Origin of the sequence: Pleomorphomonas diazotrophica (assembly GCF_002844595.1) — a bacterium.
GTDB lineage: Bacteria > Pseudomonadota > Alphaproteobacteria > Rhizobiales > Pleomorphomonadaceae > Pleomorphomonas > Pleomorphomonas diazotrophica.
Genome location: NZ_PJNW01000019.1, coordinates 1 through 107,957, shown reverse-complemented (window position 1 = coordinate 107,957; position 107,957 = coordinate 1). Strand labels below are relative to the sequence as shown.

123 protein-coding genes, 1 tRNA gene, 1 pseudogene and 1 riboswitch are annotated in these 107,957 nt (G+C 65.7%); of the genes and pseudogenes, 50 read left to right on the top strand and 75 right to left on the bottom strand.

The annotated features are described in order from the left end of the window. The 3 genes from CXZ10_RS21655 to CXZ10_RS20475 all read left to right on the top strand — a co-directional run. Positions 1-877 (top strand): hypothetical protein (locus CXZ10_RS21655; RefSeq protein ID WP_180336107.1); only part of this gene is annotated, 877 nt, incomplete at its 5' end. A 46-nt stretch (positions 878-923) separates the two neighbouring features. Then, a complete protein-coding gene (locus tag CXZ10_RS20480; protein ID WP_210199973.1) occupies positions 924-1,877 on the top strand; it encodes a quinone oxidoreductase family protein in 954 nt (317 codons plus the stop codon). Positions 1,878-1,888: 11 nt separating this feature from the next. After that, a complete protein-coding gene (locus CXZ10_RS20475) occupies positions 1,889-2,503 on the top strand; it encodes a TetR/AcrR family transcriptional regulator (RefSeq protein WP_143741585.1) in 615 nt (204 codons plus the stop codon). Positions 2,504-2,515: 12 nt separating this feature from the next. Here CXZ10_RS20475 and CXZ10_RS20470 read toward each other — a convergent pair. From CXZ10_RS20470 to CXZ10_RS20435, 8 genes are all read right to left on the bottom strand, one after another. Beyond that, positions 2,516-2,591 (bottom strand) — tRNA-Ile (locus tag CXZ10_RS20470). 63 nt (positions 2,592-2,654) lie between these two features. Then, positions 2,655-2,942 carry a hypothetical protein gene (locus CXZ10_RS20465; RefSeq protein WP_244617235.1) on the bottom strand — a complete coding sequence of 96 codons (288 nt, stop codon included), beginning with the start codon at positions 2,940-2,942 and terminating at the stop codon, positions 2,655-2,657. Continuing rightward, on the bottom strand, positions 2,884-3,282 hold the full coding sequence (locus CXZ10_RS20460) for a hypothetical protein (protein ID WP_101291226.1): 399 nt from the start codon (positions 3,280-3,282) through the stop codon (positions 2,884-2,886). The genes CXZ10_RS20465 and CXZ10_RS20460 overlap by 59 nt, the downstream gene beginning before the upstream one ends. Further along, positions 3,282-3,872: a lysozyme gene (locus CXZ10_RS20455; protein ID WP_101291225.1), complete on the bottom strand. Its 591-nt coding sequence runs from the start codon at positions 3,870-3,872 to the stop codon at positions 3,282-3,284. Before CXZ10_RS20455 ends, CXZ10_RS20460 begins: the two co-directional genes overlap by 1 nt. Then, complete coding sequence (locus CXZ10_RS20450) at positions 3,859-4,092, bottom strand: DUF7940 domain-containing protein (RefSeq protein ID WP_101291224.1); 234 nt, start codon at positions 4,090-4,092, stop codon at positions 3,859-3,861. The genes CXZ10_RS20455 and CXZ10_RS20450 overlap by 14 nt, the downstream gene beginning before the upstream one ends. Before the next feature lie 59 nt (positions 4,093-4,151). After that, a complete protein-coding gene (locus CXZ10_RS20445; RefSeq protein WP_101291223.1) occupies positions 4,152-4,553 on the bottom strand; it encodes a DUF1515 family protein in 402 nt (133 codons plus the stop codon). 9 nt (positions 4,554-4,562) lie between these two features. Further along, a complete protein-coding gene (locus CXZ10_RS20440; protein WP_101291222.1) occupies positions 4,563-5,240 on the bottom strand; it encodes a DUF4376 domain-containing protein in 678 nt (225 codons plus the stop codon). 10 nt (positions 5,241-5,250) lie between these two features. After that, positions 5,251-6,648 (bottom strand): tail fiber protein, encoded by a 1,398-nt coding sequence (locus CXZ10_RS20435; RefSeq protein WP_244617236.1) that lies wholly within the window; start codon positions 6,646-6,648, stop codon positions 5,251-5,253. A gap of 366 nt (positions 6,649-7,014) precedes the next feature. Here CXZ10_RS20435 and CXZ10_RS21430 point away from each other — a divergent pair, with 366 nt between their 5' ends. Beyond that, positions 7,015-7,941: a methyltransferase domain-containing protein gene (locus tag CXZ10_RS21430; RefSeq protein WP_143741584.1), complete on the top strand. Its 927-nt coding sequence runs from the start codon at positions 7,015-7,017 to the stop codon at positions 7,939-7,941. A gap of 477 nt (positions 7,942-8,418) precedes the next feature. On the opposite strand, the gene CXZ10_RS21425 is transcribed toward CXZ10_RS21430, so the two are convergent. The 4 genes from CXZ10_RS21425 to CXZ10_RS20420 all read right to left on the bottom strand — a co-directional run bounded on the left by CXZ10_RS21425 (position 8,419) and on the right by CXZ10_RS20420 (position 16,753). After that, a complete protein-coding gene (locus CXZ10_RS21425) occupies positions 8,419-8,835 on the bottom strand; it encodes a hypothetical protein (RefSeq protein ID WP_143741583.1) in 417 nt (138 codons plus the stop codon). 163 nt (positions 8,836-8,998) lie between these two features. After that, positions 8,999-9,775: a hypothetical protein gene (locus CXZ10_RS20430; RefSeq protein ID WP_101291221.1), complete on the bottom strand. Its 777-nt coding sequence runs from the start codon at positions 9,773-9,775 to the stop codon at positions 8,999-9,001. A gap of 29 nt (positions 9,776-9,804) precedes the next feature. Continuing rightward, positions 9,805-13,017, bottom strand: a complete 3,213-nt coding sequence (locus tag CXZ10_RS20425) for a hypothetical protein (RefSeq protein WP_143741582.1) — start codon at positions 13,015-13,017, stop codon at positions 9,805-9,807. 454 nt (positions 13,018-13,471) lie between these two features. Beyond that, positions 13,472-16,753, bottom strand: a complete 3,282-nt coding sequence (locus CXZ10_RS20420; protein ID WP_101291219.1) for a hypothetical protein — start codon at positions 16,751-16,753, stop codon at positions 13,472-13,474. A 371-nt stretch (positions 16,754-17,124) separates the two neighbouring features. On the opposite strand from CXZ10_RS20420, the gene CXZ10_RS20415 reads away from it, so the two are divergent. Continuing rightward, complete coding sequence (locus CXZ10_RS20415; protein ID WP_101291218.1) at positions 17,125-17,463, top strand: hypothetical protein; 339 nt, start codon at positions 17,125-17,127, stop codon at positions 17,461-17,463. On the opposite strand, the gene CXZ10_RS20410 is transcribed toward CXZ10_RS20415, so the two are convergent. After that, positions 17,460-19,523, bottom strand: coding sequence for a hypothetical protein (locus tag CXZ10_RS20410; RefSeq protein ID WP_101291217.1), 2,064 nt, complete (start codon positions 19,521-19,523; stop codon positions 17,460-17,462). The genes CXZ10_RS20415 and CXZ10_RS20410 overlap by 4 nt on opposite strands. Before the next feature lie 417 nt (positions 19,524-19,940). Next, on the bottom strand, positions 19,941-23,339 hold the full coding sequence (locus CXZ10_RS20405) for an acyl-[ACP]--phospholipid O-acyltransferase (protein WP_101291216.1): 3,399 nt from the start codon (positions 23,337-23,339) through the stop codon (positions 19,941-19,943). Positions 23,340-23,746: 407 nt separating this feature from the next. On the opposite strand from CXZ10_RS20405, the gene CXZ10_RS20400 reads away from it, so the two are divergent. Both CXZ10_RS20400 and CXZ10_RS20395 read left to right on the top strand, forming a co-directional pair. Beyond that, on the top strand, positions 23,747-24,361 hold the full coding sequence (locus CXZ10_RS20400; RefSeq protein WP_101291235.1) for a TetR/AcrR family transcriptional regulator: 615 nt from the start codon (positions 23,747-23,749) through the stop codon (positions 24,359-24,361). Positions 24,362-24,822: 461 nt separating this feature from the next. Further along, on the top strand, positions 24,823-26,394 hold the full coding sequence (locus tag CXZ10_RS20395) for a Fic family protein (RefSeq protein WP_101291215.1): 1,572 nt from the start codon (positions 24,823-24,825) through the stop codon (positions 26,392-26,394). Between the two features lie 85 nt (positions 26,395-26,479). Here CXZ10_RS20395 and CXZ10_RS20390 read toward each other — a convergent pair whose 3' ends face one another. Further along, entirely contained in the window at positions 26,480-27,388 is a 909-nt protein-coding gene (locus tag CXZ10_RS20390; RefSeq protein ID WP_101291214.1) for an HNH endonuclease, read from the bottom strand. A 203-nt stretch (positions 27,389-27,591) separates the two neighbouring features. On the opposite strand from CXZ10_RS20390, the gene CXZ10_RS20385 reads away from it, so the two are divergent. After that, positions 27,592-27,993: a hypothetical protein gene (locus CXZ10_RS20385; RefSeq protein WP_143741581.1), complete on the top strand. Its 402-nt coding sequence runs from the start codon at positions 27,592-27,594 to the stop codon at positions 27,991-27,993. A gap of 30 nt (positions 27,994-28,023) precedes the next feature. Here the strand turns inward: CXZ10_RS20385 and CXZ10_RS20380 are convergent, their stop codons facing one another. Genes CXZ10_RS20380 through CXZ10_RS20360 form a run of 5 tightly spaced genes read right to left on the bottom strand, consistent with a single transcriptional unit; the run spans position 28,024 to position 32,479 of the window. Next, positions 28,024-28,602, bottom strand: a complete 579-nt coding sequence (locus tag CXZ10_RS20380; RefSeq protein WP_101291212.1) for a virion core protein, T7 gp14 family — start codon at positions 28,600-28,602, stop codon at positions 28,024-28,026. Between the two features lie 36 nt (positions 28,603-28,638). Continuing rightward, positions 28,639-29,211 carry a virion core protein, T7 gp14 family gene (locus tag CXZ10_RS20375; RefSeq protein WP_143741580.1) on the bottom strand — a complete coding sequence of 191 codons (573 nt, stop codon included), beginning with the start codon at positions 29,209-29,211 and terminating at the stop codon, positions 28,639-28,641. A gap of 13 nt (positions 29,212-29,224) precedes the next feature. After that, the gene (locus CXZ10_RS20370) at positions 29,225-29,755 is read right to left on the bottom strand and encodes a hypothetical protein (RefSeq protein ID WP_180336106.1); all 531 of its coding nucleotides are present in this window, start codon (positions 29,753-29,755) and stop codon (positions 29,225-29,227) included. A gap of 28 nt (positions 29,756-29,783) precedes the next feature. Continuing rightward, entirely contained in the window at positions 29,784-31,877 is a 2,094-nt protein-coding gene (locus CXZ10_RS20365) for a phage nozzle protein (protein WP_101291209.1), read from the bottom strand. Next, positions 31,874-32,479, bottom strand: a complete 606-nt coding sequence (locus CXZ10_RS20360; RefSeq protein WP_101291208.1) for a phage connector family protein — start codon at positions 32,477-32,479, stop codon at positions 31,874-31,876. Before CXZ10_RS20360 ends, CXZ10_RS20365 begins: the two co-directional genes overlap by 4 nt. Positions 32,480-32,604: 125 nt before the next feature. Between CXZ10_RS20360 and CXZ10_RS20355 the strand changes: the two genes are divergently transcribed. Both CXZ10_RS20355 and CXZ10_RS20350 read left to right on the top strand, forming a co-directional pair. Next, positions 32,605-32,886: a ribbon-helix-helix domain-containing protein gene (locus CXZ10_RS20355; protein WP_101291207.1), complete on the top strand. Its 282-nt coding sequence runs from the start codon at positions 32,605-32,607 to the stop codon at positions 32,884-32,886. Between the two features lie 6 nt (positions 32,887-32,892). Further along, positions 32,893-33,195 (top strand): type II toxin-antitoxin system RelE/ParE family toxin, encoded by a 303-nt coding sequence (locus CXZ10_RS20350; RefSeq protein ID WP_101291206.1) that lies wholly within the window; start codon positions 32,893-32,895, stop codon positions 33,193-33,195. Between the two features lie 107 nt (positions 33,196-33,302). Here CXZ10_RS20350 and CXZ10_RS20345 read toward each other — a convergent pair whose 3' ends face one another. Continuing rightward, on the bottom strand, positions 33,303-33,461 hold the full coding sequence (locus tag CXZ10_RS20345; protein ID WP_101291205.1) for a DUF3309 family protein: 159 nt from the start codon (positions 33,459-33,461) through the stop codon (positions 33,303-33,305). 317 nt (positions 33,462-33,778) lie between these two features. Here CXZ10_RS20345 and CXZ10_RS20340 point away from each other — a divergent pair, with 317 nt between their 5' ends. Continuing rightward, positions 33,779-33,913 carry a type II toxin-antitoxin system MqsA family antitoxin gene (locus tag CXZ10_RS20340; RefSeq protein WP_101291234.1) on the top strand — a complete coding sequence of 45 codons (135 nt, stop codon included), beginning with the start codon at positions 33,779-33,781 and terminating at the stop codon, positions 33,911-33,913. Here CXZ10_RS20340 and CXZ10_RS20335 read toward each other — a convergent pair. Both CXZ10_RS20335 and CXZ10_RS20330 read right to left on the bottom strand, forming a co-directional pair. Then, a complete protein-coding gene (locus CXZ10_RS20335; protein WP_101291204.1) occupies positions 33,852-34,325 on the bottom strand; it encodes a hypothetical protein in 474 nt (157 codons plus the stop codon). The two genes, CXZ10_RS20340 and CXZ10_RS20335, sit on opposite strands and share 62 nt — an antisense overlap. 115 nt (positions 34,326-34,440) lie before the next feature. Continuing rightward, the gene (locus CXZ10_RS20330) at positions 34,441-35,040 is read right to left on the bottom strand and encodes a hypothetical protein (RefSeq protein WP_101291203.1); all 600 of its coding nucleotides are present in this window, start codon (positions 35,038-35,040) and stop codon (positions 34,441-34,443) included. Positions 35,041-35,264: 224 nt separating this feature from the next. On the opposite strand from CXZ10_RS20330, the gene CXZ10_RS20325 reads away from it, so the two are divergent. Beyond that, positions 35,265-35,525: a hypothetical protein gene (locus CXZ10_RS20325; RefSeq protein WP_101291202.1), complete on the top strand. Its 261-nt coding sequence runs from the start codon at positions 35,265-35,267 to the stop codon at positions 35,523-35,525. 10 nt (positions 35,526-35,535) lie between these two features. Here the strand turns inward: CXZ10_RS20325 and CXZ10_RS21650 are convergent, their stop codons facing one another. Further along, the gene (locus CXZ10_RS21650; RefSeq protein WP_180336105.1) at positions 35,536-35,682 is read right to left on the bottom strand and encodes a hypothetical protein; all 147 of its coding nucleotides are present in this window, start codon (positions 35,680-35,682) and stop codon (positions 35,536-35,538) included. A 170-nt stretch (positions 35,683-35,852) separates the two neighbouring features. On the opposite strand from CXZ10_RS21650, the gene CXZ10_RS20320 reads away from it, so the two are divergent. Beyond that, on the top strand, positions 35,853-36,203 hold the full coding sequence (locus CXZ10_RS20320; protein WP_101291201.1) for a VOC family protein: 351 nt from the start codon (positions 35,853-35,855) through the stop codon (positions 36,201-36,203). A gap of 105 nt (positions 36,204-36,308) precedes the next feature. Next, positions 36,309-36,830, top strand: coding sequence for a hypothetical protein (locus CXZ10_RS20315; RefSeq protein ID WP_143741578.1), 522 nt, complete (start codon positions 36,309-36,311; stop codon positions 36,828-36,830). Between the two features lie 96 nt (positions 36,831-36,926). On the opposite strand, the gene CXZ10_RS20310 is transcribed toward CXZ10_RS20315, so the two are convergent. The 3 genes from CXZ10_RS20310 to CXZ10_RS20300 form a co-directional block, all read right to left on the bottom strand. Beyond that, the gene (locus CXZ10_RS20310) at positions 36,927-37,517 is read right to left on the bottom strand and encodes a cation efflux transmembrane domain-containing protein (RefSeq protein ID WP_101291199.1); all 591 of its coding nucleotides are present in this window, start codon (positions 37,515-37,517) and stop codon (positions 36,927-36,929) included. A 322-nt stretch (positions 37,518-37,839) separates the two neighbouring features. Beyond that, a complete protein-coding gene (locus CXZ10_RS20305; RefSeq protein WP_101291198.1) occupies positions 37,840-38,181 on the bottom strand; it encodes an NIPSNAP family protein in 342 nt (113 codons plus the stop codon). Positions 38,182-38,237: 56 nt separating this feature from the next. Next, a complete protein-coding gene (locus tag CXZ10_RS20300) occupies positions 38,238-38,792 on the bottom strand; it encodes a TetR/AcrR family transcriptional regulator (RefSeq protein WP_101291197.1) in 555 nt (184 codons plus the stop codon). Between the two features lie 128 nt (positions 38,793-38,920). Between CXZ10_RS20300 and CXZ10_RS20295 the strand changes: the two genes are divergently transcribed. After that, positions 38,921-40,129 carry an MFS transporter gene (locus CXZ10_RS20295; protein WP_101291196.1) on the top strand — a complete coding sequence of 403 codons (1,209 nt, stop codon included), beginning with the start codon at positions 38,921-38,923 and terminating at the stop codon, positions 40,127-40,129. A gap of 15 nt (positions 40,130-40,144) precedes the next feature. Here CXZ10_RS20295 and CXZ10_RS20290 read toward each other — a convergent pair whose 3' ends face one another. The 8 genes from CXZ10_RS20290 to CXZ10_RS20255 form a co-directional block, all read right to left on the bottom strand. Then, positions 40,145-41,047, bottom strand: coding sequence for a DUF4405 domain-containing protein (locus tag CXZ10_RS20290; RefSeq protein WP_180336104.1), 903 nt, complete (start codon positions 41,045-41,047; stop codon positions 40,145-40,147). 308 nt (positions 41,048-41,355) lie between these two features. Continuing rightward, positions 41,356-41,742: a NifB/NifX family molybdenum-iron cluster-binding protein gene (locus tag CXZ10_RS20285; protein ID WP_101291194.1), complete on the bottom strand. Its 387-nt coding sequence runs from the start codon at positions 41,740-41,742 to the stop codon at positions 41,356-41,358. Beyond that, the gene (locus CXZ10_RS20280) at positions 41,739-42,113 is read right to left on the bottom strand and encodes a DUF134 domain-containing protein (protein WP_101291193.1); all 375 of its coding nucleotides are present in this window, start codon (positions 42,111-42,113) and stop codon (positions 41,739-41,741) included. The genes CXZ10_RS20285 and CXZ10_RS20280 overlap by 4 nt, the downstream gene beginning before the upstream one ends. A 134-nt stretch (positions 42,114-42,247) precedes the next feature. After that, positions 42,248-42,541, bottom strand: coding sequence for a BrnA antitoxin family protein (locus CXZ10_RS20275; RefSeq protein WP_101291192.1), 294 nt, complete (start codon positions 42,539-42,541; stop codon positions 42,248-42,250). After that, positions 42,492-42,773, bottom strand: a complete 282-nt coding sequence (locus CXZ10_RS20270; protein ID WP_101291191.1) for a BrnT family toxin — start codon at positions 42,771-42,773, stop codon at positions 42,492-42,494. The genes CXZ10_RS20275 and CXZ10_RS20270 overlap by 50 nt, the downstream gene beginning before the upstream one ends. Before the next feature lie 76 nt (positions 42,774-42,849). Further along, a complete protein-coding gene (locus tag CXZ10_RS20265; RefSeq protein ID WP_101291190.1) occupies positions 42,850-43,356 on the bottom strand; it encodes a DUF305 domain-containing protein in 507 nt (168 codons plus the stop codon). Positions 43,357-43,533: 177 nt separating this feature from the next. After that, the gene (locus CXZ10_RS20260; protein WP_101291189.1) at positions 43,534-44,124 is read right to left on the bottom strand and encodes a LysE family translocator; all 591 of its coding nucleotides are present in this window, start codon (positions 44,122-44,124) and stop codon (positions 43,534-43,536) included. 19 nt (positions 44,125-44,143) lie between these two features. After that, positions 44,144-44,224, bottom strand: a riboswitch (ZMP/ZTP riboswitch). A 78-nt stretch (positions 44,225-44,302) separates the two neighbouring features. After that, a complete protein-coding gene (locus CXZ10_RS20255; RefSeq protein WP_244617237.1) occupies positions 44,303-45,574 on the bottom strand; it encodes a virulence RhuM family protein in 1,272 nt (423 codons plus the stop codon). A gap of 162 nt (positions 45,575-45,736) precedes the next feature. Here CXZ10_RS20255 and CXZ10_RS20250 point away from each other — a divergent pair, with 162 nt between their 5' ends. Both CXZ10_RS20250 and CXZ10_RS20245 read left to right on the top strand, forming a co-directional pair. Further along, positions 45,737-45,946, top strand: coding sequence for a hypothetical protein (locus CXZ10_RS20250; RefSeq protein ID WP_101291187.1), 210 nt, complete (start codon positions 45,737-45,739; stop codon positions 45,944-45,946). 502 nt (positions 45,947-46,448) lie between these two features. Beyond that, positions 46,449-48,761, top strand: a complete 2,313-nt coding sequence (locus CXZ10_RS20245) for a putative bifunctional diguanylate cyclase/phosphodiesterase (RefSeq protein ID WP_101291186.1) — start codon at positions 46,449-46,451, stop codon at positions 48,759-48,761. A gap of 176 nt (positions 48,762-48,937) precedes the next feature. Here the strand turns inward: CXZ10_RS20245 and CXZ10_RS20240 are convergent, their stop codons facing one another. The 8 genes from CXZ10_RS20240 to CXZ10_RS20205 all read right to left on the bottom strand — a co-directional run bounded on the left by CXZ10_RS20240 (position 48,938) and on the right by CXZ10_RS20205 (position 53,891). Next, positions 48,938-49,300 (bottom strand): type II toxin-antitoxin system RelE/ParE family toxin, encoded by a 363-nt coding sequence (locus CXZ10_RS20240; protein WP_143741577.1) that lies wholly within the window; start codon positions 49,298-49,300, stop codon positions 48,938-48,940. Then, on the bottom strand, positions 49,297-49,563 hold the full coding sequence (locus tag CXZ10_RS20235; protein ID WP_101291185.1) for a type II toxin-antitoxin system ParD family antitoxin: 267 nt from the start codon (positions 49,561-49,563) through the stop codon (positions 49,297-49,299). Before CXZ10_RS20235 ends, CXZ10_RS20240 begins: the two co-directional genes overlap by 4 nt. A 55-nt stretch (positions 49,564-49,618) precedes the next feature. Next, complete coding sequence (locus tag CXZ10_RS20230; RefSeq protein ID WP_101291184.1) at positions 49,619-50,461, bottom strand: helix-turn-helix transcriptional regulator; 843 nt, start codon at positions 50,459-50,461, stop codon at positions 49,619-49,621. Then, entirely contained in the window at positions 50,458-50,856 is a 399-nt protein-coding gene (locus tag CXZ10_RS20225; protein WP_101291183.1) for a VOC family protein, read from the bottom strand. Before CXZ10_RS20225 ends, CXZ10_RS20230 begins: the two co-directional genes overlap by 4 nt. Before the next feature lie 361 nt (positions 50,857-51,217). Continuing rightward, complete coding sequence (locus CXZ10_RS20220; protein WP_101291182.1) at positions 51,218-51,835, bottom strand: LysE family transporter; 618 nt, start codon at positions 51,833-51,835, stop codon at positions 51,218-51,220. After that, positions 51,832-52,245: an SRPBCC family protein gene (locus tag CXZ10_RS20215; protein ID WP_101291181.1), complete on the bottom strand. Its 414-nt coding sequence runs from the start codon at positions 52,243-52,245 to the stop codon at positions 51,832-51,834. The genes CXZ10_RS20220 and CXZ10_RS20215 overlap by 4 nt, the downstream gene beginning before the upstream one ends. 274 nt (positions 52,246-52,519) lie before the next feature. Continuing rightward, positions 52,520-52,930: a hypothetical protein gene (locus tag CXZ10_RS20210; RefSeq protein ID WP_101291180.1), complete on the bottom strand. Its 411-nt coding sequence runs from the start codon at positions 52,928-52,930 to the stop codon at positions 52,520-52,522. A 130-nt stretch (positions 52,931-53,060) separates the two neighbouring features. Beyond that, entirely contained in the window at positions 53,061-53,891 is an 831-nt protein-coding gene (locus CXZ10_RS20205) for an MBL fold metallo-hydrolase (RefSeq protein ID WP_101291179.1), read from the bottom strand. A 56-nt stretch (positions 53,892-53,947) separates the two neighbouring features. Here CXZ10_RS20205 and CXZ10_RS20200 point away from each other — a divergent pair, with 56 nt between their 5' ends. Further along, complete coding sequence (locus CXZ10_RS20200; RefSeq protein ID WP_101291178.1) at positions 53,948-54,478, top strand: MarR family winged helix-turn-helix transcriptional regulator; 531 nt, start codon at positions 53,948-53,950, stop codon at positions 54,476-54,478. Between the two features lie 265 nt (positions 54,479-54,743). Continuing rightward, complete coding sequence (locus CXZ10_RS20195) at positions 54,744-55,586, top strand: protein-L-isoaspartate O-methyltransferase family protein (protein ID WP_101291177.1); 843 nt, start codon at positions 54,744-54,746, stop codon at positions 55,584-55,586. Between the two features lie 189 nt (positions 55,587-55,775). Here the strand turns inward: CXZ10_RS20195 and CXZ10_RS20190 are convergent, their stop codons facing one another. The 4 genes from CXZ10_RS20190 to CXZ10_RS20175 form a co-directional block, all read right to left on the bottom strand. Continuing rightward, the gene (locus CXZ10_RS20190; protein WP_101291176.1) at positions 55,776-56,066 is read right to left on the bottom strand and encodes a GIY-YIG nuclease family protein; all 291 of its coding nucleotides are present in this window, start codon (positions 56,064-56,066) and stop codon (positions 55,776-55,778) included. Between the two features lie 240 nt (positions 56,067-56,306). Further along, on the bottom strand, positions 56,307-56,699 hold the full coding sequence (locus CXZ10_RS20185; RefSeq protein WP_101291175.1) for a GFA family protein: 393 nt from the start codon (positions 56,697-56,699) through the stop codon (positions 56,307-56,309). Between the two features lie 173 nt (positions 56,700-56,872). Further along, positions 56,873-57,787: a cation diffusion facilitator family transporter gene (locus tag CXZ10_RS20180; protein WP_101291174.1), complete on the bottom strand. Its 915-nt coding sequence runs from the start codon at positions 57,785-57,787 to the stop codon at positions 56,873-56,875. A gap of 112 nt (positions 57,788-57,899) precedes the next feature. Next, positions 57,900-58,370 (bottom strand): hypothetical protein, encoded by a 471-nt coding sequence (locus tag CXZ10_RS20175; RefSeq protein ID WP_101291232.1) that lies wholly within the window; start codon positions 58,368-58,370, stop codon positions 57,900-57,902. A gap of 157 nt (positions 58,371-58,527) precedes the next feature. Here CXZ10_RS20175 and CXZ10_RS20170 point away from each other — a divergent pair, with 157 nt between their 5' ends. Next, a complete protein-coding gene (locus CXZ10_RS20170) occupies positions 58,528-58,779 on the top strand; it encodes a hypothetical protein (protein WP_244617238.1) in 252 nt (83 codons plus the stop codon). Between the two features lie 84 nt (positions 58,780-58,863). On the opposite strand, the gene CXZ10_RS20165 is transcribed toward CXZ10_RS20170, so the two are convergent. Beyond that, on the bottom strand, positions 58,864-59,646 hold the full coding sequence (locus tag CXZ10_RS20165) for a PRC-barrel domain-containing protein (RefSeq protein WP_180336103.1): 783 nt from the start codon (positions 59,644-59,646) through the stop codon (positions 58,864-58,866). A gap of 191 nt (positions 59,647-59,837) precedes the next feature. Here CXZ10_RS20165 and CXZ10_RS20160 point away from each other — a divergent pair, with 191 nt between their 5' ends. Next, the gene (locus CXZ10_RS20160; RefSeq protein ID WP_101291173.1) at positions 59,838-60,131 is read left to right on the top strand and encodes a BrnT family toxin; all 294 of its coding nucleotides are present in this window, start codon (positions 59,838-59,840) and stop codon (positions 60,129-60,131) included. Then, positions 60,109-60,396 carry a BrnA antitoxin family protein gene (locus CXZ10_RS20155; protein WP_101291172.1) on the top strand — a complete coding sequence of 96 codons (288 nt, stop codon included), beginning with the start codon at positions 60,109-60,111 and terminating at the stop codon, positions 60,394-60,396. The genes CXZ10_RS20160 and CXZ10_RS20155 overlap by 23 nt, the downstream gene beginning before the upstream one ends. A 19-nt stretch (positions 60,397-60,415) precedes the next feature. Here CXZ10_RS20155 and CXZ10_RS20150 read toward each other — a convergent pair whose 3' ends face one another. Then, entirely contained in the window at positions 60,416-61,090 is a 675-nt protein-coding gene (locus CXZ10_RS20150; RefSeq protein WP_101291171.1) for a GNAT family N-acetyltransferase, read from the bottom strand. Between the two features lie 94 nt (positions 61,091-61,184). Here CXZ10_RS20150 and CXZ10_RS20145 point away from each other — a divergent pair, with 94 nt between their 5' ends. Further along, on the top strand, positions 61,185-62,156 hold the full coding sequence (locus tag CXZ10_RS20145; protein ID WP_101291170.1) for a GlxA family transcriptional regulator: 972 nt from the start codon (positions 61,185-61,187) through the stop codon (positions 62,154-62,156). A 21-nt stretch (positions 62,157-62,177) separates the two neighbouring features. Here CXZ10_RS20145 and CXZ10_RS20140 read toward each other — a convergent pair whose 3' ends face one another. The 3 genes from CXZ10_RS20140 to CXZ10_RS20130 all read right to left on the bottom strand — a co-directional run bounded on the left by CXZ10_RS20140 (position 62,178) and on the right by CXZ10_RS20130 (position 64,445). Continuing rightward, positions 62,178-62,636 carry a MarR family winged helix-turn-helix transcriptional regulator gene (locus CXZ10_RS20140; RefSeq protein WP_101291169.1) on the bottom strand — a complete coding sequence of 153 codons (459 nt, stop codon included), beginning with the start codon at positions 62,634-62,636 and terminating at the stop codon, positions 62,178-62,180. A gap of 88 nt (positions 62,637-62,724) precedes the next feature. Next, positions 62,725-63,606 carry an alpha/beta fold hydrolase gene (locus CXZ10_RS20135; RefSeq protein WP_101291168.1) on the bottom strand — a complete coding sequence of 294 codons (882 nt, stop codon included), beginning with the start codon at positions 63,604-63,606 and terminating at the stop codon, positions 62,725-62,727. A gap of 326 nt (positions 63,607-63,932) precedes the next feature. After that, the gene (locus CXZ10_RS20130; protein WP_101291167.1) at positions 63,933-64,445 is read right to left on the bottom strand and encodes a winged helix-turn-helix transcriptional regulator; all 513 of its coding nucleotides are present in this window, start codon (positions 64,443-64,445) and stop codon (positions 63,933-63,935) included. Between the two features lie 99 nt (positions 64,446-64,544). Here CXZ10_RS20130 and CXZ10_RS20125 point away from each other — a divergent pair, with 99 nt between their 5' ends. From CXZ10_RS20125 to CXZ10_RS20115, 3 genes are all read left to right on the top strand, one after another. Beyond that, the gene (locus CXZ10_RS20125) at positions 64,545-65,192 is read left to right on the top strand and encodes a dihydrofolate reductase family protein (RefSeq protein ID WP_101291166.1); all 648 of its coding nucleotides are present in this window, start codon (positions 64,545-64,547) and stop codon (positions 65,190-65,192) included. A 75-nt stretch (positions 65,193-65,267) separates the two neighbouring features. Further along, positions 65,268-65,633 carry a type II toxin-antitoxin system RelE/ParE family toxin gene (locus tag CXZ10_RS20120; protein WP_101291165.1) on the top strand — a complete coding sequence of 122 codons (366 nt, stop codon included), beginning with the start codon at positions 65,268-65,270 and terminating at the stop codon, positions 65,631-65,633. Then, positions 65,617-65,940: a helix-turn-helix domain-containing protein gene (locus CXZ10_RS20115; protein ID WP_101291164.1), complete on the top strand. Its 324-nt coding sequence runs from the start codon at positions 65,617-65,619 to the stop codon at positions 65,938-65,940. Before CXZ10_RS20120 ends, CXZ10_RS20115 begins: the two co-directional genes overlap by 17 nt. 24 nt (positions 65,941-65,964) lie before the next feature. Here the strand turns inward: CXZ10_RS20115 and CXZ10_RS20110 are convergent, their stop codons facing one another. Both CXZ10_RS20110 and CXZ10_RS20105 read right to left on the bottom strand, forming a co-directional pair. Beyond that, complete coding sequence (locus CXZ10_RS20110; RefSeq protein ID WP_244617245.1) at positions 65,965-66,291, bottom strand: SDR family oxidoreductase; 327 nt, start codon at positions 66,289-66,291, stop codon at positions 65,965-65,967. Continuing rightward, positions 66,291-66,935, bottom strand: a complete 645-nt coding sequence (locus CXZ10_RS20105) for a LysE family translocator (RefSeq protein ID WP_101291162.1) — start codon at positions 66,933-66,935, stop codon at positions 66,291-66,293. The genes CXZ10_RS20110 and CXZ10_RS20105 overlap by 1 nt, the downstream gene beginning before the upstream one ends. A 379-nt stretch (positions 66,936-67,314) precedes the next feature. On the opposite strand from CXZ10_RS20105, the gene CXZ10_RS20100 reads away from it, so the two are divergent. Further along, positions 67,315-68,304 carry a Gfo/Idh/MocA family oxidoreductase gene (locus CXZ10_RS20100; RefSeq protein ID WP_101291161.1) on the top strand — a complete coding sequence of 330 codons (990 nt, stop codon included), beginning with the start codon at positions 67,315-67,317 and terminating at the stop codon, positions 68,302-68,304. Positions 68,305-68,340: 36 nt separating this feature from the next. On the opposite strand, the gene CXZ10_RS20095 is transcribed toward CXZ10_RS20100, so the two are convergent. After that, entirely contained in the window at positions 68,341-69,132 is a 792-nt protein-coding gene (locus tag CXZ10_RS20095; protein ID WP_101291160.1) for a heparin lyase I family protein, read from the bottom strand. A gap of 199 nt (positions 69,133-69,331) precedes the next feature. On the opposite strand from CXZ10_RS20095, the gene CXZ10_RS20090 reads away from it, so the two are divergent. Together CXZ10_RS20090 and CXZ10_RS20085 are read left to right on the top strand one after the other, a co-directional pair. Next, on the top strand, positions 69,332-70,258 hold the full coding sequence (locus tag CXZ10_RS20090) for a helix-turn-helix domain-containing protein (protein ID WP_244617239.1): 927 nt from the start codon (positions 69,332-69,334) through the stop codon (positions 70,256-70,258). Positions 70,259-70,398: 140 nt separating this feature from the next. Further along, positions 70,399-71,148, top strand: coding sequence for an SDR family oxidoreductase (locus CXZ10_RS20085; RefSeq protein ID WP_101291158.1), 750 nt, complete (start codon positions 70,399-70,401; stop codon positions 71,146-71,148). A 51-nt stretch (positions 71,149-71,199) separates the two neighbouring features. On the opposite strand, the gene CXZ10_RS20080 is transcribed toward CXZ10_RS20085, so the two are convergent. Then, entirely contained in the window at positions 71,200-72,192 is a 993-nt protein-coding gene (locus tag CXZ10_RS20080; protein WP_180336102.1) for a LacI family DNA-binding transcriptional regulator, read from the bottom strand. A gap of 156 nt (positions 72,193-72,348) precedes the next feature. On the opposite strand from CXZ10_RS20080, the gene CXZ10_RS20075 reads away from it, so the two are divergent. Together CXZ10_RS20075 and bla are read left to right on the top strand one after the other, a co-directional pair. After that, the gene (locus CXZ10_RS20075; protein ID WP_101291156.1) at positions 72,349-73,116 is read left to right on the top strand and encodes an SDR family NAD(P)-dependent oxidoreductase; all 768 of its coding nucleotides are present in this window, start codon (positions 72,349-72,351) and stop codon (positions 73,114-73,116) included. Positions 73,117-73,396: 280 nt separating this feature from the next. Continuing rightward, positions 73,397-74,353 (top strand): subclass B3 metallo-beta-lactamase, encoded by a 957-nt coding sequence (gene bla / locus CXZ10_RS20070; protein ID WP_101291155.1) that lies wholly within the window; start codon positions 73,397-73,399, stop codon positions 74,351-74,353. A gap of 118 nt (positions 74,354-74,471) precedes the next feature. Here bla and CXZ10_RS20065 read toward each other — a convergent pair whose 3' ends face one another. After that, positions 74,472-74,696 (bottom strand): hypothetical protein, encoded by a 225-nt coding sequence (locus tag CXZ10_RS20065; protein WP_180336101.1) that lies wholly within the window; start codon positions 74,694-74,696, stop codon positions 74,472-74,474. A gap of 10 nt (positions 74,697-74,706) precedes the next feature. Beyond that, positions 74,707-75,468 (bottom strand): aminoglycoside adenylyltransferase domain-containing protein, encoded by a 762-nt coding sequence (locus CXZ10_RS20060; protein ID WP_101291153.1) that lies wholly within the window; start codon positions 75,466-75,468, stop codon positions 74,707-74,709. Positions 75,469-75,645: 177 nt separating this feature from the next. On the opposite strand from CXZ10_RS20060, the gene CXZ10_RS20055 reads away from it, so the two are divergent. From CXZ10_RS20055 to CXZ10_RS20040, 4 genes are all read left to right on the top strand, one after another. Beyond that, positions 75,646-76,539 (top strand): NAD(P)/FAD-dependent oxidoreductase, encoded by an 894-nt coding sequence (locus CXZ10_RS20055; protein ID WP_101291152.1) that lies wholly within the window; start codon positions 75,646-75,648, stop codon positions 76,537-76,539. Then, positions 76,536-77,189, top strand: coding sequence for a class I SAM-dependent methyltransferase (locus tag CXZ10_RS20050; RefSeq protein ID WP_101291151.1), 654 nt, complete (start codon positions 76,536-76,538; stop codon positions 77,187-77,189). Before CXZ10_RS20055 ends, CXZ10_RS20050 begins: the two co-directional genes overlap by 4 nt. 61 nt (positions 77,190-77,250) lie before the next feature. Next, positions 77,251-77,517, top strand: a complete 267-nt coding sequence (locus CXZ10_RS20045; RefSeq protein WP_101291150.1) for a type II toxin-antitoxin system ParD family antitoxin — start codon at positions 77,251-77,253, stop codon at positions 77,515-77,517. Next, the gene (locus CXZ10_RS20040; RefSeq protein ID WP_101291149.1) at positions 77,514-77,819 is read left to right on the top strand and encodes a type II toxin-antitoxin system RelE/ParE family toxin; all 306 of its coding nucleotides are present in this window, start codon (positions 77,514-77,516) and stop codon (positions 77,817-77,819) included. The genes CXZ10_RS20045 and CXZ10_RS20040 overlap by 4 nt, the downstream gene beginning before the upstream one ends. Before the next feature lie 443 nt (positions 77,820-78,262). Here CXZ10_RS20040 and CXZ10_RS20035 read toward each other — a convergent pair whose 3' ends face one another. Further along, complete coding sequence (locus tag CXZ10_RS20035) at positions 78,263-78,631, bottom strand: YybH family protein (protein WP_244617240.1); 369 nt, start codon at positions 78,629-78,631, stop codon at positions 78,263-78,265. Between the two features lie 68 nt (positions 78,632-78,699). Then, positions 78,700-79,545, bottom strand: a complete 846-nt coding sequence (locus CXZ10_RS20030; RefSeq protein ID WP_101291147.1) for a LysR family transcriptional regulator — start codon at positions 79,543-79,545, stop codon at positions 78,700-78,702. A gap of 98 nt (positions 79,546-79,643) precedes the next feature. Between CXZ10_RS20030 and CXZ10_RS20025 the strand changes: the two genes are divergently transcribed. Next, positions 79,644-80,612 (top strand): quinone oxidoreductase family protein, encoded by a 969-nt coding sequence (locus CXZ10_RS20025; protein WP_101291146.1) that lies wholly within the window; start codon positions 79,644-79,646, stop codon positions 80,610-80,612. Positions 80,613-80,804: 192 nt separating this feature from the next. On the opposite strand, the gene CXZ10_RS20020 is transcribed toward CXZ10_RS20025, so the two are convergent. The 3 genes from CXZ10_RS20020 to CXZ10_RS20010 form a co-directional block, all read right to left on the bottom strand. Continuing rightward, positions 80,805-81,656 (bottom strand): hypothetical protein, encoded by an 852-nt coding sequence (locus CXZ10_RS20020; RefSeq protein WP_101291145.1) that lies wholly within the window; start codon positions 81,654-81,656, stop codon positions 80,805-80,807. A 60-nt stretch (positions 81,657-81,716) separates the two neighbouring features. Continuing rightward, entirely contained in the window at positions 81,717-82,259 is a 543-nt protein-coding gene (locus CXZ10_RS20015; RefSeq protein ID WP_180336100.1) for a transglutaminase-like cysteine peptidase, read from the bottom strand. 231 nt (positions 82,260-82,490) lie between these two features. Beyond that, positions 82,491-83,027 carry a transglutaminase-like cysteine peptidase gene (locus CXZ10_RS20010; RefSeq protein ID WP_143741576.1) on the bottom strand — a complete coding sequence of 179 codons (537 nt, stop codon included), beginning with the start codon at positions 83,025-83,027 and terminating at the stop codon, positions 82,491-82,493. 417 nt (positions 83,028-83,444) lie between these two features. On the opposite strand from CXZ10_RS20010, the gene CXZ10_RS20000 reads away from it, so the two are divergent. Then, the gene (locus CXZ10_RS20000) at positions 83,445-84,650 is read left to right on the top strand and encodes an acyl-CoA thioester hydrolase/BAAT C-terminal domain-containing protein (RefSeq protein WP_244617242.1); all 1,206 of its coding nucleotides are present in this window, start codon (positions 83,445-83,447) and stop codon (positions 84,648-84,650) included. A 207-nt stretch (positions 84,651-84,857) separates the two neighbouring features. Here CXZ10_RS20000 and CXZ10_RS19995 read toward each other — a convergent pair whose 3' ends face one another. Both CXZ10_RS19995 and CXZ10_RS19990 read right to left on the bottom strand, forming a co-directional pair. Then, positions 84,858-85,463: a YceI family protein gene (locus CXZ10_RS19995; protein ID WP_101291141.1), complete on the bottom strand. Its 606-nt coding sequence runs from the start codon at positions 85,461-85,463 to the stop codon at positions 84,858-84,860. Positions 85,464-85,583: 120 nt separating this feature from the next. Further along, on the bottom strand, positions 85,584-86,291 hold the full coding sequence (locus CXZ10_RS19990) for a hemerythrin domain-containing protein (protein WP_101291140.1): 708 nt from the start codon (positions 86,289-86,291) through the stop codon (positions 85,584-85,586). 243 nt (positions 86,292-86,534) lie between these two features. Here CXZ10_RS19990 and CXZ10_RS19985 point away from each other — a divergent pair, with 243 nt between their 5' ends. The 4 genes from CXZ10_RS19985 to CXZ10_RS19970 all read left to right on the top strand — a co-directional run bounded on the left by CXZ10_RS19985 (position 86,535) and on the right by CXZ10_RS19970 (position 90,134). Next, positions 86,535-87,005, top strand: a complete 471-nt coding sequence (locus CXZ10_RS19985) for a hypothetical protein (RefSeq protein WP_101291139.1) — start codon at positions 86,535-86,537, stop codon at positions 87,003-87,005. Beyond that, a complete protein-coding gene (locus tag CXZ10_RS19980) occupies positions 87,002-88,345 on the top strand; it encodes a GAF domain-containing protein (RefSeq protein ID WP_101291138.1) in 1,344 nt (447 codons plus the stop codon). Before CXZ10_RS19985 ends, CXZ10_RS19980 begins: the two co-directional genes overlap by 4 nt. Before the next feature lie 495 nt (positions 88,346-88,840). Next, positions 88,841-89,218 carry a MarR family winged helix-turn-helix transcriptional regulator gene (locus CXZ10_RS19975; RefSeq protein ID WP_101291229.1) on the top strand — a complete coding sequence of 126 codons (378 nt, stop codon included), beginning with the start codon at positions 88,841-88,843 and terminating at the stop codon, positions 89,216-89,218. 100 nt (positions 89,219-89,318) lie between these two features. After that, entirely contained in the window at positions 89,319-90,134 is an 816-nt protein-coding gene (locus CXZ10_RS19970) for an NAD-dependent epimerase/dehydratase family protein (RefSeq protein ID WP_101291137.1), read from the top strand. A gap of 155 nt (positions 90,135-90,289) precedes the next feature. On the opposite strand, the gene CXZ10_RS19965 is transcribed toward CXZ10_RS19970, so the two are convergent. Further along, complete coding sequence (locus tag CXZ10_RS19965) at positions 90,290-91,249, bottom strand: transposase (RefSeq protein WP_101291136.1); 960 nt, start codon at positions 91,247-91,249, stop codon at positions 90,290-90,292. Between the two features lie 350 nt (positions 91,250-91,599). On the opposite strand from CXZ10_RS19965, the gene CXZ10_RS19960 reads away from it, so the two are divergent. The 3 genes from CXZ10_RS19960 to adh all read left to right on the top strand — a co-directional run bounded on the left by CXZ10_RS19960 (position 91,600) and on the right by adh (position 94,979). Continuing rightward, positions 91,600-91,887: a GIY-YIG nuclease family protein gene (locus tag CXZ10_RS19960; protein WP_101291135.1), complete on the top strand. Its 288-nt coding sequence runs from the start codon at positions 91,600-91,602 to the stop codon at positions 91,885-91,887. Between the two features lie 453 nt (positions 91,888-92,340). Further along, on the top strand, positions 92,341-93,318 hold the full coding sequence (locus tag CXZ10_RS19955; RefSeq protein ID WP_101291134.1) for a helix-turn-helix domain-containing protein: 978 nt from the start codon (positions 92,341-92,343) through the stop codon (positions 93,316-93,318). 143 nt (positions 93,319-93,461) lie between these two features. Then, positions 93,462-94,979, top strand: a complete 1,518-nt coding sequence (gene adh / locus CXZ10_RS19950) for an aldehyde dehydrogenase (RefSeq protein WP_101291133.1) — start codon at positions 93,462-93,464, stop codon at positions 94,977-94,979. Between the two features lie 183 nt (positions 94,980-95,162). Here the strand turns inward: adh and gntR are convergent, their stop codons facing one another. Beyond that, complete coding sequence (gntR, locus tag CXZ10_RS19945; protein WP_101291132.1) at positions 95,163-96,212, bottom strand: HTH-type transcriptional regulator GntR; 1,050 nt, start codon at positions 96,210-96,212, stop codon at positions 95,163-95,165. A 105-nt stretch (positions 96,213-96,317) separates the two neighbouring features. Here gntR and CXZ10_RS19940 point away from each other — a divergent pair, with 105 nt between their 5' ends. From CXZ10_RS19940 to CXZ10_RS22035, 5 genes and pseudogenes are all read left to right on the top strand, one after another. Further along, entirely contained in the window at positions 96,318-96,884 is a 567-nt protein-coding gene (locus tag CXZ10_RS19940) for a gluconokinase (protein ID WP_101291131.1), read from the top strand. Between the two features lie 22 nt (positions 96,885-96,906). Beyond that, positions 96,907-97,506 (top strand): TRAP transporter small permease, encoded by a 600-nt coding sequence (locus CXZ10_RS19935; RefSeq protein WP_101291130.1) that lies wholly within the window; start codon positions 96,907-96,909, stop codon positions 97,504-97,506. A gap of 2 nt (positions 97,507-97,508) precedes the next feature. Then, the gene (locus tag CXZ10_RS19930) at positions 97,509-98,786 is read left to right on the top strand and encodes a TRAP transporter large permease subunit (RefSeq protein ID WP_101291129.1); all 1,278 of its coding nucleotides are present in this window, start codon (positions 97,509-97,511) and stop codon (positions 98,784-98,786) included. Between the two features lie 19 nt (positions 98,787-98,805). After that, the gene (locus CXZ10_RS19925; RefSeq protein WP_101291128.1) at positions 98,806-99,810 is read left to right on the top strand and encodes a TRAP transporter substrate-binding protein; all 1,005 of its coding nucleotides are present in this window, start codon (positions 98,806-98,808) and stop codon (positions 99,808-99,810) included. Between the two features lie 187 nt (positions 99,811-99,997). Further along, a pseudogene (locus tag CXZ10_RS22035) lies at positions 99,998-100,069 on the top strand (GIY-YIG nuclease family protein); the annotation flags it as partial. Between the two features lie 519 nt (positions 100,070-100,588). Here the strand turns inward: CXZ10_RS22035 and CXZ10_RS19915 are convergent. From CXZ10_RS19915 to CXZ10_RS19885, 7 genes are all read right to left on the bottom strand, one after another. After that, positions 100,589-100,879, bottom strand: coding sequence for a hypothetical protein (locus CXZ10_RS19915; RefSeq protein ID WP_101291127.1), 291 nt, complete (start codon positions 100,877-100,879; stop codon positions 100,589-100,591). Further along, entirely contained in the window at positions 100,879-101,301 is a 423-nt protein-coding gene (locus CXZ10_RS19910) for a Bbp16 family capsid cement protein (protein WP_101291126.1), read from the bottom strand. Before CXZ10_RS19910 ends, CXZ10_RS19915 begins: the two co-directional genes overlap by 1 nt. 57 nt (positions 101,302-101,358) lie before the next feature. Continuing rightward, the gene (locus tag CXZ10_RS19905; RefSeq protein ID WP_101291125.1) at positions 101,359-102,408 is read right to left on the bottom strand and encodes a major capsid protein; all 1,050 of its coding nucleotides are present in this window, start codon (positions 102,406-102,408) and stop codon (positions 101,359-101,361) included. Positions 102,409-102,415: 7 nt separating this feature from the next. Next, entirely contained in the window at positions 102,416-103,090 is a 675-nt protein-coding gene (locus CXZ10_RS19900) for a hypothetical protein (RefSeq protein WP_143741574.1), read from the bottom strand. Then, positions 103,083-103,454, bottom strand: coding sequence for a Bbp19 family protein (locus CXZ10_RS19895; protein ID WP_101291123.1), 372 nt, complete (start codon positions 103,452-103,454; stop codon positions 103,083-103,085). Before CXZ10_RS19895 ends, CXZ10_RS19900 begins: the two co-directional genes overlap by 8 nt. A gap of 275 nt (positions 103,455-103,729) precedes the next feature. Further along, positions 103,730-105,433 carry a portal protein gene (locus tag CXZ10_RS19890; RefSeq protein WP_101291122.1) on the bottom strand — a complete coding sequence of 568 codons (1,704 nt, stop codon included), beginning with the start codon at positions 105,431-105,433 and terminating at the stop codon, positions 103,730-103,732. Then, positions 105,433-105,636, bottom strand: coding sequence for a hypothetical protein (locus CXZ10_RS19885; RefSeq protein ID WP_101291121.1), 204 nt, complete (start codon positions 105,634-105,636; stop codon positions 105,433-105,435). The genes CXZ10_RS19890 and CXZ10_RS19885 overlap by 1 nt, the downstream gene beginning before the upstream one ends. A 127-nt stretch (positions 105,637-105,763) precedes the next feature. On the opposite strand from CXZ10_RS19885, the gene CXZ10_RS19880 reads away from it, so the two are divergent. After that, entirely contained in the window at positions 105,764-106,045 is a 282-nt protein-coding gene (locus tag CXZ10_RS19880; RefSeq protein ID WP_101291120.1) for a helix-turn-helix domain-containing protein, read from the top strand. A 343-nt stretch (positions 106,046-106,388) separates the two neighbouring features. On the opposite strand, the gene CXZ10_RS19875 is transcribed toward CXZ10_RS19880, so the two are convergent. Then, entirely contained in the window at positions 106,389-107,867 is a 1,479-nt protein-coding gene (locus tag CXZ10_RS19875) for a terminase (RefSeq protein ID WP_101291119.1), read from the bottom strand. Between the last annotated feature and the right edge of the window lie 90 nt (positions 107,868-107,957).

The window sequence follows — 107,957 nt, the reverse complement described above, 5'->3', positions numbered from 1 at the left end:
ACCTGAGGCACAGTTCGTCTATAATGCCTGGCTGGATGCCAAGGGCAGGGTCGATGAGATCCGCGAAAAGCTTCTCCTCTGGGTGGCGGAGCATGGCACAACGCCGGGGGCATCGCACGTCTACAAGGCTTGGCTGGACGCCAAGGGCGAGGTCAAGGTCGTCCGCGAAAAGCTGCTTGAATGGGTAGAAATCAATTCCTCGCTGAAAGATGCCGACTTCGTTTTCCGTGCGTGGCTGACAGCCGGACAGCCCCTAGAGCCGATCAAGTCGGCGTGCGAAGCTTGGCTAGAGACGTATTGGAGCTACGAAGATGCTGTCTATGTGACAAAGGAACTTTCGAAGGCTGACAACCTGTCGTACAAAAGTGCCGCATGCATATTTGCTTGGGCAGGAGCGTATTCGACTAACGAAGACGCGATTTTTCGGATCAGTCGAGCAAGTAGGGTGTTTCACCGCTATGCGCATATTTCAGATTTCTCGCTGCTTGTCACCGAGGTGACAACGAAAGTTATCGCTCATGTGTTTGCCGCGCAGAAGCTTCCCAGCGGGGTGCGGGATGCGTGTTCGATCCTCTTCGCCCACTTCGCTAAATCTGAGCATCCTCGCGATCGCAATTGGCCAATAATTTTAGGTATGTATTGCAATGGCTTGAGGCACGGATCTGTGTTTCGGCATTTTCAGGGCACGCCCCACGCCACGTGGGAAATTTTGCTTCATGAGGCATTATCCGTAGAGATGCTTGACCCAATCACAGACGCCGCTGCCATTCGTCATGCTCATGAATTGATCCAGCAGGTACGTTCGCCAGATGAATACGCAGCGCTGATTTCGCATGGCTATCTGTCGCCGCTACCTCAAGCTGCGGACGATCGATGATCGCTCCCCTGCCTTGCGCAATTTACTTGTTTGCTCTACAAGCAAATTGAAAAGGAGATGCGCCATGCGAGCTATCGTCGTGAAGGAATTCGGCTCGGCCGATCAGCTTTCCCTTTCCACCCTGCCCGACCCGGCGCCTGGGGCGGGCGAGGTGGTTGTTGCCGTGGAGGCGGCGGGGGTGGGGCTGGTGGATGTGCTGCAGCGGCAGGGCTATCTCGGCGCCTCCCCCGACTTCGTTCCGGGCATCGAGGTGGCGGGGCGGGTTGCTGGCGTCGGCGCGGGCGTGGACGGGGCGCTGCTGGGCAAGCGGGTGTTCGCCCATGGGCAGGGCGGCTATGCCGAGCGGTTCGTCGCCGGCGTCGGCGGGCTTGTCGAGCTGCCGGACGCGGTCTCGCCCGAAGCGGCCGTGGCCCTGGGCATCAACGCCCTGGTGGCGCACTTCAGCATATTGAGGGCGGGGCTTCGGGCCGGCGAGCGGGTGCTGGTGCGAGGCGCCAGCGGCGGCATCGGCGCCATGGCGGTCCAGTTGGCGGTGCGGCTCGGCGCCGAGGTCACCGCCGCGACCAGTGCCGGCGCGGCCGAGCGCGTCGCCGCCCTTGGGGCGCAGCACGTCATCCGGCGCGGCATGGACGGCGAGCCCTGGGGACCGTTCAATGTGATCATCGACCCCGTGGCCGGCGAGGCCATGCTGGCGCTGATCGGCACCCTCGCCCCCAACGGCCGCTACGTCGTCAACGGCGCGGCGGCGGGCTTCCCGCCGGCCGAAGTCGGCCAGGCCCTGCTGCAGATCTTCCCACGATCGCCCAGCTATTCGCTGCTGAGCCTGGATTCCGTGCCGCAGGAGGAGAGACGGCGCGCGGCAGCGGAGCTGTTCGCCGAGGCGGCGCGCGGGGAGCTTCTCCCCCTCGTTTCAGAGGTTCTGCCGTTGCAAGAGGCCGCCAGGGCTCACAAAATGCTCGAGGCGGGTGGGCGCTTCGGCAAGCTGGTGCTCCGGCCATAGAGGGCGTTGAAATGACAGGGCGGCAGACGCGGCGGACCCAGGAGGAGCGGCGGGATGAATCCGAACAGCGCATGCTGGCGGCCGGCGTCCGCCTCGTCGCCGAGCTCGGGCCGGAGAAGCTGACGCTGAACCACGTCGGCACCAGCGCCGGCTACAGCCGCGGCCTTCCCGCCCACCACTTCGGCTCGCGGGAAAACTATCTCAAGGCGCTGGCCTCGCATGTGGCGATCGAGTTCGACCGGACGCTTCAGGCCATCGACCGGGTGTCCGGGCTTGAGGCGGTGCTGAGGATCACCCGCGCGGTGCTGGATCAGCTGGCGGCCGATCCCGAACGCGGCCTGACGGCACAGATCGTCCTGGCCGACCCCCGGCGCGAGCGGGCCCTCTCCGAGGATATCGCCGCGCTGCGCGACAATACGCTGGCCCTTCTCGCCCGCCACATCGCCGATGGCATCGAAGCGGGCGAAATCCGCCGGGCCGTAGAGCCCAGCCACGCCAGCCTTTTCATCGCGGCGGGCATCTGCGGCCTCATCGACAGCCAGCTGGCCGACCCCCGGTTCGATATCGCGGCAGCCGGCGACCAGCTGCTCGACCTGATCGAGCATGCGCTTGCGGCGAAGCGATGAAGATCGAGGAGGTGGTGGGCCCGGCAGGACTCGAACCTGCAACCAGACCGTTATGAGCGGCCGGCTCTAACCATTGAGCTACAGGCCCTTTCCGGATCCCCGGTTGAGGGCGCCTGTTTCTGCCATCCCCCACCGGCGGAATCAAGGCGCTTCATCGGCCTGTCGCCGCCGAAGGCACCGGCGTCGACAAGCCGGCCTTCACCTCGTCATAGAAGGCGGCGCAATCGGCGGTGCGGCGGTCCACCCCATCGGCGACGATCTGCCACCGCCCCTGCACGGCGCGCCACTTCTCGCCCGCCCTCGGCGTGACGCGCGGCATGGCGTCGCGGCAGCGCGCCGGCAGCGCCGGCAGGCTCACCCCGGCGCCCTGGCGGCCGATCTCATGGGAGGCTGCCGTGAGGCGCTGGTCGAGATTGCCGCAGCCACTCAAGATCGCCATCAGTGACGCGGCAGCCATCGTCGCCGCTGTCAGCCGCCACGGCCGCCTCGTATCGCTTCCACGCATCGTCCGCTTCCCTGTTCGCCGCCTCGGCCCGCGCCCGGTCGGTCGCCGCCGTGGCTTCCGCCAGCTTGAACTGCCGCCGCATTTCCTCCACCTGGCCTTGCAGCGCCAGCTTCTCGGACGCCGCGACGAAGCCCTCGCGCGCCACCCGGGCGACGGCGGGGTCGTCGATGAAGGCGTCGTAGAGTTGGAGGACAGCGAAGGCGACGGCGCCGCCGACGACGAGGCCGAAGAGAACCGCCGCCGTGCTGCCGAACTTGCCGAGAAGGCCGAGCATCAGAGAAGCCCCGAGGCGCAGAGTTCGCCCTCGCCGATGCGCGCCGCGTCGCCCATGCCGCGCCGCCGCGCGAGGCCGACCACCATGCGCCCGCCGGCCCGGTTGAAGGCGGTGGCAGCCACGCAGCTCTCCAGCCAGCGGCCCGCCCGGCCGAGCCGCGCCGCCGTCGAGCGGCAGGCGGCGTCGGTGCCGATGTTCCAGGCGAGCGAGGTCATCATGGCCCGCCAGCCGAGCGGCGCGGCGCTCCAATTGGGGATGCAGGCAGTGAGCCGGGCGCGATAGTCGCGGACGATCCGGTTGGCAAGGCGCCGGTCGCAGCCGGCGGCGGTTTCCACCATGCCGGGCCTCACGCCCGCCGTGTCGCCATCGCAGATGGTCCAGACCGGCGGCTTGGCGATGGTGTCGAGATAGGCCTGGAGCGACCGCCCTTCCCAGGGCTTCACCAGCACGGTGACGGCCAGCGCCACGTCGTCGGGCACCGGGGCGGCGCCGGGCATCAGCGCCAGCGTGCCGGCGGCGCCGGCCGAGAGCACCACGGCGGCGATGGCCGCGCGGGCGCGCTTGGAGGGCGTGAGCTTAATCGTCGCCATGGTGCAAGGCCTCCTGCAAGACGTAGCGGGCGACAAAGGCGGCGAACACCACGCCGAAGGCCACGAAGGGAAAGGCCGCCGCCGGGATCAGCTCGGCGCCGGCAAGATAGGGCAGCACCGCCTCGGCGGCGGTGAGCAGGCCGCCGGCGATCAGGATGTGGGAGGTCCAGGAATGCCGGAGCACCCGGCGGGCATTGGGCACGAGCCTCGGTCGTTTCATCGCGCGAACTCCAGCGAGCGTGGCTGGAGATTAAGCGGGATGGGTTTGCGGGCTGGCGCTCAGGTGATTTTCAGCCAGTGGCGCAGGAGGGCAACCGCCTGGTCGGAAAACCAGGCGAGCGTGGCGCCCAGGCTGACGCCGCCGATCGCCAGCACGCCGACGAGCCTGAGGCCGGTGGCCTTGATGTCGCGCCAGTCGGCGACGGCCGGCAGCACGGTTTCGCCTTGCGTCCGGGCGAGATCCTCCACCACCTGCCGGCTCAGCGTCAGCTCGGTCTTGAGGGCGGAGAGTTCGCGCGCCTGTTCGTCGAGGCGGCGATGCACGGCGGCCCGGTTGTCGCGCGCGGCGATCTTCTCGTCGCCGAAGTCGCTGAGGAGGTGCTGGACGCTGGCGCTGAGCTCGCCAAGCCGCAGCAGCACCTCGTTGGTGGGGTCGGCATCCTGAAAGAGCGGCTTCACCATGCGATGGGCCTATGACGCCGGCCAGCCGGCAACGATGTCGATCGTCGCGAGCGCCGCCTCGTCCTCGGCGGCAAGCGCGGCGTCCTTCAGGTCGCGCCGGTGCTGGATGATGCTGGCGTAGTAGTTTCCGACGGCGACTGCGAGCGCCAGCCCATCGACCGGCGCGGGAAGCGGGATCCGCGTGTTCTCGATGGCGATCCAGCCACGCGAATAGCTCTCCGGCCAGGATACGCTACCCGCCGAGGCGGCCGTTGCAGTCGCAGCCATAGCCGTCAGGTCAGCACGGCTTCCGTCGTCGAGGGCGACATGCAGACCGCCGTCGACCGGAGCGCCTGCGGCAAGCAGTGCGGCGGCCGCGGCATTGATGCCGTCAAGCTTGGCGGAGCGAAGGTCGTCGAGAGTTGGGTCCGGCGGCGTAGAGGAAAGGCCTAGCTCAGACGGGTCATCCAGAAAGTCGATGAGGACGGGGATCCGCTCCATGTACCACGTCTCGCCGCGATGGTCGGCAACTTGCTTCCAGGTATTGCCGTTCCAGCGGCGAACATGGCCGGCGATCTCATCCGGCGGCGCGATCTCCACGCCGCCGCCGGGGATCAGATAGGCGCCAAACTCGAGTGGGCTCGGGGAAGCTTCGACCAACCCAACGTAGAGTCCGGCTGCATCGGTCTGGTAGACGATCTTGTGCATGGCGCTGACCTCAGAAATGCATGATTGCGAGAGAGGCGCGGTTCTTGACGGTCACTTCAGAGCCGCCATCCGTGGCAGTGGGAAGCACTTGGACACTGTTCCAGACATCGGTCATGTAGCTACCGGCCGCCGCAGCAAACGACTGTGAGCGAGTGGAGACTTGGTGGGTGTGCGCCTTGTTCTGGTCGGCCTGATACGTGCCGATCACACGCCCGAAATCGAGGCCACGGCCGTGGTCCCAGCCGCGATCAAACAGGCCGCGGTCATCCGGCAAATTGAATGTCGTCGCCCCGTCTCCGGCGCCGAATGTGGTACCGAGATAAGCAAAAAGCGCGGAATAGGCCGCGCGCGAAATCGCCGCCCCATTTCGTTCGAGACAACCGGGGGGCACGATGCTGCCGGCAACGTGTCCCACCTTACCGAGGTTGATTGACGCATAGCCCGTATAGCCTCCGATGGTCCGCCACAACAGGATGTCAGCATAGTCATCGTGCCAGATCGGGCCGATATCCGTATTTGGAAGCGCTGCTCCCGAAGACAGTCTTGGCATGGAGCCGGTGGCGGCCCAAAGACCTTGCTTTTGCGCCGCGCTGAGCCCCTGCGGCGTATCATAGCGCAGGTACGCGGCTTGAATCTGCGCCGTCGTCGAGTAGTTCGCCGGATCCCACGTTGCAGCCGCAGCAGCGCTCGCTGCCGCTTCGGCCGCCTTGCCGGTTGCCTGGGCCGCTGCCGCCACCGCCGTGTTGGCGTGTCCCTCCGCCGCCACGACCACGCCGGAGATGCCGGCCACCGTCTCGATGTCCTGGGCGATCGGCGCCAGCGCCGACATCTGCGGCTGGATGTCGGCCAGCGACAGCACCGAACTGGTGAGTTCATCCACCGACACCGACGAGGTCACCGGCAGGATCACGGCGCGCGCCACCTGCTCTTTCAGCTGCAGCGACATCTGGGTCTGCTGGTCGATCGCCCTTTCGATGGTCTCGGCGAAATAGGCGCCCTGGTTCTCGAGGTCGATCTCCTGGGTGAAGGGCACGTTGAGGATCAGCGTCACGAGGCAGCCGGCCGGATAGGCGAGCGCCGTGTCGACCGCCCCGCCGCCGTCCTCGCCGACACCCGCCACCGTGTAGTCGGTCCCCAGCGCCAGCGTGGTCTCCATACCCTCGGCGCTGGTCAGGATGACGCGGATATGTGCCGCGTCGTAGATCTTGAAGGCATAGGGAAAACGCTTCGTCGCCCCGTTGCAGGCATAGGGGCCGGAGCGGTTCGCTTCGCTCGCAATGGTCATGGGAGGGCCTCTCAAAAGCATCGTGCGGAAAACTGGCAACCGATTTCCGTGAGGTCGATGCGACAACAGGGAAAAGAACTCGCGAGACCCTAGCTCGGCGAGGTTTGTTTCATCGCGGGCCATCGGCGGACAAGCGCCTCACGCTCCTCAGATCGCCCAGCCGGCGGAGACGTCAATGGCTTCCACAACAAGCACCTTGGCAAGGACGCGGCCGAACTCATCGTTCATGGCTCACCCCTGGGTGAGCCGGCTAACTCTTGCTGGCTGCCTGTGCTATGCTGCAGACAGTATCCCGGGTGGAGGATGCTTCCGCCGTGGCCCGCCAGCCTATCCGCAGCCAGCGGCGTACAAGCGCCGCGGCTGAGCGCGGAGCCACGTAAGGTCGCCTCGACAAGAGCGCCACAAGTCCAGGGATGGATATGTAACTCTCCGCTTTATGTTTTAGGGCCGCCACTCTATAGGTAAGCCAATGCCAGATCGGGGGAGCAAATGGATCAGGTTGGGCGCGAGTTGAATGCGTATGAAAAGCGGTTCATTGACTTCAACGTGACGGGCATGGGGTTGGAAATCGCTCCGTACTTCAACCCGTTTTTCTCAAAAGAAAAGCACAATGTGCTATATACTGACTACATTTCCAACGAAGAGATAAAGTCAAAGGCGAGTACTAATCCGTCCGCCATCAATTCTACGCCTCCAGACATTGACTTCGTCTGGACGCCAGGAGTGTTGTTGCGCCAATGCGCACCGGCCTATATCGTCTTTGACTACGCGGTAGCCTCCCACGTGATGGAGCACGTTCCAAACCCCATCAGGTGGCTGAATGAGATTTTGCAGGTGCTCAAAATCGGCGGGCGACTGCGCTTAATACTGCCTGATCGCCGCGAATCCAATGATTACTTCCGAGCCGAGACAACCACTGCTGAACTGCTTTCGTGGTGGGTTCGCGATCTATCGATCCCGTCCCCTGAACAAATTGCCGATTTCATGCTCTTTGGCATGGGTGACGGAATCTATGACGGGTTTCGCGATGGAGTTCCTGTGCGGCCCAACAAACAGTATAGCGTGTCAGACGCCATCTCTATGATGAGACATACAGTAGCAACAGGGCAGTACATCGATGTTCATTGCTCTGTCTGGTCGCGAGACGGTTTTATCAAAACAATCGCCGAAGTAACCTCTATCGGCCTCTTGAACATCGAGATCGTTCCAATCTCCGATAGCCCAACTGAATTCACAGTTGACTTAATTAAACTGGGCGATCCGGCACTAGATGTGTTCGAGTTTTCGAAAAATTCTCGCACCGAGCCCACTACGGCTGTTAGTCCACCACCTGACAACTCAACCACCGCCGCGCCACACAGGTCAAGATTTTGTTCATGGCTTCGTTCAGGAGTTCATCGGCAACCGCAACCATAAGGGCGCGGAACTATAGGTGATTGCGATGGTCGCACCGGCCGGCAGATGGAACTCTTCCCAAATCGCTGCTGGCGATTCGACCCATCACAAACTCGTTGATGGCCACAGCCGTGAACGACCGCGCGCCGACACGAACCATAACGTTCCGGCCCGTTGTGTTGGTAGGAGTCCACATCCGACGCCGGAGCAGACGGAAATCGCCGCAGGTCGCGCACGGTGCAGACAAGGCCTGTATAGTCTGTCGTATCAAGAACAGTTGACGGCCCCGCCCCGTTGGTAAGGGCGCCGCTTTCCACCGGGGCGATGCGACAACAGGAAAAGAACTTGCGAGACCCTAACGTGCCGGGAGTTTGTTTCATTGCAGACAACCGGAGGACAAGCGCCTCACGGCCCTTCAGGCCGGCCAGCCGGCGGAGACGTCGATGGCCTCCAGAACAAGCACCGTGGCAAAGACGCGGCAAATTCCTCGTTCATGGCTCACTCCTGAGAGGCCGGCCAGACCATCGCCGGCAGCGAGGCAATCAGTTCAGCACCGGATGGAAGGGTGGGGATCTCGCCTGCAACGGCTTGGGCGCGCAGGGCGAACACCTGCGCCCAGACGGCATCTCGCCACGCGATGAAGGCGGCAGCCTCGGCGACCCACATCGTATTGACGGAGCCAAGTAGGTCACGCAGGTGACGGTGTCGTGTAGCCGCGCGACCCTCGCCGTTTGGTCGGCATGCGTGTTCACCAGAGCGCGGGCCATCTCGAACAGCTCGTCGAGGGTCTGGGAGAAAGCCGCTATTGCGCCGGCTTCCCCCGGCAACGCAATGCTCGAAGATCTCCGATCCTGCTGCGCTGGTGTAAGGCACGGAATCGTAGCCCAAACCTTCGATCACCGCATCGACGTCCATCAGGTATGGTCGGCGTTCGACCAGCGGGATTTGCGAAGTCGATCGTCACGCGATCCTCTGAAAGGGGCCGGTCGTGTTAAAGGAGACCGTTTCGCCGGAGAGATTTCGCCACGTTCCGGTGGGCGTTGGTTCGTTGGAGTACTCAAACCGCAAGCCAGCGCCGCTAATAGTTGCGCCCTCCCGAACGCTGCTGAGTGCATACATCGGCAACGTAATGCCGACGCCCCAAAATGCCCACATCGATCGGCACGCGGCCATTGGCGGCGGACAATACGCTATTGGCCGTTGACTGCGCCGTCGTCGAGTAGTTCGCCGGATCCCACGTTGCAGCCGCAGCAGCGCTCGCTGCCGCTTCGGCCGCCTTGCCGGTTGCCTGGGCCGCTGCCGTCACCGCCGTGTTGGCGTGTCCCTCCGCCGCCACGATCGCGCCGGAGATGCCGGCCACCGTCTCGATGTCCTGTGCGATCGGCGCCAGCGCCGACATCTGCGGCTGGATGTCGGCCAGCGACAGCACCGAACTGGTGACCTCGTCCACCGACACGGACGAGGTCACCGGCAGGACCACGGCTCGCGCCACCTGCTCTTTCAGCTGCAGCGACATCTGGGTCTGCTGGTCGATCGCCCTTTCGATGGTCTCGGCGAAATAGGCGCCCTGGTTCTCGAGGTCGATCTCCTGGGTGAAGGGCACGTTGAGGATCAGCGTCACGAGGCAGCCGGCCGGATAGGCGAGCGCCGTGTCGACCGCCCCGCCGCCGGCCTCGCCGACACCCGCCACGGTGTAATCCGTCCCGAGCGCCAGCGTGGTCTCGATGCCCTCGGCGTCGGTCAGGATGACGCGGATATGCGCTGCGTCGTAGATCTTGAAGGCATAGGGAAAATGCGTCGTCGCCCCGTTGCAGGCATAGGGGCCGGAGCGGTTCGCTTCGCTCGCAATGGTCATGAGAAACGCCTCGCAGGTTTTCCGGGACCCTAACTCTCAGGGGTTTGTTTCGTGGCGCCGAACACATGGTCGATCGCCACAGCCGGCGGTGCATCCATGAGAAGCGCCGCCGCCATCATGGCCGAGCGCACCGCCTTGCCATCCGCAACGCTTTGCTGAGATTCGGCAGGGGCCGCCCACCTCGCCGCTCGTAGCGCCCCCTCCCCCGGAGCCGGTGCGGCGTCACGAATGGCCGGCGCCGATCCGATAATGCTGAAGCCGCCTTCACAGCTTCGTGCCGCCGCCAACACCACCTTCTCGCGGGCGAACAGCATGGCGGCGCCGAGGGCGCGCGCGAGATCGCCGGCCGCGCCGGCCGCATCGGGATGGGCACGGAAGAAGGCCGCGATCATGGTCTTCACCGCCGCCTCCGCCTTGCCATCCATCCCAGCCTGCAGCCGCCGTACCCAGCTGTCGCCCTCGGCCACCGCCTTGTTCTCCTTGCCGAAGCGGGCGAGCCCCTGGCCATAGCCGACGAGCCACACGGGCAGGTCGACGAAATGCCAGCGAGCGCGCCGGATCAGCCAGCCCGCGAGATCTTCCTGCCCCGCCTCTCCCCGCTTCGCCGCCGACGCCCGCCGCCCGGCCATCAAGGTTGACCGCTCGGCAACCCGATCACCGATGCCGGGGACGAAGGTCCCGCTGATGCCTGCCGCGAAATCCTTGTCGCCCACCGCCTTGATCGCCTCGGGCAGCCCCGCCGCCTCGATCACCGCCGCCGCCATATCCTGCGCCAACTGCCGGGATACCGGATCGCCGCCTTCGGCCGACGCCATATGCATGAGGAACGCCGCCGGCTCGAGATCTCCGGCCGCGACTCCGTCGAGCCAGCCCGCCAGCGTTTCGAGATCGTCCTTCCGGCCGTTGACGGTGAAAGCCTCGCTGAGCTCCCGCAACAGCCGTCCGGCATTGGTCACCACTTCGGACAGCTCAAGGTCGTGCAGCAGCCGGTCGACATAGGCGTGCAGCAGCGTGGGATCGAGCCCGACGCCCCCCTCCACCTCGCCCTCCTCCGTCATCGCCTTGGCGAACCGTCCCGCCCGCACATCGGCGGCAAGATCACTCTTCACAGCCAACGGATAGAAGCCGCCCTTCAGCGCCACGCCGCCCACGTTCACCGGCCGCGCCTCGGGCCACCTGGGCGTTTCGCCGGTCGCCCGCCGCTCGCGCGCGGCAATGTCGCCCCGGAAACCCTGGAGATAATCCCACACCGCCTGAACGAAGCGCGCATCCCGCCCGTCGAGCGCCGCGAGGATCTGCGTCACCACCTCCGACGCAAAGCCCGCTTGCCCGATCAGCCCGGCAAAACCGGCGTCGTTGCCGGCGTTGAGCGCGATGGCGATCATCTCCCAGCGCGACAGCGACCGCCCCAGCGCCGGCAGGAACCGGCGCACCGCCATCGCCCGCCGTTCCCCGGCATCATAGGGCACATAGAGCGCCGCCATCTCCTCAGCCGCCCGCTGACGGCGCGCCTTCAACGCCGCGACGGCGGCATCGACAGGCGCCTTCAGCGCGGTGAAAGCCGGCCCCTCGGCGCGGCCGTCTATCTCCCGCAATACTTCATCGGAAGCCCGCCCCAGATCGACCGAGCGCTTCCCCGCCCCACCCTTCGCCCGTGCCAACGCGGCGGCGATGCCCTTGGCGGCGTCGCCAAGGCTCTGCCGTCCGCGCCCGTCCACCAGCGCATCGTTGCGGCCCATGGCGTGTTCGATGTTCTCAAGGCTGGCCACCACCGCCTTCAGCCTGCCGATCGGCAGCTCGCGATAGGGCTTGCTTTCGCCGTCCGCCAGCACGACGTCAGCCAATGCCAGCTCGTTGTCGCGGCCGGCCGCCGTCATCGCCTTCACGAAAGCGGCCACAGCGTTACGCGGCGCCGGCTCGCCGGACCGGCGAAACTCGAAGCGGTCGAGAATGGCATCGATAGCCGGCCAGCCGTCAACGCCACGCGTCACCTCCGGCCGCTCGGGATGGTCGAGCCGGCGCACCATCTCCTCCGCCGTCTCGAGTTCGTCGGCAATCCCCAGCGCCTCGGCATAAAGTGCCAGGTTGAGAAGCTGCCGTCGCCGGGCATCGCAGATCTTCTTCTTGGGCCCCTCCCCATCCTCGCCCGAGGCGGCGAGCCTCGCCACCTCCTCGCCGGCCCGCCGCTCGGCCACCAGGTGGTGGCGGGCATCGATGGCGTTGCGCACCGGCGTATCGACCAGCGCATTGCGGGCGAAATCCGCCGCCCCCTCGGCCGTGACGGGCTGCGCCTCGCCGGCTGCACCGGCCAGCGCCTTCAGCTCGGCAGCCAGCCATTCGGCCATGCGGTTGCCGTGGATCGCGGCCAGCGCCTTCTCCGGCAATGTGCCGTCAACCAGCGGATCGCCCCGCCGCTCCACCATCAACCGCTTGGCCTCCAAGGCGATCGTCGCCTCGCGCTTGGGCACCAGCGCCATCGCCTGGATCATCTCGTCGCCGCTCGAAAAGCCGAACAGCCCCGCCGCCTCGTCGGGGTCGACGCCACCCGTGGCGGCATAGGCGGTGAACCGCCCGCGCGGCAACGCAGCAAGCACCGCCTCGCCATAGCGCTCGACCAGAATGGGCCGCGACAGCCTGATCGTCGGCAGCGCCGACGCTTCATCGATGTTTTTTCCTGGAGCAGCCGCTTTTCGATCAGGTTGTTTCAACCTGATCGGCGGGTGCTCTAGCCAACGCCGATTGGTCAGCCACTCTGTCGCCCGATAGACCGGCAGCGCATTGATCCGCCCTTCCGCCTCGGCCGTCGCGGCCGCCAGTTCCTCGCGATAGCCCTTCTCCCGCGCCTCCCGCACCGGCCGCAGCATCTCCCGCGTCAGCCGATCCTCGGCCTCGGCCTCCGCCGCCGCCCGCTTCTCCCGGAGATCCGGCGACACCGGCCCGACATCGCCCGCCGCCCGGCGCGCCTCGACCAGCGCCAGCTCGACGGCCAGCAGCCGATCGAACACATCGCCCACCTCGGGGCTGACAGCCGCCCCGAGCCGCCTCTCCGTAAGATAAAGCCCGATCAGCCACGCCCGAAAATGCCGAAACGCCTCGCGAGGCCCGGCCGGCAAAGCCGTACCCTTCAGAAGATAGTCCTCCAAGGCGCGGGCGAATTGTTCCGTGCCGTCTTCGGCATCGCCCCACCAGCGGGAAAGCGCTGCTTTGTCCTGAGAGGCAGTGGGTTCTCCCCGCTTCGCCATGGCGTCGAGTTTGTTGACGTATGCGCGTGCGGCTTCGCATAGAAGCGTTGAGAGAGCGGCCACAGAGAACAGCCGCCTCAGCGTATCAACGTCAGCGGCGGATGCATTAGTTTGGTCGACTTCACTGCTTTCGGGCGGCAGGTGAAACATCTTGCTCGGCCGCTTTCGAGTTTTGCCCTGCACAGCCTTATCCCTGTCGGATCGATCGGCTCCGGGTTTCTCCGCGAGAAGAACCGGGTCTGGGCTGGCGGCCTTTGAGGACTGCATTCTTGTTCTCCGACGGCGAAAACTTTGAGGGCATCGGCTCTCTGCGCCGGTTGAGCGCTAGGAACGAAGCTGACCTTTTGAGCACACAGGTTTCGGTGATGGCGCAGGCTCCGTTGGCGGCGCCTACGACACAGCGGCGGAGGCAGCCGCCCCATTGCTTCAAGCCAACGGCAACCGAACAGGTGCACTACGGCGGACTAGCCTTGGCTGTTGCGGACGTATCTGTCGGAGCAGGCTTCTCCTCGGGCGGGTCGGCCACCGTCCCTTTTGGCTGCGTGTTTGCAAGGTTTTTCAAAAAATCCGCAGCATTTGCCGGCGTCGTTATCCCGGGCCTGAACGTCGCATGTTCCAAAAGAGGTTTACTTGCGTTTGTTCGCATCACGTAAGCTACGAAGGTAGCTAGGGGTACGCGAACATACCCTCCGGCCTTAGCTGCCTTTCGAAAATCGCCCAGCGTGACTCCACCCAGGCTCTCGACAAAAGTTTTGGGGTCGATACCAGCTTTCACCAGAGAATTTTCGAAATTGTCTATCCGAAAATAGAGGGTCTCTCTAGGTGTCCCCTTTACTTTCTGCTGGACAAAATCGTAGATTTCCGTTCTGTTGTTGACAACGACTGAGACCTTTTGCTCCAAAAGATCTTCCATATCCCTCAGGACACCATCTCGCCTTACGGCCTCTTGTGCCTCGGAGACAGCTTTTCGCGCGGAATACGAGTCCACCCCGGCAACAGCTTTTCTGAAGACAATCCCTCCGCCGATCTTCAGCCCCGACAGTAAAGCGCCGGCAGCCGCAGCGGTGCCCGCATCTTGGAACAGGGCGCGGTTTTTATCGTAGCCCCACTTCGCGATGGCGTTTTGGCCGCCCTGCTGCACCACTGACATTCCAACGTTGGTGCCTAACCCGACGATATCATCTACTGCCCCACCAGCATATTTCTTGAGCGGCGTAAACCTCATGAGCGCTTTTTCGAGGGGTAGGCTCGTAAAAAGGCCAAGAAATCCTGCCAACGCATCCGAGTTTCTTGTCGTTTCTGCGTCTGCGCCGTTCTCTACAGCCTTAGCATGATTGGCCGCTGCCCCATCCAGACCCGCGTAAAGCGGAGCCAACCAGCCAAAAGCGGCTGCGTTGATCAAAGATCCGGTCGCTTCTCCAAGCCGGCCGGCGGTGCTGTTCTCCCAGCCAGGCGTGACGAATTCATTACCGTATGCTATGGCCCCGTCCCCAAGAGGGTAGGAAGGAAACATTTTGCCCACTTCCTCAGGATCCTCGCCCTCCTTCATAGCATTCCAAGCTTCAATCAGAGAACCAGGGTTAGGGGTGTTTAGAATACGTTGGTAAACCTCATCGAACTCGGACTGACTCTTACCTTTCAAGTTCAGCACTTCTTGGATCAGAGCCTTATAGTTTTTCCATTCCTTCGTTTCCGGCATAGCAATGTAGTAGTCGAGAAACTTAATAATATTCCCCACAGATTTAGCTTGCCACGTCGGGATTCTTTTTGCAAACTCGACAATTGATCCAATAACTCCATGTCGCGTCATGATTTTCAGAAGCTGATCTTCGGTCAAATCGCCGTTAAGAAATTTTCTGAAGTAATGATCAGAAATCAAAGAATCAACACTATTTTGACCGTAAATTCCTCGGCGAATAGCCGCTATTTCTTCAGGACTCTTTCCTTTGGCGTGAACCATTCTCTCGGCAAGACTGGCGAGTTCTTCGTCGGTTGTTGCCATCAGCAAGTTTTTTGCCTCTGTCGGTCCGTATTTCATTCGGCGAACCGAATGGAATACCTCCAAAGCCCGATCAACGGGAATATAAGGTTGGCTTTTAAGCCACTCCTCAAGATCTTTTGCCTCGTCCTCAGTGAGGCCTACCGAATTGGCAACTTCATCCGCGAGCTTTTCCTGCTCGCGTGATGGTATATAGTTCAACATCTCCAGTGCTTGCTCTTGCGTTAGGCTGCCGTCGGCCACACCATTGAGAGCTCGGATAGCTCGCTCTTGGGGGATATCGGGTTGTTTGGCGATCAGTTCCCTAAACGCTGCTACGACCATATAATCCGGGTTTTTGCCAAGACTGGCGATGCCCAGCGCAAGCGCGGCACGTTCCGAGGGAGCGTCCTTGGGCAACTCGATCTCTGGCATTTCGGGGATCGGCCAGAGCGGCACCGACAGAGCTGGAGAACCCAAGAACGCATAGGAATCCAGCGGTGAGTCATCATCCCAACTGCCGCCATCCGCTGCCGCGATGGCTGAATCGCCCGCCTGCCCCGCGGCGGAGGGTCCCGCTGTCAGCTTCGCTAGCGCTTGCTCTCGCGTAAGGTTGCCGGTGACCACGCCATCAAGAACACCAAGAGCCCTATCTTTGGGGATGTCAGACTGCTTGTCGATCAAGTCCCTGTAGGCCGCTACGACCCAATAACCAGGGTTTTTGCCGAGACCCGCGATACCCAGCGCAAGCGAGGCGCCCGCCGAAGGGGCGTCGGGCAACTTAATCCGCGGCATTTCAAAGGTCGTGACGTTCGGTATCGACGGATCCGAACCAAAAGGTAACGAACTCCCAATGGCGGAAGCTTTTTCCGACCCGGTACCAACAGGCATAACCGACTGTTCGCCAGTGCCATATGGAGGCGTTTTAGCCCAGACATCGCCCGACAACGGGGTGCTAGCCGCAGTGCCATTTGTCGAGTTGGTGCGAGACTCGGGCACCACTTCGACATTTATTACGTTTTCGCCAGGCCGAAGCCCGCCGTTGGGACCCCTGCCCGCACTCGCTTCAGTTGAGGATGTTGAGTTCTGGGAGTCTGCCGAGGAGGAACCAGACTGTGCGCTGTCAGACGTCGGGTCGGCGGCGGAATCACTGCGCGGCGACGAGGCCGTAACATCGGTGTCCGGCACCACCTCGACATTGATCACCTTCTCGCCGAGCCGGAGCCCATTGCTATTGCCTTGCCCACCTGATGGCGCCGGATGGCCACCACTTTGCTCATTGACCTGCTGGCGGACAGCAGCAAACTCGTCCACAAAGTCCGTGTTCGGGATTGAAGGCGAGTTCAGCCTTCCTCTCGCCCTGGCTGTCCCGTCAGGAAAAGCCTGCGAGGCCGCGACAAGCTTGCCGGTAACCTGCTCCAAGGAAGCCAGCGCGTCGTAGTATTCCCTTGGACGGGACACGTTCTTGGGGTCGCCCGCCACCGCCAAGGTAATGGGCGCCTCTTTTCCGATCTTCTCCGCCCACGCCTTGTTGTCCGCCTCGCGGAACAGTTCGTGATTGGCCCTGACCATGTCCTCCGGCGCCGGCTTGCTCCCGGTCGCTTTGGCCGCTTGCTCGGCCAGTTGCCCATCGCTGACGGGCGAACTGGTATGGTCTCCCAGCTGCGTCGCGACCCGGAATGTCTGGCGCTTCTCGTCTTGCTGCCGCTGCCTATCCTTGTAGGCGTTGTAGTTTTCAGGGCTGTCAGGGGTGCGCAAAGGCCTATCTCCCGAAAAGGATCAGGCCTGACGCTAAGTCCTGGGGGTTTCCGTGGTGATGGTCGCGCCGGCCTATCCAGCCAACAGCTTCCTGAGCGAAGCCTGGGGAGCTCCGACCAGCTCACCTCCTCAGTATTCACCACGACTCTAGAAAAGATTGCAGTCGGTTGCAGACTCGCTTTTTGGTGGGTAAACATACGAGAACATAAAAGGAACGGAGCACAGGATCCGCGCAAGGTCGAGCGAGTTCGCCAGAATTCAAGGACCAAGGAAACGCAGCAAAGAATTCAAGCAGTGTCAGGCAAACTGGCGAGGCGGACTCACGACGCCGTTGAGCCGAAAAGCTTCGAACAACAAGAGGACGATCCGAAGTGAAAGACTATAGCCCCGCGCAGATAAAGACCGGTTTCAGGATAAGCCTCGCCCTCCTGTTTATTCTTTCTCTCGTTGGCAACCTTACGGTCAAGCTTCATAGAGGCGATCAGGTGGGCTACTATCCCGGCGCCTATGGGGGATGGATCGGAGAGCTTTTGGGTGAGACGTCAGTCTCGTTCATAGCTGCGATAATCTTCTTCGGCATCGTCAGGATGGTGCGGAAGACCAAGACGCCCACGGCGGGGCTGATAGCGGGTATCGTCGTCACCCTGATCTTGTGCGCCATGCTCTACCAGGAGGCCAGCCTGGAGCTGTCGGGTGCCATTCCCTCCTAACCCACCTGCGACTGCCGGAACGCCGCATACTCCCGCGCCACTTCTCCGTCTGTCGGCTTGCGGCCAAGCTCCATGGCGAGCTGCCGTGTAATGCTCGTGCGCAGGTCCGGCGAGATGTCGGAGAGCTTGACCTTCGGCTTGGGCCTCGGGTCCCGCTGCGGTAGGTAGTAGGGCATGAGGAACGGGTCGACCGACTTGTAGATGTCGGACGGCGTCGGCCTGGCATTGGGGTTGGCCGCCCTGAAGTCGGCGAGGCCGGTGTAGACGGCGTTCTGCACCCGGGCCAGCAGATGGCGCTGTTCGGCACTTTCCTCGCCGCTGGGCGGCAGCGCGCCGGCGTTTACCAGCCGTGTCCTCGCCATGTCGAAGGCATCCTTCAGCTCGGCGCCCTCATCGCGCGCCTTGCGGCTGTCCTGGCCGATGGCCGACTGGCTCTCGGCCAGCGCCTTGAGATCGGATTTGCCCAGGCGGTCGCGATAGTCGTTGAGGTCGACCTGCGCGAAGTCCTCCGGCCGCTCGGCCGAGAACAGGCGCATGTCGGCGAGCAGCACGTCGTCGCCGATGATCGGGCCGGCCAACGCCTTGCTGACATAGTTGCGCGCCACAGTCATGGCGCCGCTGCCGGCCGCCTGGCGGAGCGTGAAGGGCAGCGCGTCGGGCGCCGCGCCGCCATCCACCCGTTGCCACAACTCGGCCTTGGCCGCCGCCCGCCGTTCCTGTTCCTGCTGGCTCTCAAGATCCAGCGAGGTGACAATCGCCTGCTTGGCGATCTCCCGGCGGTCGGGATCGGCGATGCCGGCAAGGTGCTTGTCGATGGCGTCGGACGACGGCCGCAGCGCCCGCGCGGCAACGCCGTCGGCGGCGGCCATCACCGAACTGCCCGACCCGCCGACCGGCATGACCAAGCCATAGCGCCCGGCATTGCGCCGCGCCCAGTCCAGCAGTTGCGACGGGGCGATGGAAAGGCTTTTGCCCCTGTAGGTGAGCTCGCCCGACCGCCCCTTGCCATCCGCCTCGCTCTCGGGAATGCGGATGTTGATGTCGTCGCGGAACGCCGATGGTGCATCCTCCAATAGGGCGGAGAGGTTGGTGGAGAAATTGGGATCGAGGCGGAGCACCTTGCCTGCGTCGTCACCCGTCATGCGGCCGAGCAGGAGAGCCCGCTCCAGCGTCGGGCCGACGCGCCCCGCGGCATCGGCGCCCGCCACTCCCTCGACTGGCGGCTGCGAGGCCTCGGCCGGCTTTCGCCGTCCCGCCGCGAAAGCCAGCGCGCCCTGCCGCGTTTCCTCGTCGCGCGCAGCCTCGCCGACTTCGGCATCGAGCCGCTTGCGGGCCGCTTCGGTGAACAGCGGCGCGTTGTCCCTGATGAAGGCCATCGCGCCGATGGGATCGGTCGCCGCCTTGTTGCGGGCAATGTCCTCGTAGACGCCGGAGACGAGACCCATCCCCCTGTCGGTTACCTCGCCTTCCGGCCAGCCCATCAGCTTGCCGATCTCGCGATATTCGGTGAGCGCGGCGAGCGTGTTCTCGGCCACGGCGTGCGGGTTGTCCGACTGTGCCACCGCGTTGCCGTGGAAGGCAGCCATCCGCGCCTCACTGGTCGCCGTCGTCCACGCCTTGCGCCCGTCCAGGGCATGCGCCTCGCCGGTGGCGAGCGCCCCCTGGGCGGTGGCATTGGCGGCGTCCATGTATTTGGCAAGCGCCAGCGGCGACAGGCCCCTGGCGCCATCCTTCACCGCCTGCCGCACCGCCGCCTCGTAGCCGGCGTAACCCTCCACCGCGCTGCGGCCGGATGTGCCGAGATAGCCGCCGTCGCCATAGCCGAGTTCGCGGACCCGCTCGATCAGTCCATTGTGGCTGTCCTTGGCCGCGTTGGTGGCGTCAAGTTCATGCACCTCGGCCACCGCCTGCCCGAGATCGGCGAGCCCCCGCCCGACGCTGCCCAGCGCCGCCCCCACCTGCGAGCCGAACATCTCGCCGGTGGCGTGGGTGTTGTCGCGGAAATTGAGGCCGGGATCGAGGCGAATGCCCCGGTCTTCATAGGTCGGCACAACGGGCATCTGATCCTCGCATCGCTCACGCGTCAGGACGCAATGCAGTCCGACGCTGTCGGCCCGACGCTAAGGACTTGAGGTTTCCGTGGTGGTGGAGAGGCGCTTGGAAGGGAGACACGATCGACGCCGGAGCCCGATATACCCCTCAGCGTTCCATCCTGCCTGAGGTACACCTTGAATTCACACGTGAATTCAAGCGGTCTGCGCGAGGATGACAGCATGATGGCAGCCGGAGTTTCATCTTGCAGCGCGTTGCCAGCGGCACCATACGATTCGATAACCAATTGTTTTATATCAATTTCCTGTCATCCTCGCGCAGGCCGCTTGAATTCGCGCGCGAATTCAAGGTGGACCTCAGGCAGAAAGGGGCTCCGAGGGCACTATCAGGCGCCTCGGAGCCCCCAGCTTTCAGTTTCCCGGCGACTACGCCGCCACGCTCTCCACCTTCTCCCTCACCAGCTTGTTCAACCCAGCAAAGTCCGTCTTGCCCGAACCCAGCAGCGGCAGCGCCGGCACCACCATCACCTCGCTGGGCATCATCAGCTCCGTCGCGCCGCGCTCCCGCGCAAACGCCATGAAGCCATTCCGCGTGGCATCCTTCCGGTCGGTCACCAGGATGATGCGCTCGCCCTTCTTGGCATCCGGCACGCTGGCGGCGGCCGACATCGCGTCCGGCCAGCACTGGGTGGCGAGCGCATCGATGGCGGCCAGCGACACCATCTCGCCGCCGATCTTGGCGAAGCGCTTGGCGCGGCCCTTGATGGCGACGAAGCCGTCGTCGTCGAGCGCCACGATGTCGCCGGTGTCGTGCCAGCCGCCGTCGGGCTTCTCCAGCACGCCGGGGTTCTCCACCCGGAGATAGCCGAGCATCACGTTGGGCCCGCGCACGTGGAGGCGCCCGCCCGCCTCGATGCCCTCCACCGGCTCCAGCCTGTGCTCGACGCCCGGCAGCAGGCGGCCCACCGTTCCCGCCCGGTTGTGCATCGGCGTGTTGAGCGCCAGCACCGGCGCCGTCTCGGTCACGCCATAGCCCTCGAAGATGCGCAGGCCGAACTTCTCGGCGTAGAGCTTGCGCGTCGTCTCCTTCACCGCCTCGGCGCCGGCAACGAGCAGCCGCAGCGAGCGGAAATCATAGGGGTGCGCCATGCGGCCGTAGCCGGAGAGGAACGTGTCGGTGCCGAACAGCACGGTGGCGTTGGTCTGGTAGACCAACTCCGGGATGATCCGGTAGTGGAGCGGCGTCGGGTAGAGGAACACCGGCACGCCGGAGACCAGCGGCAGGATCAGGCCGGCCGAAAGCCCGAAGGAGTGGAAGATCGGCAGCGCGTTGAACGCCGTGTCGGTGCGCGAGAAGTCGATGCGCGCCGCCACCTGCGCCACATTGGCGAGGATGTTGCGGTGGCTGAGCACCACGCCCTTCGGCGTCCCCTCCGACCCCGAGGTGAACAGGATGGCCGCCGCATCATCCGGCCCGGCCTTCCTGAGCCGTTTCGGCCAGTTGAGGAAGGCATCCAGCTTGTCGCCCCTTGTCACCGTGGCGCGGATATCCTCCAGCCAGACGATCCTCACCTTGTCCTCGATGGCGGCGATCAGCGGCTCCAGCCGGCCCTTTTCCACGAACACCCGCGACGTCACGAACACCTTGGCCTTCGAGGCGGTGCAGGCGGCCAGGATGTTGGCAGCGCCGGCCGTGAAGTTGATCATCGCCGGCACGCGCCCTGACGATTGCAGGCCGAGGAAGGTCACTGCGCCGCCGACCGCGTTGGGCACCATCAGCGCCACCGTCTCGCCCGGCTCCGTCAGCGCCGACAGCTTGCGGCCGAGGATGCGCGCGCCCATCAGCATGCGGCGATAGCTGAGCTTGCCGCCCACCGGATCGCTCACCGCCCGGCGTCCGGCGCCATGCTGGCGGGCGGCCGCCACCATCGCCTCGAAGATGGTGAGGTCGGTGTCGGTGGTGCGGAACATCATGTCGGACATGATGCCGTAGAGCGCGTTGCCCGCCGCCTGCCGGCGCGCCTTGCCCTTGAGCTGCTCCGGCAAGGAAAGCCGCACCGGCTCGGTGATGTTGACCGTCACCTTGGGGAACCAGCGGCGCTTCACCTGCAGCGAGTTGAGGCGGCTGAACACCGTCGATTCCAGGCCGGAGAGCCGCACCGGCACGATGGGCGCCTCGGCCTTGTCGGCGATCAGGCCGACGCCGTCATAGACCTTCATCAGCGTACCCGTCACGGTGATGCGCCCCTCGGGGAAGATCACCAGCGTCTCGCCGGCCTTGACGGCGGCGATCAGCGCGCGCGTCGCCAGCGGCTTGGTCGGGTCGAGCGGCATGGCGCGGGTGAAGCGCAGGAAGGGCTTCACCCACCAGGCCTCGGCCATGGTGTGGTCGATGGCGAACACCGGGTCGCGGTCGAGCAGCGACACGGCGACGACGGCGTCGAGGAAGCTCGTGTGGTTGAGCGCCACGATAGCGCCCTCACCGGCCGGCGGAATGTTGGCCTTGCCGGTCACCTCCATGCGGAACACGGCGCGCAAGAGGATGGAGACGAAGTCGCTGAGCGGGTTGGTCGGCAACACCTTGAAGATCCACACGGCCGCGCCGAAGGCGAAGAGGCCGAGGGCCACCAGCACCATCGGCACCGTCGCGCCCAGCGCCTGCGCCAGGGCCACCGTGCCGGCGCCGGCCACCATGAACAGAGCCGTCAACGCATTGATGGCGCCGACAACCCGGGCACGACGCGTCACCGGCGCCCAGTGCTGGGCGGCGGCGAAGGACGGCACGATGAACACGCCACCGGCAATCGCCAGCGCCGCAAGGTCGATGGCGGCATGAATGGCGCCGGGCCGGCCGAAGAACTCAGAGAGGCTTTCGGTGGCCGGCGCCGGCGTCAGGCCGGAGAGCGTCCAGGCGAGATCGAGCGCCGCAAGCCCGATGGCGACGGAAGCCACCGGCACCGGCAAGAGCACGATGCGGCCGGCCGACAGCCAGGCGCCCAGCGCCGAACCCACGGCGATCGACACCGCGAACACCGTGAGATAGGCCGACACCGCCACCTCGCGCCCGCCGAGAATGTCTTTCACGAAGGTCGGCATCAGCGCCATCGCCACCACGCCGAACAGCCAGAACAGGCTGACCATCACGCCGGTGCGCCACAGCCGCGCGTCGACCCAGAGCTCGCCGATGAGCCGCACCGTCGAGCGCGCAACGTTGGGATCGACCGCCGTCTCCGGGGCAGCAGCGCCCACCTTGGGCACATAGAGCGCGGCGATCCAGCTGCCGACGGCCAGCACCATCATGGCGACGCCGAACACCCATGGACCGCCATAGGCGCCCGTGGCGAAGCCGCCGGCATAGGTGCCGGTGAGAATGGCGACGAAGGTGGCGCCCTCCACGAGAGCGTTGCCGCGCGGCAGTTCGGAGGGGGCGAGCAGGTCGGGCAGGATGCCGTATTTGATCGGCCCGAACAGGGCGGAGATCACGCCGAACAGCACCAGCGCCACCATCAGCACTGAAATCGACTGGATGGCAAATCCCAGCACGGCAAGGCCGGCGATGGCGATCTCGATGAGCTTCAGCCAGCCGGCGACGCGCGCCTTGTCGTAGCGGTCGGCGAGCTCACCGCCCAAGCCCGACAGGAAGATGAAGGGCAGCATCAATATGCCGGTGGCGATGGTCACCAGCGCCTCGCCGCCGGCGACGCCCATCTGGAAGAGTATGGTGAACACCAGGGCGTTCTTCAGGAAATTGTCGTTGAAGGCCGAGAAGAACTGCACCAGGAACAGCGGCCCGAACCGGCGCTGAATGAGAAGCGACTTGCTCATGGGACCTCCCGAGGGATCTCAAGGGGCAATGGCCAATGGAAACAGGGAAGCGGATCGGCGCGTGAAACGCAAATGACGGTTGGATTCCTCCCCGCCCTCACCCTTCACTCCGCCCCGCCTCCATGCTATGAACATTGTTCATGTGGCGGTTATAGCGGAGATGTGAACGTTGTTCAAGAGTGAAATGAACGATGTTCAACAAAAGCAACTCCAGCAAAAGTGGGAGCCGGTTTTGCGTCCGGAGTTGCGCGAAGCAAGGAAGCGGAGCATGTCGGCGACATGCTCCAAAGCAACTCCAGCAAAAGTGGGAACCGGTTTTGCGTCCGGAGTTGCGTGAAGCAAGGGAGGTGGATCCCGTCGGCGACCTCGGTTCGCCAGATAGGTTCCGCTCGATAAAGGTGAAGCCCATGACTACCCCCCTTTCCGAACGGCGCCAGGCCCAGCTTGCCGCCCTCATCGACGCCGCCGAGCGCCGCATCGCCGAGGGGGGCATGGCGAACCTCAGGGCGCGCGACCTCGCCGCCGACATCGGCATCGCGCTCGGCGGGCTCTACAACATCGTCGCCGACCTCGACGAGCTGGCGCTCCGCGTCTCTTCCCGCACCCTCGGCCGCCTCGGCGAGGCGCTCACCGCCGCCTCCGACGCGCTGCCGCTTCGAACGAAGGACGACGCGGTGACCCGCCTCGTCGCCATCGCCCACGCCTACCTGCATTTCGCCAGAGACAACCTCCTGTTATGGCGCACCCTCTTCGAGCTCCGCCTCGCCGAGGGCACCGCCCTCCCCGCCTGGGCCGCCGACGACCAGCTCCGCCTCTTCCGCCACGTCGCCGAACCCCTCACCCTCCTCGTCCCCGACATGGACGAGACGCGCCAGGTCCTAGCCGCCCGCACCCTCTTCGCCGCCGTCCACGGCATCGTCACCCTCGGGCTGGAGGAGCGATTGGTGGCAGTGCCGCTCACCGCGCTGGAAGCGCAGATCGAATGGCTGGTACGGGCGACGTGCCGGGGGCTGAGGGAGTAAGGAGCCCGATACCATCCGCTCGCGTTCTCGTCCTGAGGTCCTGGCCTTCGCCAGGATGACAACTTATGTATTTGTTTTTATTTATATAATTCTGTCTTCCTGGCGAAGGCCGCTTGAACTCGCACGCGAATTCAAGGTGGACCTCAGGCAGAATGAAACTCCCCGGCCGATATCGCGCTCCCTAAGCTCCCTCCCGCGCCACCCGTACCGGCTACACCCTGCCCTTATCCGCGTCGCTCACCTACGAGAGTTCACGCTCCAGCCCCTGCACCCTGTATGGAGCAAGCCGCCATGCCTTCGCCTCAACCCCTCATTGGTTTTGAGTTATCGGCAGAATTCAATCGCCACTCCACAGCATAATCCAATCGTAACTTTACGACATGATTTAATCGTAAATCTACGACATAGTCCTACTGTGAATTCGCAACACAACTCAATCGCGTCCGATCCAGGAGCCTACGATGGCCAAGGGAAAGCCGTTGAACGAGAAAATCGCCGACTCGTTGCGGCAACTGATCGGTGTGACCAATGAGGGCCAACGGCGCGTTTTCCGCAGCGACGAACTATCCCGGCTGCATCGAGAGCGGCTCATCGAAGCCAAGTACATCCAGGAAATTATGAAAGGCTGGTATTACGCATCCCGGCTCGGCTTCGATGCGGCGGCCTGGCACTCGGCCTTCTGGGAGTTCGCCCGAGAGTACCTCAACGATCGCTTCGGCACGGGCAACTGGGTCATCTCTCCCGAGGGGTCTGTGGCGATCCACGCGGAAAGATGGGAGGTTCCGCCCCAGGTCGTCGTACACGCCAAGGCCAATGCCAATGGCAATCTGCCTTTGCCCTACGGCACCAGCATCTATGTGCTGGGGAAGGTCTTCGATGTTCAGCCTCAGGAGATCAATGGCACCCCCGTCTATCCAGCGATCGCGGCCATTTGCGAGATCCAGCCCAATGCCTGGCGAACAGTCAAGAAAGACATCCTGTCCGTGCTGGGATCGATCAGAGGCACGGCAGATATTCTACGCTACCTGGTGGGCGCCGGCGCATCAGCCTCGGCTGGCCGCCTTGCCGGAGCCCTGCGCAAACTGGACAAGGCCCGAGACGCCGACCAGATCCTGCAAGGAATGAAGGCGGCGGGATTTGATGTCCGTGAGACCGACCCGTTCGGTGGCGACGTTCCGGAGTTTCGTTTGCCGAAGCGACCGGTCGCGGCGATCGACACACGCATCCGGCTTCTATGGTCGGTCCTGCGTGATGGCGTGCTCGACGGCTTCACGCTGCCGATCGGTCGGTTGCCATCGAAAGCCACCTATCTCACAGAGATCGAGGACCGTTACATCAGCGATGCCTACAACTCGCTGTCCATCGAAGGCTATCAGGTGACCCCCGACCTGATCGAGCGGGTCAGCGCCGGAGATTGGGACCCGGATCACCGGCAAGCCGATTTCGAAACCCGCAATGCACTTGCGGCTCGCGGCTACTGGCAGGCGTTTCAGCTTGTGAAGGCAGACGTCGGCCGGATTCTGGACGGCGAGAATGCGGCTGAGATCGTCTACGAGCGCCACGCCGACTGGCGAGCGGAGCTGTTCCGGCCATTGGTCAACGCTGGTTTCATCAAGCCTGTCGATTTGATCGGCTACCGGCAGCACCCGGTCTATATCCGCGGCTCGGCGCACGTCCCGGTTTCCGAGACCTCCGTCCAGCCGGCGATGGACGCCATGCTCGACTGCCTAGCGAACGAGACAGATCCCCGCGTTGGTGCCGTTCTCGGTCCCTTCGTGTTCACCTACATCCATCCATTTGGAGATGGAAACGGTCGCACCGGCCGCTTCATCATGAATGCGATGCTTGCCTCGGGGGGCTATCCCTGGACCATCATTCCGGTCGCACGGAAACCCGAGTACATGGCGGCACTGGAAGAGGCGAGCTCACACGAAAACGCCAGACCGCTGGCGTCGTTCATCGCAGACCTGGTGGCCGCGCCTCCCCCTCCCCGGCCGGATGACACCGGTTGGCCGAAATTTCGGACGGCATAGAGCGGCTTCAGCAGCTGCCCACGCCCTATCGGATCTGCCGCATAACTCTCGATTATGCGCCAACTCCGATAAACCGCACCCACCCCTACATCTTGAACACGTTCTCTCGATGCCACCTCAGGAAATGCGGGCTCGGGCGGTCGGATGGGCGCGGCGGAACGATGGCGTGGCCGCTGGCGTTGATCAGGCCGCGCGCGCTGTCGGGGTCGTTGACGTGCCGTGACACCAGGATCCTGAAATCGTCGTCGAGGCTGATCAGGCCGCGGTCGAACATCCAGTGCGCGGTTCCCGACAGCGCCAGGCCGTTGCTTAGGATATCCGGCCCGCTGGCCTCGACGGGGCGGATATGCGCCGCATCCACCTCCGCACGGCCGCCGCCGTTGATCAGCCTCAGGCCGGTCACCGCACAGCGCTTGTCATAGACCCTGAGCACCACGCGCCGGAACAGTCGGTCGCGAAGGATGCGCGAGGTAAGCTGCTCGACGCGCAGGCGCGGCTGCTCCAGGATGAAAGGCGCCTGCGCTCCCTCGTCGAAACCGACGCTCACATCGGCATCCGGCATCGGACCGATGCGCGGCAGCTCGGGCTGCGCCTCGTGGAACCCTCGCGCCAGGATGCGGTCGAAATCGGCGGCGCTGATCGGCCTCACCGCCCACTGAGCACGAGCGGACATGCCGCCCTTTTCGTTGAGGACGCCGCGCTCGATCACCCCGCCCTCATCGGAGAAGGGCACCGGGCTGACGAAATCGAGATAGCTGCCCGGCTCGATCTCCGCGACATACATGCCCGATGCCGCATCCGGAACGACGCGCGCCACGCGGGCGATGGCGAAATAGCCGCGCGTATCGCGGATCTTGCGCGGCTCGTAATAGACGATCCAGTCGCCGACGCAGGCTTGAACGCGACCGAGATACTGCGCCGGGAACTGGTAGCGCTCCGCCGGGCTGTCGTCGTAGATCGAATCGAAGCGGTGTATGAACACGCCGAAGGACATGGCGGATTTCTAGCACGCCGCTCCAATCCAGGGATGCGGAAACGAAGCGGAACGGCTTGGCCTTCCGAACGAGCGGCCCGTATCGTGCTCCCGAGCAGGCAGCCCGTATTCACCCCAATGCCAAACAAGGTTGCATCTCGTTGTCGCCTCGCCTTCCACGCGACATAGTCGGTGCGAGCGGAATCGCTTGGGAGATATCTATCGTGCACATGTGCCTTAAGAAGACCATCGGCATCACCGCCCTTCTTCTCGCCATGGCGGGATGCAACACGCCCCCCAGGCTGCCGCCGGCCAGCGAGGCGGAACAGACGGCCAGCATCGAGAAGTTCATCGCCTGCCTCGACAAGAACGTGTCGAAGATGGACGACCGCGTCTCCGATGCCGCGACGATCGCCTCGGCGCTGCTCGAGGGTCCCTGCGCGGCCGCCAACGCCGCCTCGAAGGAAACCTACACGCGCGACATGACCGAGCGGGAGCGTATCGCCTTCGAAGCCAACGCCACCGCGCCGTTCCAGGTGGCGCTCGATATGGTGATCAGGCACCGGAAAGGCGCCAGAGCGCCCGCCCGGGTGCCGGCCGAGGCTCCGGCCAAGCAGATGCAGTGAGCCCGGTCATCCGATCGTCACTGGCGGGCATCATCTCCAGAAATTCGCCCAGAAGCCCCCCGAGCTGCCGGCCCCGCCTGCCTTTGCCGTCGGATCGCCGGAGCTGGGATTGAGCTTCGCGTGGTTGGCGGCGGCTTTGCCGAAGGCGGTGGACATCGACGCGAAGGCATTGAGCATGCCCGCCGTACGGCTGTTCTTGGCCTGCATGGTAAGAAGGGCCGCCTGGTTGCGATAGCCGACCGCCTGGTTGCGCACGTCGTCAGCCTGCCGATAGGTGGTGGTTTTGATGGTCAGCGCGTCGATGGCGCCCTGCATGGCCGTGTTCACCATCTCGTCCAGCGGCGAGCCGAAAGTGGGGTCGATGCCATTGGCGGCCATGGCCGCCTTCTGCTTGCCCACCAACTGGGTGGTCATTGCCTTCTGCTTCTGCTCCTCGCGTGAACCGGAATCGATGATGTTCCTGGCCTGCCGCTCAGCCAGCACGGCATTCTGCCGCTGCACCTCGGCGTTATACCTGGCGGCCTTGGCCTCGGCATTGGCGCTGGAAATCTGGCCGGCCCCGCCGAGAACCCCGCCGCCGATCATCAGAGCCGTGGAGAGTTCGCACATGTGATGTCCTCAGCTCACAAGATCGAACGGCGAGCGTCACCACAATCCATGCTTCGCATAGTCGTCATAGATTGATTTTCCGCCGTTATAGGGGGAGGTCTTGGTGATCGGGTTCGAACTCACCTTCGGATTCATCTTTGCCGCGCTGGCATACGCGCTGCCGAACGTGCTGGCCATCGACCCGAACGCGCCCAATATCCCCGCCGTGCGGCTGTTCTTGGCTTCCATGTCATAGAGCGCCGCCTGATTGCGCGAGGCGACGGCCTGGTTGCGGACGTCGTCGTAGTTCCGGTAGGCGTTGGTGCGGATGGTCAGCGCGTCGATGGCGCCCTGCTTGGCGGTGTCCACCATCAGGTCGAGCGGCGTGCCGAAGCTGACATCGACGCCGTTGGCGGCCTGCGCCGCCTGCTGCTTGGCCATCAGATGGGCGGTCATCGCCTTCTGCTTCTGCTCCTCGCGCATCCCGGCGTTGAGCACGTTCCTGGCCTGCCGCTCGGCCAGCATGGCGTTCTGCCGCTGCACCTCGGCGTTATACTTGGCGGCCTTGGATTGGGCGTTGGCGCTGGAAATCTGGCCGGCGGCGCTCAGAAGCCCGCCGCCGACGGTCAATGCGGTTGCCAGATCACACATCGCGGCGCTTCCTCATTTCGAACAACACGAAGGGGTGGCCGTGGACGTCGATCTCCATCAGGAACGCCGCGCCCAGCCATTCGAGCCAGCGTAGCGACGCGGCGTTTTCACGGTCCACGGCGTTGCGCAGCACCTCGTGCCGCGTGAACAGGCCGGGCAGTCCCTCGGCCGTCGCCCTGAGGAACCAGCGCCAGTTGCGGGTGATGGCATCGGTGCCGAGCAGCCAGACACCGCCGACACCGGCGAGCACGTTGAGGTCGCCGACGCCATACATGATCTCCGGCCGGCCATCGATCAGCACCGTGAAGGCGGTGGATTGCCGCATCGACCGGCGCAGCGCCTCCACAGGCCCCACCCGGCCCGACCGCCAGACTTCCGTGACGTCGGAGGCCCGCATGCGCCGGCCGATCGACCGGCAGTGCTTGCCGCGCGCCGGAACGATCCTGATGACCGGACCATGTCGGACGAACTCTTGTTCGCCGACATGCTCCGTTCCCTTGTTCTCACGCAATTCCGGACGCAAAACCGGTTTCCACTTTTGCTGGAATTGCTTAGCGCCCAAGCGTCACCTCCGGCATGATCGAGAGGATCGACATGGGCAGCGGGTCGAACTGCTTGACGTAGAGGCCGCCGGCCCGGTTCCAGCTGGCCGGCGGCACCATGTCGATGTCGCCGGTGTAGAGGCCGATCGCCTCGTTCCACGCCTCGGTGGAGCGCTGCTTGAACTCGACGATGCGCTCGCCGTCGCGCCCCTCGTCCCTCGGTGCCAGGAAGATGCCGCGCGTCTTCTCGACCCGCAGCACCACCCTCGCGATCGACTTGAAGCGCCCCTGCACCGAGCCGATGTCGTTGACCATGCCGAGATCGAGATCCAGCGTCTGCAGCACCGCCTCGTAGGAGAGGCCGATGTGGATCTTGGCGGCCGCCACCGGCAGGGTCACGGCTCCGGCCGTCACCCTCAACCCGCGCACCACGTTGCCGTCGGCGAGCGCTACCACCTCGCACCCCTCGAGATGGGATAGGCCGACGAGCCGCGTCACCGGTGCCCCTGAGTAGGTGAGGCCACTGTCGACGAAGAAGGCGTCCTCCACCCGGTCGAAGGCCCGGCTGTGCAGCCGCTCGATATAGCGCTTCGCCACCCCGTTGATGGTGCGCCGCACCACGAAATAGGGCACGTCCTCGCCGTTCTCGGCGATGGTGGTCACGTCCTCGAACAGTGCCCCGGCGCCGCTCTCGTGCCGCGTCCAGGCCCAGACTTCGTGCTCCTTCATGTAGGTGAGCGACACCAAGGAGCCGTCGTCGAGCACCACCCACACCACCGAACTCGGCGCCTGCGCATAGGCCCAGGCCTTGATCGAGCGGTTCTCGAACAGGTGCCGGCTCATGATGGTCAGGTCCTTGCCCACCCAGGCGTCGTCGCCGTAGCTGTAGGAAAAGTCGCGCACCACGCCGCCCGACCGCTGGGCGAACAGCACCGTCTCGCCCACGTTGATCGGCTGCACCGGCGCCGCGCCGCGATAGCCCTGGTTGGCGATGACGATGGCGCTGGGCGTGATGGCGTCCGACGCCTGCCCGCCCGTCACCACCCATTCCGCCGAGGATGTGAGCAGCAACAGGCCGTAGCGGGCCGCCAGCATCGAACGGACGATGTTCACCTGCCGCGCCCGCATGCGGAAGGTGATGGCGTCGCTGTCTTTCGCCGGCGAGGCGTAGCCGAAATTCTCGTAGTTGGCCGTCTGGCTGAGGTAGACCGCCTGCGGTTCGTTGTCGGTGGAGGCGAGCGCCAGCCGCTGCTGGATGAAGGTGACGGCGCGCGGGTAGTTGCCCGGCCCGCCAAACGGATTGCGACCGATCTGCGGCCCGTCGGCCGTGTCGGCGGTGATGTTCTCGTCGTCGAGATAAAGGTCGGTGGTCGAGCCGATATAGCCGAAGGAGCCGTTGGAGAACTTGTAGACCACGTATTTGCTGGCGCCGGCCACCGGGCTCCAGCCGATGCGGTTCGTCCCCCCGTCGATGGACAGGTCGTTGACGCAGGAGCCTTCGGCCGAGGGGAGGCTTTCCTCGCCGGTCGCGGCGCTGACGGCGGCGACCTTGTAGCGATAGGTGTGCGCGATATATCCGGGCTGCCCCGTGGTGCTATAGGGCATCGAGACCACAATGCCGGCCGGCGCCGACATGGCCGGGGCAAAGGTTGGTCCCGTGAAGGTCCAGTTGTTGTCGGCGAGGCGCGACAGCTTCTTCACCGGATAGGATGGGTGGACGATATACATCACGTCCGCCTCCTGGGCGAACACCAGGTCGGCGAGATCGCCGGCGGCGTAGGTCGTCGTCACCTCGTAGGGGCTACCGCCCGACAGGATCAGGCCGCCGCCGCGCCAGAAGCGGATATAATGCTCCCCGAACTCCAGGATGTAGGCCTGCTCCTCGTTGAACTGGAACGGGACCAGCCGTGTCGCCTTGGTGCTGTCCTTGACGGCGCCGACGAACTCCAGCCCGGCGCGGTTGTTCGCCCCGCCATGCGCCTGGATGGTCAGATTCTTGGCCGTCTTGAGGCCGAGCGCATAGGTCTTGGTGTCCACCCGCGCCCAGAGCGCCGGCGACAGCTCGCCGCCGACGAAGGCCGGCTGATAGGCGCGCAGCGTCATTGCCGCACCCGCTCGTAATCGGAGATGAAGCCGCTGCCCACCCGCTCGTCATTGGCATCGGCCGCTGCCGCGGCGGCCTGCGTCTGCAAGGCCATCTGGAAGGCCCCCTGCCGCTGGCCGGCGTCACGCGTCAAGGGCATGGCGAGCCGTGCCGCCAAGTGCCAGGACAGCGCCTCGACGAACAGCGGCGGAAACTTCGAGGGGTCGTCGACCCGGCGGATATAGTGGAGAACGGCCGGCGAGAGGTCGGCGTAAAGCCGGTCGCCGGCGAGCTCGTAAGGCTGCGGGCTCTCGTCGGATATCGCTCCGTCCGGTGGCCTCAGCTCGCGCACCCGAATGAGGTCGGCCGGCAGCACGTAGGCATGCGCCCAGCGGCCACGGCTGATGGCGCCGCCTGTCGCCGCCGTCCCCGTCACTTCCGCAAGCACCACCGCGTGGCGGGCAAAGCGCCAGGGCGGACCGGCGGCGAGCAGCGCATCCAGCGTCTGCCCGTAGAAGCGATTGCAGGCCCGCGCCTCGCTGCTCGCCTCGGAGAGCGCGTCGATCTTGTCGGCCCCGAGGTGGCCGAGAGCCAGATTGCAGATGGAAACCGTCGATGCCATGAACCACCTCGAAAACCGTGCCGCACTCTAGGCAAGCGCGGGTTTTCGCGGTGGCGGCCATCCCCTCGTCTTGGCAGCCCTCCCGATTGGTAGTAAACTTTCCTACCAATGAGCGGGAGGCGACAATGCCCAACGTCGAGAAGATGAGCCTGGCCCTGACGGCCCAACAGGCTGCGATGATGCGCGAAGCCGTCAGCACCGGCGCCTATGCCACCACCAGCGAGATCGTCCGCGAGGCCATGCGCGACTGGGAAGCCAAATGGGTGGCCCGCACCGAGGAAATCCGCCGCCTCCGGGCGCTGTGGGACGAAGGCAAGGCCAGCGGCCCGGCCGAGCCACCGGATTTCGAGGAGCTTCGGAAAGAAGCGCGCGCCAAGCTCAAGGGCGCGCCGCGTCATGGCGCTTGACCTTATATATGGACGCCGCAGGCCCGAGCCGATCTCATCGACATCTACCTGACGATCGGCGCCGAACAGCCGGCGGCGGCTGAGCGCTATCTGGCGCGCATGGAGCAGAAGGCCAAGCTCCTGATCGATCAGCCACGCCTCGGCGTCCGGCGGCCGGAAATCCATCCAGCGGCCCGCATGCTGGTCGAAAGCCCCTTCGTGCTGCTCTACGAAATCGAACCGGACACGGATGATGGCCCCATCGAGATAGTTGGGATCGTCCGCGTGGTTGATGGTCGGAGAGACTTGCGCAACCTGTTGCCCGCGTAGGACGGGAAGGTGGCTTGCACGGCAGGGCATCAATGAGGAACCGCCGCGATGGTCTTTCCATCGCGGCGGCGTAATCGTCCAGTCGGCGAATGCCGGACAGCGAGACGCTATATTCGGCCCATCAGCATCAGGATCACGATGATCAGCAAGATCAGGCCGAGACCGCCGGAGGGGCCGTAACCCCAGCGCGAGGAATAGGGCCAGGTCGGCAGCGCGCCGAGCAGAATGATGACGAGGACGATGATCAGGATTGTGCCGAGTGTCATGTGCGGCCTCCTTGGCTGAGGGATGCGGAGAGGAAAAATCCCCGCGAGAAATACCGATCCACCCTAAGCAAATTCCGGAGAGGCCCTGCCGGTTCCATCAGCCCGACCGATGGTTGCGTTTCGGTGCGCTGCGGTGGCGCCGATGTTGAGCCTCCCAGGCAGTCGCACTGACTGCCGCGAGATTTCCCGCTCGGGAGCAACTTCATGACAATCTGCCACCGCCGAGCTGTATGTCCCGCTCGGGAAAACAACACGATACCATCGGCGCGCTTGTTCGGCTTGTGAAGGATCGAGGTTGACCGTGCAAGGAAGTCTCGCTGCTCACCGGCGGCGGCCACAACGCCTTCTCGCGCTACGAGACGGGCAAGGTCGTTCCCGCGCCCGCCGTCGTCAATCTGCTCCGCCTTCTCGACCGCCATCCGGAGGAGTTGGAGAGGCTGAAGAGGGCGTAAGGCTGCCGGCAACACGGCCGAAGCCTGTTCGGCTCCGGCAGCCTTCCGGCCATTCATACGCCGGGTCATCCAGTGTGACGGTCTCAGGCACTTCGTAAAACGCCATCTCTCGGTAACTCCAGGCGTAGAGTTTGCAATCCCGGACAGCGACGGCGTGGGCGAAGAACTGAAACTCGGCCGGCGCGTTATGAAGGGAGCGAAAGAACGAGTTCTCGACGTAAACGTCGGGACGGAACTCGGCGACCTTAAGCGTCCGCAGATACTCCGCGTAGAATCCCACTAGACCAACTGACAAGGCCAGCCACAGGCCGGCGAACAGGGGCATGACATAACGCCGCGTTGCGAAGATGCGACTGACGGCCAACGAGATCCCGCCAGCCAAGACCGCGGCTGCAACCAGCAGCAAGGCCACTGCGGAGCCGCCAGCCGGTTGAAGGGAACAAACACCAAGACGGCCAACGCCAAGGGATTGCCGAAGAGGAGGAACGAAACAACTGCGACCACCAGCGCCATCAGGCCGAGGTTCCTCATTCCTCGTCCTCGACAAGACGCAGACGATCGGCAAACACGCCCCACGCCGTACCCCTGCCGGACACCACAATCTTGCTGCCGGGCTTGAATGTGTCGAGCAAGTCTTTTCTGACGCCACAGATGCTGCTGGCGCCCAACGGCAATTCCACGAACGTCACCTCGCGCCCGCAGTATTTGCTCTCCCAAGGCATAGTGTATTCAACCGTCAAGGTCATTTCCACCCGATGTCCCGTCAGTATCGCGTCGAACATCGGGGGAATTTTCTGGGCGGCCATATAGCCGAAACCAAAGTAGAGAGCCAATAGAATCAAACTACCGAACAGATGGCCGATCTCTACGACCTCATCCCTGAAATGAAAGACGTTCTTCTTGTCGTAACGACGGAAAACCCAGAGCATGCAGGCGAAAGACGCTAGCCCGGCAATCCATGCTGGTCCCCGGGCGTAGGCAACCCATGCCGGCGAAGGCAGAAACGGACGACCGGACAGAAACTCGAACATGGCCAGCAGCCCGAATGCCGTCAGCATGCCGAACACACTCAGAACCCACTTCGGCGAAAGTCGGCGCTTGGCTTCGGAAGCCGGAAGGTCGGTCATCGGCAATCTGCAAACGAGAGTTGTCTTGCCTCTGTAACACCCTCCGAAACCGGGCGCACCCGCAACCTTGGTCGCCGACATGCACTTGATGGGAAGGAGAACGCACCTCGCCCCGGTGCTTCACCTGCTCCCGCTGCGTGCCACCATTCCAGGATGGAACGCCTGACGCGATCGCAAGTTATGCCGATATGGTTGCCCCAAGCCTTGCCCCCGGAGGAACGAACATGACGGACACGAGCGATCAGGCCGACAGGGATGCGTGGCGGGCAGCCCTCCACGACTCGGTCCATGAGTTCGCCACGGCGCTGAGGCGCCTTCACGACGAAAATCCGCAGCCGGAAACGCCCATCCTCTCCGAGGCCGCCTATTTGCTGGCGTCGGAGCTGTGGGACCGCCGCTTCACCGTCACCGAGATCACCAAGGCCTTCCTCGAGGCCGCGGCAGGCTTGCCGGGCTACACGGATGGCAACGAGGTTCGCCCCTAGGCTGCGCCGCCTATTTCCCCTGCTCGTCCATGATCTTGCCGATGGCCGGGCCGGCCAGGACCGCCACGGCCGTCCAGATGAGCAGCCACTTCAGGCCGCGGCGTCCGCCACGACGGCGGCGGCTCCTCAGCACCGTGCGCAACAGGATGTCCAGCATTGCGGTCTCTCCTCCCTGCCGGCGCCGGGCCTGTCGCTCGGCGCTCCTGAAGGGACAATCGCCGGTCGAGCCGTAAGGTTCCCAGGCAATGCGCCAGACTGCCTTGCCGGCCGCATCGCCACGCTGGCATGCCGATCTGTTATGTTCTCGCCGGAAGGGAGCCGTCCGCCATGGCCGTGAAACGCATCGTCGCCAATATCGCCACCGACAAGCTGGACGCCGCCAAGGCCTTCTATGGCAATGTGCTGGGCATGACGCTGGCCATGGACCATGGCTGGATCATCACCCTGACCGGCGAAGGAACGGCCGCGCCGCAGATCAGCTTCGCCACCGAGGGCGGCTCCGGCACGCCGGTGCCCGATCTCTCCATCGAGGTGGACGACATCGACGAGACCTATCGCCGCATCCTTGCCGCCGGCTTCACCGCGGACTATGGCCCGGTCACCGAGCCCTGGGGCGTGCGCCGCTTCTTCCTGCGCGATCCGTTGGGGCGGCTGGTCAACATCCTCGCCCACCTCTGACGGGTGCTCCAGGCCCATCGCCAACCAACGTCGAGGGTGGATTTCGGCACCATCACTGGTTACACATATCCCACACCACACGCCCCGCCAGCCCTAGGGTATGACATGCGAAAATTTGCCGCCGCCGCCATGTTCCTCTGCCTTGCCAGCCTGCCCCTCCCGGCCGCCGCCGGCTGGGATCACCCGGACCCGTCGACCCAGTTTCCCGGCTGGTTGTTCCAGATGAATGATGATGACGGGACATTTCGCTATACCTGCGCGGCGCCTCGGATCTGCGGCGAAGGCTCGATCGTCAGCTACCAGTTGCACGCCGCACCGGCGCCCACCGAGGCCGAGATCCGTTCAGCGCAAAAGGAGCCGCGCCTGCCGATCACCTGCCGGCGCATCGGCAAAGAAGAGTCCTGCGAATATCCGAACGCCATCGACAGCAACGGTCGCCCCACCCACTGGCGGCCGGCCTCGATCAAGGGCTCGAAGGCCGATATGTTTCACAGCGGCTACCTGTACAAGCGCCTGCCGGACGGCAGGCACGGTCTCATCACCATCTCCAGCTCGGCCCTGACCTACAAGCAGGCCCGGAAGAACTACGACATGATCAGGAAATCGCTGACCGACGCCAGTTACTAGCCGGTGCCGTCGTAAACCTATTCCGCTTGCTCGGCCAACAACCCGAGGAGGTGGAAAGGCTGAAGCGGGCCTAAGCTTTCCGACGTAAAGATCCCCTCACCCCGCCTTCCCCTCCTCGCGGGCCGCTTCCCACACCTCATGCGCCGCGTCGGCGTTGATCGCCGCAATGGCGAGGCCGACGATCAGGTCGGGCCAGGCCGAGCGCCACAGGAAGGCGGTGACGAGGCCGGCGGCGACGATCGCCACATTGGCGAGTGCGTCGTTGCGGGCCGACAGGAAAGCCGCCTTGCCCAGGCTGCCGCCGTGGTGGCGCACCCGGGCGAGCAGCAGCGCGCATCCCAAGTTGACGGCGAGCGCCCCGAGGCCGGCGAGCGACAGCGCCAGCGGCTCCGGCGCCACCGGGGTCATGAATTTCTCCCAGGCGGTCCACAGCGTGGCGAGGCCCGGCACCAGGATGATCGCGGAGAGCGCCATGCCCACCCGGCTGCGGGCGATGGCAGACCAGCCGAGCGCCAGCACGATCAGGAGGTTGATCGACGTATCCTCAAGGAAGTCGATGGAATCGGCGAACAACGACACCGATCCGATGGCCACGGCCACCGCGAACTCCACCCCGAAATAGCCGAGGTTGAGGAGCGCCACGATCTTGGCGGCCCGGCGAAGCGGGGCGTTATGGGCGTCGGTCATGTGAACGACGCAGTCCCGCTCAGTCGTTTGGCACCCCGGAGCCTCATATATCCCCCTCGCCTCTTTCTGCCTGAGGTCCCCGCCTGCGCGGGGAGGACAGATTTATATAAAAGAAACATATAGATAGCCTGTCATCCCCGCGCAGGCCGCTTGAATTCACGTGTGAATTCAAGGTAGACCTCAGGCAGGATGAAACTCTCGGCTGATATCGGCCTCCCTACCATCACCCCGCCTCCTCCCCGGCACACGCTCCACCAGCCTCGCCACATACTCCCCATCCGCTCCCTCGCGGGTGAACAGGAGGCGATCCAGTTGCGTGCGTTCATTCCGACGGCTTGGAGAAGCCTTGGAAAAAGCGCGTCGGCTGGAGGAACGAACTCGCGATGTTGGCGACGATCGGTCCATCCGCCTCGCTCGTCTCCTTGGCTTGCTGCCACTCGGGATCGGCCATGAACGTCGCCCACTTCTGCTCGCGCTCCGCCAGCGACTGCCACTCGATGAGATAGGTCAGATCGTTGTTGGACGGGCCGGTCATGGTCGTCCAGAAGCCGAGCGAGCGGATGCCGAGGCGCTCCCAGATCGCCAGCGTCCTGGTCTCGAAACGCTGCTGCAGGGCCGGCAACCTGCCGGGCAGGCAGGTGTAGACGCGCAATTCGTGGATCATTCGGCGCTCCTCATGCTGGATCGGGGAGCGCGAGCATATCACTCACCGCCGGAAGATCACCCCTCTCCCAGCACACCCTCCACCAGCCCTGCCACGTAATCCCCGTCGGCGCCCTCGTGGGTGAATAGGATGCGGTAGATCACCGGCGCGATCACCCGGTCCATCAGCACAGCCGTCTCCGGCGGCGTGTCGCCACGGGCGAGCGCCCGCTGGCGGATGACGTCGAGCTGCTGGCCGGTATAGGCCGAACAGGTGCAGGCGTTGGCGGCCCGGTCGGCGGAGAGCACGTCGCGCATCATGGCGCGGCCGGGCTCGGAGGCCATCTCCTCGGCATATTGCTCGAGCCACAAGCGGAGGTCGGCCCGCCAGTCGCCGCTGTCGGTCGGCTCGCCATCGGGCCGGAGATGCCGCACCGCGACATCCGACAGAAGGTCGGCGAGTGTACCCCAGCGGCGATAGATGGTCGACGGCGTCACGCCCGCCCGCGCCGCGATGGCCGGCACCGTCAGCTCCTCGCCCGCCTGCTTCAGCTCGTCCACCGCCTTGAACACCGCCGCCTGAATGCGGGCGGCCCGGCCGCCCGGCCTGGGCGCCGCCTGAGGCTTTTCCATAACCGCTTGTTTTTGATCCATTTCCCAACCAGCCATGGGCCACGACTCCACTAAAGCAAAAAATTTGCTTTTAGAGTCATGCAAGCGTATAAACGCAAACTCTTTGCTTTTACCACAGAGGCCAGACCATGACCATCCGCCCAGACACTCAAGCCGAAGCCGGCAAGCGCGCGGGGCTGGCTCTTCATGCCGTCACCCTCGTCGCCTTCCTCGCCGCCTCCAGCGCGCCAAGCCCACTCTACCCGCTCTATCAGGCGGCCTGGGGCTTCTCGCCCTTCATGATCACCGTCATCTTCGCCGTCTACGCGGCAGCGCTCCTCGTCACCCTGCTGTTCTTCGGCGCCGTCTCCAACCACTGGGGCCGGCGGCCGGTGATCGCCCTGGCGCTTGGCGCCGAGCTCCTCTCCATGGCGCTGTTCCTCGTGGCGCAGGATGGCGGCTGGCTGCTTGCCGCCCGGCTCGTCCAGGGCTTTGCGACCGCGCTCGCCACCACAGCGCTCGCCGCCGCCCTGCTCGATCTCGATCACAAGGCCGGCGCCACCATCAACTCCATCGCCCCGATGATCGGCATGGGCGTCGGCGCGCTGGGCTCCGGCCTCCTGGCGCAAGTCGCGCCGCTGCCCTTGCGCTTCGTCTATGTCCTGCTGATCGCCATCTTCCTCATCCAGCTCGTCCGCAGCCTCCGGTCGGCGGAAACGGCCGCCTCGCTGTCGGAGGCCAGGTGGTCGCCGCGCCCGCGCATCGAGGTGCCCGAGGCCGCCCGCCGCGCCTTCTGGCGCGTCGCGCCGCTCAACATCGGCGCCTGGGCGCTCGGTGGCTTCTTCCTGTCGCTGATGCCGTCGCTGATCCGCGAGATCTCCCAGGGCGGCGCCACCTGGCTGGGCGGCGGCGCGGTGGCTGCCCTCACCTTCACGGCCTGCGCTTCCATCCTGATCTATCGCAACAGGACGGCCAGTGCCGGCCTCTTCGCTGGCGGCCTCGGCAGCGCCTTGGGCATGGCCATCATCCTCGGCGGCGTCCATCTCGCAAGCCCGGCCCTGCTCTTGGCCGGCGCGGTGGTCTCCGGCATCGGCTTCGGCGCCGGCTTCCTGGGCGCCACCCGTAGCATCATCGCCAAGGTGACGCCGCAGGAGCGTGCCGGGCTGATGTCGGCCTTCTATTTCGAGAGCTACCTTTCCAACGCCGTTCCGGCGATGATCGCCGGTTACGCCGCCCGCCACGTCGGCCTCGTCGAGACGGCCACCGTGTTCGGCGCCGTCATCATCGCCCTGTCGCTATTGTCCCTCGCCCTGCCCGACGCCCCCTGCCCGCGAAAGACGGCGGAACAGGGCGCGTGAGGCAGACGCGTTTTCTCACTCGGGCAGCTTGAAGCCCGGCACCAGGATCACCTTGAGGAGCTCGGTCGGCGTCGCCTTGGCGTCCTCGGCCGCCGCCTTCAGGCGGTCGCCCGGTTTGGCCGCGATGCCGGCCGCCTTGAGCCGCCCCACCACCTCGTCGGTCGAAAGCGCCAGTTCCTTTGCCACCTCTTCGATGGTCTTGGCGCCGAAGCCCGCCCCCTCGAAGCGCTGGTCGACCAGCTCGGGCGTCCAGGCGGCGCTGGCATCGACCGGCGCCGGCACCACCGAGGGCACCCGCTTCACCACCTCCACCCAGATCTCGGCCGGGCTGATGCCGTTGCGGTCGGCAAGGCGCCGCAGCGTGTCGCCCGTCGTTTCCACCGTATAGCCCGCCTCGCGGATGGCGCCGACAATGGCGCCTACCGGCGTCGCGGTGCGCAGCGCCATTGTGTCGAGCGTCGCTTCCTCGGCATGGCCGAAGGGCGGCTCCAGGCTGGCGTCCACCGACCACGACGCCTTGATGGCGGCGCTCAAGTCGAGCACCCAGGTGAAGGGTGGCACGCCCCAGAGGGTGCCGGCCACCAGCACGGCGAGGAAGGCCGTGGCCACCGGCGCCTCGGGCCGGATCGACAGCTTCCGCTGGATGCGGTGGCGGAGATAGGCCACGAACTGCCGCCAGTTGAACCACAGGTGGACGAAGCCGGCGATCAGGAACAACAGGCTGGAGGTGACGTGGATCGCCCCCCATTCCTCCTTGGTCAGGCCGCCCAGCGACCAGTCCACCCAATAGGCGAGCCGCCCCTCGGGCGTCGCGAACAGCATCAGGCCGGTGACCCCCATGATCAGGAAGCCACCGGTGGTCATCATCGATGTCATGGCCCGCCAGCTGAACTGCCGGCCGCTCGTCATATCCGTCATCATCGCCTCCAGCCACGGCAGCCGGCACGCTCCGGCCCGTTGCCGTGTACGACGCCGTTCGCCGATCATGGCGGCATGTTTGCCCATACCTATATTTTGGCAATCGCGAATATACCGATGCTTTGTATCCGGCCGTCGCGGCCGGCAGGCCGGCGATACGGCTGGTTACAATTGGCATCTGCTTCGGCGAAGGCCGAGCACCGGAAGCGCAGAGCTCTAAGCTAAGGCATTCGCCCGAAAAGTTGCAGACTTTTCGGATCAGACGAATGCCAGGGATGCCCGCCACAGTAGAGTTTGAGGCCGGGCTCTCAGTGGTGGCAGTCCTCGCCGTCCCCATGATGGGCGCAGGTATGATCGGCACCGAAGGCTGTGAGGCGCTTGCCCAGGAAGGCGTCCACCACGTCGCCCACCTTCTGGTGGTCGCCGGCGTGGAACGGCTGGATGCCCGAGGCGAGGAAGCCCGAGAGCGGCCGGGGGCCCATGCCGTAGACGACGATGTCGGTCACGCCGCGCTCGGCGAGCTGCCGCACCGGCGCGAGGCAGTTGTCATGCGGCGCGGCCGGCAGGATGGCCGTCTCCACCACCTTGCCGGCCTCGATGCGGAACAGCGAGAAGGCGTCGCAATGGCCGAAATGGCCGGAAATGTCGGCATCGAAGCCGCCGGGGGCGTCGGAGGGAACGGCAAGCAGGGTCATGATCTCTCTTCGTCTTTCAACTCTGGCATAGTCCCGAGATCCACGGTGTCCTTCGGCCGGTGCCCGCAGCCGCCGTCACGCGGCCGCGTCACGGCGCCGCCCTCGATGCGCAGGGCCAGCCCGCGCGTGATGGCGGCGGCCGTCGTCCGCCGCGCCTCGGCGAGGATGCGCGACAGCGTCGACCGCGACACGTTCATCCGCTGCGCCGCTTCCTGCTGGTCCAGCCCCTCGACGTCGACGAGGCGCAAGGCCTCGCGTCCATCGAGCGTCAGCACGATCTCGCTGAGCGACACCAGGGGGATGCCCTGCGGCTTGAAATAGCTGGCGGGTAACTCATCGCTGACGGTACGGGTCTTCTGCGGCCTCGCCATCCGGCCTCCGTTTTGGGAATACACCCATAATATGGGTCACCGATCGCCGGCGCGATAGTCGGTTATGCACGTATACCCATAATATGGACCTGCAACGAAGGCGCCCGAGGGGGCGTCTCGCCCTTTCCAGTGGCTCACGCTCGACGGCGTTCCAGCCATTCGCGCAGCGCACGATTCATTTCGCCCTGCCAGCCGGCTCCCAAACCGCGCAGCCCTTGCAACACGTCGGCATCGAGCCGCACGGAAATCTGCCGCTTGGGTGCGTCGAGTTTCGGCCTGCCACGACGACGCGTCAGGGTGCCTTCGGCCGGCTTGACCACCTCGCCGCCAACGGCAACTTCGGCCCTGGCGAAGGCATCGTCGGACCACTCGGGCGCGTCATCCGGATCCACCCAGGCGCTCTCGAACTTTTCGGGTCTCTTTGTCATGGCAGTGCCTCATCGAGATAATGTGTCGCGCGTCTCCTCGCAGCGTCCAAACGATCATGACGGCCCGCTCATCCAGCACCCCGTAGGTTTGGTAGCGGGTCTCGCCATAGTCGAAGCGGTCGTCCTCAAGGGTCAGCGTCTTCCCAGCGAACACCGTGGCAGCGTCGTAAAAATCGAGCCCACGCTCTCTGAGGGTGTCGGCCCGCTTGCTCGGATCGCAGGTGATCTTCATTGAATTAATGTATCACGAACAAGAGTTGCCGCAATATATGTGATACAAATAATGGCTGGCCTTTTATCGAGCGCGCTCAGTTCGCTTCGGCCTGCCGGTCTCCCTGATCGAGGCGGGCGCGGATGGCGTTCATCTGCTCGATCTCGGCGCGCTGGCCGGCCGAGATGTCGGCGCAGAGCGCGATCAGCTCGGGATCGTCGAGCGACGCCTGCCGGCACATCAGGATCGCACCGGAATGATGGGGCACCATCGAGGCGATGAACTGGCGGTCGCCGATGACGGCCTGGGTGCGGGTAGCCGCGAAGGCGGCCAGGAACAGGAGGACCAGGCCCAGATGAAGGGCGGCGTTCAGCTTTCGATTGGCGTACATGCCGCCCATGGTGGCAAGCATGATGATGCCCATCGGCGCCACCATCGTCAGCGCCATGTAGAGCATGTTGAGGTTGTTTCGGAAGTCGCGCCAGCCGTCGATCATCGAGAACATCACGAAATACATGACGACGAGGCTGAGGACCATGTTGACGGCGAACAGGACGTAGGGCCGGCCCATTCCGTCGTGTCCGGAACTCTGGTGATCGTGCATGGCTGGCTTCCCTTCGGAAAATCGGATGCGACGACAGGGGATCGACGCTCCGCAACGGTCTGAACGCGCGACGATCCGGTGACGTCCGCGACGACAGCCCGCCACGGCCCAAGGTCATGGGTCCGGGGGCATGCCGTCTCAACCTTGCGCGGACGGATTGGTTCCCGGATGCGCGGCCTACAGGAACGCCGCCAGCACCGACAGCACCAGCACCCCCGCGAAGCCAAGGTTGACCCACCGTCCCACCTTCGGGTCGGTCACGACGCGGGCGATCAGCGAGCCCGCCGCCAGCCAGGCAACGTTGACGATCACCACCAGCGCGAGGAACAGCCCGCCCTTCAGGAGTTCGTCGGCCACCGGCCGCCCCGGCAGCAGCGTGAAGCGCGACACCACCGCCGCCACCGCCACGTAGGCCTTGGGGTTGGTGAGCGACAGCAGCACCCCCGGCCAGAATCCCGGCGCGCGGCCGGGCGCCTCGCGGTTGGAGACGGGCGGCGCCGTGGCGATCCTGTAGGCGAGGTAGAGGAGATAGAGGCTGGCCGCCACCGTCACCGTCGGCGCGATGCCGGGAAAGGCGAGGATCGCCGCCCAGAGGCCGGAGGCCACCAGCGCCACCACCGCGACCATGCCGAGGTCGAGCCCGATCATGTACGGCACGCCGCGCCGCGTGCCATAGGCGCCGCCGATCGCCGTGAGGCTCATGGTGTTGGGTCCGGGGCTGCCCACCAGGGCGAGCGAGGTCAGGAGAAAGAGCGGCGTGGCGTCCATGGGGCCTCACATTTTGTCATGGTGGAGCCCAGGCGGACGGCAGCGAACGCTGCGCTCCCCGATGGTTGCCCATCCTGTCCCGCCAGTCACGCAGCTACGCAAATTTACCTGACCGCCACCGCGCGTCAATGCCTGTCAAAGCCCGCCTCTTGCCCACAGGTCTTGGGGAGCGGCAGGGTCATTCGGGTTCGCCTTTCCTCCTGGCGCGTGATGATCTCGCCGACTTGGCGTTGGCGAAGGTGCGCGACGCAGCACGCTCGAAATCGCTTTCGTAGCTCCGGTCGGCGATCACGCGGAACTTTTCATACTCGTCCTCGGCCAACGCCTTGGCGACCTCGTGCGACACCTTGCCGGCATGGTTGAGGATGTCGTATTCGTTGAACGTCAGGAAGGCGTCGAGCTTTTGGACCCAATCCTGCATCTTCATCACTATTCCACGTGAGGCTTGGTTCTCGGCATAGTCGAGATACATGGACACGATGCGCTCAAGAGCCTTGATCTCGTCCTCCCGGAGATAGTTCTTGGCGACCGACATGTCTGACTTCAGGATCTTGCCGTCCGGCGCGTTCTTCCAGGTCTGAAGACCGATGTTCGGCTTCCCCGCATCGACGCGATCCGTGATGATTTCGGCCGCGGTCTTGCCGGTGATCGCCCAATGCAGCTTGTTCTGGACGGTCTTGAAGAAGGTCTGCGTGATCTCCGCATCCTTCCGGTAGTCCACGCTGCACTGCTCGTAGATATCGGTGATCTTGAGGTAAAACCGGCGCTCGCTCGCACGTATCTCGCGGATGCGCTCAAGGAGTTCGTCGAAATAATCCTTGCCGAACCGCTTGTTTCCCTTCAAGCGCTCATCATCCATGGCGAAGCCCTTGATGATGTATTCGCGCAACACGCTTGTCGCCCAAATGCGGAACTGCGTTGCCTGTCGGCTGTTCACTCGGTAGCCGACGGCAATGATGGCATCGAGATTGTAGAAGCTCGTCAGATAGCTCTTGCCGTCGTCGGCAGTCATTCGGAATTTCCGAATAACTGAATCCTCATCCAACTCAGTGGTTCGGAATATGTTTCTGAGATGTTCGTTGATCGTTGGCACCGTCACGTCGAAGAGTTCGGCCATCCGCTTCTGCGTCAGCCAGAAACTCTCCTCCTCGAACAGCACCTCAAGGCGAACGCCGCCGTCCGATCCGGTGTAGAGCAGGATTTCCCCTTCGCGCGGGGGTGCCTTGTCCGCCATCGTCAAATCCCCCCGACCCGCTGGGAGGTCCTTTTGAACCTCACGCCGGGGCGGGACGACCCGACGCCCTGAACCACCGTCTTGCCAATCCGATCGCGTGTGGGCATGTCCCGGCCGTTCCCTTCCAAATCGTCGCGATGGCTTTCGAATCGCGGCCGGCGGCGATGATACGACGCGCAACTTCCAGCTTACAGACAGGCTTGTGCGGTTCGCCATGCCCAGGTGCCCCTCACCCCGTCCATGCGCCATCACGGCCCGTTCCGGGTCGCTCGGCTGATCACATTTCGGTTTGCGGGGGAACCTTCATCTGCTACCGAAGGTTGGTTCGGACGATGGGGCCAGTGTATCGCCGGCTTCCACGCCGAAAGGAGATCGGGCATGTCGAACCTTCCGAGAACTCCGGTGGAGACGCTCCACCATATCGCCACCCTGTCCGAGCAGATGGCGCAGCAGGCCCAGCGCTGCGATCTGCCGTTCATCGCCTACCTCCTGTCCATGGCGAGCCAGGAGGCGCGCGCCGAGCTGAAGAAGGCCGGCTTCCCCGTCGCGCCCGATCAGGCCGCCAGGATGGGCAACGTCGTCCAGTGACGGCTTGATGCCAGCATCCTCGCGAACTGGCTTGATGCCGTGACACGCGAGGCGGAGCGCCCGGCCCCGCCTCTCCCTCCCGACCGGGCGTCTGCTCGCGCGACGGCAGCTCCTGAGACCAACCGGCGGCCCGTCAGCCGGCATCGGCGGCGTCGCCCTACCCTCCCATCCTCCTTCGGTCTTGCCGACCGGCCCCGCCCCTCGGTGCGGGCCCGCCCGATGGCGCCTCACAACAACCAACCATCAGTGCGAGTGCGTAGTAACCAGTCATTGATGCAATAATCGCTATGAAACTTCCCTTTGAGAAGTTTTGTAGTATGGTCGTCATGGCAGTTCTGGTGAGGATCAACGAAGCCTTTTCCGGCACATGGATGCGGCAATACGAAGCCGGCAGCCCGCGTCGTCCGGATGGTGCTAAAGACGAACGCTCTGGCAATCCCGCATGGCAATGTTACGCCTTCGATAATACAGTCTCACATCGCAACATGGAGCTTGGCGTTAAGTGCTGCGCGACATCGAAAAGAAGGAAGACATTGCTCGAGCGTCAATTTCAACGCTTGAAGTTGTCATCCTGGTCATCGATGCGCTTCTGATCCTGTTCATCGTAGCGGCCACGGTGTCGGCGGCCTCCAAGTTGAGCGTCGCGGCGATCGAAAAGCAGCTCAAGATCCAGGCCAATATTGCCGACGTGATGTCCGACGAGATCAACCATTCCTTCCAGGCGATGGAACTGGTCCTCATCGGGGTGTCCGATTTCCTCAAGTCGCGGGGGATCGAGAACAAGGCGATGCTGTCGGCGGCCATGACCACCCAGCCGGCCACCGAGGCGCTGCGTGCCCGCAAGTCGGGCCTCATCTATATCGATGCGCTCACCATGGTCGACGAGACCGGCAAGGTTCTGGCGACCAGCCGGGTCTGGCCGGCGCCCGACGTGAGCTTCGGCGACCGGCCCTATTTCAAGGCGATGCAGAGCATGGCCGGCCCGCCGACCTATCTGAGCCGCCCCGTCATCGGCCGGATCGGCGGCCGCCCCAATCTGGTGCTCTCCCACCGCCTTACCACGTCGTCGGGCGCCTTCCTCGGCGTGGTCAACGCCGCATCCGACCAGGGCTATTTTGCCAGCCGGCTGGCCCGCGTCGACGTCGGCGCCGACAGCGTCATCGCGCTGATCCTCGACGACGGCACCGTGCTCGCCCAGTCGCCGGCGCTCCCCTTCGACCTGAGTTCGGAGGCCAACCCGCCGCGATACGACCCCAAACCCCTCCAAGACCTGCCGCTTGCCGGCGGGCTGGCGCCGGCCGGCGTTCTCGGCGACAGCGAGCGCTACACCGCCGTCCGCCACCTCGCCAACTTCCCGGCCGCCATCGTCGTCGGCGTCGCCGCTGCGACCGTCCATGACGAGGTCCGGCGGGCGGTCATTCCGCTGGCCATCGCCTCCTTCGTCGTCTGCGCGGTGATCGTGCTGCTCAGCGCGCTGTGGAGCCGCCAGCTTCGCCGCGATCGCCGGCAGTCCAACCTGCGCTACATGCAGGCGCGAACGGACATGATGACCGGTCTCGCCAACCGCTTCGGCTTCGTCGAATGGCTCGACGACCTCAACAAGAGCGGCGCCGTTCCGCCGCTGGCGCTGTGCTTCGCCGACCTCGACTATTTCAAGACCATCAACGACACGCTCGGCCACGACGTCGGCGACAAGCTCCTGGTGGCCGTCGCTCGGAGACTGTCCGAAACCCTCGGTCCCAACGACCGGATCGCCCGCCTCGGCGGCGACGAGTTCGCCATCATCTGCATGGGTGTCCTCGATGACGGCAACGCCTTGCGGATCGCCGACATCATCGTGTCCGCCATCCGCGAGCCCTTCCTGATCGAGGGCCACCAGCTCAGCATCTCCAGCTCCATCGGCATCTCGCTCTGCCCGAGGGACGGCACCGACCTCGTCTCCCTGCTCAAGAAGGCCGATCTCGCCCTGTTCAAGGCCAAGTCGGACGGACGCGGCCTCACGCGCATCTTCTCCGACGAACTGGCCTCCGCCGCCGAAACCCGCCGCGAGCTGCAGGCCGACCTTGAGGAGGCCTGGAGGCTCAGGCAGTTCCGTCTGGTCTACCAGCCGATCTATGAGGCCGACAGTCGCCGCCTCGCCGGCTTCGAGGCCCTCTTGCGCTGGACCCATCCGACACGCGGCGAGGTGCGGCCGGACCAGTTCATTCCCGTCGCCGAGGAGACCGGCCTCATCGCCCGCTTGGGCGCCTGGGTGCTGGAGACAGCCTGCACCGACGCCATGCAATGGCCCGACAGCCTGTTCGTCTCGGTCAACCTGTCGCCGGTGCAGTTCCGCGACGGCGCGGTGGAGGCGCAGGTCTACCGCGCGCTGAAGCGCTCCGGCCTGCCGCACCACCGCCTGGAACTGGAGATCACCGAGTCGACGCTGCTTCAGAAGGAAGTCGAGACCCAGGCGATCCTCGCCGACTTCCGGCGCTCTGAGATCAGCATCGCCCTCGACGATTTCGGCACCGGCTACTCGTCGCTGCGCTACCTGATCGACTTCCAGATCGACCGCATCAAGGTCGACCGCTATTTCGTCGAAGGGCTGGCCGACAAGTCGTCGAGCCAGGCGATCATCCAGGCCATCCTGGCGCTGGCCTCCACCCTCGGCCTCAAATGCACCGCCGAGGGCGTCGAGACGGAGGAACAGGCGGAGATGCTGGGTGCCGGCGGCTGCACCCACCTCCAGGGCTACCTCCTCGGCCGCCCGCTCCAACCCGAACAAGCCCGCGCCCTCGCCCACGCCGCCCGGCATCGCCTCGAGGCGTCGTGAGGGGGAGAGCGCCGGTTCGGTCGGAGACTCATATCGGCCGTCCCGCCCCTTTGGGCCTGAGGTCCTGCGCCTGCGCGCAGGACCTCAGGCAGAATGGAGCACCCGGCACATATCAAGCTCCAAACACCTCTACCGGCCCGCAACTTCCGCGTCGGCCCGCCATTCGCCCCAGCCGATCATGTCGGCGGCCGGCCCAGAGCGCGCAGCAGCTTGCCGCGCGGCTCCATGCCCTCGTGCAGGACACGGAGTATGATGACGCCGGCTTCCCCGTTCGCCAGCCTGCCCGTCGTGCAATAGAGGCAATGGGCGGCGGCGCCCCGCCTGCCGGCCGCCAGTTCAAGGTGAAACAGCCTGACATCAGGCGCGATCGACGAGCGGTCGATGGAGCCGACCCTTTCCGGCTCCTCCCCGACCATGCCGATGCCTTTCTCGATGATGGCCGCGTATGCCGCGAGCTGATGCGTCCCGAACATCGTCAGCGTCGCGGAGAGAATCTCGCGGATGTCGCGCTCCGCGGCCGCGGTGAGTTCATGGCTCATTCGCCGAGGTGATCCCTTCTCACCTCATCGGCGATGTCCTTCACCGACTTCTGCGAGAAGCGGCCCGCCGCCGCGTCGGCGAGGCCGATGCCGATCTCGCGGCGCAGGATCGCAAGCCTCTCCGCCTCCAGCGCCTTGTCGCGCTGAAGCAGGCGCAACGCCTCGCGAACCACCTCGCTCGACGACGCATAACCGCCGCCCTCGACTTCGTCCTCGACGAACTGGGCCATGTCCGTGGGCAAGCTGACATTCATCGTGGCCATGCTGGATACTCCCGATCAGCTCGTAGGGTATGAAATTGGCAAATTTTGTCAATCTTCAGCCCGCGACCGACAAGAGCGCTGCCCGCTCCACACCATCCCGCGCATGCCCCCGGATGGCGGTCGGCGGGAAGCCGAAGCGGGCGCGGAAGCGGATGGCGAAGCGGGAGGCGGATTCATAGCCCACCTCCAGCGCCACGCGGTTGACCGGGAAATCGGTGGATTGCAGCAGCAACAGGCCCTGCGCCATGCGCACGTCGACGAGGAGGTCGCCGAGGCTCGTTCCCTCCGCCGAAAGGCGCCGGCGCAGCGTGGCTTCGCTGACGGCGAGGCGCCGTGCCACCTCCGCCGCCGTCCAGCGCGCATCGGCCGCGCCCTCGATGAGCCGCCGTACCCTGGCCGAAAAACTGAGGCTCTCCGCCGACGAGAAGCGGACGCCCTGGAGCGACAGCCAGACGAGCACCTCGGTCAGCCGATGCCGCGCCACCGCCTCGGGCACGCGCTCCGGCTCGCCGATCGCCTCGATCGCCCGGTCGACGGCCGCCGCAAAGCCCACATCGAGCGGGCCGAGCGCTGCCACGTCCGTGAGCGTCGCCCCCTCGACGCCCCTCTCGAAGTCGGCGAGAACCGAGGGGTCCCACACCAGCCAGCGCGCGCCATAGCGGCCGCGCGGCGACAGGCGGTTGGTGACGTCGAAGGTCTGGCCGCCGGCGATGGCGACCGCCTCGCCGCCGTCGATCGACCACCGCCCGGCCGGCGCCTGCAGGATCTTGGTGCCCCAGTCGATGACGATCAGCGTCGGACGATCGACGGCGATGCGGCTGAAGCGCAGGTCGCAGCTCTGGGCGACGCTGGCGGTGAAGCCGACGCCGGGCCGGCTCAGAAGCGCCTTGCCGCTCATGCCGCCACCCGGCAGATGGCGCAGAGCTTGTTGCCGTCGGGGTCGCGCACATAGGCGAGGTGCACCGGTCCGACCAGCGGGTTGTGTCGGAGGCCCGGCGGGTCCTCGATGGAGGTGCCGCCATGGGCGACCGCCACGTCGTGAAAGGTCCTGACGGCCTCGGGCGACGAACAGCGGAAGGCGATGGTGCCGCCGTTGGCCGGCGTCGCCGGTTCGCCGTTGATCGGCTGGCTGACGCAGAAGGAACCGCCGCCATGCCGGTAGAACAACCTGACATGGCCGCTCGCCGCCACGTTCCTGAGCGCCTCCCCCGCCTCCAGCGTACCGAGCACCGCGTCGTAGAAGCGCTGGGAGCGCTCGATGTCATTCGAGCCGACCACCACGTGATTGATCATGTCGTCATTCCCGCCACCGCTCGGCCGGCATGTCGCCGGCGCCGAATTGCCGATGACGGGAACCTAGCACCATCTACCGCTTCTTTCGGTGCGATATCGCTCTCTTTCGGTGCCGATCCGCTCACTTCGGGGAAGTGGAGCGCGATATGCTCGACAGCGCCCCTTTCTGCCTGAGGTCCACCTTGAATTCGCGTGCGAATTCAAGAGGCCTTCGCGCAGGATGACAACCTATGGGAAGGTGGATTCTTCGCTATCTCTTTGTTTCATATATATAATTCTCTTGTCATCCTGTGCGAAGGCGCAGGACCTCAGGCAGAAAGAGGCGACCCGGCCGATATCGGTCTCCCCATATCCCTCCCCCTCACCGGCCGAACAACAACCGTCCCGCCAGCGCCAAGAGCAACGCCCCCATCGCCGCGTCCATCCACCGCCGCGCCCTCGCATACACATTCCGCACCGCCGGCAGGCCGAACAGCAGCACCACGGCGCTCCACCAGAGGGCGGAGACAAGCGCCGCCGTCAGGACGGCGCCGGCGAACACCGCGCCGCCCGCTCCGGCCGGGATCATCACGCCGAACAGGCTGGCGTAATAGGCGACCACCTTGGGGTTGGCGATGGTGGTGAGGAAGCCGGCGCGCAGCGCGCCCGCCCCGCTCAGCACCGGCCGCGACGTATCGAGGCCCACCGCCTTGCGCTGGAACACGCCCTTCAGCAGCCCCCAGGCCAGCCAGGCGAGATAGGCGGCGCCGACGAGCTTCAGCCCGAAATACAGCCAGCCGAAGCGGGCGACGACGCCGCCGAGACCGGCCGCCGTCACGCTCGACCAGACGAGAGTGGCGGCCACCACGCCGACCACCACCAGAAAGCCCGAGCGCCTCGAACCGGCCACCGACTGGCTCATCACCACCATCAGCGTCGGGCCGGGGCTGGCCACCGCCAGAAGGTGGATCACCGCGATGCTGGCAAGGAGCGTGATCATGATGCCTTCAGTCCTTCCACGTGGCGGCCGAAATTGTCGAGGATCGCCTGCCAGCCGTCACGCTGGTACTCCAGGGGATAGGTGGTCTCGGGGTCGAAGCTGACGCTGACGTGGACGCCCTCGGGCCGCTCCTCGAACAGCACCTCGGCCGTCCGATCGCCGAAGGCATATTCGATGCGCTTCTGCGGCACGATCCTGGTGTAGGTACCGGCGAAGTCGAAGCCCTGGCTGCCGTCCTTCGCCTCCATGCGCGAGGAGAAGGCCCCGCCCTCGCGGAGATCGACGCTGGCGGTGGTGGTGTGCCAGTCGTCGGAGGCGGCGTTCCACGCCTTGATGTCCTCGGGGCTGACATAGGCGCGCCAGACCTCGGCGATCGGCGCGGCAACGGTGGTCTCTACGGTGATCCTCATGATGGTCCCCTCCTCTTTTGATTGCTCATGACACGCAGTCGCGGCAATTTCCGTCAGGATCGCCGCGCGGAAAGCATGGGGCGCCCTATATCCGCCCTCGCCCTTTTCTGCCTGAGGTCCTGCGCCTTCGCGCAGGATGACAATCTATGTATATGTTTTTAATATATAATTCTGTCATCCTGCGCGAAGGCGCAGGACCTCAGGACGAGAAATCTCATCGGCCGATATCGCGCTCCGTCCGAAACTCGCCGAGGCGAGGCAACTCACGAACCAACTACCGCCCGACGAAGGTCCCGCGCCAAGGGCCGCCTGCCAGATTGATCTCGTCGTTGACGATCGGCGCCGTCAGCGTGTCCGGCAGCGCCATCCTCGTCACCAGCGGGACATTCTCCGTGACCTCGGTGTTGTTCAACGTCACCACTGTCTTGTCTCCCGACCGGCAGAAGGATGCCTTCCCGGCCAGCCACGGCTCACCGGCTTTGCTGGCCGAGTAGACCAGGCCCTTGGCACCATCGGAGATGACGATCTTGAGCGGCTTGCCGTCATCGGCGGTCGTCTCCAGCCAATGGGCCTTTATACCCTCGGCTTTGAGCTCGGTGACGGAGTTGAGGCAGGTGGCCTCGGCAACCGTCGACCCGCCGAGAACGAACAGGCAAACGAGCAAGTTGAGTTTCGTCGAGCTCATGTTCTCCTCCTGGAGCAATGCGGCAAAGTGGGAACTGGCTTTCCGCCCCAAATTGCGTTGAACCGGAGTTAGAACCATTTCCGGCAAATCAGGGTTCCCCGCACGGCTCCAGGAGACGCACGTCAGACGGCTAACCCTCTAGCGCCGCCTTATATCGGACAAATGACGCCTCAACCAATGCCTTCGCGTCGCCGATCATCTGCTTGCCCTCGAAAGAGCCATAGAGATCCTTGAACTCCAGCGGGTCGACCTTCGCCTTCAGCCGGGTCAGCGACTTGCGCCCCAGCGGGATGGCGTTGGGGTAGCTATACATGAAACTGGCGATGCGCCTGTCCATGCCGATCTGGATGGCGTCGCCTGGGAAGAGGCTACCGCCGGGGCGCGGCCCGTTCTTCCACAAAAGCCCTGTGCTGCCCTCGAAATGGCCGGGCAGATGCACGAGGTCGACCGCGTCGGTGAGCTGGAAGCGGTCGCCGCTCCAGAAGCGCAGGAAGGGGCTGTCGAAAGTGACCCACTCCTCGTCCGCCTCGTGGAGGTAGATCGGCACGCCGCCCAGCGCTTCGCTCCACTCCAGCATGGCCGAATAGAAATGCGGGTGCGAGATGGCGATCGCCTGCACCCCGCCCATCCCGGCGATCCGCTCCACGGCGGCATCGGTGACCGTGGGCAGGCATTCCCACATCACCAGACCGTCCGCCTGAGGGATCAGGAAGGCGCGCTGGCCGATGGCAAAGCGCGGCACCAGCCACAGCGTCGTCACTCCGGCCACGTCCTCGAAGCGGATCTCGTGGCTCGCGGCCACCTCGGCCGAGGTCGTCCAGCGCTGACCATCCCAGCCGACGAACTGGCGCTCGTCGCGGCAGACCGGGCAATCGTCCCTATGCTCCACGCCCGGATATTGCGTGCCGCAGGTGACGCAGACGGGAACCCGCGAAAGGGCAAGTTTGTTGATCTCTGTCATTGCCTTGCCTCCGTCGTCAGAGTTATCTTGATGTCAAGATAACAGGAGATGTCTTGATGTCAAGACAAAATGACACGGCAGGGGACGGCGTCGACGCGAGGCGCGCGCAATGGGCGGCCGAGCTGCCCGATCTCGACACGCGCGGCATGGCCATCCTCGGCCGCATGCGCTGGATCACACTGAACGTCAGGCCGCCGATCGAGGCGATCTTCAGGAAATACGGCCTCGACAGCGGCGAGTTCGACGTGATCGCCACGCTGCGTCGCTCCGGCCCGCCCTATTGCCTGCGGCCCACCGAGCTCTACCGCTGGCTGATGATCTCCTCCGGCGGCCTCACCGCCCGCCTCGCCAAGCTGGAAAAAGCCGGCCTCATCGCCCGCCTGCCCGACCCGGAGGACGCCAGGAGCATGCTGGTGCAACTGACGCCCGACGGCGCCGCCCTCGCCGAACGCGCCTTCCGCGAGGACATGGCCTTCGAAAGCAAGGTGCTCGACGCCCTCACGGCCGATGAACGCGCCACGTTGGAGACGCTGCTGCGCAAACTCGCCCTGTCCGACCTCAACCCGGAGGTGGGGGCGGACTCCTGACGGCCAGGACCGCCCGATATCCGCCCCACGCCCTTTCCTGCCCGAGATCCACCTTAAATTCACGTGTGAATTTAAGACCGCCTTCGCGCAGGATGACAATCTATGTATATGTTTTAATATATAAATCTGTCATCCCCGCGAAGGCGGGGACCTCAGGACGAGAATGCGCCGCCGCCCATATCGCGCTCCCTCATCCCCTCCAACCTACCCATCTCCCAGAACGACCCCATATGTCCGGCATACCCTCCGGACAAGGGAACTCCACATGACGAAACGTGCCGGCATCGAGGAAATCAGGGGCTTTTATGCGCGGGTCATGGCCGCCGCCAGCAAGTGGTCCGACCCCCGGCTGGAACGGGCCTTCGAGGCCATCCCGCGCGAGGCCTTCTGCCCGCCGGGGCCGTGGCGGCTGATCATCAACGGGCGCCCCATCGAAACGCCGAGCGCCGACCCCACCTACCTCTATCAGGACGTGCTGGTGGCGCTCGATGCCGTGAAGGGCATCAACAACGGCGAGCCGTCGCTGCACGCCGCATGGATGGGCGCCGTCGCCCCCCAGGCCGGCGAAGCGGTGACACACGTCGGCGCCGGCACCGGCTATTACACCGCCATCCTGCAGATGCTGGTGCTGCCGTCCGGCACCGTCACCGCCTTCGAGATCGACGAGCGCCTCGCCGGCCTCGCCCGCCGCAACCTCGAGCCCATGGAGGGCGTGACGGTGGTGCAGGGCGACGCCACCCGCCAGCCGCTGCCGAAATCCGACATCATCTACGTCAACGCCGGCGTCGCCGCGCCGCCGGTCGACTGGCTCGACGCCCTCAACCCGGGCGGACGGCTGATCTTCCCCTGGCGGCCGAGCGACAAGATCGCCCTCACGCTGCTCGTCAAGGCCGAAAGCGGCGGCTTCACCGTGAGCCCGCTGATGCGCTCCTGGTTCATCCCCTGCGTCGGCGCCTCCGGCGAACTCACGCCGCTCCGCCTGCCGCAAAGCACCGAAGAGGTCCGCTCCCTCCGCTCCATCTGGCGCACCACCGACCGCACCCCCGACGCCACCGCCGTCGCCGTCTACCCGGATGTCTGGTTCTCCTCGGAACAGCTGGAGGGGTGAGGCCGTAGGGGAGAGCTATATGGGCCGCGTGCCCTTTTCGGCCTGAGGTCCTGCGCCTAAAGCGCAGGATGACAACTTATGGAAAGGCGAGCGAGCGGCTACCGCGTTGTTTCATTTATATAAAGCTGTCATCCTGGCGAAGGCCAGGACCTCGGGCAGAACGAAGTGCAACGCCGATATCGGGCTCCATCACGACATGATCGTCTCGAAGAGATCATCCCACCCCGGATTCATCTCTTCGATCAGCCTGATCTTCCAGGCGCGCTTCCAGAACTTCAGACGGTTCTCGCGATGAATGGCCTCGGTGATATCGCCACAATCCTCGTACCAAACGAGCCGCGTGCAGTTGTAGCTATCGGTGAAGCCGCGATAGATATGGTTGCGATGCTCCCAGATGCGCCCCTCCAGATCGGATGTGACGCCGATGTAGAGAACGCCCTGCGGCTTGTTGGTGACGATATAGACCCAGCCGGCTTTCATGCTGCGAGCATCATGGGAATGAGATGATTGCGCAACCCTAGGGTTTATAGCGCCCTATATCAACCGATCGCTCTACAGTCCCGAGGTCCTGCGCCTGCGCGCAGGATGACAACTTATGGGAAGGCGAGCAAGCGGCTAACGGTTTGTTTCATTTATATAAAGCTGTCATCCTGGCGAAGGCCAGGACCTCGGGCAGAATGGAACGCGGGGTCGATATAGAGCGCCTCTCCACACCTCCCCCTAATCCTCATACCGCCCCGTGCTCTCGCGGTCCCGCTCATAGCTGTGCTTCAGCGAAAACGGCGGTAGCCAGCTTTCGTGGCGGATCGACCAGAGCTCGTAGGTGGGCGTCAGCTGGTTGGGGGCGTCGAGGGCGCCGAGGCTCACCTCCACCTCGTCGCCGCTCACCCCGAACACCGACGAGCCGCAGCGCGGGCAGAAATGCCGCCCCTTGTAGTCGGAGGTCTCGCCCTCGATCGCCACGGCCTCCTCGGGAAAGATCGCCGAGGCATGGAACAGCGTGCCGCTGTGCTTGCGGCAGTCGATGCAGTGGCAGAGCCCCACCCGATAGGGCCGCCCGGTGGCCTTCAAACGCACGGCGCCGCAGAGGCAGCCGCCCTCGAACTCGTCCATGTCAGCCTCCTCAACCCGAAGGATCGATCAACCCCGCGCGCCGCGCGCCGGTTCCCGGAAACCCCAAAAGCCTGACCCGAAACTCGCTGGGGTGCGGCAGATGGCGACGAGCGCGAGAACCGGAGCGGAGCGGACTTGAGGGTCCGTGAGCACCGGAAGCGCAGTGCTCTAAGCTAGATGCCCACCCCAGTAGAATCTCGGGTCAGGCTTAGCGTTCGTCGCAGCTCCGCCTTGCTATCCGGCTCCACATGAATGGTGATGGTCACGTCGCCGAACTCATCCTTCACCGCCTGTTCGATGGCGTCGCATTTCGCATGCGCCTCGTTGACGGTGAGCGTGCCGGGCACCACCAGATGGCAGTCGACGAAGGTCATCTTGCCGGCGTGTCGGGTGCGAAGGTCGTGCACCTCGATGACGCCGGCCGTGGCGGTGGCGATGACGGTGCGCATCCGCGTGAGCTGCTCCTCCGGCACCGCCTCGTCGAGCAGTCCGCTCAGCGACGAGGTCACCACCTTCCAGCCCGACCAGAGGATGTTGAGCGCGACGAGCCCGGCGAGAATGGGGTCGAGCACATACCAGCCGGTCAGCACTGCCAGGAGCACGCCCGCCACCACCGCGCCCGACGACAGCACGTCGGAGAGAAGGTGATGGCCGTCGGCCACCAGCGCCGGCGACCTCAGCCGCCGCCCCCAGACGATCAGCAAGGAGCACCACAGGCCGTTGAGGACGCTCGCCAGCCCGTTGACCAGCAGGCCCTCGAAGGGCGCATCCAGCGGATGCGGCGCCATCAGGCCCTTCCAGGCCTCGTTCATGATCAACAGGGCAGCGACGATGATCATCGCCCCCTCGACCACGGCGCTGAAGAACTCCGCCTTGTAGTGCCCGTAGGGGTGAGCGGTGTCGGCCGGCGCGGCGGCGACGCGGATGGCGATCAGCGCCACCAGCGCGGTGACGACGTTGACGATGCTCTCGAGCGCATCCGACATCAGCGCCACCGAGCCGGTCAGCCAATAGGCGACGGCCTTCAGCCCGAGCACGGCGAAGCCCACGATAAGGCTGCCGATGGCGAGGCGCGTTGTCGTGATCATGGGCGGCTCCGCAAAGGATGATGCCCTACCGCCCTATCCGCCGAGGGCCCGAGGGTCAACCGGCCGTTGGTCGCCCTCCCCGGCCGGCAACCTCACGAACTCCGCTCGCCCGTCACCGCTTCGACCGCATGGCCAGGGTCACGACGGCCGCACCCGCCGCCATCACCAGCGCGTCTTCGATCAGGCCGCTTTCCGTCTGTCCGACGGCCGTCATGGCCCGCTTTCGGCCGGCGAGGGTGGCATAAGCAAGCGGAACGGCCGTCGCCACCGCCAGCGCCGCACCGGCCTTCTCCCGTCCGCGCGGCGCCAGCGCCGCACCGGCGATGCCGGCGCTCATCACCCGCGCCAGCAAACCCAGGAAAACGGTGCGGTCGGGCGCCGACTTCATCTTGTCGCCGAGGAGTTCGCCTGCGCCCATCGCAAGGGCGCCGAGCTTGAACAGGGGATGATCCAGCAGGACGAGCCGGCCCGGCAGCTTCCCGCCGGCCTGCCGCACCATGGCGATGGTCGCCATCGGTGTCATGGAGCGGGCGCTCGCGACGGCGCCGATGAGAAGCGAGGGGAGGAGAGCGAAGTAGGTCATGCCGACATAACCCGAAAGCCGGTTGACGGTTCGATCGACCCGACAAAAAGGCGCCCTCACCTTCGACGCGAGTTGCATGGACGCGTGGCCCCGCTCGGCGTATCTCTGCGGAAATCCTCTGTGGTCGTATGTGATGCCTTCCCGGTGGATACTCGCCTTGGGCGTACTCCTGCTGGCGGCCCCGCCGGCAGCCGAGGCTTTTCCTCGCCCGGGGGTGGCGACCGCCGAAACGATCGTCCTGGCGCGCGGCGCAACCTGCAAGACCGTCGGCAGTTGCCGCGAGGCCGTCGAACTCTGGTGCGGCGGCTATGGCCGGGCCGACGGCGACCACGACGGCATCCCCTTCGAAAACGTCTGCCACAGTCGGGAGCGGGTGCGGGAGATTCAGGCCGAGATCGGCTGCGATTGAGGTCTTCGCTCAACGATATGAGAAAGCCGACCCCGGCGGCACTGAAGCGCCGGGATCGGCTTCACTCAGGGACGGCTGAGCCGGTCAGCCGTGCCGCCTCATACGCGGGTCGGAGTCGTTGTAGTAGTTGTCGAACCGGCTCTCGTAGGCGCGGTCGACGATGGTCGACTCGTCATATTCGGGGCTGTTCTTGACCCGATCCCGGTCGACGTTGAGGAAGACGGTCTTGTCCGGCCAGTTGATGGTCTCAGCCGAATGCGGCGAGATCAGCACCTTCTTGCCCGGCCACCAGTTCCTGGTGTCGATCACCAGATAGTGGATGCTCCAGTCCGCCTCCTCGACCAGCATGTCCTCGACATGGCCGATGTCGCCGTCGGTGGCCTGGATGCAATAGCCCTCCACCTCGTTGATGCTGCGCAGGTTCGGGTCGTCATCGCCGCGTTGCGCCTCCACCGCCTCGCGATGGGCGCGCTGCGTTTCGGGCGAGGGCGTCAGCAGCGGCGCCGTCAGGCCGCTGCCATAGCCGGCCGCATAGAGGCCGCCGCCCCAGTAGGGATCCAGGCCGTAATAGCCGTAGATGTCGCTCTCCGACTGGCGCGACACCGGCCGCTCTGTATCGATATCCGGGCTGTCCTTGACCTGCTGCCGCGTCATCTTGACCGAGAATCTCTCGGTTTGCGCATCGACGTGGCCCAGCGCCGACGTCGGCAGAAGCACCTTGCGCTCGGTGAGCCATGTGCCGGCATCGACGACGAGCCAGCGGATCTGCCAGCTTTGATCGTCGAACAGCAGGTCGCTGACGGAGCCGATGTCGCCGTCACTGGCGGCGACGGCGTAACCCTTGATCCTGGATGCATTCCACAGCATGTGAGCGCTCCCTTCGCATGCGACGGCCACTCATGCCGGCTGCACTTCGGAGCGCGGCACCGGGCCGTTCGGTCTGGGGAGGTAACCTCCACCCGGATGTCTTTGTTCCGACCGGGGGCGGACAAACTGGCGACGGGGGCGGGGATTGCCGGCATCTTGCTCAAATCTACATGATCATGTAGATTTCAGATATGGGCGAAAACGAAACATGCTCGTGGACGGACGCGAAGCAAGACACCAACATCTCAAAGCATGGCTTTGATTTTGCTGATGTTGAAGAAGTATTTGATGGTCGTTTTTGCGTGACCCGTGAAGACAGGCGTTTTGACTACGGCGAAGATCGCTACAACATGCTGACCGAATACAAGGGCCACATCATAAACGTCACATTTACCCCACGAGACGGCAAGCATCACTTGATCTCGGTGAGACTTGCCAGCCGCGAGGAAAGGAAGGTGTATCATGGCAGAGCAAAAGGCGCCTAAGACGTCGGGCACTGATTGGAGCCGTATCAACGCCTTCACCGAAGAAGACGTTGAGCGCATGGCTCGCAACGACACGGATAACCCGGCAACCGTAGAGGACGATTGGGCGGATGCCGTCATCGGCCTTCCGCCCCTGAAAACACCCGTCAACGCGAAATTCGATGCCGACGTCGTCGATTGGTTCAAGGCGCAGGGCCGCGGCTATCAGGCGCGGATGAACGCCGTGCTCAGGCGCTACATGGAGGCGCACCGGAAGGCGGGCTAACCGTCAGGGCACGCCTCCCCTACCCCCGCTTCGCCACCGTGATGAAGAACCCGGCGCGGTGGGCGAAGCCGAGCTTTTCGTAGAGGGCGATGGCCGGGCGGTTGTCGGCGATCACGTGCAGGAAGGGCATGAGGCCCCGGGCTTGCTGGCGCCTTGCGAGACACGTGGTGAGCCGCGCCGCGTAACCCCGGCCGCGATGATCGGGATCGACGCAGACGGCGCTGATCTCCACGAAGCGGCCGAAGCGCATGCGCTCGCCGGCCATGGCGGCGAGCCGCCCGTCGCGGCGGATGCCGATATAGGCGCCGAGCTCGATGGTGCGCGGAAAGAACGGCCCCGGCCGCGTCCGGGTGGCGAGATCCATCATCTCCGGCACGTCCGCCGGCCCCAGAGCGACGATGCCCGTCTCCGCCGCCTCGGCCATCTTGCCCTCCAGCACCATCTGCGTGAGCGGCGCCTGCCGCTCGACGACGAAGCCCTCCGGCAGCGCCAGCGCATCCGGCGTGTGCAGCATCACCCAGCCCTCGGGCGGGATGAGCGCGCTGAGCGCCGCGAATGCCCCAGGCGTCCGCTCGGCCAGCACCGCGAAGGGCGCCACCTCCGGCGCGTAGCGGATGGCGAGCGGCCCGCCCTCGGCGAGCGCCCGGTGATCGGATGTGAGCGCGCTCCACACCGGGCAATCCAACGGCGACATTCCCCCCTCCTCAGCCTCAACTCTCGGGGCAAACTAGATTCCGCCCGGTCAGCCGGCTATGGTCGCGAAAGACAATAACGGGGTCATTTGCGACATGCGCCTCGCCCTCCTCGCCCTCGACGGCGTCTTCGACACCGGGCTCACCGTGCTGATGGACACCTTCGCCATGGCCAACGAGCTCTCCGCCCTGCAAGGGGCGGCCGAGACGCCCTTCGAGGTGCGTGTCACCAGCGCCAGGCCGGAAATCCGCACCGGCCTCGGTTTGACGCTCAGGCCGGAACCGGCAAGCGCCATCGGCCAACCGGACTGGAAGCCCGACTGGATCGTCGTGCCGGCGCCCGGCGTCCGCGATCCCGCTGCGCTCGCCGCCATGCTCGGCCGCGACGAGGCGAAGGAGGCGGCCGCCCGCCTGCGCGACTGGTACGCCCTGGGCATCAACGTCGCCGGCGCCTGCATCGGCACCTTCCTGGTGGCCGAGTCCGGCCTGCTCGACGGCCACGACGCCACCACCACCTGGTCGCTGTCGCCGCTGTTCCGCCAGCGCTATCCGAAGGTGAGGCTCGATGATAGCAGGATGATCGCCGTCTCCGGCCGGCTCGTCACCGCCGGCGCCGCCATGGGCCACCTCGACCTCGCGCTGTGGCTGATGCGCCGGCAGAGCCCGGAGCTCGCCGCCCTGGTCGCCCGCTTCATGCTGATCGACCGGCGGCCGTCGCAGGCCAAATACATGATCCCCGACTTCCTCGCCCACGCCGACCCGCTGGTGGAGCGCTTCGAGCGCTGGGCGCGCGAGCATCTCGCCGAGGGCTTCTCGCTTCAGGCGGCAACCAAGGCGCTGGCCGTCACGCCGCGCACCCTGCAGCGCCGCACCGAGGCGGTGCTCGGCAAGTCGCCGCTCGCCTTCTTTCAGGATTTGCGGGTGCAGCGGGCCGAACACCTGATCGCCCTCGGCCACGACCTCGGCCATGTCGCCGCCGAGGTGGGCTATGCCGACGCGGCGACGCTGCGCAACCTCCTTCGCCGCCGGCTCGGTCGTGGCGTCCGGGAACTCAGGGCGGATGCGTGAAAGCAGCGGGTCGGCGGGTGCTCAGGTCATCCAGCCCGGCGTGTCGAAGCGCAGCGGCGAGGCGCCGAGCAGCCTCTCCAGGTCGGCTTCCAGGCTGTCGAGGCGCTCGACGCCGATCGTCTTGGCCCATTCGGCACGCAGCTCGTCGAAGATGGCGGCGCCCATCCGCATCACCTCCCGCCCCCGGTCGGTGACATCCAGCCGCTTGCGCCGGCCGTCCTCGGGATCAAGCTCGACGGAGAGATAGCCGCGCCGCTCCAGCGTGGCGATGGTCTTGGCCGCCGCCTGCTTGCTGACCGACAGGCTGCGCCCGAGGTCGGACGCGCTGGCGGCACCGGCCTCGATCGCCAGGAGGGCATATTCATGCACGGGGCGGAAGTCCGGATGGCCGCGCCGCGTCAGCTCTTCCATCGTCGCGTCCACCAGCGTGCGAAAGCCCGCCAGCATCAGCGAGGCAAGATGGGCACCGGATCCGGACACTGGGACTCTCCCGCCAACTGCGCCGTCAGAGCCGCCTCCGACGCTGCGGCTGTCTATCACGCGTGGGGGCGCCGGGCAAAAGGCCGGCTCAACGCCCGACGAAGTCGCGCACCGCCTTGGCGAGCGCGGCGGGCGCTTCCTGCGCCAGATAATGGCCGACGCCGTCGATCTGCACGGCGGTCACGTCGGCCGCCACCTGCCGCATGGTCGTCTCGGTGAAGGGCCCGCCGAAACTGCCGACGGCGAGCACCGGCATCCTGAGCGGCGTTCCGGCCAGCGCCTTGATCTCCTCGCCATCAAGGAGCAGCGACCGGTAGAGCCCGGCGGCGCCGGCAAAGCCGCCATCCCGCGCATAGGCCCGAACGAACTCCTCGCCGTCGGCCGCGCTCAACGTCGGCTCGCCCATGCCGTAGGACGGATAGACAAGGCCCGAAATCAGTTCGCGCTCGCGACCACGGAAGATCAGCCGTGCCACCCCGTCGGCGGCCAGCGTGCCAATGTACCAGGCGCCGCCCACCAGAACATTGGCCAGCATCTCCGCCCCGAAACCCGGCAATCCGGTCTCCACGGCGATCAGGCTTTGCACCGCCTCGGGATGCGCTACGGCGAGGCGATAGGCCACCTGCCCGCTGACGTCCTGCGCCAGGAGATGCACCGGGCCGAGCCGCAGATGCTCGATGAGGTGATAAAGGTCCTCCGCCGCGACGGCAGCGCTGAAGTCATCCCCGGCGACGGCCGAGTCGCCGAAGCCGCGCAGGTCCACGGCGACCACACGGTAGCCATCGGAGAGCAGCGGCATCAGCTTGCGAAACGCCCACCACGACTCCGGAAAGCCATGGACGAGCAGGATGACCGGGCCTGTGGTGCCGGCGGTGACATAGTGAAGGCGCGTACCGTTCACGTCGGCATGGCCGTGCTCGACGCCGGGCATCGACGCCGGCTTGGGTGCGGGGCGTTCGGAGATGGTCATGACAAGCCCTTTCGATCCATACGCCATAATAGACAACCTGGTTGTCTTTATATGGACATCGACAACCAGGTTGTCAATCAGAAGGCAATAGCCAATCCCACCTCGATTGCACACCCGTCAGCGTTTGGCCCCGGCTTGAGAGAACCGAAGCACGGCCCAAGGGCATTTCACAGAGCCCTATATATGCCGCACATTCTTTCCGGCCTGAGGTCCCCGCCTTCGCGGGGATGACAGACTTATATAATAAAAACAATAATATAGGTTGTCATCCTTGCGAAAGCGAGGACCTCGGGACGAGAAATCTCCGTCGTTCCTATCGGTCTCCCTCACCCCGCCACCCTCTCCCTCACCTCGAGAAACGCCTCGGTCAGCCGCTCCAGCACCGGCGACGTCACGTTTCCCTGAGCGCCGCCGATCGGATCCTCGACGTGCATCCGTCGCAGATCCCCCATGAACTCATCCCACAGCGCCGGGCCGCCAACCTCCAAAAGCTCGGCGCGGATGCTGAGATCCTCGCTCACCGGCAGGTGCCGCCGCCCCCAGGCGCCGATCACCGCCAGCATCGGCACCAGCTGGATGGCCGGCTCGGTCAGGCTGTAGATGGCCTTCTGGCTGTGGCTGGGGTCGTCGATCCTGCTGATGAAGCCCAGCGCCAAGAGCCGCTTCAGCCGCGCCGCCAGGATGTTGGAGGCGATGCCCTCCTCCGAGCCGCTCAGCAGCTCGCGGAAATGCCGGCGGTTGCCGAACATGATGTCGCGAATGACGACAAGGCTCCACCGGTCGCCCAGCACCTCCATCGTCAGGTTGATCGGACAGCCCGACCGCCGCTCGATATCCAAATCCCGCCTCCTCAAAAACAACCGCTTGCAATTTAGGATCGCTCATGCCAGCCTGCAACTGGTTTTACTACGCAATCGGTAAATCGGTAGGAGGCTGACATGGGCAAGGTGCGCGTCGCGGCATTCTCGCTGTCGCTCGACGGTTACGGGGCGGGGCCGGAGCAGAGCCGGGAGGATCCGCTCGGCAAGGGCGGCGAGGAGCTGCACCGGTGGTACGTCGCCACCCGCACCTTCCGCGCGACGTTCGGCAAGGAGGGCGGCACCACCGGCACCGACGACAAGTATGCCGCGCTCGGCGACACCGCCGCCTTCGGCGCCTTCATCCTCGGCCGCAACATGTTCGGCCCGGTGCGCGGCGACTGGCCCGACGACAGCTGGAAGGGCTGGTGGGGCGACAACCCGCCCTATCACACGCCCACCTTCGTGCTCACCCACCACCCGCGCAAGCCCCTGGTGATGGAGGGCGGCACCACCTTCTTCTTCGTCACCGGCGGCATCGAGAAGGCGCTGCGCGAGGCAAGGGCGGCGGCCGGCGACAGGGACATCAAGATCGGCGGTGGCGTCAGCACCGTGCGGCAATATCTCGCGGCCGGCCTGATCGACGAGATGCACTTCGCCATCGCCCCGGTGTTGCTCGGCGGCGGCGAAGCCATGTTCCCGGGCCTCGACCTCCCCGCCCTCGGCTTCCGCATCGTGAGCACCGAGGCGACCGAGCTCGCCACGCATGTGGTGCTGGCGCGGGGGTAGGAGCGGATGCCAGGGCGAGCGCCCCATCAGATGGCCAAACCTTGATCAAAGTAGCACTTGGTGCTACATGAAGGCATGCAAGGGCGCACGTTCAAAACGGCCTGGTTTGCCAAGGCCGCCCGCAAGGCGCGAATCTCCGATCGGGAGCTGTGCAAGGCTATCGAGCAAGTCGCACTCGGTCAGGCCGACGACCTCGGCGGTGGCGTGTTCAAGAAACGGCTCAATGAGAACCGTCACCGTTCCATCGTTCTCGCAAAGGCCGGCGAGTTCTGGGTGTTCACTTATCTGTTCGCCAAACAGGACAGGGCGAACATCGAAGACGACGAGTTGGAAGCCTTCCGCAAGCTCGCGGAGCTCTACCGCCGGAAGACATCGAAGGACCTGGAAGCCGAGCTGAAGACCGGCGCATTGATGGAGATTTGCCATGGCAGCGAAGCGTAAGTTCAGGAGCGACGCCTTCGAGGCCATTCACAGCGCCGTTGAAGGCATGTATGCGGCGGGAACCATCGACAAGGAGACAATGAAGACCTTCGACGAGACGTGTCTTTCTGTGCCAGTCGCGCTGTCCCCCGAAGAGATCAAGGCGCTGAGGGAGCGCAACCGTGTCAGCCAGCCGGTCTTCGCCCGCTACCTCAACACCAGCGAATCTACCGTCCAGAAGTGGGAAACCGGCGCCAAGCGGCCGAGCGGCCCGGCGCTGAAGCTGCTCGGCATCGTCCAGAAACATGGGCTGCGCATGCTCGCCTAGACTTGCGTCGGTCTCCTATCCCCCTCAATCCTGCACCGTCGGCCTGATCGCGATGCTGCCGATCTCCACCTCCGGCGGCTGATCGATGGCGTAGGCGATCGCCTTGGCCACCGCCTCCGGCGGCAGGGCGATCTCCTGCATCCGCGCCGCCATCGCCGCCTTGATCGGCCCCTCCGGCATGGAATCCCCGAGGTTGGTGGCAACGAAGCCGGGCGAGATCTCCGTCACCCGAAGGCCGGTCGTCGATTCCTGCCGCAGCGCCTCGGTCAGCGTCCGCACGGCGTTCTTGGTGGCCGCATAGACGCCCATGGTCGGCACGATCTTGACGTTCCACGCGCCGCTGATCTCCATCACGCGCCGGACACGGCGCCTTCGGGGCGCCCCGTCAGCACGAGGCGCAGGCCCACGGCGACCAGCAGGCAGCCGGCGAGCCGCTCCAGCCATCCGCCCAGTCGCGGCGACCGCCTCAGGCGCTGGCCGATGGAGCCGGCGAAGAGCGCGATCCCGCCTTCGACCGACAGGGCGACGACCCGCATCACGATGCCCAGGACGATGAACTGCATCATCACCGACCCCTGCTCGGGCCGGACGAACTGCGGCAGGAAGGCCAGAAGGAACACATGGCTCTTGGGGTTGAGAAGGCTGGCGACGAAGCCTTCCCGGATGGCCGCCCCCGCCGAGGCGCGCGTCGTCGAAACCGTCACGCCCTGTCCCGCCTGAAGGATCATGCGGAGGCCGCGCCACATCAGATAGGCGCCGCCGCCGTAGCGCAGCACGTCGAACAGAACCGGATTCTGCGCCACGACGCCGGCGAGGCCGAGGGCCAGCAGCGGCACCTGCACGAAGCCGGCGAGAAAGAAGCCGAAGGCTGTGAACAGCGCCGCCACCCGCCCCTGGGCAATGCCGCGCCCGACGATCAGGAAGAGGTCGGGCCCCGGCGTTATCGTCAGCACGATCACCGCGGAGACGAACAGGAGAAGCGTAAGGACATCCATGCGAACAGCCCAAGGGGAGGACGGGGAACGGAAGGCCTATCCTGCCAGACTTCCCACATGGAGGCTACGCGCCGGGCCGCATGCCGCGCGAACCGCCGGCTCGCTCTGGCAAAGCCGGAAGCCGTGTCCTCTCCGGATGCCCGATATCAGCCGCTCGCCTCACCGTCCCGAGGTCCACCGTGAACTCATACATGAATTCAAGCGGCCTTCGCGTAGGAAGACAGAATTATATGTATGAAAACAATTATATAGGTCTGTCATCCTTGCGAAAGCGAGGACCTCAGGACAAGAAATCTCTGCGGCCGATATCACTCTCCCTCTCTGGCGAAACATCCCCCAAGCCATCATACTGCCCGTTCACACTCTGGGAGCGGACATCATGACCATCAACGTCGCCCTTGCCGCCTGGGGCATGTCGGGCCGGGAGTTCCATGAGCCGCTGATCGCCGCCGAGCCGCGCCTCCGGCTCACGGCCATCCTGCGCCGCTCCGGCCCCGATGGCAGCGAGCCCGAGGGCGTCCGCTGCGTCCCCAACTTCCAGGCCATCCTCGACGATCCCGCCATCGACCTCGTCGTCGTCAACACGCCCAACGAGCTGCACTACCCGATGGCCAGCGCCGCGCTCGCCGCCGGCAAGCACGTGGTGCTGGAAAAGCCCATCACCGTCACCCTCGACGACGCCCGCGCCCTCACCGCCGAGGCCCGGGCTGCCAACCGCCTCCTCGCCGTCTTCCACAACCGCCGGCTCGACGGCGATGTCCTGACGCTGAAGCGCCATCTCGACGCCGGCGACCTCGGCGATCTCGTCGAGCTGGAATGGCACTACGACCGCTATCGCGCCCACGTCACCCACAAGCGCTGGAAGGAGGACGACCTGCCCGGCGCCGGCACCTGGTTCGACCTCGGCATCCATCTCGTCGAAGGCATGCTTCACCTGTTCGGGCCGCCTGAAACGGTCGCCGCCGACATGGACTCGCTGCGCCGGCCCGGCGCCGCCACCGATTTCTTCGACGTGCGCTTCCGCTACCCCGGCCACCGCGTGCTTCTGCGCGCCAGCACCTTCGTCCGCGAACAGGGGCCGGTGATCACCGCCCATGGCCGGAAGGGCTCGCTGATCATCCCGCACGAGAACGCCTACCCCGAAGGCGAGCCGCCGACCGCCCTCCTCCACACCGACCGCGCCGGGGAAGCGATCCGCGAGCGCGTGCCGCTCGAACCCTCCCGCCAGCACGACTTCTACGCCAACGTCGTGGATGCCATCGCCGGCAACGCCCCCCTCGCCTTCACCCCCGAAGCCGCCACGGCGGCGCTGGCGCTCATCCACCGGGCGATCGAGGCGGCGAAGCAGCCGCCGATGAGCTGTGCCTAGGGGAGCACCTCACTCCCCCTCGCTCTATCCTGCCCCTCAATCCACGGGGCGCTGCGGATCGACGCTGACCTCCGCCAGTGAGCGGCCCATCTTGACCTCGTCGATCACCACCACCTGCGTCGGCATCGGCCCACCATGGCGGCTGACAAAGGAGCGGTAGATGCCGTATTTCACGTAATAGTTCTTCGGCTGGAAGGCGATGAAGCCGGAGAGCTTCGCCTGCCGCTTGCCGTTGATGAACACCTCCAGAAGATCGGCGCCGCTCGCCGTATCGAGATGGAGGACCACATCCGTCCACTTGCCGCGCATCGCCTTGATCGGCGCCAGCGTGAACTCCTTCACGTCGTCGCGCACATTGGCGGCGCTGCCCGAGAGCACGTGCACCGTGGCCTTGTAGCGGTCGCCGCGCATTTCCAGTTGCACCAGCGGCGGGAAGGAGGCAAAGCCCCCGGCCGTGCCGCCCGGCCCGCCGCGCTGGTGAATCTGTCCCACCGTGGTGTTGACCTTGGAGCTGGCGCGGAAATCCGGCGGCAGCCAGACGCTGAAGCCGATCCACTGGTCCGAGCCATACTGGAACGACTTGCCCAGCGTGAACTCCGACCGCTCGCGGTTGGTGGCGCAGTCGTCCCAGCCCGAGTCCCGGCCGCAATCGCCGGCTCGCACCTCGAAGCGCTGCGCCTGCCGGCCGGCCCGCACAGGGGCGTCGACGATCGTCAGCCCATGCGGCTTGGTGTTGAGCGACCGCTCGCCGGAAAGGCGCCCGGCATCCGCCTCGGCCGGCGCAAGGAGCAGCCCAAGGCAGACAGAAAGGACAAGTTTTCCGATCATCTCGCAGCCCCCAGGCGCCGGACCCGATCGAGGCTAACGCATATCCATAGTATTGCAATCACCTTTGCAGCGGCACCGGCGCCCCCCTCAAGCGAGCCGAAGCGGACAATGGCCCGGGCCATGCAACCTGCGCCGGCTTCAGGCGTTGAGGACGAGCTTCTTGCCCCATCACGCCCGGATGCCGCCCGCGGGAGACGACATGGCCGACCAACTGCTACGCGCCTGCACGCTCGACATTCCCGAGCGCACCTCCCCGGTCACCCTCGGCTGCTACATCAACGGCACCCGGCTCGCCACCAGCGACGGGCCGGCCTGGAAGGACCTGTTCGTCGAGGAGTTCCTGCGCCCCCCGGTGCAGCGGCCGGTGCTGATCCCGGCCGTGGCCGAGCCGCTGATCGTCTGGGTGATCTCCGGCGACATGACCGTGGAGGCGCGCGACCCGGGCGGCGCCTGGGAGGCCAGCCGCGTCACGGCCGGCGACTTCTTCCTCGCCCACGCCCCGGGGCCTTACGAGCTGCGATGGCGGGCGGAGGGCGTCGAGCCCTTCAAGGTGATGCACCTCTATCTCTCCGTACCGCTCTTCGAGCGGGTGGCGCGGGAGGTGACCGGCTCCGACGAGCGGCTGGCGCTGAGGGAAGTGGCCGGCGGCCGCGACGCCACGCTGTCGCATCTCCTCCGTCTCGTCCATGACGAGCTCGCCGCCCCTCTCGATGCCGATCCCCTGTTCGTCGAGGGCTTGGCGCAGAGCCTTGCCGCCCATCTCGCGCGGCGCTACGGGCGGGCGGACCCCTCGCGCCAGGCGGCCACCCTGCCCGGCGCCAAGCTCCGGCGCGTCGTCGCGCTGATGGAAGCGGGCATCGACCGGCCCTTCGACCTCCGACAACTGGCCGAAGCCGTGGGCATGAGCGCCTTCCACTTCAGCCGCCTCTTCAAGCAGTCCACCGGCCTATCGCCGTCGCATTTCTTCATCCGCCTGCGCGTCGCCGAGGCGCGGCGCCTCCTGCAGGAGACCGACGCCAGCATCATCGACGTGGCCCTTTCCGTCGGCTACTCCAGCCACAGCCACTTCTCGCAGATCTTCCGGCGGGAAACGGGCCTCGCCCCCAGCGCGTACCGCAGCGCCTGAGCCTCGCGAGAATTGCGCAACATCCCGACAGTTGACGCAAGATCCCGCGAGAACGGCAGCATTCCCCTCCCTAGGCTTCTCCTCGTCGACAGCAACACGCGCCCTTCCGGAAGCGGCCCGCAATCCACGAGGAGAGTGAGATGACCCATATCCAAGGCAAAGTCGCGCTCGTCACCGGCGCCTCCAGCGGCATCGGCGCCGCCACGGCCGAGACGTTGGCCGGGGCCGGCGTCAAGGTCGGCATCGCCGCCCGTCGCAAGGGCAGGCTCGACGCATTGGCCGCCACCATTCGCGACAAGGGCGGCGAGGCGCTGCCGATCGAGATGGACGTCACCGACGTCGCCGCCGTCGAGGCGGGCGTCAAGAAGCTGATCGACGCCTATGGCTCGATCGACATCCTCGTCAACAACGCCGGCCTGATGCCGCTGTCCGATATCGAGAAACTGAAGACCGACGAGTGGGCCCGCATGGTGGACGTCAACGTCAAGGGCCTGTTCAACACCACCGCCGCCGTGCTGCCGCAGATGATGAAACAGCGCTCCGGTCACATCTTCAACATGTCGTCCATCGCCGGCCGCAAGGTGTTCAAGGGCCTGACGGTCTATTGCGCCACCAAGCATGCCATCGCCGCCTTTTCCGACGGGCTGCGCATGGAGCTGGGCGCCAGCCACAACATCCGCGTCACCTGCATCCAGCCGGGTGCGGTGGACACCGAGCTTTATGAAAGCATCACCGACGAGGGCTATCGCAAGCAGATGGAAGAGCTGGCCGACCAGCTCACCTTCCTGAAGCCCGGCGACATCGCCGACACCATCCTGTTCGCCGCCGGCGCTCCCGCCCACGTCAACGTGGCCGAACTCTTCGTGCTGCCCATCGACCAGGGCTGGTAAGCCCGGACCGCAAGGCGCCGCCCGTCGAGAAACCGGCGGGCGGCTGGCGCATCAGCTCGTCCCGCGCTCGATCAGCTCCAGCCCGAGCTGGACCTCGCGCGTGCCCGTGCCGCCGCCGAGGCGGCGCTGCAGCAGGTCGAACCCGACCCGGCCCGACTCCTCGAACGGCTGGCGGATGCTGGTGAGGCCCAGCGCCTCGGCCAGCGTGCCGTCGTCGAAGCCGACCACCGCCACGTCCTCCGGCACGCCGAGGCCGAGCGCCCTTGCGGCCGAGAGCACGCCGGCCGCCAGCAGGTCGGAGGCCGCGAAGACGGCGTCGGGGCGGTCGGGCCGTGAGAGCAGCGCCATGGCGGCGGCCGTCGCATCCTGAAGGTCCATGCGGGCGGTGATGCGGTTCTCCTCGGGCACCCGATGGCCGCGCGCCTCCAAGGCGGCGACATAGCCGCGTCCCCGTTCGGCGAGATGGGTGGCGAGCACGGCGTCCTCGGTCCGCTCGCCCAGCAAGGCGAAGCTGCGGCAGCCCCTCGCCATCAGATGCTCGGCGGCGAGCGCCCCGCCCCGGGCGTTGTCGATGAACACGCAATCGAGGCCCGGCCGGCGGCCATCGACCAGAACCGCCTCGATCGAAAGGTCGGTCAGCCTGTCGAGCGCCGCGTCGTCCACCGGCAGGCTGACGATCATCAGGGCGTCGACCCGGCCGGTGAGCGGCAAGGAATCGAGGAGCGGCGCCTCGGCCTCGGTGGCGGAGAGGGAGTCGTAGATCACCACCTCGAACCCGGCCGCCGACGCGGCCTCGACGACCCCGGCCACGCGCCGCCGATAGCTCGGATAGCGCGTGAAGGGCCCGACGACGCCGATGCGCTTCAGGCCGCGCCGCGCCTTGGCCACCGCCTCGGCCCGCGGCACGAAGCCGAGCGCGTCGATGGCGCCGAGCACCCGTTCGCGGGTGGCGCGGCTCACCCTCTCCGGGCGGTTGAGCGCCAGCGACACCGTCGAGATGCTCACGCCGGCCGCCTTGGCGACATCATAGATCGTCGGCTGCAAAGGTGCCTCCCCGGTCGGCTGCAAGGATGCCGGCCCGTTCGGCCAACACATAGCCGTTCCCGCCCCCTCAGACAATCGAAGTGCTTCGATAGAAATTGTTGACCGGTTGGCTGCGACTGGACTATCAATGGGGCATCATTACCCGAGGAGGCCGACATGAAATCCTTCGTGGTCACCGGAGCCGGCAAGGGTATCGGCCGCGCCATCGCAACGCGCCTCGCGGCGGACGAAAGCCACCAGGTGCTGGCCGTCGATATCGACGCCGCCTTGCTCGCCTGGACGAAGTCGGACCCGTCCGCCCGGATCATGCCCTTCGTCGGCAACATCTCGGACGATGCGGTTGCGGTCGCCGCCGCCGAGGCAGCGGCGCGGATGGCGCCTCTCGCCGGCTGGGTCAACAACGCGGCGATCTTCGAGGATCTGTCCGTGCACAGCGCCGACACCCGCCGCATCATGGCCGCCATCGACACCAATCTCCGGAGCGCCGTGGCCGGCTGCCGGGCGGCGGTGCGGGCGTTCCTTGCCGCGGGAACGGCCGGGGCCATCGTCAACATGTCCTCGCACCAGGGGCGCCAGGCGGTGCCGGGCGGCCTGCCCTATGTCTGCGCCAAGACGGCGATCGAGGGCCTGACGCGGGCCCTGGCCGTCGACTACGGCCGTGAGGGCATCCGGGTGAACGCCGTCGCCCCGGGTACGGTATCCACCCAGCGTTACGAGGATCTGCTCGCCGCGATCGGCCCGTCCCGCGCCGCCCGCCTGGAGGCGGAGATGGCCGAGGTCCATCCCCTCGGCCGCGTCGCCCGCGCCGAGGAGGTCGTGGCGGCCGTCGAGTTCCTGCTGTCCGATGCCGCCAGCTTCATCACCGGCGCCGTCCTGCCGGTCGACGGCGGCCGCACCATCCTCGCCCACGAACCGACGGCGTGATCGGAGGCGACCGAGCCGGAACCGGGGCGTGAGGCGCAGGTCGGACCTCGGGGCCAGACGGCGCCGGGCCCGTCATCCGGCGCCCTTGGCCTTGCCCCCTTGCAAACAATTCCTCGGAAAGTTCATCGAACGGGATTATCCTGAGAGACAAGTCAGGATTTGAACCTGCGATTTTCCCTCGCGACTGACGGATGCAGCTTTTCGCATCCAGTGCCTGCCCGGCCGTCCGGACGGTGGCGGCCGCGCCAATCTGTCCAACCAACGGAAAAGGGGGACCATCATGCTGCATCATCGCCTGTTCGTGCCGGCCCTCGCCTTGCTCGCCACGCTCGCGCCGGCCGTCGCCCAGGACAAGCGGCCGACCGCCGAGGATCTTGCGAAAGACAACAAGCTGTTCATCACGCTGGCCACCGAGGCGCTGCACTGGCGCGAGCCGCAGGAGCCGTTCCACATCGCCGGCGCGCTGAACTTCGTCGGCACGCGCGGCCTCGGCTCCTATCTCTTCGCCACCAGCGACGGGCTGATCCTGCTCAACACTGGCGACCCCACCTCCGGTCCGATGGTCGAGGCGTCGATCAGGAAACTCGGTTTCGATCCGAAAAACATCAAGATCATCATCAACGGCCACGGCCACTCCGACCATGCCGGCGGCTTCGCCTACCTCAAGAAACTCTCCGGCGCCCAGGTGGACATCATGGAGCCGGACATTGCCATGCTCGAGGACGGCGGCAAGAGCGACTTCCACTATGGCAAGGACTGGCAGGTGATGGGCCAGGAGCCGGTGAAGGTCGACCGTGCCCTGCGCGACGGCGACCGCGTGACGCTGGGTGAGGTGACGCTCACCGCCCTCAGCACCCCCGGACACACGCGCGGCTCCACCACCTGGGTCACCCACGTCACCGAAGCCGGCAAGACCTATCTGGTGGTGTTTCCCGACGGCGGCGGCTTCAACCCCGGCTACAGGCTCACCGGCCCGGATGCCGACTACCCCGGCATCGCCGACGACTACCGCCGCACCCATCACATCCAGGAAATGCTGAAGCCGGACATGTGGTTCGGCCATCATACCGAGTATTTCGACATGGAGGGCAAGCTGAAGCGCATGGCGCAGGAAGGCCCCGCCGTCTGGGTCGATCCGGAGGGCTACCGCGAGTTCGTTGCCGGCAAGAAGCGCGCCTTCGAGGACCAGATCGACAGGGAAATGGGCGCCAAGCCACAGAAGCAGGGCGACCTCTGAGCGAGGCTCCCGATCGTCCGAAGCGCAAGCGATGAACCAGCGGAGCCTCGGTTGCACCCAGGCGGACAAGACCGCCCGCCGGTCTCGCAGCGGGCGGCTCAACTCGTCGGCCGACAGCTTACGGCTTCGCCGGGGCCTGCGTCGCCGGCGCCACCGGGGCCACCTGCCCCGCAGCCGGCGCGGTCGCAACCACGGGCGCCTTGCCCGCCGGCGCCTTGGCAGGCGTCTTGACCACCGGCGGCGGCACGGCGGCCGACGGCGGCCGCACCATCCTCGCCCACGAGCCGACGGCGTGATCGGAGGCGACCGAGCCGATATCAGTCTCTCGCCGACAGGCTGGCACTACGTCCGCCTCACAGCGGCATCCGCTCCCTGAGACAAGCAGCGGCGCTCTCCGCGGCCCGCCGCCGGCCAACCCAGGTATCGGCGACTTCGCCGAGATAGGCCCGGCGCGCCAGGTCAAGGGTCGAGCGGTCTGGCTCGGGGAGGCGCGGCGCGGCCCAGGCGGCGGCAACGTCCTTGGCAACGAAATCGCCCATCTCGGCGGTGCGCCACATGCGGGCCAGCGTGAGCAGCACGTTCCGCTCGTCGCCGGCCAGTCCGGCCATCAGTGCCGGAACTGCGTCCCGCATGGCCCGGCGCACCACCTCCGCCGATGGTTCGGGCAGCAGCTCCGGCGCCGGCGGACCGACGAGGGGGATGGCCGCCTGCCGCGCCTCGGCCAGGATCAGCGTGTTGTCGGCGCTGGCGACGGGCTCGGGAATACCGCCTTCGTCAAAGCCCTGCCGCAGCCACTCGCCATAGAGAAAATCCGCCTGCGCCGGATAGGCGCGCATGGCCTCGCCCGCGACGAACACCATCACCTCGAGGCAGCGCGGCGCGTCATCCTCGCGGGGAAACCGCCCCGACAGGGCCATCAGGGCGGCAAGCAGCGCGCGGCGCTCCGCCCCGGTCATCGTCCGCGAGGTGATCGCCATCAGGTCGATGTCGCTCTGCGGCCGCAGCCCGCCGGCCGCCGCCGAGCCATGCAGGTAAACAGCGGCGAGCGCGTTCGGCAAGATGGCCCGCAGCGCCGCCACCACCGCCTGGACCTGCTTCACCTCCGCCGCCTGCATCGCTGCCCCTCCTGCGCCATGCCGGGGAACAGGATAGCCGGGTCGACCGTTGGTACCAACACCGGCCCGCCGACGCCGTCAGCGCTTGAGACATTGCATATCGTAACATATGGAGTTACATGAGTGTCCACACCGGCCGAAGGCGTCTCCTCGGCCGCCCGCCCAAGGAGCCCGACCATGCAGCATGATGTCGTCATCGTCGGCGGCGCCTTTGCCGGCCTTGCCGCCGCCACCTATCTCGGCAGAGCCCGCCGCGACGTGGTGGTGATCGACGCCGGCCAGCCGCGCAACCGCTTCGCCAGCGCCTCGCACGGCTTCCTCGGCTTCGACGGCAGCGCCCCGCGCGACATCCTCGCCACGGCGCGCGGCCAGCTCGTCGCCTATCCCACCGTCCGGATGATCGAGGACGAGGCCACCTCGGCCAGCATCGAGGAGGGCGGCTTTTCCTTCACGCTCGCCAGCGGCGAGACGATCAGCTCCCGCCTCGCCATCCTCGCCTTCGGCCTCAGCGACCGGCTCGACCCGGTGCCCGGCCTCTGGGAGCGCTGGGGCAAGACGGTGCTGCACTGCCCCTATTGCCACGGCTTCGAGTTCGCCGGCCAGAAGCTCGGCGTGCTCTACCGCCGTCCGGCCTCCGTCCATCAGGCGCTCCTGATCGCCGAATGGGGGCCGACCACGCTCTACCTGAACGGCGCCACCCTCGACGCAGCGGACGCGGCAACCCTCAGAAAGCGCGGCATCGCCATCGAGCCGGCGCCGCTCCAGAGCGTCATCGGCGACGGCCCGCAGCTTACCGCCGCCGTGCTGGAAGACGGGCGCGAGAGCCCGCTCGACGCTCTCTACGTGGCGCCCTATTCCTCGCTCGCCAGCCCCATCGCCGCCGAGCTCGGCGCCGCCATCGAGGAGGCGCCGCTCGGCGAGATCGTCATCACCGACGCCGAGCGCAAGACCACCGTCCCCGGCCTCTACGCCGCCGGCGACATCGCCCACGCGCCGCACAGCGTCAGCCTCGCCGTCGCCGACGGCGCCACCGCCGCCCTGTCGGTCCACCGCGCCCTGGTGTTCGGATGACGCCCTTCTCCGATCCCGCCGTCGTCGCCAGCTATGCCGAGGCGACGCCCAAGAAGGTGCCCGGCCTTGCCGACCTCCACCGCATGGCGGCCATCCTCATGGCCGAACGGGCGTCTGATAATGCCGAGATCCTGGTGGTCGGCGCCGGCGGCGGCCTTGAGCTCAAGGCCTTCGCCGAGGCTGAGCCCGGCTGGCGCTTCCTGGGCGTCGATCCCTCGGCCGGCATGCTCGACCTCGCCCGCCACACCCTCGGCCCGCTCGCGTCGCGCGCCGACCTCCGGCAGGGCTATGTCGAGGACGCGCCGGAAGGCCCGTTCGACGGCGCCACCTGCCTGTTGACGCTGCATTTCCTCGATCGCGACGAACGCCTCCGCACCCTTGCCGAGATCCACCGCCGCCTCCGCCCCGGCGCGGCGCTGGTGGTCGCCCACCACAGCGCCGCCGAGGGTGCCGACCTCACCCGTTGGCTCGCCCGCTCGCTGACCTTCGCCGGCACCACCGCCAACCCGGACGCCGCCGCCACCATGGCCGAGCGCCTGCCAGTGCTGACGGCGGAGGAAGACGAAGCCCTCCTCCGCGAGGCCGGCTTCTACGAGATCGCCCTCTTCTACGCGGCTTTCTCCTTCCGCGGCTGGGTGGCGGTGGCGTGAGGCACGAGCTCTTGGAGCGACTATCATAAAATGATATAAGTGGCGACAAAGGAGAGTGCCCATGCCGTCCAGCTACACACTCGGCGATCGCTTCGAGGGCTTCGTCAAGCAACTGGTCGCCAGCGGCCGCTACGCCTCGGCGAGCGAAGTGCTGCGCGACGGCCTCCGCCTTCTCGAAGAGCAGGAGAGCCTCAGGCAAGCCAAGCTCGACGCCCTCCGGCGCGACATCGCCGAGGGCCTCGACAGCGGCCCGTCGACGCCCATGGACATGGACGCCATCATCGAGGAGGCGCGTGAGCTCAAGGCGGGAAAGAAGCTGCCATCATGAGGCTTGAGATCGTCCGCCGCCCTCGGGCGCGCCTCGATCTCATCGAGATCTGGACCTATGTCGCCGAGGACAACGAGGCGGCCGCCGATCGCCTTTTGCGACGGATCGAGAGCGTGCTCGCCATGCTGGCCGAAACCCCGCTGGCCGGTCGGGCACGCCCGGAACTCAGCCCCGGCATCCGCAGCTTCCCGATCGGCAACTACGTCATCTTCTATGCCGTGCAACCCAACGCCATCGACGTCGTCAGGGTATTGAGCCGGTACCGGGACATCGCCGCCGACGACATGGGCGACGACGCCTGAACGCAAGAGGGCGGAGACGCAGCCCGCCGGACTCATCGTCATCGCCCCATACAAGCCTCTTGCTCTATCCTGCCCGAGGTCCGCCTTGCATTCGCACGCGAATGCAAGCGGCTTTCGCGAGGATGACAGCATGATGGCAGCGGGCGCGAACCTGCATGTGAAGCGCTACCCATATGTTTTATATCAATGAATTGTCATCCCCGCGAAGGCGGGGACCTCAGGACGAGAAGGCGCCGACGCCAATATAGGTCTCCCCTCACGCGTACCGGAAGGTCAGAGCCGCCACGTCATCTGCCTTCAGCGCGCCGGTGTCCGTGTCGGCCGCACCGGTAGTAAGCGCGTAGGCAATGCCTTTCGAGAAGTATTGGCCGATCGGTGTTCCCGATCTCCCTCGGCGGCGCTTCAGAGAGCCGGATAACGGGCGGAGCCCATCGAACTCGCGGTCACTTCGGAAAGCGGCTGAGGTGCTCGTGGACGATCTTCCATTCACCGCCCTCCTTGCGCAACACGGTGGTGCCGCGCCCCTCGCCTGCACAGGCCGTCCCGTCGATGTCGGCCGTCCAGCGGAAGCGGTAGGTGCAGCTCGCGGCCGTGTCGCCCACCGCGATCCAGTCGACATCCTCCAGCCAATACACCTCGTTCTGAAGCGTGCGCCAGGTATCCTCGAACGCGGCTCTGATCGCGTCGATGCCGCGATGGGTGCCGTCGGTGAACCAGAAGACCGCCTCCGCCGACAGAAGCGGGGCGACCTCGTCGAAGCGCCGCCCAGCGAGCTTGGCTTCGTAGAGTTTCATGTGGTCTTGCGGCTGCACGCGGCTCCCCTGTGGGACTATGGGCACGGGCACAGAATAGGTATTCCGTTGACGGCTGCAATGCCCCCTCAGATCGCCGCCGTCAGTGCCTCCACCACCGCGCGCACGGCCGGCGTGTGGCTGAGATCGCGGTGGGTGACCAGCCACACGTCGCGTTGCAGTGGGGCCTCGCCGTCGTCGATGGCGACAAGGCGAGGCGCGGTCTCCGCCAGGAAATCGGGAAGGATGGCCACGCCCGCCCCGGCCACCGCCGCCGCCATCTGCAGCTCGGCGGAGTTGGCACAAAACCCCACCGGACGGCCCGCCGCGAAAGCCCTGAGGCGGATCGACTGCGGCGCATTTTCCATCGAGCCGCCTTCATAGGCGATGAACTGCCACCTCTCGGGCGGGGTTGCCGCGAGATAGCGCTCGCTCGCGCAGAAGCGGAAGGCGATCTGGCCGATGCGGCGGATGGTGAGATCGCCCTTCTCCGGCCTCGAAAGCCGCACGGCCACATCCGCCTCGCGGCGGTCGAGCGAGGCTTCCCGGCTTTCGCCCACCAACTGGATCATCAGCCCCGGGTGCTTCTCCCTGAGCCGGGCCAGCGGGCCGATCAGCCGCACCATGGCGAGCGCCGGCGGCGCGCTGAGAATGACCTTGCCGGACAGCCCGACCTGCGCCGAGGCGACAAGCCTCGCCACGCCGATCGCCGCCTCGTCCATGCTGAGCGCCACCTCGGCCATGCGCTGGCCTGCGGCCGTCAGCGTCACCTTCCTGCCGCGCCGATCGATGAGGCGCAAACCGCACTCGGCCTCCAGCGCCGCAAGGCGACGGCTGACCGTGGCATGCTCGACGCCGAGCTGGCGTGCCGACGCCGAGAAGCTGCCCTCGCGCGCCAGCACGGACAGAAAGCGCAGGTTTTCCCAGTCGACCATGTCAATTTATTCCCATGCGATGATCGATTACAGGGAATTAATTCACAAGCCAAGCCATGGCAGCCTGCCACATCGATCATCTCAAGGGAGTTCCCATTATGGGCATGCGCGTCGTCGTAAGGCAGCCGGGCGGGCCGGAGCGCCTCCACATCGAAAACTTCACCCCACCGCCTCCCGGGACCGGCGAGGTGCTGCTGCGCCAGACCGCCATCGGCATGAACTTTCTCGACATCTATCACCGTACCGGGCTCTATCCCCTGCCCGGCGGCATTCCCGGCGTCGAGGCGGCAGGCATCGTCGAAGCGGTCGGCGAAGGCACAGGCGGCCTGACGCCCGGCGATCGCGTGGTCTACGGCGGCCCGCCGGCCGGCGCCTATTGCGACACGAGGATTGTCGACGCCGAACGGTTGCACCTGTTGCCGGCCGACCTGTCCGACGACACCGCCGCCGCCACCTTCTTCAAGGCCCTGACCGCCCACATGCTGCTTACCCGCGTCTATCCCGTCACGGCCGGCACGCGGCTTCTCATCCATGCCGCCGCCGGCGGCCTCGGCATCATCCTGACGCGCTGGGCCAAGCTTCTTGGTGCCGAAGTGTTCGCCACCGTGGGCAGCGAAGCCAAGGCCGATCTGGCGCGGGCGGCCGGCGCCGATCACGTCATCGCCGGCCGCGACGTCGACTTTGCCACCTTCGTCGCCGACCTCACGGGCGGCAAAGGCGTCGATTTCGCCATCGACGGCATCGGCGGCTCGACGCTGGCCAGAACCTTCGCGGCCGTGCGCAAGTTCGGCATGGTGGCGAGCGTCGGCCAGGCGGCCGGCCCGATCCCGCCGGTGGAGGTCACCGCCCTCGGGCCACTCCGCTCGCTGTCGCTGTCGCGGCCCAGCGTGATGGCCTATGCGGCCGAACCGGACACCTACCGGACGGCAGGCCGGGCGGTGATCGAGGCGATGGCATCAGGCATCACGGCGACCATCGGCCACGCTTACCCCCTCGCCGACGTCGCCGCCGCCCACACCGATCTCGAAGCCGGCAGGACGACGGGAAGCGTGCTGCTCAGGCCATGAGAAGCCGACGTCGGCGAAGCTTCGAGCCCGATATGGGCCGCGCGCCCTATCCTGCCTGAGGTCCTGCGCCTGAAGCGCAGGATGACAGGATTATATATATGAAACAATAACATAACCTATGAGTAGATTGTCATCCCCGCGCAGGCGGGGACCTCAGGACGAGAAGGCGAGCCGCTCTTATAGGTCTCCCCCTCACGCGTACCAGAACGCCAGCCCCACTACATCCGCCGCCGTCAGCGCGCCGGTGTCGGCGTCGGCCGCGCCGGTGGTCAGCGCGTAGGCGATGCCGGTGGAGAAATATTGGCCGATGGGGATGAGGTCGAGGTCGAAGCTGTCGGAGGGCTTGAGAGGGATGGTCGCCACCGGCACGTCGGTGCCCACCGTCGGCGCCGACGCCTTGTTGTACAGCTTGAGGAAGCGCACCGCCGTCGCCGCGTTGTAGCCGTGCGCCTTGTAGAGCCGACCGGCCGAGGCCTTCACGCTCCCGGCGTTGGTGCTGGCGGCGGCGCTGACCAGGCGGGCGACGGTTGCGAGCCCGGCCGAGGTGGCGCGCGGCGACAACGACACGTCGCCGATCAGCTTGTTGGACGAGGAGGAGATGGCGTTGACATCCACCGCGCCGCCGGCGACGGCCGGCGCCACGTCCTGCATCATGGCGACGGGAATGGCGCGCACGTTCATCGGCCCCGCAGTCAGCGCCGTCGCCCGCAGGCGGACGGCGAGCGCGCCGGGCGCGTAGACCTCGTAGGCATTGGCGGCCGACTGGCTCGACAGCGTCGTCTGCGACGAACCACCGGCGGCCGGCACGGCCGAAATGGGCACCCAGGTGGACAGCGACGGCTCGTAGGACGCCTCGAAGGCGAGGCCGACGCCCGAGAACGTGCCCCACCAGGCGAAGACCGCGCCGTTATAGGCCGAAAGCGCCAGGCCGACCGTATCGCCCACGGCAGCGATGGCGCCGCTCACCGCGCCCGACTGGGCAATGTCCTCCAGCGGCAGCGACCCGCGCGCGCCCATGTAGATGCTGGCCAGCGACTGCACCATGTCCGTCTCCCCAAAAAGGCCTTGGGCCCAATCGGCAGACAAACTAGATGCGAGCGGTTTTCACCGTGGCGGGCGCAGGAGATCCCGCGCGGCGGCAACGGCCCGCCCGTTTCCCGCGTCCTCGCCCGGCGCCTTGTGCCACATGCGAGGGTCGGCCGCCGACTGGACGCTGACGATGCGGACGGCCGATTTCTCCACCGGCAGCACCTCGTCGGTGAGGTTGTCGAGAACGTAGAAATAGGGCCCGAAGTTGACGACGAGAACCGCGTGAAGCTGCCCCCTCGCCATGCCCACGGCAACGCGCGCCCGGTCGCTGCCGAGACCCGCCTTGATGAGCTTCTGGCGCTTGGTCATCACATAGTCGTCGCAGTCGCCCTCGCGGGGGCCGATCCGCCAGACATCCACCCCGGGCGGCTCGACGATCGACCGGATGTCCCTGTTGACCCGCCGGTTGATCCCCTCGATCTCGGTGAAGCTGAGGCCCCGCGTCTGAACGACGGGCAGGCATTCCACTTGCTGCGTGGTGCACATCTCGTAGAAGCCGGTCGGCCCCAATGTACTTGCTGCATAAAACCCGATGAGCAACGCGAGAACGGACGACACGCAACACCCCGCAGACAAGCCCGGAGAAAGTGGGCTTGCGGGGATATTCGTATGATACATGCATATGTAAAATCGTGACGAAGACTAACTCGGTTCACTACTGGTAGTAATATTCGTCAAACCTACATTAACTATATTTAAATACTCTAGTTCCGTACACATTACGCAGATTCGTCTGCAAATGCTTCCGATATCCAATAAAGTTACTCAAGCGCACTGGCAAAATGGCCGTTATGGCCGCGCGTCTCCCTGCGCCGCCACCACGGACTGCTGCGGCGATGCCTCGCCTCCCGGCGCCCTCAGCCAGACGCGGGGGTTGTCCGTCGACTGCACGGTGAGGATGCGGACGTCCGACCGCTGCACCGGCAGCATCTCGTCGGTCAGGTTGTCGAGGACGTAGAAGTTGCGGCCGAAGTTGACCACCAGCACCGCATGGAGCTGGCCCTTGGCGAGCCCGACGGCGACGCGCGCCCGGTCGCTGCCGAAGCCGGCCTTGATCAGCTGGTGGCGCTTGGTCATCACATAGTCGTCGCAGTCGCCGTCCGTGGGGCCGACGGTCCAAACATCCGACCCAGCCGGCTCCGGCGTCGGGCGGATGGCCTTGTTGACCTGAAGATTGATCCGGCGCACCTCGGCAAAGCTCAGGCTCTCCGTCTGGGCCACCTTCGCGCACTCCGCCTGCTGCGTGTCGCACATGTCATAGAAGCCTGTCGGCCCCAATGTGTTGGCCACGTAAAGCCCGGCGAGCAGTGCGAGAACAGAGGTCACGGAACACCCCGCATTTGATCCATGTCAAATCTGGACATGGCGAGTAGACTTGACGCATCGCAGCCCACCCAACTATTGGGAAGAAACCGCATCCGGCGCACTACGTGCTCCAGTGCTTAGATGGCCCAGAGTCTTCCCCGGGCATGTAATCCCGCGAGCACCTCCTTGCGGCGTCTCCCGATTTCCCCATCAAATTGGTTAACGACAAGTTAAACACGCACCTCGTCCGTTCACCCGCTCCGCGTCTTTCTCGAAATTCCAGTCGAGTGTGTCCGCGGCGCACAATGTGCGGCCGATATACTGTTGCGCGTACAGGGGTCGGTTCCGGCTGGGGGCGGAATGACACCCTGAGCTTTCTCACCCATGGGCCAGAGGTATTCTCCAGTCAGCAGGATGTGCCCAGCCAAGCGGCGAGATATGCGCTATGAAGTGACCGCGATCGTCAAGGAAACCGGTTCCGGCGCAAAACTCGACTGGGCGGAGCGCAAGAAAGCGATGGCACTGGCACAAGCCAGGCAGGTCGATGCAGTCCTTGTCACCGAACTTTCAAGGTGGGGCCGCAACTCCGGCCTTGGCGCCGCAAAGGCACGCGGCAAGACACTCGGCCGTCAGACTGGGGAACGCCCAAAGTCGGATCGTCACGCGCCGAAGGTCGAGCTACCGATGGGTCGCCCGCGCTCTCAAAACCAGCAAAAACACAGGGCTCGCCAATACGAAGAGAGAAAAATGTCAGTGTCTAGATTGCCAATCACATATGCCCTGGTTCCATTAACCCTCATTTTGACAGCGTGCTCAAGTAAATTGGATTTCGTTTCTGAAGTCATTTTTCCAAAAACCTCCGTCGAAACCTTGGCCATCGACGGGGAAGATTTCTCACTTGTGACGTATCGAACAGGTGGTGGGGTAAATCCAAAACCGATCTTCTACATAGGTGGATCGGGTTGCATGTCCCTGCGGGCTTATATGGGAACATATTTTGCTCGGGCCCCCGCCGGCCTGGAGATCGTTTCGCTCGAAAAAACTGGCGTGCAGGATCGCGCCATAGGCATCGAATGTTCTCAGGACTTCTGGCACGGCTACACTTACGATGAACTCCTGCGGCGCAACGAAATCGCCCTGTCATACATCCTGCAGAAATTTGACGCGAAAACCATCCCGATCATAGGCACCTCTGAAGGTGGGGCCATCGCCCTGGAACTGGCAGCACAAACGAACGCAGCGCAAAGCCTGGCCGTCATTGGCGCAGGCGCGATGCCACAAAGGCAAGAACTGCAGATGCTCTATGGGACAGAGGTGACCGACAGCGAACTGCAACGCGTTAAGAGCAATCCTCAGAGCGTCGACGAACGCGCCTTTGGCCTCTCGAACCTATATTGGTCGTCTGTCCTTGATCGCGACCCAAAGCACTATGTGGAACAGATTTCTGTACCAACTTTGATCATCATCGGGGAGAAGGACCAGGATGTACCTGTCGCCTCAGCCCGCCTTGCCAATGACCTGATCAGAAATTCCAAGCTCATCGTTTGGCCAAACGCAACCCACACCTTCGACACCCCAAAGGGAAACCAACGGAACGAAGTCGTTGAAACCGCCATCACCTTTCTAACCCACGGGAATCCTTAGTGGAGGATACCCGTCCCTCAGTATTCAAAACGATCATGCCGAAAATGATCGTCAGGGCGTCATTTCGCCCCCTACCGGAACCGACCCCGCATAGGTGAAGAGGTGCAGTCAACGGGCGAGCCGGCCGCCCCGTCCGCGACAGGTCGGCGCCCGGTCGGGCGCTTCCGTCAGGTCCGCCCGGAAGGTCGAAACCTGACGGAAGCGGTATCATTCCGCCTTGGCCGGCTTGAACTCCGTCTCGATGGCCACGTCGACGTCGTCGCCGAGCGCCGGGATGGCGAAGGTCAGCCCCCATGCGGACCGCTTGATCCGCATGTGCCCGGAAAAGCCGAGCTTGGCCACCTTCTCGATCGGATGCTCGGCCATGGTGCCGTTGAAGGTCACATCCATCACGGCGGGGTGGGTTTCGCCGCGCAGCGTCAGCTGGCCGAACACCCGGCCGGTCCTGTCGCCGTCCACGACGATCCTCTCCGAGACGAAGCGTATCGGGCTGCCGGCGAGAAAATCCGCGCCGGCGCCGATCTTGGCGTCGAAGTCCTCGACCTCGGGGAAGGGAAAGTCGGTCCTGACGAGACGCGGATCGATCTCGACGGTCAGCGCCGATTGCGCCGGGGTCTCCCTGTTCCAGTCCAGAACGGCCTTGGCGCCGGTGAAGCGGGCCGTGTAGCGGGAGAGGCCGAAATGGTCGATGCGCCAGGTGACGCTGGTGTGCGGGCCGTCTTGCTCATAGCGGCCGCTCGGCGCCGGATCGGCCGCAAGCGCCAGCGTCGGAACGGTAAACAGGAAGGTCGTGAGCAGGAGTTTGGCGAGCATTTGCATCCTCGTGGGGAAATGACGGAAAGAGGCTGAAGCAACCGACGCCGCGCCGGCTGCAGCGCTTGCAGCGGGCGGGCCGGCAGTCGTGGGACAGGAAGCGCGCGGTCGCCGGCGGGGTCATGCCGCAAGCCCGACGCTGGAGCTGAGGGCCTGGAAGTCCGCCTCGGTCAGCGAGGGGCGGACGGCGAACTCGACGACGGCGGCGAACACCTCCGGCGGCAGGCCCTCACGCATGCCACCCACCATCATCGCGCGTTGCGCCGGGTTCATGGCCGGCAGCATCATGCGCGTGAAGGCCATGTTCTCTTCCGGCGGAAGGGCGCTGACGATGCGCATCTCGATGGCCAGGAGCTCCTCGTCGGAGAAATGCTGCCAGAGCAAGGGCGCCGTCACCGTCTCTTCCTCGTGCATGTGCGCGAAGTCGTCGGCGACATAGGCGGCGAAGGCGAGGTAAAGCGCCCGGCCGGCCTCGGCGCGATCCGATGCGGCAGCGGTCTCCACGGCGTCGATCCTGCTCTCCAGGATGCGGAAGGCGGCGTGGTGATCCTCGTGCTGCTCGTCGAGAAGATCGGTGGCGATGCCGCGCCGGTTCAGCGCCGCGTGGATCTCCGTGTCCTCGTGGCGGACGTGGGCCGCCGCCATGGCGAGCAGCCGGCGAAGGTCGCCGATGAGCTTCTCGGTGGTGGCGGCATCGCCGAAGTCGTTGGCGCCCAGGCGGGAAAGCAGCAGGCACTGGGTGCGGCGAAGGCCCTTGTGGATGTTGCCGTAAAGGTCGTAGCGCCCGTCGAGCGCCGGAATGCGGTTGAGAAGGTCGGCATGCGACATGATGATCTCCGAGGCTTTGCTTGAAGGCCGCGCCGTTGATCGATGCGGTGGGCGGTGAGATACCTTCGGCTTCCCGGCCGGGCTTCCTAAAAGCTTGCTAAGCGGCGTGGCGGCTTCCTAAATCTTTCCTATCGCCTTCGGCCGCGTGGCCGCTCGGCAAGCCGCCGTGCTACAAACCTGCCGGGTCCCCCGACCCGACCGGAACGCCCCGATGCTTGAGGCTCCCGATGCTTGAGGCCCCCGATGCTTGAGGATGATGTCGCCGCCTTCATCGCCGGCCATGTCATGATGATCGCCGCCACGCGCGACGAGGCGATGCGCGCCCATATCGGCCGCGGCTGCGGCGCCGATTTCGACCCCGATGTCGGCGACCTCACCCTTCTCGTCTCGGCGACGCAGTGGCCGGAGTTCTGCGCCAACGCCAGGCCCGGCGCGCCCATCGCCTTCACGGTCTGCCGGCCGGACAATTACAAGTCCCTGCAGATCAAGGGGCAGATCATCGACGTACGCGAGGCCACCGCCGACCAGGCGGAGCGCGGCCGGCGCTATCTTGAGGGCATGCTGGCCGTCATGGCCGATCTCGGCGTCACCCGGCTTCAGCTCTCCACCGTGCTCACCAACGCCGACCTCGTCGCCATCCGCTTCTGGCCGGCCGACCTCTTCCTGCAGACGCCGGGGCCGGGGGCCGGCGAGCGGCTCAGGAGCGGGGCATGAGAGACGTTCCGCTCGAAGCCATCCGCGACAGTTTCGAGGGCATCATGCCCTCGGTGATCGCCACCACCGACGCCGCGGGCATGCCCAACCTCTCCTACCTGTCGCATGTTCACTATGTCGACAGCGACCACGTGGCGCTCTCCAACCAGTTCTTCTCCAAGACGGCGGCCAACGTGGAGCTGCGGGGGCGGGCCACCGTGGCCGTGCTCGACGGGCGCATCGGCGTCCAGCACACCCTCGACCTCGTCTTCGAGAGCTCCTCAAGGTCCGGCCCGATCTTCGACCGCGTCTCGGCGCAGCTCGACGTCATGGCCAGCCTGCAGGGCAAGTCGCACATGCTGAAGCTGCGCGCCGTCGACATCTACAGGGTGGAGGCCTGCCGGCGCGTCGACCCCGTGATCGCGATCGACAAGCCACAGAGGGCCGGCGTCGAGCGCGACCTGCTGGCCGAGGCGGCGGCGGCCACCGCCGAGCTCACGGCCATCACCGACGCCGAGACGCTGCTCGACCGCAGCCTGGAAATCCTCGAGGAGCGCTGCGGCTTCCGCCATTCCATGATCCTGATCGCCGACGAGGAGGGCCGCAAGCTCCAGACGGTGGCGAGCCGCGGCTACCCGCATTTCGGCTTCGGCGCCGAGATCGCCTTCGGCGACGGCATCGTCGGCGTCGCCGCCGAGCGCCGCCTGACGCTGCGCATCCCCGACATGCGCCGCAGCCAGCGCTACGTGTCGGCCGTCGCCATCGCCAGCGGCCTCGCCCGCGACGACATCCCGCTCCCGGCCATCGCCGAGCCGCAATGCCAGATCGCCGTGCCGCTGATATCAGGCGGCCGGCTCTCCGGCGTGATCTTCGCGGAATCGGAGGAGAGCTTCGCCTTTTCCTATGCCCACGAGGCGGCGCTGGAGATCATCGCCCGCCAGATCGCCGCAAGCCTCCTGATCTTCGAGCTGACCGACGCCGCCGGCGACGGCGCCGCCCGACACACCGCCGCCGGTGGCGGCACCGATGCCGATCGGACCTTCGGCTTCCGCTTCTTCCCGCGCGACGGCGGCGTCTTCATCGACAACGACTATGTCATCCGCGGCGTGCCGGGGCGCCTGCTCTACCACTTCGTGCGGAGCTACGCCGAGACCGGCCGACGCGAATTCTCCAACCGCGAGATTCGCCGCGACCGCGCCTTCAACCTCCCCGACTTCAAGGACAATCTCGAGACCCGCCTGATCCTCCTCCGCCGCCGCCTCGAAGAACGCGGCGGCCCCATCCGCCTCGAACGCCCGGACCGCGGCCAGATCCGGCTCTTGATCGAGGGCGTGCCGGAGATCAGGGTGGTGGAGGGGTAGGCCGGGACAGCATGCCCGACCCGCGATGCGGCCTTGGTGCGCTCGCGGGCGTCCTATAGAAGCGTCACGCCCCCTCCTGCCCTGAGGTCCACCTTGAACTCGCGCGAACTCACGCGGCCTTCGCGGGGATGACAGCATGATGGCAGCGGGCGAACAGCCACAAGCGCCGCGCTATATACTTGTTTTATATCAATAAACTGTCATTCTCGCGCAGGCGGGAACCTCAGGACGAGAAGGCACGGAGGGGCATATCAGGCTCCCTTGCGTGCGGGAGCGCGACATGAACCGCTCGCACTGCCCTGCCCGAAATCCTTGCCATGAACCGGCGCTTCAGCGAACGCCCAGCCGTGCCCCTTGACAATCGTTCGGTACCTTACATATTTGCTAGGTAGCTAGCAATATGGAGCGCCAACCTTGGCCGACAATCCTCTCCCCTCCAGCCAGGACCTCGTCGGCGCCTGGGCCAAGCGGTGCTACTTCGCCGGCCGGGCGGTCATGGACGCGGCACTGCGCCCCTATGATCTCGGCTCGGTGCAATGGTACGTGCTCCACCGGCTCGCCACCGCCGGCCCCACCATGCAGCGCGATCTGGTGCGGCTGCTCGCCGTCGAGCGGGCCACCATGACCGGCATCGTCGCCACGCTGGTGCGCAAGGGCTTGATCGAGCAGCAACCCGACGGCGCCGACCAGCGTCAGAAGCGCCTGCGCCTGACCGCCGCCGGCGACGCGCTCTGGGCCATGCTGCCCGATCTCACCTTCATCCGCTCCGCCGCCTTCGGCGGCATGGATGAGGCGGACATCGCCGCGACGGTCCGCGTCCTGCAAACCGCCACCGAACGTCTCGAACGGCTCCTGGAGCAACGTGCGTTCTGACGAACGCAAGTTGTTGCTCTAGTTCCTTGTTGTCGCATTGTTTCTGCGGAAAACCGGTTCCACTTTTCCGCACAATGCTCTTGTCGAAAGGAATACCGGCATGACCATTCTCATCACCGGCGGCACCGGCCTCGTCGGCGCCCGCCTTCTGCCGCGCCTTGCCGCGGCCGGGCTCGATTGCCGCGCGCTGCTGCGCGCCGGAAAACCCGCGCCCTCCGGCGTGACCGCGATCGAGGCCGACCTGCTCGACCCCGCCACGCTCGAACAGGCGGTGGAGGGCGTCTCGGCCATCGTCCACCTCGCGGCGGTGTTCCGCACGCCCGACACCGACCTCATCTGGAAGAGCAACCTCGAGGGCACCCGCAACCTGATCGCCGTCGCCGAAAAGCACGCCCCCGGCGCCCGCTTCATCATGGCCAGCACCAGCAACATCTACGACGCCGACAGCCCGCGCCCCGGCCGCGAGGACGACGACGCCGACCCCAAGCAGGCCTACCCCGCCAGCAAGCTCGCCGCCGAGAACGTGTTGCGCGACAGCCGCCTCACCTGGGCGATCCTCCGCTTCGGCTTCGTCTATGGCGACGGTGACGGCCATCTCGAAGACCTGCCGCGCCACGCCCCGCGCCTCAACATGCACCCCGCCAAGCGGATGAGCCTCGTCCACCACCGCGACATCGCCACCGCCGTTCGCCTCGCGCTGACGGGCGCGATGGACGGCCACATCGTCAACATCGCCGACGACGCCCCCACCTCGATCTATGAGCTGGTGGAGCTCGCCGGCGGCACGATGGAGCCCTCCTCCGCCCCGCTCGACAACCCCTGGCACCTCCACGTCGACGCCTCCCTCGCCCGCCGCCTCGGCTTCCACCCCACGGTGCGCAGCATCCATCAGGCGGTCGAGGAAGGGCTGATGTGAGGGCTGGCGCGATGGCGAACCGTAGTCTGCCTGGAGCTCGATGTTGGCCGATCGCCCCTTCCGGCCTGAGGTACACCTTGAATTCGCGCGCGAATTCAAGCGGCCTTCGCGGGATGACAACCTATATATTTGTTTTCATTTGTATAATTCTGTCATCAACTCTGTTGTGCATTGAGCTCCCTCAGTCTTGCATTGAGGATGACGATAATCTTCCGCATGAGGGCTCCGATGGCGACGATGCGCTTCTTTCCATTCTGAATAAGGCGTTGATACATCTCCTGTAATGGTCCCTTGGCTCGGCTTGCCGCCATGGCCGCCAGGAAGAGGAGACGGCGCAGTTCGGAGCGTCCGCCACGCATGGTTCGGTGTCCCTTGAACTGACCGCTGTCGTTGGCGTGCGGCGCGACGCCGGCGAGCGATGCCGCCTGCCTTCGCTGCAAGGTGCCGAGCTCGGGCATGTGGGCCAGGAGGGTGGCGGCGATGACGGCGCCGACGCCGGGCAGGCTCTGCATGTGCCGGAAGGCGGCGCGCAGCTGCGGGCTCCTGTCGATCAACGCCTTGATCTCCGCCTCGATGGCCTCGATCTGGCCGATGACGGCTTTCAACATGGCCGCAAGGGATGTCTTGATCACCTTGCCGGCCGGGCCTTTTGACCGGTTCTGCTCGGCCACCTTGATGGCCACGAGGTCCTCTCGCCGGGCCACCAGAGCGGCCAGCATCTTCCGATCAGCTTCCGGCGGCAGGAACAGGGACAGCCGTTCCCAGCGGTCCTTGCCATAGCGGGCCAGCGCCTCGGCATCGAGCGCGTCGGTCTTGGCAAGCGTGCCGAAGGAGCGGATAAAAGCCTTGACCTTCAAGGCATCCACCCGATGACAGGCAATGCCGGCGGCCAGCAGCTCGGCCAGGAGCACATGCTCATGGCCGCCGGTCGGCTCGCAGACCGCGAGGTCGACGCGATCGATGCTTTTGAGAAAGCGGCGGATGGCGGCGGCGCTATTGTCGATGACGCAGGGCTTCGACGAAGGCGATGAGGAGCGAGCCTCGAAGACGGTCAGCGTGTCCTTGGAAACGTCGAAGCCCAGAACGATGTCGGGTGCCTGCTGCAAGACGGCCATGATGTGCTATCCTTCCCGAGTTGGGCCACCATGAGCTTCGGATTGTTCTCGGGCGTGGGTCTGATCGGCTAGGGTCAGGCCCCAGAGACCCCATCAACTCTCCAAGCGAATGATGGAAGATGGCAGGGAGCCTTGATGACACCGGGTGAAAGCCCGATCCCCGCACGGTCGCCTGCCAACGGCCTCTCCGGGGTCGTCAAACCAGCCGGAGAGGCCGCCTCCAACTTACCCCAGCACAAACGAACAATCCCCGCGAAGGCGGGACCTCAGGCAGGTAGAGCGAGCGGCTGATATCGGGCTCCCTAAATCCCGCAGTTGCGCAACCCCCGCATTTCCGCAATGTTCGTGGCATGAATGCGGGTTGGCTCTATATCGTCACCAACAAGCCTCGGGGCGTGCTCTATACCGGCGTCACCTCTGATCTTGAACGGCGCATCTGGGAGCATCGCAACCACATCTATCGCGGCTTCACCGACAGCTACAACTGCACCCGCCTCGTTTGGTACGAGGATCATGGCGATATCACCGACGCCATCTACCGCGAAAAGCAGATGAAGCACTGGAAGCGCGAGTGGAAGATACGGCTGATCGAAGAGATGAACCCGGAATGGCAGGATCTCTACGAGACCATCATGTGAAGATGGGGGAGATATCGGGGGAGACTGATATCGGCGTTGCGCCCCTTTCTGCCTGAGGTCCCCGCCTTCGCGGGGATGACAAAATTATACAAATAAAAACAAATATATAGGTTGTCATCCCCGCGCAGGCGGGGACCTCAGGACGAGAAGATGCTGCGGCCCGCATAGGGCTCCCTCTCGACATCGACAGCCATTTCCAACGCCCCGACGCCACGCCCAACCCCGAGTCCTTTGGGCGAATTGTCTACCTCGGCAAACAAGATTATGAGTAGGCCCCCATCGGGATTTACCCTTAGGGCGCGATCCACAAGAGGAGGATCGTCCCCAGGGTTGCACGGCCTCATCGTCTCGATCCGCGTTCCACACCGGTCGGATGATGCCTGAGATGCCCAGAGGAGGACGGGCAGGAGGAACTCGCAACGTCGTGGCCAACGCTTCTCGAGGAGGAAAAGCGTGGACAGGTCGGATGAACGTCACGCGCAACACATCAGGGACACGCTGGCCGCCGACGGTGCCGCCCGCTCGGTCATCGCCGCGTCCTGGCATCGGTCGCAGGAGCTCTACAAGCTCGATCCGGCGGCGCCGCGCCCGCCCGTCTGGCGGCTGACCGAACGGGAGATCGCCGAGGCCCGCCAGCCGCTGGAGCCGCTGATCGCCTGCGCGGAGAGCGCCATGGACCGCCTACATGCCGCCGTCGGCGGCGTCGGCTGCTGCGTGCTCTTGGCCGACCGCAACGGCGTTCCGCTGGAGCGGCGGGGCGCGGCCGGCGACGACGCCACCTTCAGCGCCTGGGGCCTCTGGATCGGCACACCCTGGAGCGAAGGCAACCAGGGCACCAACGGCATCGGCACCGCCATCGCCGAGCAGCGGCCGGTGACCATCCACCGCGACCAGCACTTCTTCAGCTGCAACGCGCTCCTGAGCTGCACCTCCTCGCCGATCCACGATGCCGACGGCCAGCTCGCGGCGGTGATCGACGTCTCCTCCTGCCGGGCCGACCTCACCGAGGGCTTCCTGACGCTGATCGCCCAGTCGGTCGTCGACGCGGCGCGGCGCATCGAGTGCGACCTGTTCCGCCGCGCCTTCCCTCAGAGCCGCATCATCCTGGCGCCGTCGCCCGAGGGGCGGGCCGATACCCTGCTGGCCGTCGACGGCCACGAGCTGATCGTCGGCGCCACCCGCGCCGCCCGGCAACTCCTGGGGCTGAGCGCGGCGGACCTCGACGGCCGCACCCCGATCGGCGACCTGATCGCCCGCGAGCAGGAAGCCGACGACCTCGCCGCCGGCGAGCGCGCCGTGGTCCAGCGGGCGCTGGCGCGAGCGCGCGGCAACGTGTCGCATGCCGCCGAGCTCCTCGGCATCAGCCGCGCCACGCTGCATCGCAAGCTCAACAAGCTCGGCCTGCATGAGCTGCGGACGGTCCACGCCTAGGCTGATCCAGATCCCCTCCCCCAACTGTCGCAGAACTGCGACACTGACCACCCGCCACCTCGGCAGGCCGGCTGGATATTGGATTTTGCGTACGCAACTCTCCGGACAGCGCGACCAACGCGCGTCATGTCTGGGAGGACAAGATGACCTATCAGAGCACCGTCAAGGCCACCGACCTGCCGTTCCGCACCAAGTATGGCAACTACATCGGCGGCGAGTTCAGGGACGCGCTGAGCGGCCGCACCTTCGACAACCTGTCGCCGATCACCGGCCAGAAGCTCTGCGAAGTGGCGCGCTCGGAAGCCGCCGACATCGAGGCGGCTCTCGACGCGGCGCATGCGGCCCGCGAGGCCTGGGGCAAGACCAACGTCGCCCAGCGCGCCTATATCCTCAACCGCATCGCCGACCGCATGGAGGAGAACCTCGGCCGCCTGGCGCTGGCCGAGACCTGGGACAACGGCAAGCCGATCCGCGAGACAACCGCCGCCGACCTGCCGCTCGCCATCGACCACTTCCGCTATTTCGCCGGCTGCCTGCGCGCCCAGGAAGGCACGCTCTCCGAGATCGACCACGACACCATCGCCTATCACTTCCACGAGCCGCTCGGCGTGGTCGGCCAGATCATTCCCTGGAACTTCCCGCTCTTGATGGCCGCCTGGAAGCTCGCCCCGGCGCTCGCCGCCGGCAACTGCGTGGTGCTGAAACCCGCCGAGCAGACGCCGGCCTCGATCCTCGTATTGATGGAGCTGATCGGCGACCTGTTGCCGCCCGGCGTGCTCAACGTCGTCAACGGCTTCGGCCTCGAGGCGGGCAAGCCGCTGGCGTCCTCCAAGCGCGTCGCCAAGATCGCCTTCACCGGCGAGACCTCCACCGGCAAGCTGATCATGCAGTATGCCGGCCAGAACCTGATCCCGGTCACGCTGGAGCTGGGCGGCAAGTCGCCCAACATCTTCTTCTCCGACGTGATGGCCGAGGATGACGACTTCTTCGACAAGGCCATCGAGGGCTTCGTGATGTTCGCCCTCAACCAGGGCGAAGTCTGCACCTGCCCGAGCCGCGCCCTGATCCAGGAAAGCATCTACGACAAGTTCATGGAACGGGCGCTCACCCGCGTCCACGCCATCAAGCAGGGCAGCCCGCTCGACCCGGACACGATGATCGGCGCCCAGGCCTCCGAGGAGCAATTGAACAAGATCCTCGGCTACTTCGACATCGGCCGTGAGGAAGGCGCCAAGGTGCTGACCGGCGGCTCGCGCGCCCATCTCGGCGGCGACCTCGAAGGCGGCTACTACGTGCAGCCGACCGTCTTCCAGGGCAACAACAAGATGCGCGTGTTCCAGGAGGAGATCTTCGGCCCGGTGGTCTCCGTCACCACCTTCAAGGACGAGGACGAGGCGCTGGAGATCGCCAACGACACGCTCTACGGCCTCGGAGCCGGCGTATGGAGCCGCGACGCCAACCGCCTCTATCGCTTCGGCCGCAACATCCAGGCCGGCCGCGTCTGGACCAACTGCTACCACGCCTACCCGGCCCACGCCGCCTTCGGCGGCTACAAGCAGTCCGGCATCGGCCGCGAAACCCACTCGATGATGCTCGACCACTACCAGCAGACCAAGAACCTCCTGGTCAGCTACAACCCCAAGAAGCTCGGCTTCTTCTGAGAGCCTGCCCGCAAGCTGGAGGGGCGCCGATCCTGGGAAACCGGATCGGCGCTCCCCTCCGATTTCTGCTTCGCAGCGCGCTATCTCGTTGTTCCATATCAGTTAATTGTCATCCTGCGCTTCAGGCGCAGGACCTCGGGACGAGAAGGCGCAGAGGCCGATATCACGCTCCCCTTCGGCCCCTCAGGGCACCCGCCGCCTGCGGCCTTCCTCGCAGGCCCGCGTGCTCTGGCGGGCCATCAGCTCGTAGCGGAGATCGACGACCGGCTCGGGCACCTCCTCGCCGGCGACGCGCATGAGCACCATCTCGGCCGCCCGCCGGCCCATCTCCTGGCGGAAGGTGCGGACGCTGGTGATCGGCGGGTTGGCCACCGCCATCATCTCCAGGTCGTTGAAGCCGCAGAGGCCGATGTCGTCGGGCACGGCGATGCGCCGCCGCTGGCACTCGAACAGCACACCCAGCGCCAGATCGTCGTTGTTGCAGAAGATCGCCTCGACATCCTGGGTGCGGGCCAGGAGGTCGCTTAGCATCTGGCAGCCGAGTTCCACCGTCGAGGCGCGCGGCGTGGTGATCATCAGGCTCTCGTCGAACAACCCGGCGTCCTTCACCGCCTGCGTATAGCCTTCGAGGCGGCGCTGCGTGCGCGGGTCCATGCGGGCGCCGAAGAAGGCGATGCGCCGGTAGCCGCCGTCGATCAGGTGCCGCGTCGCGTCATGGGCGGCGTCGCGATGCGAGAAGCCCACCATCATGTCCACCGGCGCCGGCCCCGTTTCCATGATCTGCACCACCGGGCAGCGCGCCTGCGTCAGCAGCGCCGTCGAGGCCTCCGACTGGTCGATGCCGGAAACGATCAGCCCGGCCGGGCGCTGGCTGAGGAAGATCCTGAGGAGGCGCTCCTCCTCCAGCACCGAATAGCGCGTGTTGCCGAACTGGACGGAGAAGGGCGAACCCTCGACCACGCTGTAGATGCCGCGCAGCACGTCGGCGAACACGCTGTTGGTCACCGAGGGGATCAAGACGCCGATGACGTCGGTGCGGTCGGAGGCCAGCGCCCGCGCCACCGGGTCGGGCACGTAGCCGAGCTCGGCCACCACCTCCTCGATCCGCTGCCGGAGCTTGGGCGACACCATCTCGGGCTTGCGGAGGGCACGTGACACCGTGATAGCGCTGACATTGGCGACTCGCCCCACGTCGGCCAGCGTCACTTTCCCGGCGGATCTGTCACTTTTCATGCCTGCCCTCTCCCTGCCCGCAAGTATACCGCAGTTCGTCGCATTGACAAATGACAGCGCTAACATTTGGATGGCGGCATCAGGCACGGTTGGGGAGGACGACCGATGGCTGCACCCGTTGCCATTCGATCCGATTGCATTCTCGTCATGGGCGTCTGCGGCGCCGGCAAGTCGACGGTCGCCGCCAGGCTGGCCGCCGCGCTTGGCGGCCGGCTGATCGAGGCCGACGACCATCACCCGGAGGACAACGTCCGCTCGATGTCCGAGGGCAAGCCGCTCACCGACGAGCAGCGCTGGCCGTGGCTTGCCGCCGTCGCCGAGGCGGCCGCCGACGCGCGGCGCCAAGTGTCCGGCCCGGTGGTCATTGCCTGCTCCGCCCTGAAGCGCCGCTACCGCGACAGGCTGCGCGACCGGCTCGGCCCCATCGCCATCCTCCATCTCGCCGGGCCCGCCGCGCTGCTCCGCCAGCGCCTCGAGGCGCGCCGCGGCCACTTCATGCCGCCGGCCCTGCTCGACAGCCAGTTCGCCGCGCTGGAGCCGCCCGGCGCCGACGAGCAGGCGATCACCCTTCTGGTCGAGCTCGGCCCCGACGACATCGTCGCCTGCGCCCTCGCCGCCCTCGGCGCGCCCGCTCGCCCCATCCCGGAACCCGCCAGAGCGGCGACGCCCTGACTTTAGAAATCGGAGGAAGCCCATGGATCGGGTCAAGACACTCCTCGAGAGGATCCTCGAATACACCATGGCGGCGCTGCTCGCCGTCATGGTCATCATGGTGTTCGGCAACGTCGTGCTGCGCTATCTCTTCGGCAGCGGCATCGCCTCGGCCGAGGAAATCTCCCGCCTGATGTTCGTCTGGCTGGTGTTCCTCGGGGCGACGCTGGCGCTCCGCCAGCACAAGCACCTCGGCCTCGAGCTGTTGCAGGCGCGACTGCCGGTGCCGGTGCGCCGGGTCTGCGCGATTATCAGCCACCTGCTGATCCTCTACGCCCTCTGGCTGTTCCTGTCGGGAAGCTGGACGCAGACGAAGATCGGCCTCACCACCTATTCCACCGTGCTGCGCTTCCCGATGGCCTTCTACGCCGCCGCCGGCGTCTTCCCGGCCATCGCCATGATCCTCCTCGTGCTGATCAACCTCTACCGCATCATCACCGGCTCGCCTGATGGATACATGCCCGGCGATCCCAACCCCGATCACATCCTGGACGATCCGGGCAAGCCGGACCCGGCGCCCATCGAGCGCGTGGGCGATCCCGGCCTTGCCCGTCCCGCCAACGCCACGCTCAGGGAGGTCTGATCATGACCCTGACAGTCTTCCTCGGCTCGCTGTTCGCGCTGATGGCGCTCGGCATGCCCATCGCCTTCGCCCTGATGCTGACGGGCGTGGCGCTGATGTTCTATCTCGACTTCTTCGATGCCCAGCTCGTTGCCCAGAACATGCTGTCGGGCGCCGACAATTTCCCGCTGATGGCGGTGCCCTTCTTCATCCTGGCCGGCGAGATCATGAACGCCGGCGGCATATCCCGGCGCATCATCAATCTCGCCGTCACCCTGGTCGGTCACATCCGCGGCGGCCTCGGCTATGTGGCGATCGGCGCCGCCGTGCTGCTCGCCAGCCTGTCCGGCTCGGCCATCGCCGACACCGCCGCCTTGGGCACGCTGCTCATCCCGATGATGCGCGACAACGGCTATCCGGTGCCGCGCTCGGCCGGCCTCGTCGCCGCCGGCGGCATCATCGCCCCGATCATTCCGCCCAGCATGCCCTTCATCATCTTCGGCGTCACCACCAACGTGTCGATCACCGGCCTGTTCATGGCCGGCATCGTCCCGGGCCTCCTGATGGGTCTGGCGCTGGTCTTCACCTGGAGATGGTGCGTCGGCGGCATGAACGTGGTGCCCCAGCCCAAACGGTCGGGCAAGGAGCGCCTCGCGGCGCTGCGCGAGGGCCTCTGGGCGCTGTTCCTGCCGGTGATCATCATCGGCGGCCTGCGCGGCGGCCTGTTCACGCCCACCGAGGCAGCCGTCGTCGCCGCCGTCTACGCGCTGCTCGTCACGCTGTTCGTCTACCGCGAAGTCGGGTTGGCCGACCTCGTCCACGTGTTCATCCAGGCGGCGCGCACCACGGCCACCGTCATGTTCCTGGTCGCCGCCGCCTTGGTGTCGGCCTACATGATCACGCTGTCCGACCTCACCTCGCAGCTCACCGACCTCCTTGAGCCGGTGATGCACGAGCCGCGCCTCCTCATGGCGATGATCTGCCTGCTGCTGCTCGCCGTCGGCACCGTCATGGATCTGACGCCCACCATCCTGGTGCTCGGCCCGGTGCTGATGCCGATCGCCAGCGCCGCCGGGATAGACCCGCTCTATTTCGGCGTCATGTTCGTGCTCATCGGCACCCTCGGCCTGATCCATCCGCCGGTCTGCACGGTGCTGAACACGGTGTCCGCCATCGCGCGGATCTCGCTGGAACGCGCCACCGTCGGCATCTGGCCGTTCCTGCTCGTCTACATCGTTCTCATCGTCCTGATGATCGTCTTCCCCGAGATCGTCACCGTGCCGCTGCACCTGCTTCACTAATCACAAAGGGAGAGAGACCATGAAACTCGCATTCGCCTCCACCGTCGCCGCCGCGCTTCTGGCGGTCGGCGTCACCGCCGCCTCCGCGCAGGAGATCTCCTCGCGCATCATCCGCTTCGGCTTCGGCCTGCCGGAGGCCAGCAACCAGGGCCGCGCCGCCAAGTTCTTCGCCGACGAGCTGGCGCGCCTCTCCGACGGCAAGCTGAAGATGCGCACCTTCGGCGACGCCAAGCTCGGCTCCGACGTGCAGATGCAGAACGCCCTGATCGGCGGCGCCCAGGAGATGATGGTCGGCTCGACGGCCACCCTCGTCGGCATCGTCAAGGACTTCGGCGTCTACGACCTGCCCTTCCTGTTCGCCGACAGCAAAGAGGCCGACGCCGTGCTCGACGGCCCCTTCGGCCGCAAGCTGATGGACAAGCTGGAAGCGCAGGGCCTCGTCGGCCTGGTCTACTGGGAGAACGGCTTCCGCAACCTGACCAACAGCAAGCACCCCGTCGCCAAGATGGAGGATTTCAGCGGCATCAAGCTGCGGGTGATGCAGAACCCCGTCTACATCGACATGTTCAACTCGTTCGGCGCCAACGCCGTGCCGCTGCCCTATTCCGAGCTGTTCTCGGCCATGGAAACCGGCGCCGTCGACGGCCAGGAGAACCCGGTCACCACCATCGAGTCGGCCAAGTTCTACGAGGTGCAGAAGTACCTGACCATCACCCGCCACGTCTACAGCCCGTGGATCGTGCTGGCGAGCAAGTCCTGGTACGACCAGCTCTCGGGTGACGAGCGCAAGATCCTGCAGCAGGCCGCGGAAGCGGCCCGCGACTTCGAGCGCAAGGACAGCCGCGAAGCCTCGCTGAAGGCCATCGATGCCCTGAAGAGCCACGGCATGGAAGTCACCGAACTGCCGCCCGAGGAACTCGCCCGCCTCAAGGAAAAGGCCCAGCCCGCCGCCGACAAGTTCGCGGCCGAGGGCGGCGCCGAGGTGCTGAAGGAACTGCAGGACGCCATCGCCCAGGCGAAGTAAGGAACGAGGCGGAACCACGGCCCGCCGAGAGGCACGGCCGTGGTGTTCGACGAAGCCCTTTGAAAAGGATAGCGCCCGCGGGACATCGCGCCGGCGCTATCTTTTTGAAGATAAAGCGAGCGGTCGATATCGGTCTCCCTATTCCCCAGAGTTGCGCCGCCCTCGCATTTCCGCAAAGCTCTCACCTATGAATCCGGGCTGGGTCTACATCACCACCAACAAGCCGCAGGGCGTCCTCTACGTCGGTGTCACCTCCGATCTGGAGGGGCGCATCTGGGAACACCGCAACCATATCTATCGCGGCTTCACCGACAGCTACAATTGCACGCGCCCGCGAAAAGCAGGTGAAGCACTGGAAGCGCGAGTGGAAGATCCAGCTGATCGAAGAGATGAACCCGGAATGGCAGGATCTCTTTGAAACCATCATGTGGTGAAGGGCGCCCTATATTGGCGTCGCACCCCTTCCTGCCTGAGGTCCTCGCTTTCGCAAGGATGACAGATTTATATATAGGGATGACAAGCGGTTAGCCGCTCGCAAGATCCCTTTGCAGTAGCATCCGGAACGCACTTTGCGATAGCATCCGGAGCGCACTCGGAACAGAACACCTGTGTAAGGGCGCACACCGCTATCCGTTTGTTTCCTTTATATAAATTGTCATCCTTGCGAAAGCCGCTTGAATTCGCATGCGAATTCAAGGTGTACCTCGGGCAGAAAGAGGCGATCGGTCGATATAGGGCTCCCTCCATAAGAACTCAGGCGGGCCGAGGCCCGCCTTTGTCAGTCGCTGATATTCCCCGGAATCCAATCCGGCGGCGGGCCGCCGAGGGCGGCTTCAAGGCCGTTGCCTTCGGGCGGTTCCGGCGCGCTTGCCAGCTTCGATTTGCGGCCGCGTTTCCTCGTGGTGGAACCGATTTCACCCTCGGCGGGTTGTACATGGGCGAAGGTCTCTCCCTCCGCCTCCACCCAGGATACTCCACCCTGGATCAGCGCGTCGGGAAGGTCGAAGACCTCCCCGGCGTCGCGGATCTTGCCGCCGAAGTAGCCCTTGCGGACGGCGGTGACGCGCATCAGATGGCCACCCCGTTGGACTGCACGCCGGCCACCACGCCGGCGGTGATCTTGCCCGTGGTCGGCGCCGTGCCGGTGACGGTGTACTTGAGGCGGCCATACTGCAGCGTCAGGCCGCGCGGCAGGCCGTCGCGGGCGATCTGCGAACCGGCCTTCAGCTGGGCGAGCGGCACGGTGGCGAGCGGGATGACGCGGTCGGGCGTAAACGTCGTGGTGCTGTCGAGCTCCAGGTCGATCTGGAGCGAGGTGAGGTTGTTGAAGTCCTCCACCACCTGCACCAAGAGCGCCACGTCGTCGCCCTTGCCGACGTCGAAGTTCTTGGTGGCCGGCGAGATCGGGCCGAAGTCGATGGTGTTGGTGGAGGCGGCCGTCGCGGTAACAGGCTGAGCGTCCGAGAACAGCGCCTGAGTGTCCAGGATCATGGGGGTATCCTTGAAAAAGCGGGAAGAAGGGCGCCCGCCGGAGCGGGCGCTTCAGGATCAGCCGGCGAAGGCGGGGAGCGCGGCTTCCGTGTTGAGAAGGGCGTCGGTTTCCCGGATCGGAATGCCGCGATAGGTCAGCACTTCCTTGCCCTCGACGCTGTCGCGCTTGAGGCCGGGAGCGTTGTAGTTGTAGCTGCCGGCGTTGGTCACCAGCGACCGGTCGGACGACTGCGCGTCCAGCACTTCCAGCACGTCGCGGTTCATGTAGATGGCGATGCGGCTCGACGTGGCATTCAGCCGGCGCGACTGCAGGCGATAGTAGGCCTCGCGCAGGAGCTTCCAGATGTCGACCGAGCCCGAGAGCATGTCGCTGACGTCGATGTTGGCGATACGGGCGTTGTAGCGCCAGTCCTTGACGAACATGCCGACATGCCAGGAGAACAGCGTCGACTTGACGTAGAACTTGTTGCCGGCGGCATCCAGCGTCACTTCCTCGCCCTTGTCGGCAACCTGAACGCCGGTGGGGATGCCCTCGGGCGTCAGCAGCGACGTCGCGTGGTCGCCCCAGGTGACGAACCAGATGGAGGTGTTGTCGGCGCCGCGGCCGCCGCCGTCGATCACCTGTCCGGCGGCGACGTTGGGCTTGGTGGCGTTGGGGCCGTCGTAATAGGCGTTGTAGCGGGCGGCGAGGCCCTTGAACTTCTCCGGCGTGGTGGCGACGTCGTGGTAGAAGATGCCGGTCGCCATCTCCTGGTTCATCGCTTCCAGGAACGGCGCGCTGTCGACGAGGCGCTGCTTGGCGGCGTCTTTCGCGAGCGCCAAGAGGCGCACGTCGATCTCCGAGCGCGCCTCCAGGAAGCCGGTGGTGTCGTCCACCTGCTGCACGGTGGCCTTGGACTGCGGCACGCCCTTGTAGAGGCGGCCCCAGGCGACGGAGGGCAGGCCGGTGCGGATCATGTGGCGATGGGTGGCCTGCTGGTTGCAGACGGTGACCATCGCGTCGTCCAGCACCGGATTCTGCTGCGACAGGATTTCGAGAACCGTGCCCTCGGCGCTCTGCTTCTGCGCGTCGATCAGGTTCGGGTAGTAGGTGCCAACGGTGGCCATGTGTCATTTACCCCTTGGGCTTGTCGCTCGGAAACAGCAGATGGGCGGCATCGATGGGGCGACCTGCCCCGGCCCCGCCGCTCTCCGGCCGGTCTTCGGCGATCGCGCTTCCGACGCGCGCCATGAACCGGATAACTTCCGGGTGGTTTCCGCCGCCACTTTCGGTCAGGAAGGTGCGGAGGCCCGGCGTGCCGAAGCGGGCGAGCGCCCCCTGCGCGGTGGCAACCGACGCGTCCCAGCGGGCGCCGCCGATCTCCTGGTCCTTCTTGGCCGAGGCGATCCAGCCGGTCTGGATGTCGGCCCATTCATGGGCGCCATGGGCCGCTTCCGCCTGCCGATGGGCGGCGAGCGCACCGGCCAGCGCCTGCGCCTGGCCGCGCGTCAGGCCGATGTCTTTCAGCACCGGCGACATCGCCTCGGCCAGCTTCTCATCGATCGCCATGCCCTCGGGCAGGGTGAAATCATAGCGGCCGTCCTCCGGCACCTCGTCGGCAAGGTTCAGCCCTCCCGACGCTTCCTCTTCCGGCGTTGAGCCCTCGCCTTCGACCGGCGCCTCGCTCGGGAACATCAGGCTCTCAGGCGGTACTCCGCCGACAGGCGCCGCGCCGGCATCCGCGCCATCGCCCATGCCGTCACCCTCCGGCGCAAACACCGCCGCGCCAATCATCCATCGCTCAAGCATATTGGTCGTCCCCATCCTCGGTTGGTTTGCCGCCGGCCATGCGGGCGGCCCGTTCCAATTCCCTGGCCTCGCCGCGCTCGAGCAGCAGGCGCGGGTAGAGCCTGGCGTCCACGCGGTCGAGTTTCTGCAGAATCTCCAGGCCGAGGGATTGCCGCCCCAGGCGATAGCGCTCCGCCGCCTCGCTGCCGGGGTCGAAGGCGTTGGCGTAGAGCCCGGCCCGGCCGAGCAGCCAGAACACCACCCGCTTCCCCCAGGCCGTCTCCATCATCAGGCGGAAAGCCTCGATCAGATCGGCCTCCTCCCGCGCCGCGCGCTCCCGCGCCTCCGCATCCCGCGCCTCACGCGCCTCGAACTCATCGAGCATCGATCACCTATTGCTTTGATTGGAGAAACTGGTTCACGCGGCCCGATGTCCGCGCCGCTCAAGCTCACCTGATATGAACCCCTCGCCCCATCCTGCCCGAGGTCCTCGCTTTCGCAAGGATGACAGGAGAATGATATTTAGGAACAAGCGGATAGGTGGGCGCCCGTCACTATCAAGCCGCCGGATCGCTAGGCGCCCGTTTCTATCAGGCTGTCATCCCCGCGAAGGCGGGGACCTCAGGACGAGAAGGCACAGCGGCCGATATCAATCTCCCCCTACGCCCCACCGATCCCCAGCCGCGCCATCAACGCTTGCGCCGCCGCCGGATCGACACCCGCCTCCTTCCCCGCCTTCACCGCACTGGCTCCAGCCGAGATCGCCGGCGCCACGGTCTTCGCCATCTGCGCCATCCTTGCCTGCTGCTCCGCCTGCGCCCGTGCCGCCCGCGCTTCCTGCACCTTGTCGTCGGGCACCACGATGGCCGCCGGCGCGCCGATCATGTCGGCGTAGACGTCGATGGTCTGGTCGGCGTCGAGCTTGTCGAGGATGTCCGGCTTCATCGCCGCCCATTGGCCGGCGAACGACACCAGCCGCTCCACGGCGCCGGTGGCCACCGCCTTCTGGGCCTGGGCCAGCGTGGAGATGTATTCCACCGCCAGCCGCTCGTTCTGGATCTCGCGCGGCGGCGGCGGGAAGAGGTTGCGCTTGAGCCCGATCTCGAAGGCCCGGTCGACGCAGGGCTCCAGCTGGTTGTTGTAGATGTTCTCGAGCACCGGCCCGAGCGCCAGGAGCTTCTCTTCCTTGCGCTCCGCGATCTCGAACTGGTTACGCGGCTGAATGCCCTCCATGTTGGAAAGCATCAGGAACAGATCGGCGTAGAAGCCGGTGGCGATGCGCTGCCGCGTCTCCCCGATGTCCTGGAGGAGCGGCCCGATCTGCGGGCTCGCCTCCATCACCGGACGAAGCCCCTTCCCCGTGGGATCGTCGACGAAGGTGATGGCGCCCGGCAGCAGCGACATCGGGTTGCCGTTGAGGCTCGTCGGCCCCTGCAGCGGCGGCCGCGCCAGCTTGGCGATCACCTCCAGCTTGTCGCGCACCATGGCCTGCAGCGACTTCACGTCGCCGATGGTGTCCATGCCGGGCGACTGGGCGTAAGAGTCGTCGCCGCAGAGCAGCCACGGCGGGCAGATGATCGGGTTGCTGTCGAAGCCGCTTTCCTCCAGCAAGCCATCGCCGCTCGATCCGGCGCCGCCATTGGCCTCCCAATAGTTGGAAAGGAACGGCTTGTTGCGCTTGTCGATCTTCTGCGGGTCGCGGTTGTGGCGCGGCTCGATGGCGTGCCAGATGTCGAAGGTCTGGTCGTAGCGCCCCGCGTCATAGGCCGAGCGGATCGACGAGGAGATGGTCTCCAGCCCGAAGCGCCGAACGATCTTCTCCACCGACCAGCGGAGCATGCGGTAGAGCGTCGTCGCCCTTCCCTCCGCGTCCCGCGCGATCCAGAAACGGCCGTGCAGCAGCTGGATCATGTGCAGCGGATCGTCGCCGCCCTCGATCAATATGCCGCAGGACTGGCCGAACAGGCCGATGTCGCCATAGCCCTCGTGGAAGGCGGGGTAGACGTTGGAGCGCTGGAACATCCGCCGCTCGATGTTCTCCACCTCGTCCACCCACAGCTTCACCGGGCCCCATTCGCGGAGCTCGGGATCGACGGTGGCAAAGCGGAACCACGGCCGCGCCGGCGACGTCAGCCCCGAGTGCATGCCGGACGCCAGCGTCCGCCAGGCGAAGGTGCCCGAGGGATCGAGAATGCGCTTGCGCGAAATCGCCCGCTCGTCGGCCGCTTCGAGGCGCAGCCGGTGCGGCGCCACGAAGTCGGCAAGGCCCGTCCAGGTGGCTTCCCACGGCTGGCGAACCCGCTTCAGCTCCTCGGCCCGGCGGCGGTGATACTGGACCTGCGTTTCATTGGCGCGCGCTTCCATCACACCCCCAAAAGGACTGATTTCTGGGTGTTCGCACTCTCCAGAACCCCTTTGGCACCGGTGAGAATGGTGTTGCCGCCGGCCCTCAGCCGCTCGGTCGCCCGCCGCGCCGCCGCCGTCTGCACGGCGCCGTTATCCGGCTCCTGCGCCTGGGCGGACGTCTTGTATTGCTCGACCTTGGGGGTGGAGGAAGAAAGGCACATGGATCAAAGCCCCGCGTGTGGATCGTACCTCTCGGGAATAAGGCGGGTGAGGTTTCCACGCTGCGGTTGGCGGGTTTGTGAAATTGGCGAGGGATCGCTACAACGAGCTAGTACGGAGACTGCGCAAATGACCGGTCAGAGATGTGCGAGCGTCTGGGACGCGATCGAGGGCACGCCCGCCGAAGCCGAGAACATGAAGCTGCGGTCCGCGCTCATGGATGCGATCGACGATGCGATCAAGTCGAAGGGGTGGACCCAGGCTGAAGCCGCCAAGGCGCTTGGCGTCACGCAGCCGCGTGTCTCCGCCTTGATGCGGGGCAAGATCAGCATGTTCAGCCTGGACAGCCTGATCAACATGCTGACCGCGCTTGGCCTCAAGATGCATATCCGGATCAGCGAAGCGGCTTGATCAACGAACGGCCGATATCGCGCTCCCCGAACCAAGGGCGCATGATACTCCCCCCTCGCTCTACCGTCCTGAGGTCCTCGCTTTCGCAAGGATGACAGCGTGATAGAAGCGGGAGAGAGCTGGAGTGCGCGAGGTGCCAGTTTGAAGCGGCATGCGCGATAAGCATCGCAAAATCACAGCCCGACGGCGTAGAGAAACCACCTAACCGTTTGTCATTCCTATATATAATATTGTCATCCTTGCGAAAGCGAGGACCTCGGGCAGAATGAAACTCCCGGCCGATATAGCGCTCCAGGAACCACACCAGCGCGATCCATGACTGACAAGAACTGGCCTAAACCCCTCACAGCCCCGCGTGCGGATCGTACCTCTCCTCCACCGCCTTTCTCCCCGTCCCGCCCATCCCCGCCCCCCGCTTCACCACCGGTTCGGCGAAGGTCAGCGCCAGGGCGTCCGCCCGGTTGGGCGAGGGAATCCCCCGCGCCTTCATGTCGGCCTTGCTTTCGAGCTGGATCTTGCCGTCGAGGCGGGGCACGGTTTCCGGGCCGATCAGGTCGTCGGCCAGCATCTGATCCTGCGGATCCAGCGCGCCGCCGTCCTTCAGCCAGCGCTTCACCGTGCCCCACATCTCCGCCCGCTTGTTGAGATAGCCGGGGTCGATGGGCTTGCCGGCGAACCAGACCAGCCGCCAGTTCCGCCCCATCGTCCGCCCGGCCGAGACGATGCCCGTGCCATAGCCGGCGTCGACGAACACGGCGTCCGCCCCCTCCTCGTCCTCCAGCCGCGCGATGAGGTTCGCCACCTCCACGTCGTTGTCGTTGCGCGGCAGGCTGGCGAGGCTCTTCACCATCAACCCCTGGCGCAGCACGATCTCCACCTTGTCGGCGCCCGTCCAGGCGGGGTCGACGCCGATGATCTTGGGCGCGAAGCCATATTGCTCGGGGCGAAGGTGCCGCCGCCGCGCCGCCTCCACATCCGCCTCACTGACAAACTGCATCGGGCTCTGGCTGGGGAACTCGCCGCGCACGCGGTATTTCGCCACGTCGCTGTCCTCGCCGCCGGCATCGTCGACGATCGATTGCAGGTAGGCCTTGTTGGTGCCCTCCACGCTGCGGCTGTCGATGTGGCGGGTGATCCAGCGGTGGCGATAGCGGCGGAAGCATTCGCGGAAGCGGCCGCCGTTGCGCGTCGGGTTGCCGAAGGCCACCCAGACGATCACCGTCCCCTCGTCGGTCAGCGCGCCCTCGGCCACCTCCCACACCTTGTCGGCGATGGCCGAGGCCTCGTCGAAGAGAAGCAGGATGATGCGACCCTGGTTGTGCAGGCCGGCGAAGGCCTCGGTGTTCTCGGCCGACCAGGTGACGAAGTCGAGCCGCCAGCTGTCGCCCCGCCTGGGGTCGCGGCTCCTGATCGATTGCGCCTGCGTGTCGAACCAATGCGCCGTCACCGAGCGGCGGAACCACAGCCCCACCTCCGGCGCCGTCTTGGTCTGCATCTGCGAGCGCGTGTTGGCGGTGACCACGATCTTGCAATCGGCCCAGCAGGACATCGCCCAGTTGGAAAGCATGCCCATCTCCGCCGACTTGCCGATGCCGTGCCCCGAGGCGACGGCGATGCGAAGCGGCGTGAAGCGCTTTGCGGGATCGGCGAGATGATCCCGGATCTCCCGATTGATCCCCCGCTGCCACAGGCGCGGCCCGGCATGCGCGGCCAGATCCCCCTCGCCCCAGTCATAGGCGGCAATCGACCAGCGATCGGGATCAAACCGGCACTCGGCGGCGAGACGGATGAGGTCCTCGTTGGGATCGGGGTGCGAGGTCATGTGGACGCCCTCCGAGAGCACCACGCATCCATCGAACACCCACCTAACCGATTGTCACCCCTATATATAACGCTGTCATCAACTCTGTTG

Coding starts and splice junctions, on each gene's coding strand:
- CXZ10_RS20105 (WP_101291162.1), bottom strand. CDS start 66,935: ATGGATGTCCTTACGCTTCTCCTGTTCGTCTCCGCGGTGATCGTGCTG.
- CXZ10_RS20220 (WP_101291182.1), bottom strand. CDS start 51,835: ATGATCACGCTCCTTGCCAGCATCGCGGTGATCCACCTTCTGGCGGTG.
- CXZ10_RS19880 (WP_101291120.1), top strand. CDS start 105,764: ATGACCGGTCAGAGATGTGCGAGCGTCTGGGACGCGATCGAGGGCACG.
- CXZ10_RS20145 (WP_101291170.1), top strand. CDS start 61,185: ATGCGCCTCGCCCTCCTCGCCCTCGACGGCGTCTTCGACACCGGGCTC.
- CXZ10_RS20315 (WP_143741578.1), top strand. CDS start 36,309: ATGCGAAAATTTGCCGCCGCCGCCATGTTCCTCTGCCTTGCCAGCCTG.
- CXZ10_RS19930 (WP_101291129.1), top strand. CDS start 97,509: ATGACCCTGACAGTCTTCCTCGGCTCGCTGTTCGCGCTGATGGCGCTC.
- CXZ10_RS20095 (WP_101291160.1), bottom strand. CDS start 69,132: ATGATCGGAAAACTTGTCCTTTCTGTCTGCCTTGGGCTGCTCCTTGCG.
- CXZ10_RS20205 (WP_101291179.1), bottom strand. CDS start 53,891: ATGACAGAGATCAACAAACTTGCCCTTTCGCGGGTTCCCGTCTGCGTC.
- CXZ10_RS20150 (WP_101291171.1), bottom strand. CDS start 61,090: ATGTCGCCGTTGGATTGCCCGGTGTGGAGCGCGCTCACATCCGATCAC.
- CXZ10_RS20345 (WP_101291205.1), bottom strand. CDS start 33,461: ATGACACTCGGCACAATCCTGATCATCGTCCTCGTCATCATTCTGCTC.
- CXZ10_RS20455 (WP_101291225.1), bottom strand. CDS start 3,872: ATGGCGACGATTAAGCTCACGCCCTCCAAGCGCGCCCGCGCGGCCATC.
- CXZ10_RS21425 (WP_143741583.1), bottom strand. CDS start 8,835: ATGGACGTCGATGCGGTGATCGAAGGTTTGGGCTACGATTCCGTGCCT.
- CXZ10_RS20090 (WP_244617239.1), top strand. CDS start 69,332: ATGGCCGACCAACTGCTACGCGCCTGCACGCTCGACATTCCCGAGCGC.
- CXZ10_RS20270 (WP_101291191.1), bottom strand. CDS start 42,773: ATGAAGATCACCTGCGATCCGAGCAAGCGGGCCGACACCCTCAGAGAG.
- CXZ10_RS20285 (WP_101291194.1), bottom strand. CDS start 41,742: ATGACCCTGCTTGCCGTTCCCTCCGACGCCCCCGGCGGCTTCGATGCC.
- CXZ10_RS20355 (WP_101291207.1), top strand. CDS start 32,605: ATGCCCAACGTCGAGAAGATGAGCCTGGCCCTGACGGCCCAACAGGCT.
- CXZ10_RS20280 (WP_101291193.1), bottom strand. CDS start 42,113: ATGGCGAGGCCGCAGAAGACCCGTACCGTCAGCGATGAGTTACCCGCC.
- CXZ10_RS19905 (WP_101291125.1), bottom strand. CDS start 102,408: ATGGCCACCGTTGGCACCTACTACCCGAACCTGATCGACGCGCAGAAG.
- CXZ10_RS19940 (WP_101291131.1), top strand. CDS start 96,318: ATGGCTGCACCCGTTGCCATTCGATCCGATTGCATTCTCGTCATGGGC.
- CXZ10_RS20195 (WP_101291177.1), top strand. CDS start 54,744: ATGACGAAACGTGCCGGCATCGAGGAAATCAGGGGCTTTTATGCGCGG.
- CXZ10_RS20475 (WP_143741585.1), top strand. CDS start 1,889: ATGACAGGGCGGCAGACGCGGCGGACCCAGGAGGAGCGGCGGGATGAA.
- CXZ10_RS20390 (WP_101291214.1), bottom strand. CDS start 27,388: ATGTCCTTCGGCGTGTTCATACACCGCTTCGATTCGATCTACGACGAC.
- CXZ10_RS19900 (WP_143741574.1), bottom strand. CDS start 103,090: ATGCTTGAGCGATGGATGATTGGCGCGGCGGTGTTTGCGCCGGAGGGT.
- gntR (WP_101291132.1), bottom strand. CDS start 96,212: ATGAAAAGTGACAGATCCGCCGGGAAAGTGACGCTGGCCGACGTGGGG.
- CXZ10_RS19995 (WP_101291141.1), bottom strand. CDS start 85,463: ATGCTCGCCAAACTCCTGCTCACGACCTTCCTGTTTACCGTTCCGACG.
- CXZ10_RS19980 (WP_101291138.1), top strand. CDS start 87,002: ATGAGAGACGTTCCGCTCGAAGCCATCCGCGACAGTTTCGAGGGCATC.
- bla (WP_101291155.1), top strand. CDS start 73,397: ATGCTGCATCATCGCCTGTTCGTGCCGGCCCTCGCCTTGCTCGCCACG.
- CXZ10_RS20230 (WP_101291184.1), bottom strand. CDS start 50,461: ATGAGCGGCAAGGCGCTTCTGAGCCGGCCCGGCGTCGGCTTCACCGCC.
- CXZ10_RS20305 (WP_101291198.1), bottom strand. CDS start 38,181: ATGATCCACGAATTGCGCGTCTACACCTGCCTGCCCGGCAGGTTGCCG.
- CXZ10_RS20260 (WP_101291189.1), bottom strand. CDS start 44,124: ATGGACGCCACGCCGCTCTTTCTCCTGACCTCGCTCGCCCTGGTGGGC.
- CXZ10_RS20440 (WP_101291222.1), bottom strand. CDS start 5,240: ATGCACAAGATCGTCTACCAGACCGATGCAGCCGGACTCTACGTTGGG.
- CXZ10_RS20445 (WP_101291223.1), bottom strand. CDS start 4,553: ATGGTGAAGCCGCTCTTTCAGGATGCCGACCCCACCAACGAGGTGCTG.
- CXZ10_RS19935 (WP_101291130.1), top strand. CDS start 96,907: ATGGATCGGGTCAAGACACTCCTCGAGAGGATCCTCGAATACACCATG.
- CXZ10_RS20185 (WP_101291175.1), bottom strand. CDS start 56,699: ATGGACGAGTTCGAGGGCGGCTGCCTCTGCGGCGCCGTGCGTTTGAAG.
- CXZ10_RS20000 (WP_244617242.1), top strand. CDS start 83,445: ATGCGCTATGAAGTGACCGCGATCGTCAAGGAAACCGGTTCCGGCGCA.
- CXZ10_RS20100 (WP_101291161.1), top strand. CDS start 67,315: ATGACCATCAACGTCGCCCTTGCCGCCTGGGGCATGTCGGGCCGGGAG.
- CXZ10_RS20155 (WP_101291172.1), top strand. CDS start 60,109: ATGGCAGAGCAAAAGGCGCCTAAGACGTCGGGCACTGATTGGAGCCGT.
- CXZ10_RS20250 (WP_101291187.1), top strand. CDS start 45,737: ATGTCGAACCTTCCGAGAACTCCGGTGGAGACGCTCCACCATATCGCC.
- CXZ10_RS20210 (WP_101291180.1), bottom strand. CDS start 52,930: ATGAGCTCGACGAAACTCAACTTGCTCGTTTGCCTGTTCGTTCTCGGC.
- CXZ10_RS20055 (WP_101291152.1), top strand. CDS start 75,646: ATGCAGCATGATGTCGTCATCGTCGGCGGCGCCTTTGCCGGCCTTGCC.
- CXZ10_RS20425 (WP_143741582.1), bottom strand. CDS start 13,017: ATGGCGAAGCGGGGAGAACCCACTGCCTCTCAGGACAAAGCAGCGCTT.
- CXZ10_RS20180 (WP_101291174.1), bottom strand. CDS start 57,787: ATGATCACGACAACGCGCCTCGCCATCGGCAGCCTTATCGTGGGCTTC.
- CXZ10_RS20050 (WP_101291151.1), top strand. CDS start 76,536: ATGACGCCCTTCTCCGATCCCGCCGTCGTCGCCAGCTATGCCGAGGCG.
- CXZ10_RS20430 (WP_101291221.1), bottom strand. CDS start 9,775: ATGACCATTGCGAGCGAAGCGAACCGCTCCGGCCCCTATGCCTGCAAC.
- CXZ10_RS19990 (WP_101291140.1), bottom strand. CDS start 86,291: ATGTCGCATGCCGACCTTCTCAACCGCATTCCGGCGCTCGACGGGCGC.
- CXZ10_RS20435 (WP_244617236.1), bottom strand. CDS start 6,648: ATGGCCCGCGATGAAACAAACCTCGCCGAGCTAGGGTCTCGCGAGTTC.
- adh (WP_101291133.1), top strand. CDS start 93,462: ATGACCTATCAGAGCACCGTCAAGGCCACCGACCTGCCGTTCCGCACC.
- CXZ10_RS20115 (WP_101291164.1), top strand. CDS start 65,617: ATGGCAGCGAAGCGTAAGTTCAGGAGCGACGCCTTCGAGGCCATTCAC.
- CXZ10_RS20400 (WP_101291235.1), top strand. CDS start 23,747: ATGACTACCCCCCTTTCCGAACGGCGCCAGGCCCAGCTTGCCGCCCTC.
- CXZ10_RS20320 (WP_101291201.1), top strand. CDS start 35,853: ATGGCCGTGAAACGCATCGTCGCCAATATCGCCACCGACAAGCTGGAC.
- CXZ10_RS20225 (WP_101291183.1), bottom strand. CDS start 50,856: ATGATCAATCACGTGGTGGTCGGCTCGAATGACATCGAGCGCTCCCAG.
- CXZ10_RS20045 (WP_101291150.1), top strand. CDS start 77,251: ATGCCGTCCAGCTACACACTCGGCGATCGCTTCGAGGGCTTCGTCAAG.
- CXZ10_RS20040 (WP_101291149.1), top strand. CDS start 77,514: ATGAGGCTTGAGATCGTCCGCCGCCCTCGGGCGCGCCTCGATCTCATC.
- CXZ10_RS20395 (WP_101291215.1), top strand. CDS start 24,823: ATGGCCAAGGGAAAGCCGTTGAACGAGAAAATCGCCGACTCGTTGCGG.
- CXZ10_RS19890 (WP_101291122.1), bottom strand. CDS start 105,433: ATGGAAGCGCGCGCCAATGAAACGCAGGTCCAGTATCACCGCCGCCGG.
- CXZ10_RS20075 (WP_101291156.1), top strand. CDS start 72,349: ATGAAATCCTTCGTGGTCACCGGAGCCGGCAAGGGTATCGGCCGCGCC.
- CXZ10_RS20110 (WP_244617245.1), bottom strand. CDS start 66,291: ATGGAGATCAGCGGCGCGTGGAACGTCAAGATCGTGCCGACCATGGGC.
- CXZ10_RS20175 (WP_101291232.1), bottom strand. CDS start 58,370: ATGACCTACTTCGCTCTCCTCCCCTCGCTTCTCATCGGCGCCGTCGCG.
- CXZ10_RS20265 (WP_101291190.1), bottom strand. CDS start 43,356: ATGCACGATCACCAGAGTTCCGGACACGACGGAATGGGCCGGCCCTAC.
- CXZ10_RS20380 (WP_101291212.1), bottom strand. CDS start 28,602: ATGTGCGAACTCTCCACGGCTCTGATGATCGGCGGCGGGGTTCTCGGC.
- CXZ10_RS19960 (WP_101291135.1), top strand. CDS start 91,600: ATGAATGCGGGTTGGCTCTATATCGTCACCAACAAGCCTCGGGGCGTG.
- CXZ10_RS19985 (WP_101291139.1), top strand. CDS start 86,535: ATGCTTGAGGATGATGTCGCCGCCTTCATCGCCGGCCATGTCATGATG.
- CXZ10_RS19975 (WP_101291229.1), top strand. CDS start 88,841: ATGGACGCGGCACTGCGCCCCTATGATCTCGGCTCGGTGCAATGGTAC.
- CXZ10_RS20360 (WP_101291208.1), bottom strand. CDS start 32,479: ATGGCATCGACGGTTTCCATCTGCAATCTGGCTCTCGGCCACCTCGGG.
- CXZ10_RS20460 (WP_101291226.1), bottom strand. CDS start 3,282: ATGCTCGGCCTTCTCGGCAAGTTCGGCAGCACGGCGGCGGTTCTCTTC.
- CXZ10_RS20235 (WP_101291185.1), bottom strand. CDS start 49,563: ATGGCCACGATGAATGTCAGCTTGCCCACGGACATGGCCCAGTTCGTC.
- CXZ10_RS20165 (WP_180336103.1), bottom strand. CDS start 59,646: ATGCTGTGGAATGCATCCAGGATCAAGGGTTACGCCGTCGCCGCCAGT.
- CXZ10_RS20255 (WP_244617237.1), bottom strand. CDS start 45,574: ATGGCGAACCGCACAAGCCTGTCTGTAAGCTGGAAGTTGCGCGTCGTA.
- CXZ10_RS20300 (WP_101291197.1), bottom strand. CDS start 38,792: ATGGAAAAGCCTCAGGCGGCGCCCAGGCCGGGCGGCCGGGCCGCCCGC.
- CXZ10_RS20275 (WP_101291192.1), bottom strand. CDS start 42,541: ATGACAAAGAGACCCGAAAAGTTCGAGAGCGCCTGGGTGGATCCGGAT.
- CXZ10_RS20325 (WP_101291202.1), top strand. CDS start 35,265: ATGACGGACACGAGCGATCAGGCCGACAGGGATGCGTGGCGGGCAGCC.
- CXZ10_RS21650 (WP_180336105.1), bottom strand. CDS start 35,682: ATGCTGGACATCCTGTTGCGCACGGTGCTGAGGAGCCGCCGCCGTCGT.
- CXZ10_RS20365 (WP_101291209.1), bottom strand. CDS start 31,877: ATGACGCTGCGCGCCTATCAGCCGGCCTTCGTCGGCGGCGAGCTGTCG.
- CXZ10_RS20200 (WP_101291178.1), top strand. CDS start 53,948: ATGTCAAGACAAAATGACACGGCAGGGGACGGCGTCGACGCGAGGCGC.
- CXZ10_RS20410 (WP_101291217.1), bottom strand. CDS start 19,523: ATGCCCGTTGTGCCGACCTATGAAGACCGGGGCATTCGCCTCGATCCC.
- CXZ10_RS19895 (WP_101291123.1), bottom strand. CDS start 103,454: ATGCTCGATGAGTTCGAGGCGCGTGAGGCGCGGGATGCGGAGGCGCGG.
- CXZ10_RS20290 (WP_180336104.1), bottom strand. CDS start 41,047: ATGACGGATATGACGAGCGGCCGGCAGTTCAGCTGGCGGGCCATGACA.
- CXZ10_RS20295 (WP_101291196.1), top strand. CDS start 38,921: ATGACCATCCGCCCAGACACTCAAGCCGAAGCCGGCAAGCGCGCGGGG.
- CXZ10_RS20310 (WP_101291199.1), bottom strand. CDS start 37,517: ATGACCGACGCCCATAACGCCCCGCTTCGCCGGGCCGCCAAGATCGTG.
- CXZ10_RS19965 (WP_101291136.1), bottom strand. CDS start 91,249: ATGGCCGTCTTGCAGCAGGCACCCGACATCGTTCTGGGCTTCGACGTT.
- CXZ10_RS19910 (WP_101291126.1), bottom strand. CDS start 101,301: ATGATCCTGGACACTCAGGCGCTGTTCTCGGACGCTCAGCCTGTTACC.
- CXZ10_RS20240 (WP_143741577.1), bottom strand. CDS start 49,300: ATGAGCCATGAACTCACCGCGGCCGCGGAGCGCGACATCCGCGAGATT.
- CXZ10_RS20020 (WP_101291145.1), bottom strand. CDS start 81,656: ATGGTGCAGTCGCTGGCCAGCATCTACATGGGCGCGCGCGGGTCGCTG.
- CXZ10_RS19970 (WP_101291137.1), top strand. CDS start 89,319: ATGACCATTCTCATCACCGGCGGCACCGGCCTCGTCGGCGCCCGCCTT.
- CXZ10_RS20025 (WP_101291146.1), top strand. CDS start 79,644: ATGGGCATGCGCGTCGTCGTAAGGCAGCCGGGCGGGCCGGAGCGCCTC.
- CXZ10_RS19925 (WP_101291128.1), top strand. CDS start 98,806: ATGAAACTCGCATTCGCCTCCACCGTCGCCGCCGCGCTTCTGGCGGTC.
- CXZ10_RS20405 (WP_101291216.1), bottom strand. CDS start 23,339: ATGAGCAAGTCGCTTCTCATTCAGCGCCGGTTCGGGCCGCTGTTCCTG.
- CXZ10_RS20160 (WP_101291173.1), top strand. CDS start 59,838: ATGGGCGAAAACGAAACATGCTCGTGGACGGACGCGAAGCAAGACACC.
- CXZ10_RS19875 (WP_101291119.1), bottom strand. CDS start 107,867: ATGACCTCGCACCCCGATCCCAACGAGGACCTCATCCGTCTCGCCGCC.
- CXZ10_RS19885 (WP_101291121.1), bottom strand. CDS start 105,636: ATGTGCCTTTCTTCCTCCACCCCCAAGGTCGAGCAATACAAGACGTCC.
- CXZ10_RS20330 (WP_101291203.1), bottom strand. CDS start 35,040: ATGACCGACCTTCCGGCTTCCGAAGCCAAGCGCCGACTTTCGCCGAAG.
- CXZ10_RS20135 (WP_101291168.1), bottom strand. CDS start 63,606: ATGACCATCTCCGAACGCCCCGCACCCAAGCCGGCGTCGATGCCCGGC.
- CXZ10_RS19915 (WP_101291127.1), bottom strand. CDS start 100,879: ATGCGCGTCACCGCCGTCCGCAAGGGCTACTTCGGCGGCAAGATCCGC.
- CXZ10_RS20215 (WP_101291181.1), bottom strand. CDS start 52,245: ATGAGGATCACCGTAGAGACCACCGTTGCCGCGCCGATCGCCGAGGTC.
- CXZ10_RS20190 (WP_101291176.1), bottom strand. CDS start 56,066: ATGAAAGCCGGCTGGGTCTATATCGTCACCAACAAGCCGCAGGGCGTT.
- CXZ10_RS20120 (WP_101291165.1), top strand. CDS start 65,268: ATGCAAGGGCGCACGTTCAAAACGGCCTGGTTTGCCAAGGCCGCCCGC.
- CXZ10_RS20125 (WP_101291166.1), top strand. CDS start 64,545: ATGGGCAAGGTGCGCGTCGCGGCATTCTCGCTGTCGCTCGACGGTTAC.
- CXZ10_RS20060 (WP_101291153.1), bottom strand. CDS start 75,468: ATGCAGGCGGCGGAGGTGAAGCAGGTCCAGGCGGTGGTGGCGGCGCTG.
- CXZ10_RS20450 (WP_101291224.1), bottom strand. CDS start 4,092: ATGAAACGACCGAGGCTCGTGCCCAATGCCCGCCGGGTGCTCCGGCAT.
- CXZ10_RS20085 (WP_101291158.1), top strand. CDS start 70,399: ATGACCCATATCCAAGGCAAAGTCGCGCTCGTCACCGGCGCCTCCAGC.
- CXZ10_RS20030 (WP_101291147.1), bottom strand. CDS start 79,545: ATGGTCGACTGGGAAAACCTGCGCTTTCTGTCCGTGCTGGCGCGCGAG.
- CXZ10_RS20465 (WP_244617235.1), bottom strand. CDS start 2,942: ATGGCGATCTTGAGTGGCTGCGGCAATCTCGACCAGCGCCTCACGGCA.
- CXZ10_RS21430 (WP_143741584.1), top strand. CDS start 7,015: ATGGATCAGGTTGGGCGCGAGTTGAATGCGTATGAAAAGCGGTTCATT.